Raw genomic sequence first — 115,343 nt, forward strand, 5'->3', positions numbered from 1 at the left:
CGGCGGTGGCGGGCATGGTCTGGCGACCGCCTACTACCTGGCCAAGGAGCACGGCATCACCAACGTGGCAGTGGTCGAGAAAGGCTGGCTGGGCGGCGGTAACACCGCGCGCAACACCACCATCGTTCGCTCCAACTACCTGTGGGACGAGTCGGCGCACCTGTACGAACACGCGATGAAACTGTGGGAAGGGCTGTCCCAGGACCTCAACTACAACGTGATGTTCTCCCAGCGCGGTGTCTACAACCTGTGCCACACCCTGCAAGACATTCGTGATTCCGAGCGTCGGGTCACCGCCAACCGCCTCAACGGCGTGGACGGTGAACTGCTCGATGCCAAACAAGTGGCCGACGAGATTCCATACCTCGACTGCTCCAAGAACACCCGCTACCCGGTGATGGGCGCCACCGTCCAGCGTCGCGGCGGCGTGGCCCGTCACGATGCCGTGGCGTGGGGCTTTGCCCGTGCCGCCGACGCCTTGGGCGTGGACTTGATCCAGCAGACCGAAGTGATCGGTTTCCGCAAGGAAAACGGCGTGTGCATCGGCGTTGAAACCAACAAGGGGTTCATCGGCGCCAAGCGCGTCGGCGTGGTCACGGCCGGTAACTCCGGGCACATGGCCAAGCTCGCCGGTTTCCGCCTGCCGATCGAATCCCACCCGCTGCAAGCGCTGGTGTCCGAGCCGATCAAACCGATTATCGACAGCGTGATCATGTCCAACGCCGTGCACGGTTACATCAGCCAGTCCGACAAGGGCGACCTGGTGATCGGCGCCGGTATCGACGGCTATAACGGCTACGGCCAGCGTGGTTCGTACCCGGTGATCGAACACACCATCCAGGCCATCGTCGAGATGTTCCCGGTGCTGTCGCGCGTACGCATGAACCGTCAGTGGGGCGGCATCGTCGACACCACGCCGGATGCGTGCCCGATCATCTCGAAAACCCCGGTACCGAACATGTTTTTCAACTGCGGTTGGGGCACCGGCGGCTTCAAGGCAACACCTGGCTCGGGCAACGTATTTGCCGCGAGCCTGGCCAAGGGTGAAATGCACCCATTGGCCGCACCTTTCTCAATCGACCGTTTCCACAACGGTGCGTTGATCGATGAACACGGCGCTGCGGCCGTCGCCCACTAACAGGAGAAATTTCCTATGTTGCATATCTTCTGTCCTCACTGCGGCGAACTGCGCTCCGAAGAGGAATTCCACGCATCCGGCCAGGCGCACATCCCGCGTCCACTGGACCCGAACAGCTGCACCGACGAGGAGTGGGGCGACTACATGTTCTTCCGCGATAACCCGCGCGGTCTGCATCACGAGTTGTGGATTCACGCCGCCGGTTGCCGTCAGTACTTCAACGCCACCCGCGACACCGTGACCTACGAGATTCTCGAAACCTACAAGATCGGCACCAAGCCACAATTCACCGACAAGACCGATAGCCCGAAAGCGGCCAGCACGGCTCTGGGAGAGAAGGTATGAGCCAGACCAATCGCCTGTCCAACGGCGGACGGATCGACCGCAATAAAGTCCTGACTTTTACCTTCAACGGCCAGAGCTACAAAGGCTTCGAGGGCGACTCGCTGGCCGCGGCCCTGCTGGCCAACGGCGTCGACATCATCGGTCGCAGCTTCAAGTATTCCCGTCCACGCGGCATCTTCGCCGCCGGTGCTGAAGAGCCGAACGCGGTGCTGCAGATCGGCGCCACCGAAGCCACCCAGATCCCGAACGTACGCGCCACGCAACAGGCGCTGTACCAGGGTTTGGTCGCTACCAGCACCAACGGCTGGCCAAGCGTGAACAATGACATGATGGGCATTCTCGGCAAGGTCGGCGGCAAGCTGATGCCACCGGGCTTCTACTACAAAACCTTCATGTACCCGCAATCGTTCTGGATGACCTACGAGAAGTACATTCGTAAGGCTGCCGGTCTTGGCCGCTCGCCGACCGAGAACGACCCGGACACTTACGACTACATGAACCAGCACTGCGACGTGCTGATCGTCGGCGCCGGCCCTGCAGGCCTGGCTGCGGCACTGGCGGCTGCCCGCAGCGGTGCCCGTGTGATCCTCGCCGATGAGCAGGAAGAGTTCGGCGGCAGCCTGCTCGACTCCCGCGAAAGCCTCGACGGCAAGCCGGCGATCGAATGGGTTGCCGGTGTTATCGCCGAGCTCAAGGACACTCCGGACGTGTTGCTGCTGCCACGCGCCACGGTCAACGGTTACCACGACCACAACTTCCTGACCATTCACGAGCGCCTGACCGATCACCTCGGCGACCGCGCTCCGATTGGCCAGGTGCGTCAGCGCATCCACCGTGTTCGCGCCAAACGTGTCGTACTCGCGACCGGCGCCCATGAGCGTCCATTGGTCTACGGCAACAACGACGTGCCGGGCAACATGCTGGCCGGTGCTGTCTCGACTTACGTGCGCCGTTACGGCGTGGCACCGGGCAAAAAGCTGGTCTTGACCACCAACAACGATCACGCCTACCGCGTCGCGCTGGATTGGCTCGATGCCAGCCTGCAAGTGGTAGCGATCGCCGATGCCCGCAGCAACCCGCGCGGTGCGCTGGTGGAAGAAGCACGCGCCAAAGGCATCCGCATCCTTACCGGCAGCGCCGTGATCGAGGCCCGTGGCAGCAAGCACGTCACCGCTGCCCGCGTTGCCGCCATTGATGTGAAGGGACACAAAGTCACCAGTCCTGGCGAATGGCTCGACTGCGACCTGATCGCCAGTTCCGGCGGTTACAGCCCGGTGGTTCACCTGGCTTCGCACTTGGGCGGCAAGCCGACCTGGCGTGAAGACATCCTCGGTTTCGTTCCGGGCGAAGCACCGCAGAAACGTGTGTGCGTCGGTGGCATCAACGGCGTCTACGGCCTGGGCGATTCACTGGCCGATGGTTTTGAAGGCGGTGTGCGCGCGGCCAGCGAAGCTGGTTTCGGCGTGGTCGAAGCGACTTTGCCGAAAGCCTTGTCGCGTCTGGAAGAGCCAACTCTGGCGCTGTTCCAGGTGCCCCATGAAAAGAACACCGCTCGTGCGCCGAAGCAATTCGTCGACCTGCAGAACGACGTCACCGCCGCCGCCATCGAACTGGCGACCCGCGAAGGATTCGAGTCGGTCGAGCACGTCAAGCGCTACACCGCACTGGGCTTCGGCACCGACCAAGGCAAGCTCGGCAACGTCAACGGTCTGGCCATTGCCGCCCGTTCGCTGAACGTGACCATCCCGCAGATGGGCACCACCATGTTCCGCCCGAACTACACGCCGGTGACCTTCGGCGCCGTGGCCGGTCGTCACTGTGGGCACATTTTTGAGCCGGTGCGTTTCACCGCACTGCATCACTGGCACCTGAAAAACGGCGCCGAGTTCGAAGACGTCGGCCAGTGGAAGCGTCCGTGGTACTTCCCGAAATCCGGTGAAGACATGCACGCGGCGGTCAAGCGCGAATGCAAGGCCGTGCGCGACAGCGTCGGCCTGCTGGATGCTTCGACCCTGGGCAAGATCGACATTCAGGGCCCGGATGCGCGCGAGTTCCTCAACCGCATCTACACCAACGCCTGGACCAAACTCGACGTGGGCAAGGCGCGTTACGGCCTGATGTGCAAAGAAGACGGCATGGTGTTCGACGACGGCGTGACGGCCTGCCTGGCCGACAACCACTTCGTGATGACCACCACCACCGGCGGCGCTGCGCGTGTGCTGCAATGGCTGGAAATCTACCAGCAGACCGAGTGGCCGGATCTGAAGGTGTACTTCACCTCCGTGACCGATCATTGGGCAACCATGACCCTGTCCGGGCCGAACAGCCGCAAGCTGCTCAGCGAAGTCACCGATATCGATTTGAGCAACGAAGCCTTCCCGTTCATGACCTGGAAAGAAGGCTTGGTCGGTGGCGTGCCGGCGCGGGTGTTCCGGATTTCGTTTACCGGCGAGCTGTCGTACGAAGTCAACGTGCAGGCGGACTATGCGATGGGCGTTCTCGAGAAAATCGTCGATGCCGGCAAGAAGTACAACCTGACCCCTTATGGCACCGAAACCATGCACGTCCTGCGGGCGGAGAAGGGCTTCATCATCGTCGGCCAGGACACCGACGGCTCGATGACCCCGGACGACCTGAACATGGGCTGGTGTGTAGGTCGCACCAAACCGTTCTCGTGGATCGGCCAGCGTGGCATGAACCGTGAAGACTGCGTGCGTGATCAGCGTAAGCAACTGGTTGGCCTCAAGCCGATCGATCCGGACAAATGGCTGCCGGAAGGTGCGCAACTGGTGTTCAACACCAAGCAGGCGATCCCGATGACCATGGTCGGCCACGTGACTTCCAGCTACGCGCACAACTCCCTTGGCTATTCGTTTGCCATGGGCGTGGTGAAGGGCGGGCTGAGCCGCATGGGTGAGCGGGTGTTCGCACCGTTGGCCGATGGCAGCGTGATCGAGGCGGAGATCGTTTCTTCGGTGTTCTTCGATCCGAAAGGTGAACGCCAGAACGTGTGATGACCTCGGGCCCTGTGGTGTGCTGGCTGCCGCTTTCGCGAGCAAGCCCGCTCCCACAGGGGGAACGCGGTCGAATGTGGGAGCGGGCTTGCTCGCGAAAGCGGCGGAACAGCCACCACAAGGACCGGAACCAACAGAATTCAGGAAAGGTGCTTTATGACCGCAGCCAATGTTTACCAACAACGTCCAACCACCGAGGCCAAGGCCGAGTCGTCGCTGCATCACGCCGACCTCGCCAGCCTGGTGGGCAAGGGACGTAAAAACGCCGGTGTGACGGTGCGCGAGAAAAAACTCCTGGGTCACCTGACCCTCCGTGGCGATGGTCACGATGCCGCGTTCGCCGCCGGTGTGCACAAGGCACTTGGCATCGAGTTGCCGGGTGCCCTGACTGTCATCGTCAAGGGCGAAACCAGTCTGCAGTGGATGGGCCCGGATGAGTGGCTGCTGATCGTGCCGTCCGGAGAAGAGTTCGTCGCCGAGCAAAAGCTGCGTGAGGCGCTGGGTGACCTGCACATCCAGATCGTCAACGTCAGCGGCGGCCAGCAGATCCTCGAACTGCGCGGCCCGAACGTGCGCCAGGTGCTGATGAAATCCACCAGCTATGACGTGCACCCCAACAACTTTCCGGTGGGCAAGGCTGTGGGTACGGTGTTCGCCAAGTCGCAACTGGTCATCCGCCACACCGCCGAAGACACCTGGGAGCTGCTGATCCGTCGCAGCTTCTCGGATTACTGGTGGTTGTGGTTGCAGGATGCTTCGGCTGAGTACGGGCTTAGCGTTCAGGCCTGAAAAAGCCACCCCCTCACCCCAGCCCTCTCCCCCAAGGGGGAGAGGGGGAAAGGGAGCCGATCGGTGTCGTGGTCAAAACCTGAGTTCGACTCGGTATTTCAGGTCGATGTAACTCGAAAGAACACCTCGGTCAGTCCCCTCTCCCCCAAGGGGGAGAGGGGGAAAGGAAGCCGATCGGTGTCGTGGTCAAAGCCTGAGTTCGACTCGGTGTTTCAGGTCGATGTAACTCGAAAGAACACCTCGGTCAGTCCCCTCTCCCTCACGGGGGGAGGGGAACGGGAGCCAATTTATGGTGTTGTTGCGATCTACATTCACCTTCGAAATTTCAGGTCGATGTAGCTCGAAAGACACTTCGGTCAGTCCCCTCTCCCTCCGGGAGAGGGCTAGGGTGAGGGTAGCAATGCCCCTGATACCCAACACAAGAACAGGAGTCACCGCACTATGAGCCGCGCCCCAGACACATGGATCCTGACCGCCGACTGCCCCAGCGTCCTCGGCACCGTGGACGCGGTAACCCGCTTTCTGTTCGAGCAGGACTGCTACGTCACCGAACACCATTCCTTCGATGACCGGCTCTCGGCCCGTTTCTTCATTCGAGTGGAATTTCGCCAACCAGACGGTTTCGATGAACAGTCGTTCCGCGCGGGTTTGGCTGAACGTGGCGAAGCCTTTGGCATGATCTTCGAACTGACTCCGCCACATCACCGACCCAAAGTCGTGATCATGGTCTCCAAGGCCGACCACTGCCTCAACGACTTGCTCTACCGCCAGCGCATCGGCCAATTGTCGATGGACGTGGCCGCCGTGGTCTCCAATCACCCGGACCTCAAGCCGTTGGCCGACTGGCACCAGATTCCTTACTACCACTTCCCGCTGGACCCGAACGACAAGCCGTCCCAGGAACGTCAGGTCTTGCAGGTGATCGAGGAATCCGGCGCCGAACTGGTGATCCTTGCCCGCTACATGCAGGTCCTGTCCCCGGAGCTGTGCCGCAAACTCGACGGCAAGGCGATCAACATCCACCACTCCCTGCTGCCCGGCTTCAAGGGCGCCAAGCCCTATCACCAGGCCTACAACAAGGGCGTGAAACTGGTCGGCGCCACCGCGCATTACATCAACAACGACCTGGATGAGGGGCCAATCATTGCCCAGGGCGTGGAGGTGGTGGATCACAGTCACTACCCGGAAGACTTGATCGCCAAGGGCCGGGACATTGAAGGACTGACATTGGCCAGAGCGGTGGGTTATCACATTGAGCGCAGGGTGTTTTTGAACGCCAATCGCACGGTCGTTCTTTAGATCGCCATCGCTGGCAGGCCAGCTCCCACAGGGTTTGGGTTGTTCACAAATCCAGTGTCTACCCCGAACAACTGTGGGAGCTAGCCTGCTAGCGATGAGGGCATTACAAGCGACACAAGATTCAGCATCTGTACCCGAGCACTTAACGCGCTGCCTGCCTGGGCAACGCGCTTCCATAAAAACAACAGCGAGGTGAAAGCATGTCTGGCAATCGTGGTGTGGTGTATCTCGGCGCTGGCAAGGTCGAAGTACAGAAAATCGACTATCCGAAAATGCAGGACCCACGCGGCAGGAAGATTGAACACGCTGTCATCCTGCGCGTAGTTTCCACCAACATCTGTGGTTCCGACCAGCACATGGTGCGCGGTCGTACCACTGCGCAAACCGGTCTGGTACTGGGCCACGAAATTACCGGCGAAGTCATTGAAAAGGGCAGCGACGTCGAGAACCTGCAAATCGGCGATCTGGTGTCCGTACCCTTCAACGTGGCTTGCGGACGCTGCCGCTCCTGCAAGGAAATGCACACGGGTGTCTGCCTGAGCGTTAACCCGGCGCGTCCCGGTGGCGCATACGGTTATGTCGACATGGGTGACTGGACCGGCGGCCAGGCCGAATACGCCCTGGTTCCATACGCAGACTTCAACTTGCTGAAACTGCCGGATCGCGACCGGGCCATGGAGAAAATCCGCGACCTGACCTGCCTCTCCGACATCCTGCCGACCGGTTATCACGGCGCCGTGACGGCCGGCGTTGGCCCTGGCAGCACCGTATACATTGCGGGCGCCGGTCCGGTTGGTCTGGCAGCTGCCGCTTCGGCGCGCTTGCTGGGTGCGGCGGTGGTGATCATCGGTGACGTTAACACCGTGCGTCTGGCCCACGCCAAGGCCCAGGGTTTTGAAATTGCCGACCTGTCACTCGACACGCCACTGCATGAACAGATTGCCGCACTGCTGGGCGAGCCGGAAGTGGATTGCGCCATTGATGCCGTAGGCTTCGAAGCGCGCGGCCATGGTCATGACGGAGTGAAACATGAAGCTCCGGCTACCGTGCTCAACTCACTGATGGGTGTGGTGCGGGTGGCCGGCAAGATCGGTATCCCGGGCCTCTACGTCACCGAGGATCCGGGTGCTGTGGACGCCGCCGCGAAAATGGGCAGCCTGAGCATTCGCTTCGGTTTGGGCTGGGCCAAGTCCCACAGCTTCCACACTGGCCAGACGCCGGTCATGAAATACAACCGCCAGTTGATGCAGGCGATCATGTGGGACCGTATCAATATTGCCGAAGTGGTAGGGGTTCAGGTAATCAGCCTGGATCAGGCACCGCAGGGGTATGGTGAGTTTGATGCAGGTGTGCCGAAGAAGTTTGTGATTGATCCGCATAAGATGTTTAGTGCGGCGTAATTATTTATGTAGAACAGAAAGCGGCGGCCCTAGGATCGCCGCTTTTTTTTATGAGTGCACATGCTTTCCTGTTTTATTGACTTCTGATTTTTTTAATTTTCTTTTCATAGAATTTTTCGCGTAGATCTTCTAAGGAATTTGGAACGATGCCTTGACTGTATAAGGTCGCATTTGCACGCATGTTGCGACTCACGCGTTTACCAGCATACTGAATCGCGAGGTTTTCAATTGAGGGGAATTCAGCCCCCGCATGTGGGATCTTAGTAAATTTTTTTAGACGCCGAGTGGGTTTGCCAGAAGTTGATTTAATCCAATTCTGAATGTCAGTGTTCGGCCTTCCGCTAGCAATTCTTTCGGGATTGTTCACTGTAAATCGAGAAGCGTTGCTAGAACTTCCTGGGGCGGAATGATTCGGGACTGGAGGGGCGAAGGTGGGGGCGACATTAGTATACGATTTCACACTCGTGTATCCGGATGAAGGGTGCCCTGGAGGGCTTGAACCCATACGTGCTACCTGTGTTCTGGCCAAATTGGAGTGGCTCATTTTAGGGGTTCGAAAACCAAAAAAATTCTTCAAGCCTTTCCATAGATTACCGAAATGTCCAGTCGGATCGACCCGATTCACCGGATCCCCCACGCAATACGCATACGCATTAATCCCACCTTCTCCAAACGGACTCCAACTGTCCGAGCTATTAAAACGCATCAACACAGGGTTAAACGCCCGATAGCCATTACCCAATAAATAATGCCCGGTCACCGGATCCGGTCGTTCCCCGTTGAAATCGAGCAGGCTGAGCAAATCGTTCTGCTGGGGGCGATGGCCATATGGGGTGTAGAACAGGGGACGAGGTCCGGTCGTACCGAGCAGGCTCAATACTGAACGTTGTAGGTCGGAGGTGAGCAGGCGGGTTTCAGATACTCCGTTCTGACGCTGTTGTTGCGCCAATAGCTGATCGTCATGCTGCACGATCGACCACTGCACCGCACCTTGAATCTCGGTGGTCAAGCGGTCCTGGAGGTAGAAGCGCTGGGTGCTCGCTTGTGCCGACAATGTGCAATTGACCAACCTGTCCAGCGGGTCGTAAAGGTATTGGCAGAGGAGTGTTTCGCTGTTTCCAGGCATCGGCTGGTCTCTCGCGGGCGCTATCGATTCAGGGTCTCACTGTGGCGCATTGGACCGCAGTCGCCTACTAACAGAACTGATAGTCAGGGAACCTTGATGCGGTACTTCAAGCAGGAATATGCGGGTGCGGGGCATAAAATATTTAGTGCTACGTATGAAAATGGCGATCTGAGATCGCCATTTTTTGCAACCTGCAACGGGTCGTGGAGATCCTTGCAGTCACGCCCTTTGAGAATTATGCGCACAGATTATTTTTGAGAGGACGCAGCCGACAGTGAAGAGTACTCAAAAGAACATTTTTCCTGTTGGCCGGATTTGCAAGTCTCCACATGTTGGGCGTTCTTGTTGGCAAGGGACGGTTGTTCCTTTACTTCACGCTTCCAAAGAGTATTTTTAGCGGATTCCCAGTCATTAAAGGAGTACAGCGTCAAGCGTGTGAACGCGAGAAACTCGTCTCCCTCATAATCGCAGGACACCACAAACTTGTTGCCTTCCGAGCTGACGTCGCGGTACAGAGCTCCGGTAAACTCAAAGGTCTCGAGGTGATGCTCTTCGGCATAAGGATTAGAGCCAACCCATACACGTTTATCAGGTCCGGGGGCGAAGTATTCATAGCCTCCCTCCTGTTCATCCTTGACTTGCACTATGTCTCGCACCGCCGGACAGGCAGTGCTTGCCGCGTAAGCATTGCCAACGGCCATTAATGTCATGAGTAAACTGGCAGTAATTGTAGATCGCATGATTGACACTCCATTGTTTGGGAGTGTTCATCTTTACGAACTATGGTCTTGAACACTACTGTCACTTCTGATAGTTAGTTGTGGCCTATTGAGTCATGGTTTTTCAGGGGTTGGTCTTGCACTTGCGCTTGATCCCGGTGCGACAAGTTCTGCGGACGCCTGGAAAATGTAGACTTTGTCGAGGAACACATCAACGAAAGCCCGGTCAAAGCCTGCAGCTTTGTGTCCGTTAACCGGGCGCTTTTCATGGCACAAGAGGATGTCTGAATGAAGATTTCACGCGGTTTTGCACTGGCTTCGCTGCTGGCCCTGGCGACCAGCCCGGCCTTTGCGCAGTTCAGCCTCAACGATGCGGCCAATGCAATTTCGGGCATGAACGGCGGCAATGCGGCCACGGCTGCCGCACCGACTTCGGAAACGGCGGACCTGCTGGGTGCGCTCACTCAATTGAACGTGACGCCACAGCAAGCCGTCGGTGGTGCCGGGGCGATGCTGGGGCTGGCGAAGAACCAGCTGAGTTCGACTGATTATTCGGAGCTGGCCAAAAGCGTGCCGGGGATCGACAAACTGTCGGGCGGCGGTGAGCTGGGCGCCCTTGCCGGGTTGCTGGGGTCGTCAGGCAAGGCTGCGGGGCTGGATAACGCCTTGGGCAATGTCAAGGACACCAACGACCTGAACAGTGCATTCAGCGCCCTGGGCATGGACACCGGCATGATCGGCCAGTTTGCCCCGGTAATCCTGCAATACCTCGGTCAGCAAGGTGTGGGCGGCTCGCTGCTGCAAAGCCTCAGCGGGATCTGGGGGGCAGGTACCAGTAGCTGATTCAGCTGAGCTCGGTGCGCAGTGCGTCGATGCGTCGATCCTTTTCGATCCAGAGCTGGTTGACCCAGTTCTGGATTTTTTCACGAAACAGCGGATCGTTTTCGTAATCGCCCTGCCACAACGCCGGGTCCAGTTCGCGGGTCTGAATGTCGATAATGACCCTCGGCACGTTGCCGCTGATCAAATCCCAGAAACCCGGAATCCTCTGCTGCGGGTACACCACCGTTACATCGAGAATGGCGTCCAGCTGTTCGCCCATTGCTGCCAGCACAAAGGCCACACCGCCGGCCTTGGGCTTGAGCAGGTGGGTGAAGGGTGACTGCTGGCTGGCGTTTTTCGCTGCAGTGAAGCGCGTGCCTTCCAGATAATTGACCACGGTGACCGGCTGGCGCTTGAACAGCTCGCACGCCGCCTTGGTGATCTCCAGATCCTTGCCCGCCAGCTCCGGGTTTTTCGCCAGGAACGCCTTGGTGTAGCGCTTCATGAACGGGTAATCCAGCGCCCACCACGCCAGGCCCAGGAACGGTACCCAGATCAGTTCTTTCTTGAGGAAGAATTTGAAGAACGGAGTGCGCCGGTTCAGCGTCTGGATGAGTGCCGGGATATCGACCCAGGATTGATGGTTGCTGATCACCAGGTAGGAAGTATCGCGACGCAGATCGTCACCGCCGCGAATGTCCCATTGCGTGGGGATGCACAGACGGAAAATCAGTTTGTCGATTTCGGACCAGGTCTCGGCGATCCACATCACCACCCATGAGGCGTAGTCGCGAAACCGCCCCGGCAGGACCAGCTTGAGCAGGGCAAACACCATCAATGGCCCGATCAGGGCCAGGGTGTTGAGTAAAAGCAGCAGGGCAACGAAACAGCCGGTGAGCAGGCGGCGCATAAGGAACTCTTGCAAACATTTGGGCGCGCCATGATAAGCAGCTTCGCGCGACAGGCCAAATCGAGTGGTGACGAATGTTTCACTATTACATGGGTATGCTGGGCTGAAATTGATAAGAGTATATGGCTGTGGCGATTGCTCCAGCCTCTTCGCGGGCAAGCCACGCTCCCACAGGGTTTGCGCAGAATCTGTGGGAGCCTGGCTTGCCCGCGAAGCGATTTCAGAAACGAACGAATTGCCAACTGACGGTCTAAAATTGCGCTGCCCATTTTTCAAGGACAATCATTACGTGAAATCCCTCCTTGCACTGCTGTCCCTCATAGCCCTGCCAGTCATGGCCGCCGAACCCACCCTGTACGGCCGTTACGAATACATCGCGCTGCCGGAAATCGGCGGCGAAGTACTCAAGGCGAAAATGGACACCGGCGCCCTGACCGCGTCGCTGTCGGCCAAGGATATCGAGACCTTTACTCGTGACGGCGAGGACTGGGTACGTTTCCGCCTCGCCACCAAGGACGCGAGCAACAAGGTCTATGAACACAAGGTTGCGCGGATCAGCAAGATCAAGACTCGCTCTGAAGAAGATGAGGATGACAATGAAGTGATCGCACCGACCAAGCGGCCGGTGGTGGATCTGGAGTTGTGTCTGGGCAATGTAAAACGCACGGTCGAGGTCAACCTCACCGACCGCAGTAGCTTCAATTACCCGCTGCTGATCGGTGCCAAGGCGTTGCGCGAGTTTGGCGCGGCGGTGAACCCGGCTCGACGCTTTACGGCGGATAAGCCGGATTGTTAATCCAAAAAAAAAGCTGTAGCTGCTCCAAATCGCAGTCATCGCCTGGAGCATCAGGCGTTCCGAATATGGGTAATTTGAGTGTCTGGTGCGGGCGGCTTCGATGCGGCGGCTTTTAGTATGACAAAGTCCCTGTTGCCACCCAGTGTCTCGGTATTTCGTTTGCGTGGTGGTCGAAACCTTTCCGAAGTACTGGCTACCGGTGGAGTGGGGATTTGATTTCCTGTCTTAAGGTGGAGCGAGTCGCGAAATTTGGGATCGCTATGACTTGCCAGTTTCGGGGTTTTTTTTGCAACTCTTGTGGCGCTGTTGGATGAGGTTTCAGGGGGCATGGGCGGATTTTCGATAACCTTTACTGATCCCTTGGCCGTTGAAGGTTCATTTTCCTCCTTGATTACCGGCAGTGATTTTTTATGTACAACTCCACCTTTAGAAACCTTATTTGTTTTCAGCGGTAGCTTTGGTTGAGGTTTGAACATATGCCCGCTTCGGTCATTCCGATTGACCGGCTCACCTGCGCAATAGGCATAAGCATTCAACCCACCTTTGCCAAACGGACTCCAACTATCCGGACTGTTAAACCGCATCAATACCGGATTGAACTGACGATACCCATTCCCCAAAGGATAGTGCCCGGTCATTGGGTCGGGCAATTCGCCGTTAAAGCCAAGCAGGCTGAGCAAACCGTTTTCACTTGGGCGATGGCCGTAGGGGGTATAGGCGAGGTGATGGTGTTGCGTTGCGTCGAGTGCGTTCATCACCGAGCGCTGTTGATCGGTAGCCAGCAGGATTGTTCTGCGTGAAGACGTAGACATGGGTTGAACTCCGATGCTGAATGGCCATGAAAGCGGTCTTTCAGCATCGGAGCTTTTTCGGGCTTTGCCAACTATCAGAACTGCTAGGGTGATGGCGCTTTCTGGGTCAAACCTTCGGCATCGTCGCCAGCATCGAAGGCCGCTGGCTCACCTCGAAATACCACGCCGCCAACTGCGGGTTTGTGTCGCGCCATTGCAGATCCGGATGGCGCAGGTCCACATAACCCAATGCGCAGGCCACGCTGATTGCCGCCACGTCGAAATGGCTGGTCAGTTCGGCGATCGCATCTTTTTCCAGCAACGCCAGGGCACGGCGGATCTTGTCGCGCTGGGCGTCGAGCCATTCGTCCCAGTGCTTTTCCGGGGCGCGGAGAACGAGTTCGTAGCGCACCATCACCGAAGCATCCATGATGCCGTCGGCCAGGGAGGCGAGGGTCAGGCGCCGCCAGCGGGCCGAGCCTTCGCGCGGGATCAGCGGGTTGCCGACGTGCTGCTGGTCGAGGTAATCGAGGATCACCCGGCTGTCGTGAATGATGGTGCCATCGGCCAGGCGCAGGGCCGGGATCTTGCTCAGGGGGTTGTCGTCGATCAGGGTTGAATCCGGGCTGACGGGCGTCAGCACACAGTCTTGCAGTGCCACGCGGTCCTGCTGACCGGTTTCGTGCAGCAGCACCATGACTTTACGAACGAAGGGCGAAAGGGAGTTGTGATACAGGGTCATGCTCGGGGCGGACATGGCGGCGGCTCAGTCGATGGTGGTGTCACGCAGCATAGCGCGTTGATACGGACCTTGTAGGAGCGAGCCCGTCGGATCGCCGCGCCGTCGCGATGGACGTTAACGATAACGCGGGCATTCCGAATGCCCGCGGCGCTCTCGGGTTTTTCGCGAGCAGGCTCGCTCCTGCAGATTCTGCGTTTTAGCTGCTGCAATTAGCACCTACAGGTCAATAGCGCGAAATCAGCGGCGTTGCAGCAGGCCACGCAGGGCAAAGACCGCGGGGATGCCGAGGCCGAGCCAGCTCAGGGCATCCCACAGGCCATCGCCCAGCAAAGCGGCAAACAGCCCCGCTGCGCTGAATAAAGCGATGATGGTGGGCGACTCGAAGACTTTCCAGAAATTCGCTTTCCTGGGTTTCATGCCGGGCTCTCCGCTGTTTCCACGGCAGGCTTCAGGGCTTTACGCCGCACTACCCACAGGTAAACGCCGCTGCCGAGCACGATGATTGTCAGCACATCGAGGGTTGCCCAGAGGATTTTCATCGGCATGCCGCCGTAGTCACCGAAGTGCAGCGGTTGCGACATGCCCATGACGTCCATGTACCACGGCCGTTCGACTACGGCAGTGACTTGCAGGGTGCTGGCATCGATCAGGACCGGGGTCATCAGGTGCGAGGTCAGGTGCGTGTCGCCGTTCATGAACACCGCGTAATGGTGCTCGCTGGAAAAGCGTGTGCCGGGAAAGGCGATGAAGTCCGGCTGCATGTCCGGAGCAGCCTCGTTGGCGATGTCGAACAAGCGGGTCGCGGGCGCCAGTTGCGTCAACGGCGGCGCATCGCGGTACGGCGCAATCATCTCGGTCAGGGCTTCATTGCGCCACGCGGCGATCAGCAAGTCGGCGCAGGCACTGACGACGCCTGTCACGCCAACCACCAGTGCCCATGTCAATGTCACGACGCCAATCAGGTTATGCAGGTCGAGCCAGCGCAGGCGAGTGGATTTGTCCCGGCGCACGGTGGCGAACTTCAGACGGCGCATGAACGGCAGGTACAGCACGGTGCCAGACACGATCGCCAGTACAAACAGTATCCCCATGAACGCCAGCAACAACTTGCCCGGCAAACCGGCAAACATGTCCACGTGCAGGCGCAGCATGACCATCATGAAGCCGCCATTGGCCGACGGCATCTCCAGCGCTTCGCCGGTACGGGCGTCGAGCATGAAGGTGTGGGACAAGTTCGGTTCGGTGCCTGCAGTGGGCGCCATGATCGCTACCACACCGTTGGGTTCATCGTCCTCGAAACCGAAATACTGCATGACTTCGCCGGGGCGATGCTGCTCGGCCGCCTGCACCAGTTGTTGCAGATTCAGACGCGGGGTGTCCGCCGGCATCTCCTTCAACTCGGGGGCATCGCCCAGCAAGTGGTCGATCTCGTGGTGAAAGATCAATGGCAGGCCGGTCAGTGCCAACATCAGCAGGAACACCGTACAGATCAGGCTTGTCCAGGTGTGAATGGCGGACCAGCGGCGAATTGTTTTACTTTTCATTTCATAGCCTTCAGAAAAACCAAAGCCGTCCTCGAAGGACGGCCTGGTCGTTGGGCGTGTCAGCTCAAACCATTACCACTTGTACGTGGCACTGGCGACGACACTGCGCTGGTCGCCGTAGTAGCAATAGAAGCCGTCGCACGTCGAGATGTAATCTTTGTTCAGCAGGTTGGTCGCATTCACTGCCAGCGAGGCGCCTTTGAGGCTGTTGTCCAGGCGACCGAGGTCATAGTGAACCGCAGCATCGAACACGGTGTAGGCGTCGGCCTTACCCAGCCAGGTATTGCCCTGGTCACCATAAGTGTTGCCAGTGTAACGGGCACCGGCACCAATGCCGAAGCCATTCAGTACGCCGTCGTGCCAAGTGTAATCGCCCCACAGCGACGCTTGCTGGTTAGGCATCAGTTGCAGGCGATTGCCCTTGTAAATGCCATCTTGCACTTCTGACTTTGCCAGGGTGTAGGCAGCGGTGATCGAAAGGTTCTCGGTCACGTCGGACACGGCTTCCAGTTCCAGGCCTTTGACCCGCACTTCGCCGGTCTGGCTGGTGACCGTCACGTTACCCACGTTGCTGGTTACGGAGACGTTCTTCTGGGTCAGGTCATAAACGGCGGCGGTCAGCAGGGTGTTGCTACCCGGCGGTTGGTACTTGATGCCCAGTTCCCATTGCTTGCCTTCGGTGGGCTTGAACGATTCGGTTGGCGAAGCTGTAGCGTTGCTGGTCGGCTGGAACGACTCGGCGTAAGACAGGTAGGGTACGAAGCCCGAGTCGAACACATAGCTGATGGCCGCGTTGCCGCTGAATTTCTTGTCTCGCTCGGTGTTGGTCGCATCGCCTTTATTGAGGAACCTGGTGCCGGTATGGACCCAGTCTTCACGACCGCCCAGGGTCAGGCGCCATTGGTCGAGGGCCATCTGGTCCTGGACATACAGACCGGTCTGGTAGGTTTTCTGATTGTAGTCGTAGAACGCGGTGGAGCGTGCCGGGCGCTCGATCGGCAAGCCATGGATCGGGTCGTTGACGTTGATCGGCGGTGCGGAACCGAAGATCGAGAGGTAGTTGGTGTTAGTACGCTGATGGTCCAGGCCAAGCAGCAGGGTGTGATGGACATCACCGGTGGCGAAGTCGGCCTGGAAATTGTTGTCCACGGCGAACTGGCTGATGTCTTCGTCGACATTGGTGGTGCCGCGACCGGTATTGCCCTGATCGTCGACAAAAAAACCGGGTGTGGGGGGGAAGTAGCTGTTGACAGTAACCGCCTGGAACGACAGATCCGACTTGGTATAACGCAGGTTCTGGCGGAACTGCCAGACATCGTTCAGGCGATGCTCGAAGGCATAGCCCAGAGCGTAGTAAGTGCGGTCGTAATAGTCGTAGTCCGGATCGCCCAGGTTCTTGTGGTGGGAGATATCGCCGAACGGCATGTCGATCTTGGTGCCCTGGATCGGGTAGAACTGGCTGGTGATCCCGGTATCGTCACGGGTGAACTGGGTCAGCAGGGTAAACTTTGTGTCTTCGCTGATGTTCCAGGTCAGGCTCGGCGCAATGTTGTAGCGCTTGTCGTCGATATGGTCGATGGGGGTTCCGCCATCGCGCAGCACGCCACTGAGGCTGTACAGGAACTGGCCTTCATCGTCGATTTTGCCGGTGCTGGCGAAGTTGATCTGGCGATGATTGTCACTGCCGTATTGCAGCTGGATTTCGTTGCTGGACTCTTCGCTTGGGCGGCGGCTGACCATGTCCAGCAGACCGCCCGGCGGGGTCTGGCCGTATACGGACGAAGCCGGGCCACGCAGCAGGGCCAGACGGTCGAGGTTCCAGGTTTCCTGTTTCGGGTTGGCGTACACGCCTTTTGGCAGTGGCAGGCCATCGAGGAACTGGGTCGGTTCAAAGCCGCGTACACGCAACCAGTCGGCGCGGGTGTCGCTGCCGTAGCTGCTGGCGGTGATGCCGGGCAAATAGCGTACGGCGTCATCAAGGGTGTGCGCGTTCCGGTCGTCCAGCTGCTGGCGGGTGACGACCGAAATGGAGCGCGGTGCTTCGACCAGCGCGGTGTCGGTCTTGGTGCCGGCGGCGGTGCGCTTGGCGACGTAACCTTGCACCGGCCCCCATGCGCTTTCGCTGTCTTCCACACCAATCACGCTGGTCGCCGGCAGGTCCAGCACGCCCTCGGGTACCGCCGCCAGGCTATAGGTGCCGGCACTGCTTTGTTCCAGTTGCAGACCGGTGCCGCGCAAGGCTTCGCGCAGGGCGCCGGGAGCATCGAATTGGCCGTTGACCGGGGCCGAAGTCTTGCCTGCGGCCAGCGACGGGTTCAGCGACAGGGCCAGGCCTGCCTGGCTGGCGATCTGGTTCAGGGTGCTGGCCAATGGCGCAGCCGGCAGGCTGTAGGCGCGAACGCTCGACGCCTGCTCGGCGGCGACCAGATGGCTGCTGGCCAGAGGGGTGCAAAGTGCAATGGCAACCGCCAGCAAACTGGGGCGCAACAAGGTGTCTAGCGAGCGGGACATATAGCGGCTCCTGAAAGGGAATACTTCTCAATTGCCTAGGTGCCGAACGAGAATCAAAAAGTGATAGGGCTGGATGAAAATAATTTCGATTTATCAATTGGGTCCGTGAAAGCGTCGGCTCGGGCTCTGCGTCTTTCAGGGTTTGGCATCCACCCTGGCCGCCACCGTCACCCACCATTGCGTGTGCTGCTCGATCTGCACCGGCAAGGTCGGCAGCAGGGTATTGAGCGCCAGGTCGGTGTCGTGCAGCGGGAAGCTACCGGTAATCCGCAGGTCAGCCACTTGCGGTGCGACACCCAGATGTCCGGGTCGATAACGACCGATCTCACGGACCAGATCTTCCAGTCGCGCGTTGTCCACCACCAACATGCCGCGAGTCCAGGCATCGGCGCCCATGTTCACCGCCAGAATCGGCCCCAGGCCGTTGTTGCGGATCAGTACTTGCTGGCCTTCACGCAGGATCTGTTCCTGCGGGCTGGCTTCGGCATGAGCGGCCACCGCCGACTGCAGAACGCTTAAGCGCGTGCCTTGCTCTTCGCGCTTGACCAGGAAGCGCGTCCCCAGCGCGCGCATGCTGCCCTCGCGGGTTTCGACGATGAACGGCCGAGGATCGCCATGACCGGTTTCGACGAGGATTTCGCCTTCCTGAAGGACGATCAACCGCTGCCTGGCATCGAAGCGCACGTCCAGGGCACTGTGGGTGTTGAGGTTGATCAGCGTACCGTCGCTCAGGCGAAGGGTGCGCTGTTCTCCGGTCGCGGTGCGCTGGTCGGCCAGCCAATAGTCGAGTGGCAAGTAATGTTCACCGGCGAACAGCGCCAGGCCGATCACCGCAACGACACTGGCCACACCACTGCCAAGCTTGCGCACGCGCCGACGAATGCCTTCACGCGATTGCAGCAGGGCGGCGCGGGCCGGGCCGCTGGCGACGCTGAAACGCTGGTCGAGCATGCCCAACTGGCGCCAGGCGCGAGCGTGTTCTTCGTGGGCGGCGTGCCATTTTGCGAACTCTGCGCGCTGCACCGGGTTGGCGCCGTCCATGGACAGTTGCCAGGCGATCGCGGCATCCAGTACTTGCGCCGAAACCGGCTTGGAACGGGTCGGGCTCATGTCGGCTCACCGTACAGCGCGATGTAGCACTGGCGCATACCTTGCGCCAGGTACTGCCGCACACGAGGCACCGACACACCCAGGCGTTCAGCGATTTCGGCGTGGCCCAGACCGTCAAGGCGGTTGTAAAGGAACGCCGCCCGGGCTTTGCTCGAAAGCGTGCCGAGCAGGTGGTCGATGTTTTTCAGGTCTTCGAGGATCATTTGCTGTTCTTCCACCGACGGCTGCTCGGCTTCGGGGATCAGCATCAATTCGGTGAGGTAGGCCTGCTCCAGTGCGGCACGACGGAAATAGTCGAACAGTAGCCCCTTGGCAATCGCTACCAGGAACGCCCGCGGCTCGCGCGGCGCCTTCAGTTCCTCACGGCCCAGCAGGCGCACGAAAGTGTCCTGGCTGAGGTCTTCGGCCCGTTGCGGGCAGGCAACGCTGCGTCGAAGCCAGGCCAAAAGCCAGCCACGATGGTCGCGATACAGCGCACCGACGAGCTCACTTTGGGGGCTTGGGACTGACGACACGCAGTATCACCGATTGGGAAATTTTAACTAACGAGAATTGTTCGCGATTGTCGCAGAGGCGAAGATTGTACGCAATTGGCGCTGGTCGGGCAGGCGTTTACGCCTCGCAATTGACGCAAATCCTGTAGGAGCGAGCATGCTCGCGAAAAACCTGAGGGCGCCGTGGGCGTCCAGGATGCCCGCGTTATCGTTGACGTGTATCGCGACGGTGCGGCGATCCGCCAGGCTCGCTCCTGCAGGACATCGGCAGCGATCAAAAAGAATGCGTATGTTGGCGGCGCTTCCACTGATTGAGCCGCTGTTGCAGATTCAACGGACTATGAATCTGTTGCTGGCGCGCCCGGCTGAACAGAATCAACGCCAGTTCGGCGGTGGCCAGGGCATCGGCGCTGGCGTTGTGGCGCTCGAAGACTTGCAGTTTGAACCAGTCGATCCATTCATCCAGACCGGCCTCGCGAATGTTGGCCTGAGGGCACAACAGCGGGGCGATGTCCGCTACGTCCAGGAACGGATGCTGCAACTTGTAGCCCAGGTGGTCCTTGAGTGCGCGGCCGAGCATGTGCTGGTCGAAGGGAGCATGAAAGGCCAGTACCGGGCTGTCCCCGACGAACTCCATGAACTCCAGCAATGCCTCGGCAGGGGCGCTTCCAGCAGCTATCGCGCTGGGGCCAAGACCATGAATCAGCACACTGGGGCCCAGCTTGCGTTCGGAGCATTGCAGGGTGCGTTCGAACTGTTGGCTGAAGTCGATCGCACCGTCCTCGATCACCACCGCGCCGATTGACAGTACTCGGTCCCTGTTCAGGTTCAGTCCGGTAGTTTCCAGATCGAGAACCACCCAGCGCTGTTCACGCAGGCTGCACTCACTTAACCCGCTCGCCGCTGGCAAGCGCTGTAGACGTTGTTGCAGATCACCGGACAGGATCGGGCCGCCAGGGCGTAACCATGAGAACAGGCTCATAGCTGATACCGCAGCGTCAGACTGCTTTGCAGGCGTTGAGCCTGGCGCAGGGACTCACGCAGGATTCGTCGATCCAGGTGGTTGAGGCTGTCAGGATCGACCCGGTTGGAGTAGGGCAGATTCTCCCGGGTCTGTAGCTGGTGTTGCTGCATGCGGGTTTGCTGAATGAAATGATAGGCCTCTTCGTAGGCAGCGCCATCGAGCGGCTCAATGACCTCTTTGGCCACCAATTGACGAAAACGCTCCAGCGTATTGTTGGCCTCGATACCGTGGGCCAAAGCCAGTAGCCGCGCCCCGTCGACGAAGGGTGTCAGGCCTTGGGTTTTCAGGTCCAGCGTGGCTTTTTCGCCATTTTTGCGCGCCAGCACGAATTCGCGGAATCGCCCTACGGGCGGGCGATTGCGCAGCGCATTCTCGGCCATCATGCGCTGGAACAAGCGGTTGTCGCCGACCTGATCAAGAATTGCGCGACGCAACTGTTCGCAACCTTGCTCGCTGCCCCAGACCACGCGCAAATCGAAATAGATACTCGAACCCAGCAGGTTCTCCGGTGTGGCCTCCCGGATAAACGCGGCAAAACGTCGTGCCCATTCAGCCCTGGACAAACATAGCTCGGGGTTGCCCGCCATGATGTTGCCCTTGCACAGGGTAAAGCCGCACAGCGCCAGGCTTTGGTTGATCTGATGGGCGATTGGCAACAGCTTGCCGCGCACCTCGGCGGCATGCGCCGCGTCACGGGCTTCGAACAGAATGCCGTTGTCCTGGTCGGTGTGCAGCGTCTGTTCGCGCCGTCCCTCGCTGCCGAAACACAGCCAGCTGAATGGAATGCCAGGGTCGCCTTTCTCGGCCAGGGTCAGTTCGATCACCCGGCACACGGTGTGGTCGTTGAGCAGGGTGATGATGTGTGTGATCTGGGTCGAAGACGCACCGTGGGCGAGCATGCGTTCCACCAGTTGGCCGATCTCGCCGCGCAGCAGCACCAGGTTTTCCACCCGTGGAGCATTGCGAATGGTGCGCGCCAGGTGCACCAGGTCGACCCGTTGCAGGGAAAACAGGTCGCGCTCCGAAACCACGCCACACAGGCGTTGATCCTTGACCAGGCAGACGTGGGCGATATGCCGCTCGGTCATGGCAATCGCGGCATCGAAGGCGCTGTGGTCCGGCGACAGGAAGAACGGCGACGGGGTCATGTGCCGTTCGATGGCTTCACTGAAATCAGCGGTGCCGTTGGCGACCACGTGACGCAAGTCGCGCAGGGTGAAGATCCCCAGCGGTGCTTTATGTTCATCGACCACCACGATGCTCCCCACCTGCTGCTCATGCATCAGCGTCACGGCTTCTCGCACAGGGGTGGCCGGGCTGCAGCTCACCGGATGACGCATGGCCAATTCACCCAGGCGGGTATTGAGCGAGTACTGGGTGCCGAGGGTCTCCACGGCTTTCTGCTGGACTTGCTGGTTGACCTGATCGAGCAGGCTGCTCACGCCGCGTAGGGCAAAGTCGCGAAAAGTGCTGGAAAGGGCGAACAGTTTGATGAACGCGAGCTTATTAAGCTGTAGGCAAAAGGTGTCTTCGGCGGCGAGATGTTCGGTGCGGGTAGCCCGTTCACCCAGTAACGCGGCGAGGGGAAAACACTCGCCGGTGGTGATTTCGAAAGTGGTTTCCGTACCCCCCCTGGCCGTGTGCGGGCGTTCGCCGACGACTCGACCCTGTTTAACGATGTAAAAGTGTTCAACCGGGCCGTCGGCGGGCTTGATGATGCTCTCGCCAGGGGCATAAAAACGCAGCTGACACTGTTCCACCAGATAGGCCAGGTGCCCATGCTCCATCTGATTGAAGGGCGGGAAGCGCTGAAGGAATTGCAAAGTGCCCTGGATGTTCTGCAACACCGCGGTTTTCCCTGCCTGTGTGAAGGCGTCCGCTTTACTCATAACCATTACCGCAGTCTTTTTTCGATTTATTGTTGTCGGATGACTCCGTCATGGTCGACCTCCAGGGCCGGAATGCCCATTGGACGTAAGTCTATCTAGGCACCAGGTGCGATGAAGTCGGAAAAACCTTACGTCATTGAAAGAAAAACCGCTCTGATTGCCTATTGGAAAATTACCCGACCAAGTGCACATTGGAGCTACTGCATAGCGATGTCTCACCACTGTGCCAGGCAACTGAATTGAACAGCTAGAGAACGCCATGTCCGACCACGATATTTTGAGCGACGCCGAGCGCGAGGCACTGAGTGCCGTCATGCACGAACCCGACCTGCCGCCGCAACGGGTGCTGATCGTCGACGACGATAAAGATGCCCGGGAAATGCTCCTGGAAATGCTGGCCATGGAGGGTATTCGTTGCCTGACGGCGTCCAGTGGCGAAGCCGCGCTCAAAATGCTGGAAGAAAAACCATCGATCGGACTGGTGATCACTGATCTGCGGATGGGCAATGTCGACGGGCTGGATCTGATCCGCCAGGTACGCGAGTCGGTGCGCGCGGCGTTGCCAATCATCATTGTCTCGGGCGACGCCGACGTGGAAGACGCCATCGCCGCGATGCATTTGAGCGTGGTGGACTTTCTGCTCAAGCCGATTGATGGCGATAAATTGCTGGAACTGGTCAAGCATGAGCTGGGGGTGGATTTGTAAGCCGCTAAAAGATCGCAGTAAACAAAAAAGCCCTGATCGCAAGATCAGGGCTTTTTCGTTTCCGGTGTTATCGCTTACTTAAAGGCCATTGGCAGCCTTGAACTCGCGACGACGACGGTGCAGCACCGGCTCGGTATAACCGTTCGGTTGCTTGGTGCCTTCAATCACCAGTTCGACCGCCGCCTGGAAGGCGATGTTGCTGTCGAAGTTTGGTGCCAGCGGACGATACAGCGAATCGCCAGCGTTCTGACGGTCAACCACCGGCGCCATGCGCTTGAGGCTTTCCATAACCTGTTCTTCTGTGACGATGCCGTGACGCAGCCAGTTGGCGATGTGCTGGCTGGAAATACGCAGCGTGGCACGGTCTTCCATCAGGCCGACATCATTGATGTCTGGCACTTTCGAACAGCCTACGCCTTGGTCGATCCAGCGCACCACGTAACCGAGAATGCCCTGGGAGTTGTTGTCCAGTTCGTTCTTGATCTGCTCGGCAGTCCACTGCGGGTTGACGGCCAGCGGGATGGTCAGGATGTCGTCCACCGAAGCGTGGGCACGTTTGGCCAGTTCGGCCTGACGGGCGAACACGTCAACCTTGTGGTAGTGCAGCGCGTGCAGGGCGGCGGCAGTCGGTGACGGCACCCAGGCGGTGTTGGCACCGGCCAGCGGGTGAGCGACTTTCTGTTCAAGCATGGCAGCCATCAGGTCTGGCATCGCCCACATGCCTTTACCGATCTGTGCACGACCTTGCAGGCCAGTGCTCAGGCCGATATCGACGTTGGAGTTCTCGTAGGCGCCGATCCATTTTTCCGCCTTCATGTCTGCCTTGCGCACCATCGGGCCGGCTTCCATGGAGGTGTGGATTTCATCGCCCGTGCGGTCGAGGAAACCGGTGTTGATGAACACTACACGCTCGCTGGCGGCCTTGATGCAGGCCTTGAGGTTGATCGTGGTACGACGCTCCTCGTCCATGATCCCGACTTTGAGGGTGTTGCGCGGCAGGCCCAGCACGTCTTCGATGCGACCGAACAGCTCGTTGGTGAACGCCGCTTCTTCCGGACCGTGCATCTTCGGCTTGACGATATAGATCGAGCCGGTGCGAGTGTTTTTGCGCGAGGTGTTGCCGTTCAGGTTGTGCATCGAGGCCAGGCAAGTGACCAGGCCATCGAGAATGCCTTCCGGCACTTCGTTACCGTCTTTATCGAGGATCGCATCGATGGTCATCAGGTGACCGACGTTGCGCACGAACAACAGCGAACGCCCGTGCAGGTTTACCGCGTTACCGTCGACACCGGTGTAAGTGCGATCGGCGTTCATGGTGCGGGTAAACGTTTTGCCACCCTTGGCGACTTCTTCCGACAGGTCGCCCTTCATCAGGCCGAGCCAGTTGCGGTAGATCACCACTTTGTCATCGGCATCAACAGCCGCGACCGAGTCTTCGCAGTCCATGATGGTGGTCAGTGCGGCTTCCATCAGGATGTCTTTGACGCCGGCCGCGTCGGTCTGGCCGACCGGGGTGCTGGCGTCGACCTGAATTTCGAAATGCAGGCCGTTGTTTTTCAGCAGGATCGCAGTCGGTGCAGTGGCATCGCCCTGGAAACCGATCAGCTGTGCATCGTTGCGCAGTCCGGTGTTGCTGCCGCCTTTGAGGGCGACCACCAGTTTGCCGTCGACGATCTTGTAGCCGGTGGAATCGACATGGGAACCGGCCGCCAATGGTGCCGCTTCGTCAAGGAAGGCGCGGGCGAAGGCGATGACCTTGTCACCACGAACCTTGTTGTAGCCTTTGCCTTTTTCCGCGCCATCGGCTTCGCTGATGGCATCGGTGCCGTAGAGCGCGTCATACAGCGAACCCCAGCGGGCGTTCGAGGCATTGAGAGCGAAACGGGCGTTCATTACCGGCACCACCAGTTGTGGTCCGGCCATGCGGGCGATTTCTTCGTCGACGTTTTGCGTCGTGGCCTGGAAATCGGCCGCTTCTGGCAGCAGATAACCTATTTCTTGCAGGAAGGCTTTGTAGGCCACGGCGTCATGCGCCTGACCGGCCCTGGATCGGTGCCAGCCATCGATACGAGCCTGAAAATCATCGCGTTTGGCGAGTAGGGCTTTGTTCTTCGGCGCCAGGTCATGAATGACCTTGTCGGCACCGGCCCAGAACTTGTCGGCGGTGAGGCCGGTACCGGGAATGGCTTCGTTGTTCACGAAGTCGAACAGGACTTTGGCGACCTGCAGGCCACCGACTTGAACGTGTTCAGTCATTGCTTGCCTCACTCTGCTCAGCTATTTCGCTTTTCAGCTCTTCAATTTAACAATGAAGCCTTGGGCCATTTAAACCACAAACCCGTCTACCAGTACATGCCAATCACGGGCGGCTGGGTTGGGACCAATCAACGGCTTGGGGCCTTGCTGACAGGGCTTTCAGGGTTGCAAACGTGCCTGCGGCAGACATCGATCCAACGTTATGTAGTGCGCGCTGCGGCATACTACATGATGAATTGCGGTTGTGAAAATCAGACTAATTACGTCGTTCTGCGACCCCATGACGCATTGCGGTCACAGCGCGGAACAGGATGTTCTCAAAAAACTACTGGATTGTTCCAGTTAAATATAAAAAGTTGTACACGATTTGTTGGCTGGCATTAGCTCGGCGGTGTGTCGGATCGCCAGCAAGCCGGCTCCTACGGGGGGCTGGCAATTTTTTTAGGAGCTGGCTTGCCAGCGATGGCGTCAGCCGATTCAGCGCAGAAACAACCCTTGCCTATACTTGGTTTTCTATAACAAAAGTCATGACCAGAGGGCTGCGCCATGGACCACCTCGTACTCACTGTAATCGCACCGGACAAGCCAGGGCAGGTCGAGCGCATTGCCCAGTGTATTGCCGAGCACGGCGGCAACTGGCTGGAAAGCCGCATGTCGCGCATGGCCGGGCAGTTCGCCGGGATTCTGCGGGTAGGCGTACCCGCAGAGGCCTACGATGAGTTGGTCGATGCCCTGCAAGCCTTGTCTGCCCACGGCATTCGCGTGCTGATTGCCGAAAGCGGCATTGAACAATCCTGCACCTGGAAGCCGATCGCCATGGAACTGGTGGGCAACGACCGTCCGGGGATCGTGCGCGACATCACGCGCTTGTTGAGCGAGCAGGGGGTGAACCTGGAGCGGCTCGTGACCGATGTTCGCCCGGCGCCGATGAGCAGCGAGCCGTTGTTTCACGCCGAGGCGCTGCTCGCCGTTCCACTGACGTTGTCCCTGGACGTGTTGCAGTCACGCCTGGAAACCCTGGCAGACGATCTGATGGTGGAATTGGTGCTGCGCAGCGAGCCCTGAGAGGTTATCCAAGTTAAACGTGCACCTGCCTGTGGATAACCTGTAGAGACACCCCGCCAGCCCACGCCGGCCGGGGTTCTTCAGGTTTTGATCAAAAAACCAGCAGTTTCAGGGACTTGCGCACAAACGCCGGGGATCACGCTGTGGATAACCTTGGGAAGGAACGTTGCAGGCCACGTGAAACGTGGCTTGCAGAGGTTTGTGTGTTTTTTGATCAGCCACGGCGGCGCAAGCTTACCCACGCGTCGATGCTGTAAACCGCCAGGCCCGCCCAGATAAAAATGAACGCCAGCAGCGTGCTGGATGACAAGTGTTCGCCAAACAGCAGCACGGCTTGCAACAGCACCAGCGTCGGCGCCAGGTACTGTAGAAACCCGAGGGTTGTGTAGGGCAAATGCCGCGCAGCGGCGTTGAAACAGACCAGCGGCACCAGCGTGACAGGTCCGGCAGCGACCAGCCACCAGGCTTCGGAGGTGGACCAGAATTCGGCCTGGGCACTGCTAGCGGTCGGGTTGAACAGCAACCAGGCGACGGCAATCGGTACCAGCATCCAGGTTTCCACGACCAGGCCGGGCAGTGCCTTGACCGGTGCCTGCTTGCGAATCAGGCCGTAGAACCCGAAGGTCAGCGCCAGCACCAGCGACACCCAAGGCAGGCTGCCGACTTGCCAGACCTGCTGCGCCACACCGACTGCCGCGAGGCCGACGGCAACCCACTGCATGCGCCGCAGGCGTTCACCGAGGATCAGCATGCCCAGCAGGACGTTCACCAGTGGGTTGATGTAGTAGCCGAGGCTGGCATCGAGCATGCGTCCGTTGTTCACCGCCCAGACATAGGTCAGCCAGTTGGCCGCGATCAACGTGCCGCTCAGGGCCAGGATCGCCAGTCGTCGTGGGTTGTCCCGCAACTCGCGCCACCAGCCCGGGTGCTTCCAGACCATCAGCAGCAAGGCGCCAAACAGCGCCGACCACAGCACGCGATGAACGATGATCTCCACGGCGGGAACGCTGGCAATGGCTTTGAAATAGAGTGGGAAAAGTCCCCAGATGATGTAGGCACTCAGGCCCAGAATATACCCGCGACGCGGGTTGGCGGCTTGCATGCAGAATCCTTGCTTAGGCAGCTAACAAAGAAGGGATTGTAAGGAGATTTGTCTGCGAATGTCTTACTGCAATAGTCAGGAAATTGTGAACAGCAAACCCCTGTAGGAGCGAGCAGGCTCGCGATGAACTCAAAGACGGCGCGGGGTATCAGGTTCCCCGCGTTATCGTTGACCACCATCGCGAGCCTGCTCGCTCCTACAGGGGAACTGTTCAGAACAGTTTCAATGGTTCTTCGTTGAGTGCCGCTAGCTGCTCACGCAATGCCAACACCTGATCGCCCCAATACCGTTCCGTGCCAAACCACGGAAAACTGCGGGGAAATGCCGGGTCGTCCCAGCGGCGGGCCAGCCAGGCGCTGTAGTGCATCAGCCGCAGGGCGCGCAGTGGTTCGATCAGGGCCAGTTCCCGTGGATCGAAGTCGTGGAATTCGTTGTATCCGTCCATCAACTCCGACAGCTGCCCCAGGCAGTCCTGGCGATCACCGGCGAGCATCATCCAGATGTCCTGCACCGCCGGGCCCATGCGGCAGTCATCGAGATCGACGATGTGGAACATTTCGTCACGACACATCATGTTGCCCGGGTGGCAATCACCGTGCATGCGGATGTTCTGGTGCGGTGTATTGCTGTAGGCATCTTCCACACGCTTGAGCAGGTCGCGGGCCACTGATTCGTAGGCCGGTAGCAGGCTGCGGGGAATGAAATTGCCTTCGAGCAAGGTCGCCAGCGAATCATGGCCGAAGTTTTTCACGGCCAGCGCTTCACGGTGCTCAAAGGGCTTGGTGGCGCCAACGGCGTGCAGGCGACCGAGCAATTGTCCCAGACGATACAACTGGTCGAGGTTGCCGGGCTCGGGTGCCCGGCCGCCTCGACGCGGGAATAAGGTGAAACGGAAGCCGTTATGTTCGTGCAGGGTTTCACCGTTGTGAATCATCGGCGCAACGACGGGCACCTCGACCTCGGCGAGCTCGAAGGTGAACTGATGCTCTTCCATAATCGCTTCGTTGGTCCAGCGTTGCGGCCGGTAGAACTTGGCGATCAGCGGCTCGGCGTCTTCGATGCCGACCTGGTAGACGCGGTTCTCGTAGCTGTTGAGCGCGAGAATGCGCGCGTCGCTGAGAAAGCCGATGCTTTCGACGGCATCGAGCACGAGGTCTGGCGTGAGAGTTTCAAACGGGTGGGCCATGCTGACTCCTGCGCGCAGCAGGCTGCTGCGTCCGGCCAGGCATGGTAGCGCAGACGGGCTGCTTTAGGGGCTGGGCTTGAGATATGTGGTGTCTGGGCTGACGCCATCGCGAGCAGGCTCGCACACAGGTGATCGGTGTTGTGCCGAAGTTTGCATGCACACAGACGATCCAATGTGGGAGCGAGCCTGCTCGCGATGAGGGCCGATCAGGCGCCGACGATCCCGCCATCTTCGCGAGTAATTGCAATCACCGAAGAGCGCGGCTTGCCATTCGGCAAGTGCTCAGGGAAGGTCGAACCACCGTTTTCCCCGGGATGCTGAATCCCGACAAACAAGGTTTTCTGGTCCGCAGAAAAGCTGATCCCGGTCACTTCACACCCCACGGGCCCGACCATGAAGCGACGAATCTCGCCGGTCACCGGGTCGGCACAGAGCATCTGGTTATTGCCCATGCCGGCAAAGTCCCCGGCATTGCTCGAATCGCCATCGGTCTGGATCCACAGCCGCCCGGCCTTGTCGAAGCCCAATCCGTCCGGGCTATTGAACATGTTCTGTGGCGTGATGTTCGACGAACCAGCCTTAGGTGTCCCGGTATGCACACCCGGGTTGCCGGCGACCACAAACAGATCCCAGGCAAAGGTTTTCGAGGCGTGATCATCGCGGTCGGTGCGCCAGCGCAGAATCTGCCCATAGACGTTTTTCTCCCGCGGGTTCGGCCCGCCCACCGGCTGGCCGTCTTCCCCACGCTTCGCATTGTTGGTGAGGGTGCAGTAAACCTGACCATCCTTGGGGCTGACCACGATCCATTCCGGACGGTCCATGCGCGTGGCTTTCACTACGCTGGCCGCGAGCCGCGCGTGAATCAGCACTTGGGCCTGGTCGGCAAAGCCGCTGCTGGCGTCGATACCGTTTTTGCCGTGGGTCAGTTCGATCCACTCGCCCTGGCCCTTGGGGTGATCGGCATTGCCGTCGCCAGCGTCGAAACGCGCCACGTACAGGGTGCCGTGGTCCAGCAGGTCGCGGTTGGCCTTGGGGTTCTTGTGGTCGATCCTGTCGCGGCTGACGAACTTGTAGATGAACTCGCCGCGCTCATCGTCGCCCATGTACACCACGGCATGACCGTCGCCGGTCTCGGCCAGGGCGGCGTTTTCATGTTTGAAACGGCCCAGGGCCGTGCGCTTGACCGGGGTCGATTGCGGATCGAACGGGTCGATTTCCACCACCCAGCCATGACGGTTCAGTTCGTTGGGATTCTTCGCCATGTCGAATCGTTCGTCGTGCTGGTGCCAGTTGATCTCTTTGCTGGTGACCACCACTGCGTAGCGTTTCTGCGCGGCGTCGAATTTCTGCTCGGCATTGCTGCTGCCGAAGCAGTCGGTGAAGTTCTCCTCGCAGGTCAGGTATGTGCCCCACGGTGTCTTGCCGTTGGCGCAGTTCTGGAAGGTGCCGAGAACGTTCTTGCCCTGTGGGTCGGCGCTGGTTTTCAGCAGCTCATGACCGGCAGCAGGACCGCTCAGGCTGATCGGCGCATTGCCATGAATCCGGCGGTTGTAGCGTGAGCCCTGGACGAAGTGCCATTGGCCGTCCTTGCGCTGCACCTCGATCACCGACACACCTTCGCAGGCCAGCGCTTTGCGCACTTCTTCGGCCGATTGCGGCATGCCGCCGTGGGGGTAGAGGTATCGGTAGTTGGTGTATTCGTTGTTGATGGCCATCAGCGCCCGGTCGTTTTCACCGGGAAACTCGAACAGGCTCATGCCGTCGTTGTTGTCACCGAACTGCAGTTCCTGGTGTTCGGCGCTGCCGTTGCCGCTCGGGTCGAAGGCCGGACCGTCCTTGTGCAGCGGCTGGCCCCAACTGATCAATACCGAAGACTTGTAACCCGGCGGCAGGGTGATGGTGTCGCTGGTGGCGGCGGCAATACTTTCAAATCCCAACAACTGGCTGTTGCCGGCGCTGACACTGGCGGCCAGTACGCTGCGGCTCAGCAGGTTGCCACCGAGGAACATCGCGGCACCGCAAAGGGCCCCCGCGCTGATGAAGCCGCGACGGCTGAGACCGACCATGTTTTCGAGGTCGGTGGCTTGGTTTTCTTCTAATAGGCTCATTTCAGGCTCCCTGCGGTCAGAGCAGTCACCTTAATGATCGAGGATGAAAGTTTTGTTGCAGTAGTGTTTACAGCGGCGTGCCCAGCAAAACCATGGAGGGTGAAAACTCCACACGCACCGGTTTGCCGATGCCAAGCCCCTGAGTTTCAAGATGCTCTGGCTCAGCCAGGGCACAGAGTGTCAGGCCACCGGGCAGGGTGATGCGCACTTCGCTGGGGCCATCTTCGGCATCGAGTATTTTCTCGATGATTCCTCTCAAGCAGTTGCTTGCGCAGGTTTCGCGGGTGTCGAGCGCCAGTACGTCGAGCCAGCCGGCCTTGATCAAGGCCACGACTTCGGTACCGATCTGCAATTCCAGGCGTTCGGTACTGTCGTGAGTGATCTGGGCATTGATGATCAAGCCCTCGGCGATTTGCAGGCGAATCAGATCGTTACGCCCATGGGAATCGATCGCCACGACCTTGCCATGTAACTGATTGCGCGCACTGGTTCGCAGCATCAAGCGTCCCAGCAGATCGAGGTCGCTCGCGTCTTCAGCCGCTTCCAGTACCTGGGCCTGCAGCGCTTGCAGTTTCTGATACAAGCGCAACACGCGCTCACCCTCGCTGGACAGCTTCGCCCCGCCACCGCCCTTGCCGCCGACCACCCGTTCCACCAATGGTTTCTGCGCCAGGTTGTTCAGCTCATCAATGGCATCCCAGGCTGCCTTGTAACTCAGGCCGGCGCTTTTTGCGGCGCGGGTGATCGAGCCCTGTTCGGCAATGTGCTGCAGCAGGGCAATGCGCTGCGGGCGGCGGACAATGTGCTGGGACAACAAGGTAGGCAAGGACATGGCAAAACGCTTTGGCTGTGGCGATGGGGGGACGTTGGCGGCTCAGGGCGCGGGAGTCAAGTCAGGGCGACTCGCCAGGCTTGGGGGTACGAGCCAGGCAATAGACATCGACCCGCGCCGCGCCAGCATCCACCAACAGACGAGCCAGCGCTTGTGTCGTGGCGCCGGTAGTCAGCACGTCGTCGACCAGGGCCAGGTGTTTGCCTTTGACGGTGGCGTTGGCTGCCAGGGCGAAAGCGTTGCGCAGGTTTTTATGCCGGGCATCGGCATTCAGTTCCTGTTGTGCGTCGGTGTCCTGTGTTCGCAAGAGCAGCTGTTCGTCACAAGCAAGGTCGAGACCGGCGCCGAGCCACCGAGCCAGCATCGCAGCCTGGTTGAAACCCCGTTGGCGCAGGCGCCGCTTGGCCAGAGGCACGGGCACCAATGCGTCGGGGCGGTCCAGGCCATTATCGAAGTTATGCTGCACCGATTGCGCGAGCAGTTCGGCGAGCAGACGGCCGAAGGGCCATTTCGCACTGTGCTTGAAACGAGTGATCAGGCTGTCGATCGGAAAGTTGTAGGTCCAGGGTGCAATAACTCGTTCGAAAGCTGGCGGATGCTTCAGGCATTGACCGCAGTACAAGCCTGCGCCAGGCAGGGGCAGGGCACAGGTCTGGCACTGATCGCCGAGCCAAGGCAATTCTGTTTCGCAGGCCGTGCAGATAGGGATGATGTCGTCGGCGGGCTCATCGCAGAGTAAACAGGATTGTTTGTTTTTTAACCAGATGTAAACCGGTCCATCGTATCGTGGTTGACAGCGCATCACTCTTCCTTAAATATGCCGAAACATTTGTGAAGCAACTGCGGGTCTCCATGACCCAGTCGCCTGCCAAGCATAATTCAAAGGAAACACCCATGAGCGCCAGCACCACTGCAACCCTGCGTCATGACTGGTCTTTGGCCGAAGTCAAAGCACTCTTCGTTCAACCGTTCAATGACCTGTTGTTCCAGGCGCAGACGGTGCACCGCGCACATTTCGACGCCAACCGCGTCCAGGTGTCGACCCTTCTGTCGATCAAGACCGGCGCCTGCCCGGAAGATTGCAAATATTGTCCGCAGTCCGGTCACTACAACACCGGTCTGGAAAAAGAGAAGCTGATGGAAGTGCAGAAGGTCCTCGAAGAGGCTGCGCGCGCCAAGGCCATCGGTTCCACCCGTTTCTGCATGGGCGCAGCGTGGAAACACCCTTCGGCCAAAGACATGCCGTACGTGTTGAAGATGGTCGAGGGCGTAAAAGCCCTTGGTCTGGAAACCTGCATGACCCTCGGTCGCCTCGATCAGGAGCAGACCGAAGCCCTGGCACAGGCCGGCCTTGACTACTACAACCACAACCTCGATACCTCGCCGGAGTTCTACGGCAGCATCATCACTACCCGCACCTACAGCGAGCGCCTGCAAACCCTGGCCTATGTGCGTGATTCGGGGATGAAGATCTGCTCCGGCGGTATCCTCGGCATGGGCGAGTCTCTCGACGACCGCGCCAATCTGCTGATCCAGTTGGCCAACCTGCCGGAGCACCCGGAGTCGGTACCGATCAACATGCTGGTGAAAGTCGCCGGCACGCCGCTGGAAAATGCCGACGATGTCGATCCGTTCGATTTCATCCGCATGCTCGCCGTTGCCCGGATCCTGATGCCAAAATCCCACGTGCGTCTGTCCGCCGGCCGCGAAGCCATGAATGAGCAGATGCAGGCCCTGGCGTTCTTCGCCGGCGCCAACTCGATTTTCTACGGGGAAAAACTGCTGACCACCGCCAACCCGCAGGCCGACAAGGACATGCAACTGTTCTCGCGCCTGGGAATCCTGCCGGAAGCCCGCGAAGAGCATGCCGACGAAGTGCATCAGGCAGCGATCGAACAGGCGCTGGTGGAGCACAAGAACAGCGAGCAGTTCTACAACGCGGCTGTTTGAAGCTTCTGATGATACCGCTGATGGAATGCATCCCTCCTGTGGGAGCGGGCTTGCTCGCGAAGACGGACTGACATCCAGCAACGATGTCGACTGGCCTGACGCTTTCGCGAGCAAGCCCGCTCCCACCGGGAGGGGCGTGTTCTGATTTATGTGAATTGATCCACGAGGCCTGCATGTCTTTCGATCTCGCCGCACGCCTTGCTGCCCGCCGTGCCGAAAACCTCTATCGCCAGCGCCCCCTGCTCGAAAGCCCGCAAGGGCCGCAAGTGGTGGTCGATGGTCAATCCTTGCTGGCGTTCTGTAATAACGACTACCTGGGCCTGGCCAATCACCCGCAAGTGATCGAAGCCTGGCGCGCCGGCGCTTCGAAATGGGGTGTGGGCGGCGGCGCTTCGCATCTGGTCATCGGTCATAGCGGCCCGCATCACGCCCTGGAAGAAGCCTTGGCCGACCTGACCGGTCGCCCGCGTGCCCTGCTGTTCACCACCGGCTACATGGCCAACCTCGGGGCGGTGACGGCGCTGGTGGGGCAGGGAGATACGGTGCTCGAAGACCGGCTCAATCATGCCTCGTTGCTGGACGCCGGGTTGTTGTCCGGTGCGCGGTTCAACCGTTATCTGCACAACGACGCCACCAGCCTGGCCAAGCGCCTGGAGAAAGCCACCGGCAATACGCTGGTGGTCACCGATGGCGTGTTCAGCATGGACGGCGACCTCGCCGATTTGCCGGCGCTGGCTCGGGAAACCAAGGCCAAAGGCGCATGGCTGATGGTCGACGATGCCCACGGTTTTGGTCCGCTGGGTGCCACCGGTGGCGGCAGCGTCGAGCATTTCGGCCTGAGCCAGGAAGACGTGCCGGTCCTGGTCGGCACACTCGGCAAGGCGTTCGGTACGGCGGGGGCTTTTGTAGCGGGCAGCGACGAGTTGATAGAGAGCCTGATCCAGTTCGCCCGGCCCTACATCTACACCACCAGCCAGCCACCGGCACTGGCCTGTGCGACGCTGAAAAGTCTGGAACTGCTGCGTAGCGAACACTGGCGGCGCGAGCATTTGCAGACGCTGATCCGCCAGTTCCGCCGGGGTGCCGAACAGATTGGCCTGGAGCTCATGGACAGCTTCACGCCGATTCAGCCGATCATGATCGGCGACGCCGGTCGTGCGGTGCGCTTGTCGCAAATGCTGCGCGAGCGAGGCTTGATGGTCACGGCGATTCGTCCGCCCACCGTGCCCGCTGGCAGCGCACGCCTGCGGGTCACCCTGACCGCAGCCCACAGCGAGGCGCAGGTACAGCTATTGTTAGAAGGATTGGCCGACTGTTTCCAACAACTTGATCCGGAGCCGGGCCATGCGTGATCGACTGATTCTACTGCCCGGCTGGGGCCTCGGCGTTTCGCCGCTGGAACCCTTGGCCGCCGCGTTGCAAGGCCTGGATGAACGCCTGCGGGTGGAGATCGAGCCGTTGCCGGAGTTGGAGTCTAGCGATCTTGAAGAATGGCTCGATGAACTCGACTCCAATTTGCCTCAGGATGCCTGGCTCGGCGGCTGGTCTCTGGGCGGTATGCTCGCGTCCGCGCTCGCAGCCCGTCGCGGCGATCGCTGCTGTGGTTTGCTGACGCTGGCCAGTAACGCCGCATTTGTCGCCAGTGACCAATGGCCGAGCGCAATGGCTGGCGAAACCTTCGATGCGTTTCTTGCCGGTTGTGCGGCCGATTCGCGACTGACGCTCAAGCGCTTTTCACTGCTCTGCGCCCAAGGCGCCGAAGATCCCCGCGGCTTGTCGCGGCTATTGCTCGGCGGGGCGCCCCATACCACGGCCGCCGTGTTGCTGAGCGGCCTGGAGCTGCTCGCACAACTGGACACACGCCAGGCCTTGCAGGCTTTTCGCGGCCCGCAACTGCATTTGTTCGCCGGCGTCGATGCACTGGTGCCGGCCGAAGCGGCAAGCGATCTGCTGGCGTTGTTGCCAGACGTTGAAATCGGTCTGATCGAACAGGCCAGCCACGCATTTCTTCTGGAAGACCCCCACGGTGTGGCGGGGGCTATCCAGGCCTTTTTGCACGAGTGCGGCGATGACTGATCTGTCCCTTTCCCATCAGCCCGGTGGCTTGCCCGACAAGCGTCAGGTAGCGGCTTCGTTTTCCCGCGCGGCGGTGAGCTATGACAGCGTCGCCCAATTGCAGCGTGACGTAGGCAGCCAGTTGTTGAGTCGTTTGCCGGAGGATTTTTTTCCGCGACGCTGGCTGGACCTGGGCTGCGGCACCGGTCATTTCAGCCGTGCCCTGGGTTCGCGTTTTTCTACCGGTCACGGGGTGGCACTGGACATTGCCGAGGGCATGCTCAACCACGCCAGGCCATTAGGCGGCGCAGCGGATTTCATTGCCGGTGATGCCGAGTGTTTGCCGTTGCAGGATTCGACTTGCGATTTGATCTACTCCAGCCTGGCGGTGCAGTGGTGCGAAGATTTCGCGTCGGTGCTCAGCGAGGCTCATCGGGTACTCAAACCGGGGGGGATTTTCGCGTTTGCTAGTCTATGCGTAGGCACATTGTGTGAGTTGCGTGATAGTTGGAGTAAGGTCGATGGCATGGTGCACGTCAACCGCTTCCGCGAGTTCGCTGTTTATCAACAGCTGTGTGCGGACAGTGGCTTGCGGGCGATCAGCCTGCAGACCCGTCCACATGTATTGCATTACCCGGATGTGCGCAGCCTGACCCATGAGCTCAAGGCGCTGGGAGCACATAATCTGAATCCTGGTCGGCCGGGTGGTCTGACCGGCAGGGCGCGGATTTTGGGTTTGGTTGAAGCGTATGAGCAGTTTCGTCAGGCCCATGGACTGCCGGCGACTTATCAAGTGGTGTACGCCGTACTGGAGAAGCCCTTATGAGCGCAGCCTATTTCATTACCGGTACGGACACCGATGTCGGTAAAACCACCGTAGCTGCAGGTCTGTTACATGCCGCGCGTTCGGCGGGCATGAGCACGGCAGCGGGCAAACCGGTTGCTTCCGGCTGCGACGTGACGCCCAAGGGCTTGCGTAACTCCGACGCCCTGGCGCTTTTAGCCGAGTGCTCGCTACCGCTGACTTATGCACAGGTCAATCCGTTGGCGTTCGAACCGGCCATTGCCCCGCATCTGGCGGCGCGCGAGGCCGGCGTGGCACTGACGGTGCAGTCATTGTTGGTACCGATGCGGCAGATTCTCGACATGCAGGCGGATTTCACCTTGATCGAAGGTGCCGGCGGCTGGCGTGTGCCGCTGGCGGATCAGGACAATGTATCCGACCTGGCCATAGCCCTGGATCTGCCGGTGATTCTGGTGGTCGGAGTGCGACTGGGGTGTATCAATCATGCCTTGCTGACTGCCGAGGCGATTGCCCGGGACGGTCTGCAATTGGCGGGTTGGGTGGCCAATATCATCGATCCGAAGACCTCGCGCCTGGAAGAAAACCTCGCGACGCTTGCCGAACGGATTCCGGCACCGTGCCTGGGCCGGGTGCCGAAACTCAAGACAGTCTCGGCCGAAGCGGTGGCCGAGCACTTGCAACTGGATCTGCTGGACTAGCTTTTGCCTATGACAAGGCATAGTGCCATTAGTGTTTTTGACGGGTGTTTTGCAAGCGGCTCTGCTTCAATGGTCACTGTTGATCCTTCACCAGGACGAACTCTCCCATGGAAATCTCAGGTAACAGCGCTTTTTATGCCGGTCTGAGCACTCTTCAGGCAGGCCAGAATCGTGTCGATCAAGCTGCCGGGCAGATCGCCAGTCATTCAATCGAACGCTCGGTCAGCAGCCAGTCCTCTGAGGCCCAGATCGATCGCCTGCAGTCGGTCGATCGCAGCCAGCGGTCGGACCTGACCAGTAATCTGGTGGAAATGGACCAGGGCCAATCCCAGGTCGAGCTGGGCGCCAGAGTCGCCAAGGCGTCCGATGAAGTGCTTGGAACCTTGATCGATACTTTCGCCTGACGCTTCACTGAACCCGCGCCCCTGAAACGCCGCGTTTGTTCGCGGCGTTTTTCTGCGTAAGTCGTTCTTCCTCAACTAATCTTTTCTACACGGCAGATAGCGATGCAAGGCGCCTGCCGCGTTGTTGCGTGCCTGGCTGAGTGGATATCGTGACCAGCGGCAAAAGAACGACGCTTGACAAGATTTCGGCGTAAACGTATGTTTCAAACAACTGTTTGATCGTAGCGACAAATCGCCGCGGTCGTTCATCCCCGGTTACATCAGCAGAGGTTTTTCGCTATGCCTGACTACAAGGCCCCCTTGCGTGATATTCGCTTCGTTCGTGACGAACTGCTCGGTTACGAAGCGCACTATCAGAGCCTTCCGGCTTGCGCAGACGCAACTCCGGACATGGTTGACGCCATTCTCGAAGAAGGCGCCAAGTTTTGTGAGCAGGTGCTGGCTCCGCTGAACCGCGTGGGTGACACTGAAGGCTGCACCTGGAGCGAGTCCGGCGTTAAGACGCCGACCGGTTTCAAAGAGGCCTACAAGCAATTCGTTGAAGGCGGCTGGCCAAGCCTGGCCCACGACGTAGAACACGGCGGCCAAGGCTTGCCGGAGTCCCTGGGTCTGGCAGTCAGCGAAATGGTTGGCGAGTCCAACTGGTCGTGGGGCATGTACCCAGGCCTGTCGCACGGCGCGATGAACACCATCTCCGAGCACGGCACCCCGCAACAGCAAGACGCTTACCTGACCAAACTGGTTTCCGGCGAATGGACCGGCACCATGTGCCTGACCGAACCGCACTGCGGCACCGACCTGGGCATGCTGCGTACCAAGGCCGAACCTCAGGCTGACGGTTCCTACAAAGTTTCCGGCACCAAGATCTTCATCTCGGCCGGTGAACACGACATGGCCGACAACATCGTCCACATCGTACTGGCCCGCCTGCCGGATGCACCGGCCGGCACCAAAGGCATTTCCCTGTTCATCGTTCCGAAATTCATGCCCAACGCTGATGGTTCGATCGGTGAGCGTAACGCGGTGTCCTGTGGTTCCCTGGAACACAAGATGGGCATCCACGGCAACGCCACTTGCGTGATGAACTTCGACGCGGCCACCGGTTTCCTGATTGGCCCGGCGAACAAAGGCCTGAACTGCATGTTCACCTTCATGAACACCGCACGTCTGGGTACCGCACTGCAAGGTCTGGCCCACGCCGAGATCGGCTTCCAGGGCGGCTTGAAATACGCTCGTGATCGCCTGCAGATGCGCTCGCTGACTGGCCCGAAAGCGCCGGACAAAGCCGCTGACCCGATCATCGTGCACCCTGATGTACGTCGCATGCTGTTGACCATGAAGGCATTCGCCGAAGGCAACCGCGCGATGGTGTACTTCACCGCCAAACAGGTCGACATCGTCAAGTACGGCGTGGACGAAGAAGAGAAGAAGAAAGCCGACGCTCTGTTGGCGTTCATGACTCCGATCGCCAAAGCCTTCATGACCGAAGTCGGTTTCGAATCGGCCAACCACGGCGTGCAGATCTACGGCGGCCACGGCTTCATCGCCGAGTGGGGCATGGAGCAGAACGTTCGCGACAGCCGCATTTCGATGCTGTACGAAGGCACCACCGGTATCCAGGCACTCGACCTGTTGGGCCGTAAAGTGCTGATGACTCAAGGCGAGGCGTTGAAAGGCTTCACCAAGATCGTCCACAAGTTCTGCCAGACCAACGAAGGCAACGAAGCCGTTCAGGAATTCGTCGCGCCGCTGGCTGCACTGAACAAAGAGTGGGGCGAGCTGACCATGAAGGTCGGTATGGCCGCCATGAAAGACCGCGAAGAAGTCGGCGCGGCTTCCGTGGACTACCTGATGTACTCCGGTTACGCCTGCCTGGCCTACTTCTGGGCTGACATGGCGCGCCTGGCTGCGGAAAAACTGGCTGCCGGCACTTCCGAAGAGGCGTTCTACACCGCCAAGCTGCAGACTGCGCGCTTCTACTTCCAGCGCATCCTGCCGCGTACCCGCACTCACGTTGCAACCATGCTGTCGGGCGCCAACAACCTGATGGACATGAAAGAAGAGAACTTCGACCTGGGCTACTAAGTCCCGGCGAGGTTGTACAGGAAACCGCTGGTCCTTCGGGGTCAGCGGTTTTTTTGTATGCGAAAGCCTAGAACCAGCCCTCGCTGGTGTCTCGCCCTTGCATGACGGGCGCCCCGCTTGTCGGCAGTGAGGCTTTTTTTTTGCAAATACCGCAGTATTTCACTCAGTAACTTGAGGGTTCTGCCGTTACAGTAGTTGGCACATTGCCATCTATTGAATCGACGGGTCGGAGCTTTACCCTTGCCACGTTCTTCCGCTGTACGTTTCAGTCATTTCCTGCCGTCACTGCTGCTGTTACTGGCGGGGCTCGCGGCTGCGTACATCAAGGACCTGAACGTCTTCTTCACTTCACTGTTCAACGTGCTGCCAACCCTTGTGCTGCTGCTCGGCGGCGCCTACTGCGCGGTTTACCGACGTCAGCGTGAGTTGTTTCTGATGGCCACGGTGTACATCGCCTACTTTCTGCTCGACACCCAGACCGACTATTACCGCGACAACGGCAAGGTTCGCGACGACGCCGCCGTGGTCTTTCATTTGTGTTGTCTGCTGCTGCCGTTGATGTTTGGCGTGTTCGCGGCATGGCAGGAACGCACCCATCTGTTTCAGGATATGGTGGCGCGCTTTGCGGTGTTGCTGGCTGTCGGCAGCGTTGCGCTGGGCCTTGAGCAAAGTTACCCGCATGCGCTGTTGATCTGGCTGTCGGAGATTCGCTGGCCGGCGTTGCACGGTGCATGGATGAGCCTGATTCAGCTGTCTTACCCGGTATTCATTGCCGCTTTTCTGCTGCTGACCTACCAGTACTGGCGTAACCCGAGGCCGCTGCATGCCGCGCAACTGGTGGGCTTGCTCGGGCTGTTCTGGATGTTGCCGAAAACCTTCATCCTGCCGTTTACCCTGAACATCATGTGCAGCCAGGTGATGCTGATGATCGCTGCGGCCGTGGCCCACGAGGCCTATCAGATGGCATTTCGCGACGAGCTGACCGGGCTGCCGGGTCGTCGGGCGCTGAATGAGCGTATGCAGCGGCTGGGACGCAACTATGTGCTGGCCATGAGCGACGTCGACCATTTCAAGAAATTCAACGACACCCACGGCCACGACGTCGGCGATCAGGTGCTGCGCCTGGTCGCCAGCAAACTGTCGAAAATCGGCGGCGGCGGGAAGGCGTATCGCTATGGCGGCGAGGAATTTGCACTGGTGTTTGCTGGCAAGACCCTCGAAGAGTGTATGCCGCACCTGGAAGTGATCCGGGAATCCATCGCTACCTACAACATCCAGTTGCGTAATCAGGACAACCGTCCCCAGGATGATAGTCAGGGGCGCCAGCGTCGCTCCGGTTCGGGTGCTTCGAGCGTGTCGGTAACGGTCAGTATCGGCGTAGCCGAACGGATCGATCAGCGCACCCCGGAAGAGGTGCTCAAGTCCGCAGACCAGGCCCTCTACAGTGCCAAGGGCGCCGGGCGTAACTGTGTGATGGCGTTCGGTCAGAACCGCCGTGGCGCGGTGCGCATGGACGCCGCTACGGTTCAGTGATGATGGCGCATTCAGGGTCTGCACTGTGATTGTCGGGTGTGGCCGCCGGCAGTAGGTTGATTCAATCTGCTGACGGAGAAATGACCATGCCTGAGTACAAAGCTCCCTTGCGCGACATGCGCTTTCTGATCGACCACGTCTTCGATTTTCATGGCAACTATGCGGCGCTGGGGGCTACCGACGCCAGCCCGGACATGGTCAATGCGATCCTGGAAGAAGGGGCGAAATTCTGCGAAAACGTCCTGTCGCCACTCAACCGCAGCGGCGACGAAGAGGGCTGCCATTTCGACAAGGGCGTGGTCACGACGCCTGCAGGTTTCAAGCAGGCGTTCGCCCAATACGTCGAGGGCGGCTGGCATGGCCTGGCGGCGGATCCGGCCTACGGTGGCCAGGGCTTGCCGAGCTCCCTGGGCCTGGTCATCAGCGAGATGGTCGGTTCGAGCAACACCTCCTGGGGCATGTACCCGGGCCTGACCCATGGTGCGATGTCGGCGATCCATGCCCACGGCACCGAGGAACAGAAACAGACCTATTTGAACAAGCTCACCGCCGGCCAATGGACCGGCACCATGTGCCTGACCGAAGCCCATTGCGGCACTGATCTGGGCATCATCAAGAGCCGTGCCGTACCTGCGGCCGATGGCAGTTACGCGATCTACGGCAGCAAGATTTTCATCTCCGCCGGCGAGCACGACCTGAGTGACAACATCATTCACCTGGTGCTGGCGAAACTGCCGGACGCTCCGGCCGGGACCAAGGGCATTTCGCTGTTCATCGTGCCGAAGTTCCTGCCTGATGCCGGGGGAGAGGCGGGCGAGCGCAATGGTGTTTCCTGCGGCTCGATCGAACATAAAATGGGTATCAAGGCCTCCGCCACCTGCGTGCTCAACTTCGACGGTGCCAAGGGCTTCCTGATCGGTGAACCGAACAAGGGCCTGAACTGCATGTTCACCATGATGAACCACGCCCGGCTGGGTACCGGCATGCAGGGCCTTTGTTTGGGCGAGGCGAGTTTCCAGGGCGCGATCAAGTATGCCAACGAGCGCTTGCAGATGCGTTCGCTGACGGGCGCGAAAGCCCCGGAAAAAGCGGCCGACCCGATCATCGTGCATCCCGATGTGCGGCGCATGCTGCTGACCATGAAGGCCTTCAATGAAGGCAACCGCGCGTTGACTTACTTCACCGCGCAACTGCTGGACGTGGCGCACCGAAGCCCCGATGAAACGGCGCGTCAGGATGCTGAAGACCTGCTGGCGTTCCTCACGCCGATCTGCAAGGCCTTCATGACCGACACGGGCCTGGAGGTGACCAACCACGGCATGCAGGTGTTTGGTGGCCATGGCTTCATCCGTGAATGGGGCATGGAGCAGCTGGTTCGAGACTGCCGGATCGCGCCGATCTACGAAGGTACCAACGGCATTCAGGCGCTCGACCTGCTTGGGCGCAAAGTCCTCGGCAGCCAGGGCAAACTGTTGCGCGGCTTTACCAGAATCGTCCATAAGTTCTGCCTGGCCAACGCCGCCCATCCGCAGCTGGCCAGCTATGTGGCGCAGCTCGATGAGTTGAATCGGCAGTGGGGTGAGTTGACTGGCAAAGTCGGCATGGCCGCCATGAAAAACCCTGACGAAGTCGGTGCCGCGTCGGTGGATTACCTGATGTACAGCGGTTACATCATCCTCGGCTATCTGTGGCTGCGCATGGCACTGGTGGCTCAGGCCCAACTCGATGCCGGCAGCGGCGAAGCCGATTTCTGCCGGGGCAAACTGGCGACCAGCGAGTTTTACTTCAAGCGACTGCTGCCGCGCACCGCCGCTCATCGGGCGGCAATCGAGGCGGGTAGTGATTGTCTGATGCAGCTGCCGGCGGAGTTATTTGCGCTGTAACGATGCCATCTGTCCGGTACTTGTAGGAGCGAGCATGCTCGCGAAGAACCAGAGAACGCCGCGGGAATTTTGAATGCCCGCGTTATCGTTACGACCCTCGCGAGCATGCTCGCTCCTACAATTGTCTGCGTTGTTGGAAACCCGCGATGCAGCAGGTTTTTTTATGACCTGATAGTCAGTGACCAATCATTACAAATTGGTCACGGGCTGACCCTATGTGTCTGAAAAGTTGTTGGGTTACACTCGGACCCAACGCAAAAAACAACTCCTGTGAATCACCTGTTTAGATCTTGTGAGGTTTGCCATGGCTGACTACAAAGCGCCCCTGCGCGATATGCGCTTCGTCCTCAATGAAGTTTTCGAGGTCGCCAAACTCTGGGCCCAGTTGCCTGCTCTGGCCGAGACTGTCGATGCAGAAACTGTCGAAGCCATTCTCGAAGAAGCCGGCAAGGTCACCAGCAAAAGCATCGCGCCCCTGAGCCGTGGGGCTGACGAAGAAGGTTGCCATTGGGCGGACGGTGCGGTCACCACGCCGGCAGGTTTCCCACAGGCCTATCAGACCTATGCTGAAGGCGGCTGGGTGGGTGTGGGTGGCGATCCGGAGTTCGGTGGCATGGGCATGCCCAAGGCTGTTTCGGCCCAGGTCGAAGAGATGGTCAACTCCGCCAGCCTGTCGTTCGGTTTGTACCCGATGCTGACCGCCGGTGCCTGTCTGTCGATCAACGCTCACGCCAGTGAAGAACTGAAAGCGGCCTATCTGCCGAACATGTACGCCGGTGTCTGGGCCGGTTCCATGTGCCTGACCGAACCGCACGCCGGTACCGACCTGGGCATCATCCGCACCAAGGCCGAGCCTCAGGCCGACGGATCCTACAAAGTCAGCGGCACCAAGATCTTCATCACCGGTGGCGAACACGACCTGACCGAAAACATCATCCACCTGGTACTGGCCAAGTTGCCGGACGCACCGGCGGGTCCGAAAGGTATCTCGCTGTTCCTGGTGCCCAAGTTCATGGTCAATGCCGATGGCAGCCTGGGCGCACGCAACCCGGCGAACTGCGGCTCTATTGAACACAAGATGGGCATCCAGGCGTCCGCGACCTGCGTGATGAACTTCGACGAAGCCGTGGGTTACCTGGTCGGCGAGCCGAACAAGGGCCTGGCGGCCATGTTCACCATGATGAACTACGAGCGTCTGGGCGTCGGTATCCAGGGCCTGGCCACTGGCGAACGTTCCTACCAGAACGCTGTGGAATACGCCCGTGATCGTCTGCAAAGCCGTTCGCCGACCGGCGCGCAGAACAAAGACAAGGTGGCAGACCCGATCATCGTCCACCCGGACGTGCGTCGCATGCTGTTGACCATGAAAGCCTCGAACGAAGGCGGTCGTGCTTTTTCCACCTATGTGGCGATGCAACTGGACACCGCCAAGTTCAGCGAAGACGCCACGACCCGCAAGCGCGCGGAAGATCTGGTTGCGCTGCTGACCCCGGTAGCCAAGGCATTCCTGACCGACCTCGGTCTGGAAACCACCGTTCATGGCCAGCAGGTTTTCGGCGGCCATGGTTACATCCGTGAGTGGGGCCAGGAGCAGCTGGTGCGCGATGTGCGCATTACCCAGATCTACGAAGGCACCAACGGCATTCAGGCGCTGGACCTGGTCGGGCGCAAGATCGTCGGCACCGGTGGCGCGTTCTACAACCTGTTCGCGGACGAAATCCGTCACTTCACATCGACCGCCAGTGCGGACCTCGCGGAGTTCACCAAGCCGCTGAACGACGCAGTGACCACCCTCGACGAACTGACCGCCTGGCTGCTGGACCGAGTGAAAAACAACCCGAATGAAATCGGCGCGGCGTCGGTCGAGTATCTGCAGGTATTCGGTTACGTGTCGTACGCCTACATGTGGGCACTGATGGCCAAGGCCGCCATCGGCAAAGAAGCCGAGGACGATTTCTACGCCAGCAAAATGGGCACGGCACGCTTCTATTTCGCCCGTCTGCTGCCGCGCATTCATTCGTTGAGTGCATCGGTGAAGGCCGGTAGCGAGTCCCTGTTCCTGCTGGATGCAGGACAATTCTGATGTTGTAACGGCATGTAAGCATTCTCTTACATGCCGTGCTGCTGTTCTCCCATAGAAGCAAATTGGATCCAGGGCTAATCTACTTGCCATGGACGTAGCGCAGGAAGCGCAAAGCAACAACACGGACACGTAGGATTCTGCCAGGACGGTGGAGCGAAAAGGATGTCAGGGAAACAGTCTGCAAAGCCCCGCTTCGGCGGGGTTTTCTTTTGGCAGCGAAAAAGTTCTCAGCTCAATCCATCCATAGCCTGTGCGCTGTTCAAGCGCTCATCCTGAGCCTTCATCACTTCTTCCAACACCGTGCGCAGCAAGGCCAGAGAGGCCTGTTGCCGTTGCACATCGCGACACACCAATCCGACTTTCAGTGGCACTCGCGGTTCGCTCAGGGGCTTCCACAGCAGTTCATCGGTGCCGTGGGTCTTGTGTGAGCGCCCGGGCAGTACGGTCGCCAGTCGCGTGTTTGGCAAGCTGTCGAGAATCCCCGCCATGTTGTTCAGTTCCGCTTGCACCTGCGGGCGGCGTCCCAGGTTTGCCAGTTGGGCCTGCCAGATCTGCCTGATCTGAAACTCTTCACCCAGCAACAACATCGGCAGCTCGGCGGCCTGACGGATGGACACTTTCTTGAAGTCGCGCAACGGATGCTCCGCCGGGATGACCAGGGTCAGTTCATCCTCATACAGCATCACGCCATGCAGGCCCGGCTGACGGGGCGGCAGGTAGCCGATGCCGATGTCCAGCGAGCCATTGAGCAGCCGTCGCTCGATTTCCAGCCCCGTCAGCTCGTAAATCTGCACCACCAGATGCGGCTGCGCCTGGCGCACGCGCTCAAGCATTTGCGGCACCAGGTTGGAGTGGACGGTCTGCAATACACCGATGGCCAGGGTGCGCAGCGCCTGCCCCTTGAAGTTGCCGAGGGCTTCGCGCGCACGCTGCAAGCCATCAAGCAGGGGCTGGGCGTGGTTGTACAGCGTATGGGCCGCGAGGGTCGGCAACAGGCGTTTGCTGCTGCGCTCGAACAGGCTCACATCGAGGTTCTGTTCGAGGTGGCGGATTTGTTGCGACAGCGCCGGCTGGGAGATTGACAGGCGTTCTGCGGCCCGGCCGACATGACCTTCTTCATACACCGCGACGAAATAACGCAGTTGCTTAAAATCCATAACTAATACTTATCGAAAATGCTCGGAAATCGAAATGGCTCTACGCCTTGGCTGAGCCTAGTCTAACTGTATTCACAAGGCTTACAGGGCCACAGAGCGCGATGAATACTGTTTGTTTCGATGGCATTTGCATAGGTAACGCAAAAAACCTCTTGGGAGGTTTTTGCCAATGAATCTATTCAGTCTACGCCGTAGCACGCCCAGCCTTGATGACCTGGTCATGGGCGCCGCCGCGCCATCCCAAAGCGATAGTCTATCCACTGAATACCTGATGCCGAGTGTCGAACGGCCGGCCCAGGTTTTTACGCGCGGCCAGGGTTCCTGGTTGTGGGACAGTGATGACCGCGCCTATCTGGACTTCTCCCAGAGCGGTGGCGCCAACAGCCTGGGCCATAGCCCCTCGGCATTGGTCAACGCGATCACGGCGCAGGCCCAATCGCTGATCAACCCGGGTTTTGGATTACATAACCGTGGCATGCTCAGCCTCGCTGAAAGACTGTGTGCCAGTACCGGCAGCGATCAGGCGTACCTGCTCAACACGGGCAGCGAAGCCTGTGAAGCGGCGATCAAACTGGCGCGCAAATGGGGTCAACAGCATCGAGGCGGCGCTTCGCGGATCATCGTGGCCAATAACGGCTGTCATGGCCGTAGCCTGGCGACTATTTCGGCGTCGGACAGTTCGACACTGACCAACCGCTTCGAACCGCAACTGCCAGGTTTCAGCCACGTGCCGTTCAATGACCTGCCGGCACTGCATGCCGCCGTGGATCAGCGGACCGTGGCGATCATGCTTGAGCCGATCCAGAGTGAAGCGGGAGTCATCCCTGCCACCGCGCATTACCTCAAGGGGGTCGAGCGGTTGTGTCGCGAACTCGGCATCCTGTTGATCCTCGACGAAGTGCAAACCGGCATCGGTCGTTGCGGCACTTTGCTTGCCGAACAATCCTACGGCGTGCGGGCAGATATCGTCGTGCTCGGCAAAGGCCTGGGCGGTGGGGTGCCAGTGGCCGCTTTGCTGGCGCGGGGCAAAGCCTGTTGCTTCGACATGGGTGAAATGACCGGGACCCACCACGGCAATGCACTGATGAACGCTGCGGCACTCGCGGTGCTCGAGAGCGTGCAGGACAAGGGATTGCTCAAGCATGTGGGAGAAACCGGCCAGTATCTGAGCGAAGGCCTGCGGCGTTTGTCCTGGCGCTACGGACACGGCGAATTGCGCGGGCAAGGGCTGCTCTGGGGGCTTACGTTATCTGACGATTCGGCCGCTGCCGTGGTCAATGCCGCACTACAGGAAGGCCTGCTGCTCAATGCCCCGCAAACCGACTGCCTGCGCTTCACCCCCGCGCTGACCGTCAGCAAGGCCAGCATCGACGAAATGCTCCTGCGCCTGACGCGCGCCTTCTCCCGCGTGCGCACCGCGCAATTGCACTGTCGCAAAGGGATTGCCGTCTGATCGCAGGCGTCCTTCAACTCATTCCAGAACCGTCTCGCGGTATAACGCACGCCCCATGCCTGATTCTTTTGGCGTGGGGCGTTTTTTTTCGCCGGGTTTTCCCCGGGATGCTTTACTGAACCCTGACGAACGGTAGCGGTCGATTAAGTGTAGGGTTTTAAAAGCCCACCTCAACCAGGAGCAAGCCCATGGATTTTGTTCGAATCATCATTGCCATTCTGTTGCCGCCATTGGGCGTGTTTCTGCAGGTCGGATTCGGCGGGGCGTTCTGGCTGAATATCCTGCTGACACTGTGCGGTTATATTCCGGGGATCGTGCATGCGGTTTACATCATCGCCAAGCGTTGACTGACACGTTGTCAGGTAACCAGCCCTCGCCAGCAGGCCCGCATTGGAAGTGCGTCGTTCACAAAACCTTGTGGGAGCGAGCCTGCTCGCGATGGGGGCGCTAAATTTCAAGCACTTTGCCCTGAACTCAGCCCCCCCTGATCCATCACCCGCCGATAAAACAGCCACTCCTGCTCCAGCGCATGGGCCTGGTTTCCCGCCTTGCGAAAGCCGTGACGTTCGTCGGCGTAGTAGTGCGCTTCAACCAGTACGCCGTTGTCTTGCAACGCCGTGACCATGTCGCGGGTCTGTTGCGGGACGACCACGGCGTCCAGTTCCCCTTGAAAGAATATGACCGGTACGCTGATGTTGCTCGCATGCAGTAGTGGCGTACGAGCGGCGTAGCGATCGGCATCCTGCACGGGATCGCCAATCAGCCAATCCAGATAATCGCCCTCGAACTTGTGGGTCGCCCGTCCCAGGGCCACAGGGTCACTGACACCGTAAAGGCTGGCGCCGGCGCTGAACACCTTGTGGAATGCCAGCGCGCAAAGGGTGGTGTACCCGCCGGCACTGCCGCCGCGAATGAATGCCTTGTCGCGGTCGATCAATCCGCGCTCGGCGAGATAGTCGACCACCGCGCACGCATCCTCTACGTCAACATCGCCCCAGCTCAGATGCAGGGCCTGGCGATAAGCCCGGCCATAACCACTGCTGCCGCGATAGTTGAGGTCGGCTACGGCGAACCCCCTTTGTGCCCAGAACTGGATGCGTGGATCGAGCATCGGGTAGCACGCCGAAGTCGGACCGCCGTGGATGAACACCACAAGTGGAGGTTTCGCCTCACCGGTCATCGCCGGGTAGAAGAAGCCGTGGGCTTCACCGGAGCCGCTGGGGTAGCGCAAGGTCTGCGGGCGGCTGATTTGCTCGGCAGGCAACGGTGCAATGCCACCGGCCAGGACCTTTACCTGTCGGGTCTGGCGGTCGATGGCGATCACCGCCGTGGCGCTGACGGGCGAAGCGGCGATGCAGTAAATGAACTGCTTATCCACAGCGAGATGACGGAAGCGACTGTAGTCGCCGGTGAAGTCTTCGCTGCTGGCGCCACACAAGCCCAGCCGGCCAAAGCCGCCGTCGGTCCAGCTGGCCAGATAGGTGTCCCCGTCCAGCGGCAGCCAGGTGCAGCCGCCCAGTTGCCAGGGCGCGGGGCCATGATCGGCGGGGGCACTGGGCAACGGGCTCAAGCCTACGGCCGATTCCACCCATGGCTGCCAGAATCCGCCGCGATCGGTCAGGCAAAACAGGCGGCCATCTGTATCAAACCGCGGTTGTTGCAGGGACTCCTGTGTGCTGTTGCCAGCGACGCAACGGGGGTTGGCATAACGGCCGTCGCCCTGGCGTTCGGCAACCATCAGGCGGGTCGCGGTCCAGGGTTGATCCGGTTTGCTCCACTCGATCCAGGCCAGACGTCGGGCATCAGGGCTCAGGGTCGGCGCCGCGTAGAAGTCGGCGCCTTCGGCGAGCAGATGACGCACGCCATCGGTGAGATCGATCGCCACCAGTCGGTGCCGGTCGCGATGTTCTTCAACGGCCAGCACCTGATTATTGGCAAATTGCAGATCACCGTAACGGCATTCCCCGGACGTCAGCAGCTCAGGTGTTTCGTCTTGCAGTGATTGGCGGTACAGCTGTTGATCCGCTTCGTTGACGAAAACGATGCCAGTGTCGGTCAGGCAAAACGCCCCGCCGCCGTATTCGTACACCCGACTGCGCACACTGAAACCCGGGGGTGTCAGGCAAGTCGCCGCATTGTTGTGCCAATGCCAGATCCGGCACGCAGCGTCTGCGGGCCGATATTCGTTCCAGAACAAGCCATGGCGACCGACCTGCAGTTCGGCGAAATCGATGCCAGCCGCAACGGCTTTGACGGCGCTCAAGGGTTCAGCTTTTGGCGATGAGGCGTGAGTTTCGTTCATTGCGAAAGGCCAGTTGTTCGATGGTCCGGGTGGCGTGCTCGGCTTCTTCGCGAGCCTTGAGGATCACGCCGTGATGGTGTGACTTGCTGCATACCGGGTCGGCATTGCTCGCATCACCGGTGAGCATGAATGCCTGGCAGCGGCAGCCGCCGAAATCTTTTTCTTTCTCGTCGCAGGAGCGGCACGGCTCGGGCATCCAGTCGTAGCCACGAAAGCGGTTGAAGCCGAACGAGTCGTACCAGATGTGCTGCATGCTGTGGTCGCGCACGTTGGGAAACTGTACCGGCATCTGCCGGGCACCGTGACAGGGCAGGGCGGTTCCGTCCGGCGTGACCGTGAGAAAAATACTGCCCCAGCCATTCATGCAGGCTTTCGGTCGTTCTTCGTAGTAGTCCGGCGTGACGAAAATCAGCTTGCACGGATGCCCTTGGGCTTGCAGCCTGGCGCGGTATTCGTTGGTGATGCGCTCGGCCCGCACCAGTTGTTCCCGGGTCGGCAACAGCCCGACTCGATTGAGTTGCGCCCAGCCGTAGAACTGGCAGGTGGCGAGCTCGACGAAGTCCGCTTCAAGGGCAATGCACAACTCGATGATGCGGTCGATCTGGTCGATGTTGTGCCGATGGGTGACGAAGTTCAGCACCATCGGATAGCCGTGGGCTTTCACTGCCCGGGCCATTTCCAGTTTCTGCGCGAAGGCTTTTTTTGAACCGGCCAACAGGTTGTTCACTTGCTCGTCGCTGGCCTGGAAACTGATCTGGATGTGGTCCAGACCGGCCTTTTTGAAATCACTGATTTTCTGCTCGGTGAGACCGATGCCGGAGGTGATCAGGTTGGTGTAGAAACCCAGTTTGCGCGCTTCAGAAATCAGCTCGGCGAGGTCCTTGCGCACCAGCGGCTCGCCACCGGAAAAGCCCAGTTGTGCGGCGCCCATCTCGCGGGCTTCGCGAAATACCTTGATCCATTGCTCGGTGCTCAGTTCCTCGCCTTGCTTGGCGAAGTCCAGTGGATTGGAGCAGTACGGACATTGCAGCGGGCAGCGATACGTCAGCTCGGCGAGCAGCCACAGCGGCAGGCCGACTTCGGGTGTGGGCGGTACTTGCACCGATGAATCAGGCAAGTTCGATCCAGTGCTGCGCACGGGCAACCTCCATGAATTGCTCGATGTCGTCACCGAGTTCGGGCACGCCGGGGAACTGCTGGTCGAGTTCGGCAATGATCGCCGCGACATCGCGCTCGCCGTCGATCAATCCGCCGATCAGCGCGGCGCTTTCGTTGAGTTTGATCATGCCTTCCGGGTACAGCAGCACATGGCCTTTTTGCGCCGGTTCGTACTGAAAGCGGTAGCCGGGACGCCAGGTCGGGGTCTTGCTGCGGTCGAAACTCATAAGGTGATTCCTTTGTGCCAGACCCGTTGCCCGGTCACGCTGTGATACGGCGGGCGTTTCAGTTCGTAGGCCATGCTCATGGCATCGAGCATGCTCCAAAGAATGTCCAGTTTGAACTGAAGAATTTCCAGCATGCGCTCCTGGCCTTCCCGTGTCGTGTAGTGCTGCAGGGTGATCGCCAGCCCGTGCTCGACATCGCGCCGCGCCTGGCCCAGGCGAGTGCGGAAATACTCGTAGCCGGCCGGGTCGATCCAGGGGTAATGCTGTGGCCAACTGTCCAGGCGCGACTGGTGGATCTGCGGTGCGAACAGTTCGGTCAGCGAGCTGCTGGCGGCTTCCTGCCAACTGGCCCGGCGGGCGAAGTTGACGTAGGCGTCCACGGCGAAACGCACACCGGGCAACACCAGTTCCTGGGAACGCAACTGATCCGGGTCGAGACCGACAGCCTGGCCCAGGCGCAGCCAGGCTTCGATGCCGCCGTCTTCGCCCGGGGCGCCGTCATGGTCGAGCAGGCGCTGGATCCACTCGCGGCGGATCTCGCGGTCCGGGCAGTTGGCCAGGATGGCCGCGTCTTTGAGCGGAATGTTCACCTGGTAGTAGAAGCGGTTGGCGACCCAGCCCTGGATCTGCTCGCGGGTTGCCCGGCCCTCATACATCGCCACGTGATAGGGGTGATGGATGTGGTAGTAGGCACCCTTGGCGCGCAGGGCGGCTTCGAATTCGCTGGGGGACATTGGGGTGTCGGTCATTGCGGTTCTCCGGGGAACAACCGTTGAAATCGTTGGTGTCTGGTCGGACGTTTTCGCGAGCAAGCCCGCTCCCACATTGGAATGCGATCTCCTTTGTGGGAGCTGGCTTGCCAGCGATGGGGGCATCCGCTACAGCACAATACTCATGCCGTCATACGCCACTTCAACATTGCGCCGATCCAGCTCCGCGCGCTCCGGTGAGTCTTCATCGAGAATCGGATTGGTGTTGTTGATGTGGATAAGCACCTTGCGCTGTTCGGGCAACTGCTCCAGCACTTCGAGCATGCCGCCAGGGCCGTTCTGCGCCAGATGGCCCATCTCGCGACCGGTACGGGTGCCGACGCCACGGCGCTGCATTTCGTCGTCGTCCCACAAGGTGCCATCGACCAGCAGGCAGTCACTGCCGGCCATGATCTCCAGCAGTGATGCATCGACCTTGCCCAGGCCCGGCGCATAGAACAGTTTGCCGCCGGTGGACAAGTCCTCGACGATCAGGCCGATGTTGTCGCCCGGATGCGGGTCGAAGCGGTGTGGCGAGTAGGGCGGCGCTGCGCTGCGCAAAGGCAGCGGGGTAAATCGCAGGTTCGGGCAGGCCGGGATGCTGAAGCTCTGGTCGAGCTCGATGCGGTTCCAGTTCAGCCCGCCGTTCCAGTGGTTCAGCATGGTGAACAGTGGAAAACCGCTGCTCAGATCCTCATGGACCATGTCGGTACACCAGACCTGATGCGGGCAACCTTCACGCAACATGAGCAGGCCGGTGGTGTGATCGATCTGGCTGTCCATGAGGATGATTGCGCCGACCCCGGTGTCGCGCAGGGCACGGCCCGGTTGCATCGGGGCGAAGCTCTGGAGCTGGGCGCGGATGTCCGGGGAGGCATTGCACAGCACCCAGTTCACGCCGTCATCGGAAATCGCGATGGAAGATTGTGTCCGCGCCTTGGCCCGCAGGCTGCCATCGCGAAAACCTGCGCAGTTCACGCAGTTGCAGTTCCACTGGGGGAAACCGCCGCCGGCAGCGGAACCTAGAATCTGGACAAACATGGGTGCTCCATCATTTCAACGCTGAAAATAAAACGCCTCGGATAACCGAGGCGTTGTGCTGCGGATCTGCCAGGGCAGAGATCAGCGGCTTGCGAAGTACATGGTGACTTCGAAGCCGATACGCAGGTCGGTGTAAGCCGGTTTTGTCCAGGACATGGGTGACTCCTTCAGGGTGATGGGATAGCGCTGTCTATAGTTATAGTCCACGGCAGCGCGGGGAGGTTCCAAATAGTTAGGCTGCTATGTTACTCAAAATTTCCAGGGATTTGCCCGTGAATCTTTGAGAAAGCTCCTTACAGGCTCGGTAATGATCATTTAGCCGCTTGCCACGGGGCGCCGGGCATGGAATCGCTGGCGAGGCAGAGCCAGCCGCCTTCTATGTTGTTTAACCGTTGCGCAGCAGCCAGCAACTGCGGGGCGTCGAGTTGCTCGATCGCGGTGACCAGTTGCGCCAGATAATCCGACGAGTGGCCGGCGAGCCTGGCCTGCCAGAGCAGTTCGCCAGCGTCTTTGCAGGATAGAGACGAGTCGTCGAATTGATCGGCAAGACTCTGGCGCAGTTGGCCCAGGCTGGCCTCATCAAGTTGTGTAACGAGCGTCGGAATGTTTTCGAGAAACTGCCGAATGTGGCCGAGCAACTCCACCGATGTCACCGTCGGGGACTGCACGCCAAACAGCAATCCGGTTCGCCCATGGATCTGCCGCAGGGCGCTGAACACCGCATAACCCAACTGCAATTCACCCCGCAGGCGTTGATAGAACGGTGTCTGGCACAGGTGCGCCAGCAAGCGCCAGGCCGCTTCGTCGGCGATCTCGCGGCTGGCGACCGGACAGAACAGCAACAAGGCGTGTTCGCTGGACACCGTTTCAATGTGGCGCCACAAGTATGGTGTTGTGAACGCTGTCGGTGCCGGCAATTGATTGTCCGGTATACCGGGAATGCGGCTCAGGGCCAGGCCCATCGCCGATTGGGTTTGTGGGCTGAGGCCCAGCGCCCAGCCATCCCAGCGGGAAGTTGTCCACAGGTGTTTCGCGTCGTTGGAGGCTTGCGCTGATTCCAGGCAATGCTCCGGGAATGCCTTGAGCAATTGGCGGATGGGCAACAACGGCGTTTCCGGCTCTGCGCGCGGGGAATCGGCATCAATCTGTGTCAGACATTTCAGCGCATGTTCGAGGGCTGCGGGTATCGACTCTTGCAGGCCGGTCAGTTTCAGCAACCATTCATGGCCACTCGTGCTGAACGACAACTCGACACCGGCCTCGCGCGCATCTTGCTGTGTTTGCCAAAGACTGCCTTGCAATTGCTCTTGCAGGTCAACCGTGGCTGCGGCTTCCATCCGCCAACGCAGATAAATCGCGCCTTCATCACCGTCATCCCGCCATGCCTGACTGAACTGCATCGGCGAGCGCTCTCGGCGGCTGCGCGAGCGGTCCTGGGCAAACGTGCGCAGACCGCGGTGGGCGCTGGTCTGGCCACGAATCAATCCGGCATTGGCCAGCGGTTCACTGCTGCGCAGGAAGGGATTGGCGGTGGGCAGGTGCCAATGGTCGCTGAAGTTATCCACAGTGCCGATTTCATTGAGAATCTGTTTGAGGGCGGCAACGCCGGACTCGGACAAGCCACTTTCAAGCTGTTCGCTGTCGAGGCGCGCCAGTTGCAGTGCGCCGCTGACTTGCTGCTGTCGTTGCTGCAGTGCTGCGTATTCCTCGCGCAGCGGTGCCCAATCCTGTTGTGCGAAGAAGCCGAGCCAATCTCGCAGGTGTTCGCCAATGGCGCTCAATGATCCGGATGGCGCGGTGAACTGCAGATGCAGCATGCCTTGTCGGGAGAAATGATACAGCGGCGCGGCTTTCAAACCGTCGGCCAGATTCCGGGCCTGCAAGCACGCGAGCAAACCACCTGGCTTGGTGCGATTGAGCCAATGACAAAGAAACGCCATCGCCTCGGCAGAGGTGTCCGGCAACGCATCGAAGGCAAACAAAAGATTGCCGTGCTGCTTGCCGACCTGTTGATAACTTTTCACCGCCAGCGGCGAAGTGGCTGCCTGCGGGGTTTTATCCCCAACCGGTAGCGTCGCTGAAAACTGCTCTGCCAGCGTGCGTAAGTCATCAAGACTTTGCGGTCCGACCAGACTCAGGGTCATCTGGCCGGTACGATAAAACTGCTGATGGAAGTCTTTCAATGCCTGCTGAAACGCTGGTAATTCAATCTTCAGGCTGTCCCGATTGCCCGCATGAAACCCGCGCAACGGATGTTCTGCCGCAAGTCCTTGGTACAGCGCGAACTGCTGCTGCGCCTGAGGATTCTGCGACCAAGCGATATATTCCGCCTGCAACACTTCCCGCTCCCGCATCTGATCGTCCGAATTCATGCACGGTCGGGCGAGCATGTCTGACAAGCGTTCGAGCCCGCCACTGAGCGATCGGGTTGGCAGTTCAAAGAAGAAATCGGTAGTGCGCTCGCGGGTGCTGGCGTTCACCTGCCCACCGTGACGTTGCACGTAGGCCATCAGCGCTTCGCTTGCAGGAAAACGCCCGGTCCCGAGAAACAGCAAATGCTCAAGGAAATGCGCCAGCCCCGGCCACGCCAATGGCACGTCATGACTACCCGCCGCCACTCGCAACGCAGCGGCGCTGCGCTTCAGGCCGGGCACATGACGCAGGGTCATGCGCAAGCCATTGGCCAGGGTTTCGGTGTGAGGGCGGGGGAGTATCGGCGCAGGCATGGGCACTTCCAGAACAGTGAAGTGCCAATGCTAGCGGATTAACGCTTGTTGAGCGCGTGGTAAAGCTCGGGCCGGCGGTCGCTGAGGTAACGATTGGCGGCGCGGGAGTCGAGCATCAGCTGTCGATCCAGTTCGCCGACGATCAACGCTTCATCCAGTCCGGCCTGGGCAATGCGACTGCCGTCCGGCGCGGCGATGCTGCTTTGCCCGCAATAGTGGATCTCGCCTTCGTGGCCGCAGTAATTGGCATAGGCCACGTAGCATTGGTTTTCGAAGGCGCGCGAACGCACGGTGACGTCAGCGACGAAGTCGAAGGGAATCATGTTCGCCGTCGGCACCAGAATCAGCTCGGCGCCGGCAAGGGCCAGGCGGCGCGTGTTTTCCGGAAATTCCATGTCGTAGCAGATCAGGAAGCCGAGCTTCCAGCCGTTGAGCTCAACCACTGGAAACTGGTCTTCACCGGGGCTGAACATCGAGCGATCCAGATCACCGAACAGATGCGTCTTGCGATAATTGCACAGGCGTTCGCCACTGGCGTCGATCAACTGCACAGCGTTGTAGATCTGCCCGTCAGCGGTGCGTTCGGGATAGCCGTACACAATCGCCAGGCCGGCCGCCTTGGCGATCCGGCCGATCTGCTGCGCCCATTCACCGTTGTACACCTCGGCCAGCGTGCTGACTGCCTCGGTGCCAATGTTGTAGCCGGTCATGAACATTTCCGGCAGCACCAACAGGTCGGCGCCCTTGGCCTCCATCGCCAGTTGATGCAGGCGTTGCAGGTTGGCGGCGGGCTTCAATGGCAGCGGTGGACATTGGTAAAGGGCTACGCGCATTTCGGAATCCTCTTACTCGGGCAGGGCGATAGGGCCGATGTCTTTGAACACATCACCCGGGCCCGGGTTCGCTTTATGTGTCGACCCGCCGAAGTGCTTCATGATGCCCCATACCGCGTTGAGCGAGGTCTGTACCGCGCCCTCGACCCAGGCTGGCGTCCATGAAACGTCGTCGCCGGCGATAAAGATACCGCGCTGCTCGGCCGGCATCTCCTCCTGCATGAAGTGCGCGTACATGCGCTGGTTGTAGCGGTAGTGGCCGGGCAGGGCGCCTTTGAACGCGCCGAGGAAGTAAGGATCGGCCTCCCAGGACACGGTGATCGGATCGCCGATGATGCGCGCGGCGATGTCGACTTTCGGGTAGATCTTTTTCAACGCGTTCAACGCCAGCTCTACGCGTTTTTCCACCGGGTGCGGGAGCATTTTCAGCGCATCGCTCATCCACGAGTACGACAGGCAAATCACGCCGGGCTTGTCGTCGCCGTTATCGAACAGATAGGTGCCACGGGTCAGGCGATCGGTGAGCGTCATGCTCATCAGGTCACGGCCGGTTTGCGGGTCCTTGTCCTTCCAGAACGGCCGGTCGACCATCACGAAGGTTTTCGACGATTGCATGTAGCGGGTGCGGTCCAGGGCCATCCACATCTTTTGCGAGAACAGGGTCTCGTCGCATTCGATCTGGGTGGTCAGCAGCCAGCTCTGGCAAGTGGTCAGCACGGCGGCGTATTCGCGGGTATCGCCATTGTTGTCGGTAACTGCAAAACGGCCATCGGCGGCGTGGGCGATCTTTTTCACGCCAGAGCGCGGGGCGCCTCGGTGCAGGGACTTCAGGCTGGTGCCTTCGGGCCAGTGCACGCAGCGCTCCGGCACATGACGCCAGATGCCTTGCGGCACTTGCTCCACACCGCCGACCACCAGGTGCTGGTGGTCGTCGCAGTTGGTCATGACCACGCGGAAGATTTCCAGCATCGAATTGGGAAAGTCCGAGTCCCAGCCGCCGGTGCCGAAACCGACCTGGCCGAATACTTCACGGTGATGGAACGACAGCTTGGCGAACGCTTTGGACGTGGCGACGAAGTCGTAGAAGGTGCGGTCGTCCCACAGGGGTACGAGGGTGTTCCACAGTTCCTTGAGGCGCGGTACGTCACGGTCGCGGATGGCTTGCTGAATATCGGCGAACTGCGAGCCGGCTTCCAGGGCATCGGCCCAGGCGTCAGCGACTTCCTGGAACAGTGCAGGAAGATCGGCCAGTTTCTGTGCGTAATGCGTCTTGCCTTCCAGGTCGATCACGGTACTGCCGGAGGCAGGCGTCAGCGGGTTTGGAAAGGGCTTGGTCTCAAGACCAAGCTTGTCGACGTAGTGATAAAACGCGGTCGACGACACCGGGAAGCGCATGCCACCGAGTTCGGCGACGATGCCATCCGTCCCGTTGAACGCCTGCGAGCGCAGGCGGCCGCCCAATTTCGACGCTTCGTAGACCACCGGTTTCAGGCCGAGCTTCATCAGTTCGTACGCCGCCACCAGACCAGCGATACCGGCGCCGACAATTGCCACTTCGGCACCATGATTGTGCTCGGGAATGCTGCCCAGGCCGGCCGGGTGTTCGATCCAGTCGTCGAAGGCGAAAGGAAAGTCGGGACCGAAGATGGTGACCGGTTTTTTACCGTCTGCAGGATGGCGATTATTCTTGTTCATGGCTGACCTTGCTGGCGACCCGACGCGGAATGCGCATCTGAGTATAGGAAAAGATGCCAGCCATTCTAGAGAGCACAGAACACGTTAATAAGACGCAAAGTGTCGTCGTTTTGCCATATTTATGATCAGTCTGACGATCAAGCTGTACATATCGTCACTGTGGGAGCGGGCTTGCTCGCGAACGCGGAGTATCAGTTGCCACTGGAGTCGACTGACACGACGCATTCGCGAGCAAGCCCGCTCCCACATTGGGTAGCGTTCAAACCGGCTGCCCCCGATCCACCTTGCTGCTCAAGATAATCGAAGTCGTGGTCTTCTCCACCCCATCCACACTGCCAATCTGATCCAGCAACTGATCCAGCTGTTCCGGCGAGTCGGTACGCAGCCACGCCACATAATCAAACTCGCCACTCACCGCACACAACTGCTGCACCTGCGCCATCGCACTCAACCGCCGCACCACCTCCTTGCCCGAACGCGGCTGCACGGTAATCCCGACATACGCTTGCAACCCGCCATCCACCACGCGCTGACCAAGCCGCACCCCGTAGCCGGTGATCACCTTGGCCTTTTCCAGCCGTGCCAGGCGCGAAGTCACGGTGGTGCGAGCAATCCCCAGTTGCCGCGCAAGCATGGCCACGCTCTCACGGGCGTTGATCTGCAAGGCTGCAATCAACTGGCGATCAATTTCATCGAGAACAGGCGGGCGAGTGTCAGGCAAAGGGATGTCTCCAGCAGGACAGGTCAATGGCCAGGCATGTTACAGGCACATCCTGCACAGCGCTCGCGGCGGTTGTTTGAGCGGGGCCCTACAGTATGATGTCCAGTGAGCGTGAAGACTGTGGCCACCAAAGATCCCTTGTGGGAGCGACAGGATCGACAGTGACCGTCACTCGTAGTCGAATGCGAGAACGAGGATCCGAGACAAAGGACATGACGACGAAGCTGCCTGCCGCTGTACGGGACCGTGCATTGCAGATCGCCCATCACGAAATGGGCCACTACGTCGTGGCCCGTGCCTTGGGCTTCGCCACAGGCGGCGTGACCCTGACGGTGACCATGGATTTGCGGCATCAAGGTGGAGCGACCATCACGTTGACGCGGCCAATCGCTTCGATGGAAGCCATGAAGGAACATCTGGAAGCCCGGATGATGGTGCTCCTGGCTGGGGCAATGGCGCAGACACTCCCTTCAAAACCGTCCGCGAAACGCGTCGACAAAGTGAAAGCCATTGCCATCCTCAAAGGCGAGCAGGGTGCGGAACAGGACTACGCAAAAGTCAGGGAGCTTCAGCATCTGCTGCGCAACATCGTCTATCCGGATACCGATCCAGCGTCGACTGAGCACATAGCCGCGCAGCTTAAAGCGATGACTGATCAGGTGTGGCTGCGCACGCAAACAGTCGTCGAGGCGTTGGCCGATACGATTGCCGAATTGGCCGGGGTGTTGGTCGACGGCATGGCCATCGTCGAGCAATGGGGGCGGCCGGCGGATACCTATGAGGTTGTCTACACGGGGCCGATGCTGGAGCGGTTGCGGGTGGTGCAGGCTATTGCTTGGTTGGGTGTCTGGACTGACGGTGGCGGTGATGTCGTTCAGCACTGGGAATAACGGCTGGCGCTATCAGTCCCAAAAAGGGAACGCTCGGTCCCTTTTTTGGGAGTTTTCAGACTCTGTGAGTATTATTCTATTGATCTGCATCCGCTCTCGATTGAGTAGGCCTTCGCGTCAACACCTTCACCACATCATCAATTACGGCTTTGCTCATCGTCGTCAGGTAATGCGCGGCCCAGGCGTGGCGGTCGGAGTCGTGGGTGTAGGCGGCGTCCACGGTCAGGGACTTGGCGAGGTACAGCAGGTTGGAGGCTTGGGCGAGGGCGTCGGCGATGGGGACATCGCGGCAGACGTGAAATAGCGGCTGGTTTGAGAGATACAGGAAGGGGGTGAAACCGACGGTTTTCAGCTCTGATGATGCGGATGGATTTGCTGTGCTCATGTTCAAACTCCTAATTTTAAGGAACGGTCACATTCGTTTCCAAGCGAATGGGTGGCAGCTGCGCGCAGGTTGGAAAACCGGGAAATTAGGAAACCGGCACGCCCTAGGACGTCCCGCGCACAGCCGCCATAACTCGAGATCGAGATGGGCAATCTGTTACGTCTAATTTCGTCGGGTTTCCAAGCCCGTTCGCTGAGTGCTCAGCGACGTCTGGAGACTATCCCGTCGAAGAAAGGCGCAACAAGGCGGCAAAGTGCCCAAATGCAAGATTCGGAGTTTGCCTACAAGGTCCTACGGCGTCATCCGATATTTCGGCGTCTTAAATAAACGCAACCAAGCATCAGTCTTCGGTGAAGTAATCAGAGTCAATATGTTTGATCTCGTAGACCTGCTTCACGCTGCAACCCAAATTGTTTTCGACCATCAGGCGAGCCAGCTCCACGCCATCTATCAACACCACTTTGATATCCAGTCCGAGCGCCGCTTCACGTGCACCGGCGGAGAACTCCGACGTAGTGATGAACACTCCCTTGCGCGCACGCTGACGGGTGAGGGCGCCGATGAACTTGTCGATCTCCGGGCGGTGCACCGTGTTGCTCCAGCGTTTGGCTTGCAGGTAAATAACATCCAGGCCGAGTTTGTCTTCCTTGATGATGCCGTCGATACCATCGTCGTTGGTCTGTTGCGTGGCGCGACCTGCCTCCTTGCGGGAGCCGCCATAGCCCATGGCAATCATCAGATCGACCACCAGTTGCTCGAAAAACGTCGGCGAAGCACCGCGCACCTGGGCGAGCAACTCGTCAGCCAGTGACTGCAACAAGGCCTGATGGGCTTGGGCCAGTTGTTCGTCCGGGGTGATGTCGTCCACAGGTTCGGCTTGCACGCAAGGCGCTCCGTTGTCGGGCCGTGCACCATGAAACGCGCTGAATTCCGGATAGCGTTTGAGCCAACCAACGGTGAGTCGCTGCGGCCCGGATTGCAGCGCTTCGCGGCCACGCTCGGTAATTTGCACCAGGCCTTTGCTCGGGATGCTCAGCAAACCGGCCTTGTTCAGGTAGGTGCGCGCCCAACCGATACGGTTGTTGATCACTGTCTGCCGCCCTGACGGCAGCATTTCATGGCGTTCGTCTTCGCTCAGTTGAAACTGCTCGATGACCTGCTCCCGCAGAGCCTTGAGGGTGATGGGCAGGCCATCGGCGACCACGGCCAATACAGGACGCATGACGGATTGGAAATCGGGAATGGCCATGATCGCTTCCTTTCTTGAATTCAGACCGACGCCTTGCGGCCACGTTTTGCCTTGGGTGCTGCGGCGCGTTGGGCTTTGATGCGTTCCAGTAGCACGCTGGCGGGTTCGTCGTTCGGGTCTTGGGGAACCAGTTCACCGCGGAAGGCTTTGGCCAGGATGCTTTGGGTCAGGTGGTCGATACGGCTTTTGGCCGAGGCGACTTTGGCTTCCAGTTGGTCGGCGAAGGCGAAGAGTTGTTCGACTCGGCGGACGATTTCGGTTTGCTCTGCGAGTGAAGGCATTGTGAAGGTGAGTGACTTGATTTCTTCACTATTAATATTGTTGACACCACTTGTAGATCTGGCTGTTAGCTCTATGGCTTGTCGAACTGCTGGAGACTTGAGCCAGTAGTTTACATATTCGGGAATGGCGTATTCTATGTTTAGGCGTACGCGTATCAAATAACCAGCAAAGAGAAGACCTTCTTCGTTGGTGCCAATTACTGCGGATCTTCCTACTAGTGAGACGCTACCGTTTGAACGAATAAGGACTATATCTCCTCTCTGAAGAGAGAGTTTTTTTATCTCGCCGGCGTTAAAGTTCGCATACTTTAGGTTGTTAGTATTTATGCCCTTTTCAGAAATATTAGGTATTCGCAATACTCCGGTTACCCCGCCGTTATAGTCGCATTTCTGAGCTGTTCCATACCTTAAGTCATTTATCACGGAGGAGAATTTTACGCGCTGCCAGTCATCAGGTAGATCTGTACTCTCTCTCTGTACCGTCAGTTGTCCGGAAACCGCTGCTGTGAGGACTGACTGGCGGAAGCGTTTGAGCAGGGCGGGGATGGCGTCGATGCGGGCTTTGAGGGTGTCGACCTGGGCCAGCAGTTCATCGAGTTTTTGGGCGATGCGGGTTTGTTCGTAGATCGATGGAAGGCTAATTTTTAATTCATATGCGTCTTGGCGATTAAGGCCAGGAATTGCAGTGGACTTATTTAATTCACCGAGACGAAGATTTTTGAGAAGGTAGAAACAAAATTTAGGATCAAAAAAATCGAAAGAGTCCATGTAGTATGTTGTATCAATAGGCGAGCAGTTTTTCTCAGAAAAGCATACTTCGCCAACACTGCCTTTTCGACCGATTACAATTGTAGGTGCTGGAGAAAGCCAGGTTGAATGTTGGCCAACAATACCGTTAGATCCAAAGACAGGGTATGTATCACCATCCCGGGCTGAGGCCGGTAACGCTTTTCCGTATTTAAACTCAGCGACTTCGCCAAGTTTTAATGGATGCCAGTGGCTAGGTGATTCAATCATTGCCACTCTCCTGTGAAACCACCAACCCCATCACCTCAGCCATCAACTGCTTCTGCGCCGCCACTTCATCCCCAGCCCCCAGCGCTTTCATCAGCTCTTCCAACTCATGCAACGCCTCAGTCAGTTCAGCCATAGCCTCACCTGCCAGGACTTCCGGCGCCGGCAAGTCGTTGGCATCCAGACTGTCCGCATCCTTCAACCAACTGATATCCAGCGAATCCCCACGCTGTTCGATCTGCTCGCGAGTAAATACCCGGAATCGGCTCAGCTCACCAATCCCTTCAACATTCTCCGCACGCGGGCTATTGCCGTTGGCATCCACCCCGTAAGCGTCTTCAAAAGGTTTCAGGTGCGCCGCCCCAAACGGTGTGCGTTTACCAAAACTAGGCATATTGCTACGCAAGTCATAAACCCAAACACGCTGCGTGCAACCTTGATCCTGACGCGGGTTATCGACCGAGCCTTTCTGGAAGAACAGCACGTTGGTCTTCACGCCTTGGGCGTAAAAGATCCCCGTCGGCAGTCGCAGAATGGTGTGCAGGTTGCACTTGTCCATCAGGTCGCGGCGCACGTCCGTACCAACACCAGCTTCGAACAGCACGTTATCGGGCAGCACCACAGCAGCACGGCCACCGGGTTTGAGGCCGCGATAGATGTGCTGCAAGAACGCTAGTTGTTTGTTGCTGGTCTTATAGGTGAGGTCGTCACGGGTCGGGCCGCCGCCGCCCTTGGCAGTGCCGAACGGTGGGTTGGAGAGAATCACATCCACTTTCGGCAGGTTGGCCCCGGTTTGACCGAGGGCATTGCCCAGGTGTACCACACCTTCTTCGTCACCTTCCATGCCGTGGAGCAAGGTGTTCATCAGCGCCAAGCGGCGCGTGCCAGGCACCAGCTCTACACCGACAAAGGCACGATTACGCTGAAAGCTGCGCGCCTTTTCGTCGAGGTCGTAGTGGTCGTCAGTTTGGTTTTTGATGTAGGCATCAGCGGCAATCAGGAAGCCTGCCGTGCCAGCGGCTGGGTCCTGAATCACTTCACCCGGCTGGGGCTTGATGCAGTTGATGATGCTGTCGATCAGCGGGCGCGGGGTGAAGTACTGGCCGGCACCGGATTTGGTTTCGCTGGCGTTCTTTTCCAGCAGGCCTTCATACAGATCGCCGAGGCCGTCGCGGCGGGCGCTGAACCAGTCGATGCCGTCGAGGCTTTTGATCAGTTGTTCCAGGTGACGCGGCTCTTTCAGGCGCGTCTGGGCATCAGCGTAGATGGCGGCGATCAACGGGTCAGCGTTTTGCCCCAGGTCGAGCAGCATCTGCCGGTAGTGGTTGAGCAGGTTCAGACCGGACTTGCTGTTCAGATCCGGCCAGCGCGCACCGTCGGGCAGTTTGTGGCTGAAGCTGTCGTTGTTCTGAACCTGTTCGAATTCCATTTTGATGAACAGCAGCAGCACCAGTTCGGTGACGTAGTCGCTGTAGTTGATGCCGTCGTCGCGCAGGACGTCGCAAAGGTTCCAGAGCTTCTGGACGATGTCGCTATTGGTCATGGGGAGCGCTCTAAAAAATGGGGTTGGCGATGACGCTCAGGCAGCTGATGTCGTCATCGGTGGGCGGGGCGGGCAAGTGGCCGTCGTGCAAAAAAAGCTGTTGGGTCTGGGGGCATAAGCCGGCCCAGAAGCCATCGCTCGCCAGCACCCAGTGTTGGTTCGGACGGGCAGGCCAAAAGTTGATGTCTGGGTTGCTCGCACGCCGGGCGCTAAAGCAGCGGGTCAGGCTGTGGCGTGATGAGTCCTGGGCAATCTGTGCAGGGGTGAGACCACCCTGCCAATTGGGTGCGCAATGTACAGCACTCAGCCAGATGATTTCACTGTCCTGATCAATGACGCCCAGGCAGCAATCGCCTTCATGGATCGTGAATGCCGCATCGGGAAGCAGGCAAAGCAGCAGATAGCTGCAGGCTGCCAAGGGGAAATCGCTCCGTAGTGTTTGATGTCTGGTGATGATGATCTGCTGGAGTGCGCTGGCCAGTTGCGCGGCGTTCAGTTCTTGCGTCGGTAACTGGCCAAAGCCTTGGGTCAGATCATCCAGCAAGGCATGAGCCAATTCACCACTGCGCGGGTGGCTGCTGCTGCCATCGGCGATCAGGTAGAGGCTGGCGTTTGGCTGCGCGGCATGTGCGAGGGCATCCCGGTTATCCGCCGTGTGGCGGCCGGCCTGGGTGTGCCACTTCAGGGACGCGAGCATTCAGGCTGTTACCCGGACAATGTGGTGCAGACGGCCCCAGATAATCTGCTCACGCTCGCTGTCGCCGCGCGCGGCATCTTGCACCAGATAGCCGAAGTCGTTGTTTCCCAGCAGGCCTGCCAGCGTTTGGCCCAGATAGGCGCGAAGATCCGGGGCGGCGGATTCTACTTCAGCCAGCAATTCCTCCCGACCGTTGACCAGATTGAGAATGTCCTCAAGGTCCTGGCTGCCCAGCGGGTTCTGCGCACCGCGACCGGCGTAGGCTTGCAGTTTGCTGCCGAGGAAGTAGGGCGGGCTGAACAGGCGAATGCGGCAGCCACTGGGTAATTCATGCCACTGCGCGCTGGCCAGGCCGTCGCTGAACCAGCGGTTGTTGCAGCCCAGCAGGTTGGCGGTTTCGGCATCTTCGGGCATGAAGTCGACTTTCAGCTCACCCAGGCGCAGGCGGCAAATGACCTCGTCCTGTGGCGATTGTTTGAAGCCTTTTTGCTTGAGTTGTGCCACCAGGGTTTGCCACTGGGCATAGCCTGTCAGATGCACCACCAGATCGACATCGTCGGTGTAGCGCACTTCTTCCAGGGTGAACTCGTCGGTCAGCAGCAAGGCTGTCGTGCAACCGCCGACGAAGGCAACCTCTTGGCAAAGCTCTTCGCCGAGCGCCTTGGCGACGACTTCGAGCATCTGGATGTTCTGTGTGTGGCTCATGGTTGAAGAATCTTCTCGCGCAAAAGCTGGTTCGCCAGATTGGCTTCCCGAGCATTACCCAGGCGCACGGCGTCTATCAGCGCCAGGTATTCATACAAACGCGGGTCTTTTTTGACTGCACCCGGGACGGTCTTGAATAGGGGCGTGATGGACTGCCCTTTGCGAGTGCCATAGGCGTCTGGCCAGACGTGGATCAGGTCGCCGCCACTCATCAGTTTGTCCTGTAGGACGGGGGCGGAAAAGCCGGTTGGGATACCGCGGACAATTTCGGCAGGTTTGACCGGGAAGACATACCGCAACCCGTGCTCGATAAAGTCTAACAGTGCTTTGCTGTTGACTCGAATGAAGTGCGAGCTTGGATCTACGCGAAGTAACCCGATTTCCAGGCAGCGTTTCAACGCCGTGCCCACCTCGGTTTTGCTGATTCCAAGTGATGCTCCCAAGGCGCGAACAGAGTAGCTCTCGCGATGTACTGGAGGATCTTGTTCAGGTTCGTCTTCCCAACCTTTCCATGGTTTTTCGTTGTCGCTTAGCTTGCGCAGTTCTGCTGTTTCACTGTCGAGCTGCTGCTGCAGGCGTTCGCGCTGCTCCAGGCAAATCAGTTTGATCAGCAATAGAACGTCTTGACTCTTCATACGGCCTCAGCTAGCAACTGTCCTCTGTCCTGGGACTGAGGACAGTCTAGGCGTATTTGCCCTGTCGCTGTCAACGGATTCAGCCGACCGCTGGCCAAAGATTGTCATTCAAGGCTTCCAGAACCTTATCCAGGTTGCCGCCGAGGTGGCGGTTCAAGCTCTTGATGCCGCCATCGTTCTGAAAGGCGTTGTTGACCTGTTGCGAGTCAATGACCACTTCGTGCACCAATTGCTTGGCCAGGCGATCAAGCCACTTGCGTTGCACGGGTGTCCACGGCTCAAGGGCATAGATTTTTTGCATGGCATTGGCCACGCGCTGGTCAAACGGCAGCAAGGCTTCGCCAATCGCGGCCTGGCGGATAAAGCCAATAATGCTGGCCGCGATTTCCTGGTTGGTCTGGTTGCGCCAGGCGCTTTTCAGGCTGACCTCGCTGAAGCCGTGTTGATCCAGCAGTAAGCGCACCGTGCGCAATTGTTCGCGGGTGAGGTCTTTGGGGCGATTGACTACCACGCCCAAGGCTGTGGATTGGTTGAGCTGGCTGTGGATGAAGTCGTGGAAGCTTTCGAGGTAATCCTGTGGCTTGTGATACGCACCGTAGCTTTGCTCACGTAAAATCAGTTCGTCACAGTGTGTGGAAATGATCGGGTAATTTTCCGAGCCCAGCAGGGTACTGACGGCGCCCAATTGAGTCAGCAGTTGGCTATGCTGGCGAACGAATTGGGCTGCTTGCCTTGGCCCCAGTTCGTGAAGGTGTTTGTGTAGTTTGGCCGGCTCTACTCCCCAAATGTCTTCAAGCTCCTTGAGTTTTTCCTTCAGGGCGGGCTTGGTTTCTGCCTTGTGGTCGGCTTTGCGCAGAATTCGCATGATGCGTTGGCTAAGTACATCAAGCACATCATGGGCGTGGCTGCTGTCTTCCTGATTACCGGGAGCGTCGTGGCTGGCATCGCTGGTGAGCTCGCTGACCAATTGCTCCAGGGAGACATTGGGGTTCTTCACCAACGGCTTCATGGTGTCGACGGCTTCGAGGCTGGCGTAGAGGTCGACAGGGTCGTAGATACGAAAAACCGTTTTGCCGATCTCGTCGCAACGCCGGGTTGCGCGGCCTTTCATCTGCTCATAGAGAATGCGTGAGCGCACCCGGCGCATGAACACCAGATTGCAGATTTTCGGCACGTCGATACCGGTGGTCAGCAAGTCGACGGTGATGGCAATGCTGGGGTGCGGCTCGTTTTTGTACTTGCGAATCAGTTGTTCAACCTTGTCGCTCTGACCGGTGATGATTTGCACGGTCGCCTGGTTGTATTGCTCGCCATAAGCGCCTTTGAATGCTTCGTTGAGCAGGGTTTTCACCCGCTCGGCATGGGCCTGATTGACGCAGAACACCATTGTTTTTTCTTCACCAAAGGGGTCCAGTTCATTGGCCAAAGCATCGCAAATTACTTTGTCAAAAGCAGGGGTGATCACACGGCGGTTAAACGACTCAATGTTGAAGTTGAGTTCGTCTTCCAATTCGGCGACATCGACTTCTCCGGTCTGAGTGTCGATGACACTGACCGATTGTCCCTTATCGAAGTGAATGCCGTGTTTACTCAGTTGCGTCTCGTAACGAATTGGTGGCTCGTGATCGATCAGCCAGTCGTCTGCCACGGCTTCGCGGTAGCTGTAAGTGAACACCGGCTTGCCGAAAATTTCGCTGGTGTGTTTGGCCGGGGTAGCGGTCAGGCCGACTTTACAGGCGTCGAAATAATCCAGCACACGGCGGTACTGCGAGAGGTACTGGTTGTGATCTCGTACCGCCAACTCGCCCTCGCTCATTTCCTGATCGAGGGTGTAACCACGGTGGGCTTCGTCGACGATGATGCAGTCGAACTCCCCGACTGAAGGCGGGGTTTCAGAGCGGAAAATGCGGCTGACCATGGCCTGTACTGTGGCCACCTGAACGCGGGTTTCCGCCTCGGCGGCCATGTCGCCCAGCTCTTTGATGTCGTAGATTTGCGCGAGGGTGTGGTTTTGCTCGAGGGTGGTGTCGTTGAACGAGTCGATTGCTTGCTGACCAAGGGCGCTGCGGTCGACCAGAAACAGAATGCGCTTGAAGCGTTCGGTTTTCAGGAAGCGGTACATCAAGCCAATGATGGTGCGGGTTTTGCCGGTGCCAGTGGCCATCGCCAGCAAACAGTCGCGTTGATTGTTGGCTAAGGCCAGTTCGACGGCATGGATGGCCTTTTCCTGATAATCGCGCAACTTCAGATAGGTGAAGCCTTCTTCCTTGAGTTTGGCTTCAGCCTCCGCACGGCTGCGCTTGAGCAGGTCTTGCAAGTCTTCGGGTTTATAGAAATCTTGCAGTGGTCGGGCTGTATTGGACGGGCTGCGCAGATCCCGGAACCAGGTCCCGGATTGTTCTGCGAGTTGCTTGATGTAAGGGCGACCATTGCAGGCGAAGGCAAACGGTACTTGGAAGGCTTTGCCTTCACCATCGTTCCAGCCATTGAGATGACCAGCTCCCAGCCATGCTTTCAGCTGCTCCGGGGCGAACTTGTATTCGCGCGAATAACGCTCGGCCTGACGAATGCGGTCGGCAACATTGGTGCGTTTGCGCTTGGCTTCAACGATGGCTACCGGTGTCAGGCCTGCAAACAGGACATAGTCGGCATCGGCATTTGGGATGCTGGTGGGCCATTCGGCGATGGCTTTGTTTTTGCCCTTTTCAGGGCGGGCGCCTTTTTTGTACGTCAGATCGAGGGAGTCCGCTTCCCAGCCTGCATCGACCAATTGCTGGTCGATGAGGATTCGGGTGAGGTCTTCGCTCAGGTCAAATTTCTGAGTGGCCCGCATTGTACGGTGCATGACTTGTGATGAGGCCTGCGGCTGGGTCAGCAGCTGAACTTGCAGGTCCTTGATGCGTTGCTCGTGCTCCCTGCGCAGCCTTTCCAGTTCGGCTTCATGCTGTATGACTTGCTGCTTGTGGAGGCTTGATTCGGCGCCCATTTGTTCAGCAAGTGCGGCATATTCTTCGGCTTCGCGCGTTATCAGGTCAGCCAACTGTTGATTACTTTCAAGTTGTTGGCAGGACTCACTTAATTGACCTTTCAACTGCTCAATCTGGTTCTGTAGGTCGCGCAGCGGAGTGCTAGGGTCTTGCGGATTTACAAAGGGGCCGGGACTGAACTTGTCGCCTTGCTTGCCGAATGATTGGTGGTACCAAATGGCCAAGGCGCGGGCAACTCTGAGCCCATCCAATGCTTCGCGGTGCTGAGTGCGGAATTGGTGGGTGGCTTTGTTGCCTTCGGTGCGCAGGGTGTGGAACAGATTGCGGATTTTTTGATCGAGCTGGATATCCCGGCTTAATTTGTAGAGTAAGTCGGTCTGCTTGGTCGTGGCATCGAATTCGATACCGGCACGGCTGGCCAGGTCTTGAGCCAAGGCCTCGCCAAGCTGGCGCAGCTTGATCAATGTGGTGTTGGGATCGCTGGCAAAGATCTGTTCGGCCGTGCTCGCCAACTGCAGGAATACAGGATCGTGCTCCTGGAGAAAGGAGAAGTTACTGTTCGCGGCCATGATCAATCCTGTCCATGCTCATCCCTTGATTGCGCGTCGTTGGGCTTACTGGCGCAATGATGCGTCGAGCTTACCCAAGATGACGCAGGTTTGACCATGGCTTGGTAGTGCTTGATTCGATGGCGATTTTGCATCAGATACGAAAAAACCGCGCAATGCGCGGCTTTCTTGTTTGGTGGGCCCACACGGACTTGAACCGTGGACCAAAGGATTATGAGACTTATCACATACCTTTCCCACCTGCTCCGGTTGTCTGATAAGTATTTGTATTTCCTTGACTTAGGCGTTTAATTCCTTTCCTGTTTGATCCCTTGTCTTCCTCCCATTCGGGGTGTGGAACGGGGTGTGAGGAGAGCGAATGAAGCTAACTGACAAGATCGTCCGCGCGGCTTTGCCCGGCACCAAGATAACCGACGACGGTGAGCACGGCGGCGGCCGACTGGTGCTGTTCGTCTCCGCAACGGGCGCACGCACATGGCACATCCGCTCCCGCGCCAACGGCACCGACCGCACCCGGAAACTGGGCGAGTACCCGGCGATGGGTCTTGCCGCTGCCCGAGCCGCGGCCCGGTCGATGGCTGGAAAGGAGTTGGTGCGCACCGGCACGCTGCAAGACCTCCTCACTGCCTACCGCGAAAGCCTCGGTGAGCGGCCGACCGCCCGCGATGCGAAGATTGTTTTCAATCTGGCCTTTCCCGAAGGCGACCCGCTGCTGAAGCGCGAAGCATCGAGCATCACCACCGCCGAGGTGGCCGCGGTACTCCGCCGCCGTGCTGCGACGGGCATCACCACGTCGGTCAACCGCCTGCGCAGCCTGCTTCACGCCGCCTTCGCCCACGCTGCCAAGTACGACTACGACCCAAGAAAACCCGCTGGCACAGCGACCTTCAAAATCAGCCACAACCCCGTCACTGGCACGCCCCGGATTGCTGAATGGGAACGGGCCAACGACCGGGTAATGACCGATGCCGAGATTCAGGCGTTCTGGGCGAAAGCCTCCGCGGCCGGCCCGATCGGTGCCTTCTGGAAACTCATTCTGCTGACCGGCGCCCGAATGGAACAGCTGCGCACCGCCGACTTCGGCGAAGAGCTGATAAGCATCACCGACACGAAGGGCCGCGGCAGTCGGGCGAAGGTTTGCTTGTTGCCGGTGATCGTCGCCGACCTGACCGCCGCGGCCAAGATCGCCACCGAGACGGCAACCGAGAACAGCGTGCGAGGCGCCGGTCCACGACTGCTGCCGGAAGGCGTGAAACCCAGCGACATCCGCCGCACCGTCGAGACCCGGATGCAGGAGCTAGGCATCAGCCGCGATCTGCGCGGGGCGTTGCTGTCGCACGGCCAAACTGGCGTGCAGGCCAAGCACTACGAGCGTGCCGAACTGTTGCCGGAAAAGCGTGCAGCACTAAAGTTGTGGCATGCTGAAATATTGCGGGTAATTGGAGAAAATCATGGCAGCTAAATACAGCCGCCAGCACTGCGCGGAGATGGCCCTCCACTGGGTTGCATATCAGCTCGGGCGCTCTGGGTTGTCCACGCTTCCAACCTCGCGCAATGCTGCAGGGGCCGACCTATTTGTCTACGGCGATGATTGCGCCATAGCTATCGGCGTTCAAGTGAAAGGCAGACAAACACGCGGCGACGTCCCTCTCGGCCACGACTTGGGGAAAATCAAAGGCACGTTCTGGGTTATTGCGAGCAATGTAGGTTCAGACTCGCCGGTGTGCTATGTCCTGACCCCCGATGAGGTAAAGAGCCAAGCCATTCGCGACAACAACCCAAGCAAAGGCACCGGGAAGCATCACTACTGGTTGAAGCCTTCTGTATTCGAGCAGGAGCAGTATGTTGATGCGTGGGAGCGAATAACCCGAGCCATCAAGCTGCAGGCTGAGAAGGTCGTCGTATGACGCCCGAAGAGTTGAACCGCATCAATGCCGAGCACTTCGCCAAGCGGCAGAAGAAATTCGCCGAGCAGTGTGAGAATCACCCCGAGCAGTTGGTAGTCGCAGCGCGCCGCGCCACCAAGCTGGTGCTGGCCGGCCACTGTGGTGACGCGGACTTTCTGGAAGACACCAGCATCGAAGCGGTGATGGGAGCCGAGAGCCGCCGCCAAGCCGAGGTCGCCAGCAAGCAGCGAAAGAAGAAGGAAAAAACCACCCTGAGCGGCGAGTTCATCAAGCGAATGACGCTCGCGCGACGCGATGTCATGACTTTTCCCGAGTTCATCGAATCAGCTTTGATGGGCAGCATCGATGGCATCACTCTGAGTGTTCACGAGTCAGGCCGCTACTGCGTCGACGCCGATGCGGTCCTACGGCCGGAGGGCGCTCCACAGGAGCCGGAGAAGAAATCTAAAGAAACGCTCAAGGGGTGGTGGAAAGAGGCGGGGAAAATTATTTAGGGTGGAGTTAACCGGCTAATTCACCCTTAGGCCTTTCAATCGGTAACGCAAACCAATTCGGAGCGTTACCACATGAATGATTCCAACCGAGAAGCCCCCGGCATCACGCCGGTCTACGTCGATCAGAACCTTGTCGCGGCCTCGTTCGGCATATCGCTACAGACCCTTCGCAAGATGGCGCTCGTTGACCCGGCTTTCCCGAAGCCCGTGCGCATCTCCCACAAGAAGCGCGTTTTCCCATGGGTTGAGGTGAAGGCGTACTTCGACTCCCGCCAAGGTAACGTCGACCCGATCGCGCCCAGCCTGCGCGTTGCCGCGGCCGAAGCGAAAGCCGCCGCAGCCTGCCAATAAAAACGCCGCCACGGTCAGAGAAACCGGGCGGCGTCGGATGCAGCGTGCCTTGCGAGCGGTTCAATTTTCCTCTCTTTCAGCACGCCAGTCGACTACCCCCGTGACTCCTCACGCGGCAAGGAGGAAGGGTTATGTTGAAACTACCACCCAGCGATGTGATCCGCGGCTTCCTTGTGCGCCGACGTATTGCCGACGGTCAAGAGATACTGCGGTTCAGCCGTTTCGTCCAAGACTTCGCCTACGACCGCGGCTGCCGCCGCTACGTCGACCTGATCACACACTCATACATCCGCGGCAAAGACATTGATGAACTCATTGATCCGTTGCTTTGGCCGTTCCATCACACGGTAATGAAGCCGTCGCTGTGGCTCATGACGTTCGGCCCCCACGTGTCGGAAGCGGCCTTGAAGGTCAAGCCCAAACCCAGCCCCCTGCGACTCGCCCGTGATCGGGCTGACCTGCTGCTGGAACGCCACGGCGCGGTGAGCATGGATGAGTGTCCGGCGATCTGGAACTACAGACCGTACCGCGCATACGACATGTACGAGACACGCGGCCCCGACCGGCAGGTGTTCCTTGTGAAGAAGAAGACGAAGAAGAAGACGGCCCATGCGTTGATCCGGGCGCGGTTCGCCCTCGGTGAAGACGAGGTGATCTATGACTGGTGATCTTCAAAAATTCGTCGGGCTTCTGGAGAGCAAGCGCCCGGTCGGAGAAGCACGCCTGTTGACCTGCGCCTTCTCCGGCGCCCCGGCTGACCAATTGTCTTGGCCAAAGATCGCAATGGTTGAACGCAACGGCCGCTTGCTAGTGAGTGGCAGCCCCTACGAAAACCGCTACGTCACCGTGTCCGCCTTCAAGCGCAATCCGCTATACGGCACAGACCCAAAACAGCCCATGTGGGCCGCCCGTAAAGAGCTGTTTGTCTGCGGCATCGCGCTCATGGTTGACGACGTGGGCACCAAGATCGACTTCAAAACGATCAAGCTTCCACCCACTGTTGCCATCGAGACGTCCAAGGGCAACTTCCAGCTCTGGTATGTGTTTGAAGAGCCCTGTTGGGACCGGGCCAAGTTCAGCACCCTGATCGACAGCTTCATCCAGAAGTTTTGCCCAGCCGGGGAGGACGGGAAGAAGAAGGACACCGGGATGCGGAACGTCACTCGTGTCGGCCGGGTGCCTGATTCCATCAACATGAAGGCGACCGCCGAAAACTTCCAAGTGCGCATTGATGCCTTCAATCCTGAGCGGCTGTTTACCCCTGAGCGGCTTGCCCGGCTTTGGGGGCTGAACCTTTTACCCCCGGTGGAGCGAGTACGCCCGGTGGCGAGCACCGAAGAGCAGCGCCTGCTAGCAGCGGTGTACGAGCGGGTGATGTCCGTGATGATCGTGAAGGGCCCGGCCAACGCTGAAGAGTGGGTGCCGGTTGTGTGCCCTTGGATTGATGAGCACGCCGGAGGTTTGGGTGGAGGCTCACACATCCACCCGCCATGCAGAGAAAACGGTTGGCACGGCGGCTACAAGTGCCATCACGGGCATTGCATCGACAAGCAGTTCAAGCACGTGGAAGACCTCGTGCTTTCGGATGATCCGGTAATTCTTGCACAGGCCAACTCGGCCGGGAATGTTGCCGCCTTGGAGGCGCTGGGGTGGGAAGCCGTGCAGTTGATGTTGATGGCCGCTTGGGAGAAACGGAGATGAGCGATAACAAAAGTCAATTCGATACAGACCCCGATGAAGCCGTGGCGCAACTCACAGCTGAACAAACCATTGCCGCGGCTGGTGATGCGTTGAAAGAGGGAAGCGAACAGTTCAAGGCATTCGCACAGCAACGGGCGGCAGGCGAGGACATTGTGATCCGCGCCGGCGTTGAGATTGATCTAGGCGATGAGCGCCTTCAACTTGATGCGCGACGGGTGTGCGCTGAGTTCAACTTTAACGTGAACAAGGCGCTGATCGCCCCGGACAGAGGTTTGCCGACTGATCAGCTCGACACGCGGTTTTTCCCTGTTGAACCATTCCTGCCGCTGGTGGCGCGCACGATCATTGTGGCGCAGAACAACAAGTTGAGTGTTTTGGAGGTTGATGGGACGCTCAACCGGGGGCTCAGCGCCAAGGGTTATGCCGTGTGGCGTGATCGTTGCTTCGCGCTCGCGATACCGCCTGCGCTCAAGGCGGCCTTGTCCGGCGAAAATATTGAGCAGCGGATAGGCAATGCGATGAAGATGGCCAAGGATGCTATTCCGGCATCGCTGGAAACTCTGCGGCAGGTCGATGTAATTGCCTATGAGGTGGACGTTTTTGCCACGCATGCGTCGATGAAGCTGGCCGACCGAATAGCGCATGTGACGGTGCCGTTCAAGCCCTTCGTGGCGAAGGGCAAGCGCAATCCTGAGCTGGTGCAGACATTCATCACCGAGCACTTTGTCGAGTTTGACGACCTGCTGCGCTTCGTGGCCGCGAGCCGCTTCATGCCTACCCGGCGCGCCTGTTCAGTATGGCTTCACGCCGTGTCAGACTTTGGCAAGGGCTTGGTCGCGGCGGCGATGGCCAAGCTGGGGGCGACGGTGGAGGTCGGGCTGAATGAACTCGTACTGGCGATGGATGGCAAACCGAGCGGATTGATGCCTGGACCCTTCCTGCATGCTTGGATTGTGTTTGTTGATGAGTTCAAGGCGGCGATTGCCGAGCTGAAGCGCATGAACGATGTGATCACCTTCGCTTCCAAAGGCCAGCCGCGCACCACGGTGCCGATCTACACGAAGTTGTTTGCCAGCGCTGAAGAAGTTCAATCGCTGACCGGCAACGGCATCGAGAAACAGTTTGATGCGCGCTTTTGCGTCCTGCGGCCGAAGCATTCGGAGACTCCGATTCTGGGTTACGAGTGGTACAAGGCCGCGGGTGATGACGCCATGCGGCAGGCACTGGAGCATCACATTGCCGAGGTCTTCAATGCTGAAGTCGAGCGCTACCGCGCAATGGGCAAAGACGCGGCCCCGGTCGCGGCAAAGAAGGTGGTGGCTGAATTCCGCAAGGGGCGCTTGCTGTCGGATCACTACGAAAGCTTGAGTGCTGTTGTCGATGACGTCGCTGAAGGGCTGCGCGACCTGCTGCGCGATTACTGCACCAAGCATGGCAACGAAGCGTGGCGGCGGTCGGTGGGTCCGGGGGTGCTGCGCATCCTCGAAACGCATGTCTCGGTCGTGACGTCCGGATACGACGCTGAGCGGGGGCAGCCAGCGGTGTTCATTTCGCAGCGAGGTCGCACGAAGTTGATCAAGGACTACCTGAACGAAACAAGCGAGAAGTCGGCGGCCGGGAAAATCAGCTACAAGGTCGGAGACATCCTCGACCGACTGAAGCACCCGCGGACGGATGAACAGGGGCGGGTGCGCTTCGTTGCGCCCGATGCGCGCGGGTATAAGCGCACCCGAGGATTGCTGGTGGTCTTTGGGAAGCCGATGGCGGTCGGAAAGGACGTTGGGCCGATACCTGAGCTCGCGGAGGACGACCCTCCGATGGGGCTGTTTTAAGGAGCGGCTCAGCCGCGGGGGTGTGCTTTGGCCACCTTCCCGGCCGGAAACCGTCCCGGGGGACCATCACGGGACGTGAGTTTCAGAAAATCCGTCCCGTCCGCGGGTGTTGATTTAGAGCCTTCCGAGTCTCTTTGGGACGGATGGGACTATCTTTTTTATATACTTAGAAAGAAAAGAAAAAAGAAGATAAAAAGAGAGCAGGAAAAACACGGGCGGCAGCAGTAAGCGTTTTTCGCCGTCCCATCCGTCCCATCACCCCTCGCGGCCAAGCGGGGCATGGGTTACGGGCGGACCGGCCGAAAGCTCCACGGGACGAAACGGGGCGAAACGGGACGCCGAACCCACCTCGCGGCCGGATCGCCGCCACCACCAACGAGGAAAACAGCATGACCGACGAAGAAGCCGGCCTTGCTTTTGACGCAGCCGTGACCGCCCACCGCGAGATGTTTGGCTTTTGTGATGGCCCACCTTATGGTGTTCCCCTCTGCTATTGGGTCGAGGCGCTTCAGGAGGCCGTCGCGACCGGCAAGCCAGCCTCCCACTCGCGCTTCTGGCCGACCGGCCCCAACGATCTGGCATGACCCCTGGCCTACGGTTGTGCAGGGTGGACGATCGCCCCCGACCCTAGGCCGAGACCAACCCATTTGCATTCGATCTACCCAGCATGCTTTGTAACTATTCTCGGTATAGAACGGCCAGTAGCTGACCTTCAAGGTATCTACAAAATCAGTAGCGATTCAGATCAGACGGTGACAGACGCCATCGCGTGCCACACTCCCGACGACATTGCCGGGTGTCACTACGACGGAGGACACACGATTTGGCAGAAAATTTTTGCCTCAATGTTTCTTGCTATTCCTGTGGCAATACGCCAGCGGACATGCTACCAATTAGACTTCGCCGGAAGATTCGGATAAACGCTATCTCGCAGCATTTTTACGCATCGCCGCAAGCATCAACGAAAGGTCTAATTTGTGGCATGAAAAAATAGCAATATAGATGGGTGATTTGGCTGTGCTACCACAACTATCAAGGACTGAAGTATGGAAACAGAAATTGCTTCCGAAAACAGCGGCGAAATCACCGCCCCCTGTGAAAGCGATCCACTCCATCTTACGTTAGACTTATTATTGTCAGAGATACAAAACAACAAGGCACTGCTTAAAGATAATACATTTCGGAAAAAACTAAACATCCTATTCAAAGAATCAACCTCCAAAAATCTTATAACCTTAGACAGTAAAGACCCCCTTGAGCTATTAGCATTTCCAATTGACATCGATGCAGTATTGCAACACTTAAATCAAGATATGCGCGACGATTGGTTCGTTGACGTACTACAACACCAAGACTTGTTTTCTAATAAGCCGCAACTGCACGACACGTTAAAGTCTCTCTTGCTTGAAGAAAATGGGCGTTACTTAGGCTGTGAAAGACAGGCGTACGACATCCCTAAAAAAGGTCTAGGAATTCGTTATTCATTAGAAACGGATTTCTATGATCGTTTTATATATCAAGCAATATGCTCTTATTTGATGCCATTTTATGATCCACTACTATCCCACCGGGTGCTAGGTCATCGGTACAACAAAAAGCGAGCCTCCGAGAAATACATATTCAAAAGCAGAATCGACTTATGGAAAACCTTCGAAGGCGTAACAAAAACAGCACTTTCTAACGATCAATCGCTGCTAGCCACTGACCTAATCAACTATTTCGAGAACATTTCCCTAACGGCCATAAGTACAGCATTTGAAACGATGCTTGAACAAGTGAAAGCATCAGGGCCGGAAAAGACTTTAATTCGAAATGCAATACATACGCTCTGTACTCTTCTGACAAGATGGGGATACAACGAGAGGCATGGCCTCCCTCAAAATAGAGATGCCTCTTCCTTCATTGCCAACATAGTACTCAACTCAGTTGACCAGAACATGGTGGCTTTGGGATACGATTACTATCGGTATGTGGATGACATCAGGATAATTTGCTCTTCACCGCGAACAGCCAAAAAAGCGCTTACAGATTTAATAAATCAGCTTCGAAAACTCGGAATGAATATTAACTCAGGAAAAACCGCGATCCTTACAAAGGATACTCCAGACTCCGAAATCGCCGAATACTTTCCGACTACCGACGATAGAACACTTACAATCGACAGCATGTGGCGCTCCAGAAGCAGGAGAGTTATAGCTCGATCGGCAAAGTACATATATCAGTTGCTGAAAGACTGCATAGACAACAAGCAAACTCAGTCACGACAGTTTCGGTTTGCGGTAAACCGTCTAATTCAACTAGGCGAAGCGAAGATCTTTGATATCCATACAGAGATTTCAGATGATCTTAAACTGCTAGTAATAGAAACTTTAGAAGACCACGCTGCCTCTACAGACCAGTACTGCCGCCTTCTTTCAGCCCTAAACTTAACAGAAGATGACTACGGAAAAATCACTCAATACTTGATGGATGATGAGAAATCCATTCACTCCTGGCAAAATTTTCATCTTTGGTTATTGCTCGCAAAGAACCGCTACAAAAGTGAAAAAATTCTTCAGTACGCATCCGCCAAAATACAGACGGATGTTCTTCAAGCAGAGGCATCCGCGATCTTCATATACCTCCGCTGCATTGATGAAAGCGCTGCATTAATTCCAGTCATCCCGGAATTCAAAAGTACATGGCCCTTTTACCATCAAAGAAATTTTTTGCTTGCCACTAGCGAATTAGGCAAAGAAGACTTACGCCCTTTAATATCAGAGTTAAAAACAAAGATAAAAGGTACTGCTACCCGAGCAAGATCTCATTTCAAAGACGGACGTCCTCTTACAGAGCGCGAATCAAGAAGCCCTATGGAACTTTACGAAGAGATAAGCCCATATGACTAAAAAGGCTCTCATCTTCATCAGGGACTACACGGACCAAGGAAAAGATAGATTTTTTCTTTGGTCTGACAAAGTTCTAAAAGAAGCATCTGCTGAAGACATTTCCTCTCAAACAGAAGAGCTGGTTTGCCATGATTACTGGCTTATAGCCCCAACAATTTTCAGACTAACTGGAAGGCTGCCAAAACTAATTACAGACGTCGAAGAGCTAAGAATTTCTATCTCCGGAAAGAGATCCGAGAGAGAGAAAAAAGAAAAGATAGATATCACCAATTCGCTTCAAAACCTTGTAGCCAAAGAGACCATACAAAAATATCTCGCGATATTTAACAGGAAAGAAGTAATCTGCGAAGAAACTCTTTCCGTATTTGCCGATGCTCTCGTATTGTATTCTAACCAAGTTGAAACTGAAGCAAAACACGAGCAGGAATGGGACAGACTAGTCCAAATAGAACAGCCTGTCGCGCGCTACCTGATAGGTTCTGCTGCGGCTGGAATAAATATAAGCACGGAAGTGCTCAGAGGTCATAAGGATAAAATAGAATTCGATTTTTACATGGCCCTAAAGCAATTTTCGTCCAAATACAGTGTTCCTCTAGAAGTTCCAACGGATGAAGATATCGTGGAATACTTGGAGCCTCACGGCTTTGATTTTTCTGGCGTAAACGTAGATTACGTTCTCAATTTCGTCCCAATGCAGGACGAATACGCTGACGACTTACTCAATCTAAGAAAAATTCAAAAATCCAGAATGGTATTAGCGGCAATACCGCTGAGCCAAAAAAAAATCTTCCCAATAGTAGATTCATTCGGTTCGATTACCTCGCGCATATACTTCAAAGACCCATCATTGCAAAATCTTGCTAAACAGCATCGAGACATACTCATTCCAGATGAAGGAAAACTCTTCTCCTACGTCGATTACGAGCAGTACGAGGCCGGAATAATGGCCGCGCTATCCGGCGACCCATTACTTACGAAACTCTATGCGGAAGGTGATCTCTATCAAATAGCGGCTGACTCTATTTTCCGGGATGTAACAAAGCGAAAAGAGGCGAAACGACTATTCCTATCTTACGCGTATGGAATGAGGCACCGTGACTTAATTGATGCGGCGTACGGGTACGGCGCAGACAGACAAAATGCAAAAGTTTTTTTTAAGCAATTTGCCGAATTTGAGGATTGGAAATCCAGGGTTTATACCCAGTTTGAAACAGAGGGCAAAATTGGAACTGCTCTTGGCAACCATATTAAACGAGAGCGAACGGGAACTCTAAGTGAGAAGGAGAAGAGATCTTCAATCAGCCAGCAAGTCCAAGGAACCGCGTCACTTATCTTTAAAAAGGCTTTAATTGCGATGAGCGCCGATCCACGAGTCGAGCTAAAAGTGCCAATGCACGATGCCGTGCTTTTTCAGCACCAGGCAGGTTTTGACCCGCAAGTCGTAGTCAATATTTTTGCAGAGGCTATGTCCAACCACTTTGAACACAAGGTGATAGGAAAAGCATCGTTGGCGCCGTTTAGTCCTCCTCCTGAAGCAGTCCAATTGCCTAGCGATTGAAAATAACTAAGCCTATGCTGGCCCCGAGTTCTTTTGTGGTGCCAACGATCGACCGTTTCTCGTTATTAGCGATGTGAATCGCCCCGAGTTCGTAGGCACTTCTGGTGGTCCGCTCTTGGCCGATCTCTGCCCTTCATGAAGGGCAGCAATGGGTCGTGCTCTGCCGGTCACGGCCACAAAGCGTACTAGTCAAATCCAATGCAAATGACTGCTCAGAATGAATGCTGATGGGTGGGCAAGTGGAGCGCAATTTCGCAATCGCCCCCAACCCTAGGTCACGTCGTGGAGACAAATAGCGCCCAGCCGCGGGCCGCGGCCCTTGGTTTGCCGCACAAGAGAAAACTGTCGACTGCACCCCACCCGTTGCAAATACTTGAATCAACGCGAGTCTGCGCGAATCAAGGAATCACGCCATGACCGGGCGCATAACAGGATCGAAGAACACAAAGCCGTCGAAGGCAGACGTACGTCGCCACATTGAGGCACTCCGCGAGCTGGCCGAAGCCGGCGACATCGCGGCCCGAGTCGCGCTGATCGAGCTATCGGTCAAGCTGCTCGCGGAGAAGAAGAATGACCGCCGCTAAGAGCAAGCCAGCCCCAGACCTCATCCGCCAGCGCGCGGCCGGGATGGGTGCCGACATGCTCGACGTCTTGGAGGCCATGGCCCGAGCCGGCGACGTTCAAGCCGCCAAAGCTATCCTCAACAAGTCGACCCCCGACCTCAAGCCGGCCGCGGCCATGGTGACCTTCCCGCTGCCTAAGGGACAAGACCTCACCGCGGCAAGCTGGGCCATCCTCAGGGCCGTCAGCGGGAGCAAGCTGCCCCCGGATATTGGCGCCTCACTGATCGCATCACTCGCCCAGATCGCCCGCATCACTGAAGTCTCCGAGTTTGAAAAGCGCCTCACCGCGCTTGAGGAGCAGCAACCATGAAGATCGTCCGCCTACGGGCACTTGAGAAACGGCGCGGCCCACCGAAGCTGACCGCCCTCCAGCAACGCATTTTCGACGAGGCCGCGCGGCTCATCCGCCTCGGTCACTCACGCCAACAGGCCATCGACGCCGCCTTGGACCAGGAGTTTTAAGCATGAAAGAGCAAAAGCAATACGACGCCGCGGCCGGTAAGGTGGCCGACCTCGAAGCGCAGCTAGCTGAGGCCCGCGACAAGGCCAATGATCACGTCCGCCTTCTGGAGAAGGTCGAATCATTCAAGGCGCAAGGGGCCGCGGCCGGCGCGGCTGCGATCGCCGCGGGCATGACCCTCGGTGATTCGAGTGAGTGGCTGCAAGCGAGAAAGGCACTCAACACGGCCCAAGAATCACTTGCCGATTCCGAAGTCACCGCCGCGGCTTACATGGCGCGGATCGACGACCTAAACGACCAGCTCCACGACGCCCAACTGGAGGTCAAGGACGCCGCCAAGGCACTCACCGAAGCCCAGCACGACGAAGCCTGCAAGGTCGAGGAATCGGCCGCCCAAGCCTTCCTCGCGGCTGGAGATGAGTTTTACGCCGCACATTGCGCATTGGCTGTGGCAATCGACGCTCGCATCAAGCTGCGCAACAAGATCGTCGGCCTGCCCGAGTGGACTGGCGGCGGCTATCCCGTTGATGTCTATCTGATGGCCCCCGCGGGCGCAACATTCACACGCGAACAGCTCACACGCCGGCCGCCCAACAAGTTGAAGGGGGTCGCATGAAACAGTCAATTGAAGAGCGGGTGAAGGCGATTCTGGCAGCCGTCGAAGGGCTTGTGCAGCGCCGATTGCCAAAGGCTGAAGATGAATTTGATCCGATGGATGCGCCGGGACAATACAAGAGCCGCGACACGGGGGCATTGAACGGCCGGGCCGCTGCCCTAGCCCGGATCGCCGCCGACCACAAACGCATCGAAGAGATCAATGCCCAGTTACCCTCACGCTGACTCCGCAACAGCGTGAGGCTGCAAAAGCCCGCGGCTGGGTCGCGTTTTCGTCTTTCGTGATTCAGTCAGTAGGCTTTTCGATACCCTCGGTCTTGCTCAGCTGGGGGTATTTTTTGGGCGTTGAAAACCCCATTCGGGGTGTCAAGCGGGGTGTAGCCAGCCTTTCGGGGAAGACCCGAAAGGCTGAAACCCTTGAGATAGATGGTGGGCCCACACGGACTTGAACCGTGGACCAAAGGATTATGAGTCCTCTGCTCTAACCAACTGAGCTATAGGCCCTCAGTAGGACGCGGATTATAGCGATGGTTTCGCGGCTGTGCCATCCGAAAAAGTGGTTAGGGTTGTACGAAGAAATGTCGCGGCGAATTCGTCGGGTGCAAGGGGTGGGCTGACGATGTAGCCCTGGATTTGTTCGCAGCCTTCGCTGGCGAGGAATTGCTGCTGTGCCTGGGTCTCGACACCCTCGGCTATCACGGTGAATTGCATGCTGCGTCCGAGTGCGATGATGGCGCGCACTATGGCCGCGTCGTGGGGGTCGTCCGGCAGGCCGCGGACGAACGACTGGTCGATCTTGAGGAAGTCCAGCGGCAGGCGTTTGAGGTAACTCAGGGAGGAGTAACCGGTGCCGAAGTCGTCGATGGCCAGTTGCACGCCCAGATACTTGAGTTGATGTAACACCGCCAGTGCCTCTTCGGCCTGGCTCATGATGAAGTTTTCAGTAATCTCCAGTTGCAGAAGTTCGGGGCGCAGGTCGTTGTCCTTGAGCAGTTGCTCTATCCGGCCCAGCAGGTTCGGCTGCCGTAGTTGAGCGCCGGCGAGGTTTACCGACAGTGAGCCCAGGCCTTCGTACTTCTGGCTCCATTCGTGCATCTGGCGGCAGGCGGTTTCGAGTACCCAGTCGCCGATCTGCAGGATCATGCCGTTTTCTTCGGCGAGCGGAATGAAGTGTTCTCGCGGTACGTCGCCAAAGGTCGGGTGGCGCCAGCGGATCAGTGCTTCGGCGCCTACCAGGTGATAGCTGTCGAGGCTGATCTTCGGTTGATAGTGCAGGTGCAATTCGTTGCGTTCGATAGCGCGTCGCAGTTCGTGCTCAAGCGCCACGCGTTCGCTGGCCTGGGCGGTGAGGTCACGGGTATAGCTTTCAACGCGGTTGCGCCCCTTGGCTTTGGAGCGATACATCGCTGCGTCGGCGTTTTTGATCAGTGTGGCGACGTCGCAGCCATCTCTGGGATAGAGGCTGGTGCCTATGCTGGCGCTGATGAAAAACTCGTGTTCGCCGGCCTGGAACGGCGCACCGAAGCAGTTGAGCAGCTTGCTGGCGATGGAGTCGGCATCGCCGGGTTGCAGCAAGCCGGGCAGCAGGATGATGAACTCGTCGCCACCCAGGCGTGCCACGGTATCGATGTCGCGCAGCTGTTCTTTGAGGCGCACGGCAATGCCTTTGAGCAGCAGATCGCCGACCGGGTGGCCGAGGCTGTCGTTGATATGCTTGAAACGGTCCAGATCGAGGAACAACACCGCGCCTTGCCCACCGTTTTCCTGCTGGGTGTTGAGCGCGGTCAGCAGCCGGTTTTCGAACAGGGTGCGGTTCGGCAGGCCGGTCAGCGGGTCGTGGTGCGCCTGATAATCGAGTTTGGCCTGGGCGTGTTTGAGGCTGGAGATATCGGCGAATACCGCGACGAAGTGGGTGATGAACTCGTCTCGGTTGCGCACGGCACTGATGGTCAGCCAGCTCGGATAGAGCTCGCCATTCTTGCGCCGGTTGGAGATCTCGCCTTGCCAGTGCCCCTCGGCGGTCAGTTGATGCCACATGGCTGCGTAAAACGCGCTGTCATGCAGTCCCGAGGCGAGCAGGCGCGGCGTGTGGCCCAAGGCTTCGCTCTCGCTATAGCCGGTAATTTCCGTAAACGCGCGATTGACCGCGCTGATGTGTTGTTGGGTGTCGGTGATCAATACGCCTTCGGCCGTACTCTCGAACACGGTAGCGGCCTGTTGCAGTTTTTCCTGCATCAGGTGGCGCTCGGTGATGTCCCGGGCGATGGTCAGCATGCAGTCATCGTTGCCAATCGGTAGCGGACGACTCGATACCTCGCAGAGACGGATCTGCCCGTCGCTGCGGCGGATGTGGCAGCTGAAGTCGCGGACGAAGCCGTCCCGGTGCAGCAGGTCGAGCATCTGTTTGCGTTCGTTGAGGTTGACCCAGATCCCGAGTTCCAGCACCGAGCGATCCACCGACATTGCGCTATTGAACCCGGTGATGCGACTGAAGCCTTCGTTGACCTCCAGCAACAGTCCATCGCTTTGCCGGGACAGCAGCAAGCCGTCGGGGGAAGCGTGGAAAGCCTTGGCGAACTTTTCTTCGGAGGTTTGCAGTTGCTGCTGGGTTTCCTTGAGTTGCGTGATGTCCCGAACCACCACCACCAACGCGGGAGTCGTGTCGAGGTCGAAAGGTTCGGCGGAAATCAGGCCGGTAAACACCTGGCCGTTGCTGCGACGGAAGGGCATCTCCAGGTTGCGGATGCTGCCGGCCTGTAAACGCTGCAACAAGCCCGGTCCCACGCCGGGTATGCCCCAGATATTCAGGTCCGTGGCAGTCTGGCCGATGACGTCTTCGGCGCGCAGGCCGATCTGTTCTTCGAACGCCTCGTTGACTTCCAGAAGGCAGCCGTCGGACAGGCGGGCGATCACCAGAATGTCCGGGCATTGCTGGAACACCGAGGCAAACTTCTGCTCCGACAGACGCAAGGCTTCTTCGGTACGCTTGGCTTCGGTGATGTCGATCATCAGCCCGCGCATAACCGGTTCATGTCCGTGTTCGATCAGGCTGACGATGTCGCGCACCCATATGCAACGGCCGTCGGCGGTGATGACCCGGTAATCGAGACTGTGATCGCGTCCGGCAAGTACTTCGTGATCGCAATAGGTCTGGGCGCGGGTCAGATCGGCCGGGTGGATGATGTTGCGCCAGAAGCCCGGAATCAGCCAATGCGACAGGGGGTAGCCGAGAAGATCTTCGGCGTGAGGCGACACGTAGCTGTAGGTGAAATCGTCGATCTTCGCTTCCCAGGCGATGGCTGACAGGCTCTCTACCAGGCCGCGGTAGTGGTATTCGCTACTGCGCAGCTCCTGTTCAAGGTCGACACGGCGGGCGATTTCTGAACTCAAGCGGCGGTTAATGCGGATGACTACCGCCAGGACAATGGACAGCAGCAACAGTCCGGGTATTCCGAACACCAGCAGATTGTTCCAGAAAGTCCGATGATCGAGGACGTTGCCGATCCAATGCTCCTGAATCGAGCTGATTTCATCCGGGCTCATGTCGGCCAGTACTTTGTCGAGAATACCGGCCAGAATTTTGCTGTCCCGGGGGACTCCCATGGCCAGCTGATAGCGATAGGGTGTTTCACCGCTGACGTATAGCCCGTCCAGTTTGAGTTGGCGCAGGCTCCAGACGCTGGAGGCCAGGTCGCCCACCACGGCATCCACTTCATCGGTTGCCAGCGCCTGTAATGCCGAGCTGACGTTGGGCATGCCTACCAGATTGAGGTCGGGGTTATGGGTGCGTAGCAGTTCGTGGGGGGCATAGTTCTCCACCACGGCGACTTTCAGCCCGTACAGGTCTTTTAGCTTGCGTGGCTGTGGGCCTCCGGCGTGAGCCAGGATAACAATCGGAAAGTCCAGGTAGGGGCGGGTGAAGGACAAATACGTCTGGCGTTCCGGAGTCGACATGACGCCTGGCAGCAGGTCGATTTTTCCTCGTTTGGCCTGGTCCAGGACAACTGTCCAGCTGGCGGGCTCGACGGGGGTGAGCTTGATGGCCAGCCTCTGCCGAATCACATCGATATAGTCCGCGGCGAGCCCCTGGTAATGGCCATGATCGTCGCGAAATTCAAAGGGTGGCCAGGACGCATCGACACCCAGGCGCAAGTCCGGATGAGCTGCCAGCCAGCCACGTTCTTCATCAGTCAGTGTCAGCGCGCCAGCCGTTGCGGTCCACGTCATCAGCGACAGCAAAAAAAGCACGGTCGGCAGTCTGGGCATAACGGTCTCGTTATGGCACGGAGGAATGCTTCGAGTGTAGACGGGCTACAAGGTGCAAGGGGAGGTCTTTGGGGGATAAATCTGCACAAAACAAAACCCCCGGCCTGGGCCGGGGGTTCTGGTATCACTCGTCGAGGAAGGAGCGCAGATGCTCGCTTCTCGTCGGGTGGCGCAGCTTGCGCAGCGCCTTGGCTTCGATCTGACGAATCCGTTCACGGGTCACGTCGAACTGTTTACCAACCTCTTCGAGAGTGTGGTCGGTATTCATGTCGATACCGAAGCGCATGCGCAGTACCTTGGCTTCACGGGCAGTGAGGCCGGACAGGACTTCGCGAGTCGCCTCTTTAAGGCTCTCAACAGTGGCAACATCGATTGGCGACTGCATCGTCGAGTCTTCGATGAAGTCACCCAGATGGGAGTCTTCGTCATCACCGATCGGGGTTTCCATGGAGATCGGCTCTTTAGCGATCTTCAATACCTTGCGGATCTTGTCCTCAGGCATTTCCATGCGTTCGCCCAGCTCTTCCGGGGTCGGTTCGCGACCCATTTCCTGCAACATCTGGCGGGAAATACGGTTGAGCTTGTTGATCGTCTCGATCATGTGCACCGGAATACGGATGGTGCGGGCCTGGTCGGCAATCGAGCGAGTGATCGCCTGACGGATCCACCAGGTGGCATAGGTCGAGAATTTGTAGCCGCGGCGGTATTCGAACTTGTCTACCGCTTTCATCAAGCCAATGTTGCCTTCCTGGATCAGGTCGAGGAATTGCAGGCCACGGTTGGTGTACTTCTTGGCGATGGAGATCACCAGACGCAAGTTCGCTTCAACCATTTCTTTCTTCGCGCGGCGGGCCTTGGCCTCACCGATCGACATGCGACGGTTGATGTCCTTGATCTCGGCGATGGTCAAACCGGTTTCGGTTTCCAGCGCGGTCAGCTTCTGCTGGCAACGGATGATATCCGGCTGCAGACGGCCAATGGCTTCAGCGTATTTGCTTTTGCCTTTGGCCAGGGCGTCGCTCCAGCTTTCGTCGACTTCGTTGCCCGGGAACTGGCGCAGGAAATCGGCGCGCGGCATACGTGCATCACGTACGCAAAGCTGCATGATCGCGCGCTCTTGCTGACGCAGGCGATCCAGGGCGCTACGAACACGCTCGACCAAGCCTTCGAATTGCTTCGGCACCAGCTTGATCGGCATGAACAGCTCAGCCAGGGCCAACAGCTCGGCAATGGTTGCCTTGTTGTTGCGACCGTGCTTTTTCAGCGCCTTGCGGGTGATTTCCATTTGATCGGCAACAGCACCAAAGCGCTGTGCAGCGATAACCGGATCCGGACCGCTTTCGGCTTCTTCCTCGTCATCCGAGGCTTCTGCGTCATCGTCGTCGGACTCGTCGTCGGCCTTGGCGGCTTTCGCATCGATCGGCGGCGGCACTTCTGCTGCAGGCGGCGCAATACCGTCGTCCGGGTCGATATAACCGCTCAGGACGTCGGACAGGCGACCACCTTCGGTGGTGACGCGGGTGTACTCGGAGAGAATATGGTCGACCGTGCCAGGGAAGTGCGCGATTGCGCTCATCACTTCACGGATGCCCTCTTCAATACGTTTGGCGATTTCGATTTCGCCTTCACGCGTGAGGAGTTCGACCGTACCCATTTCGCGCATGTACATGCGCACCGGGTCGGTAGTACGACCAATGTCGGTCTCGACCGCCGCCAATGCAGCGGCAGCCTCTTCGGCTGCGGCTTCGTCGGTATCGGCGTCGGCCAGCATAAGGGAATCCTTATCTGGCGCAACCTCGAATACGTTGATCCCCATGTCATTGATCATGCGGATGATGTCTTCCACCTGTTCCGGATCTGAAATATCCTCCGGCAGGTGGTCGTTGACCTCCGCGTAAGTCAGGTAGCCCTGCTCACGACCAAGTGTGATCAACTCTTTGATACGAGACTGCTGTTGCGCTTTTCCGGACATAACACCCTATCCACTGAAGGTCTTGGCGGGCAAAAAACAAGCCGAGGATTATACCTGAGCTATGACCTCACGCGCCAGTTGAGGTCGGGTTTGGTGCAGCCATATTGCGTTTTAATAGGTCGCGCATCTGATTTGCGATCTGATTTGCTTCCTCTGCAGTCAACCCTGGCTGCTTCGCTTTCCTGATGAGTTCTTCCAGGCTATCGGTGTGTTGACCCGCTGATAACCTAGTAATGGTGTCTAAAAACTGTTGTTCAAGGTTGTCGCCCTCAATCAGCCATTCCTTTTCTGCCAGGGCCTTGAGCAAGCGACCCTGCTCCGTGCCGTGCCAGCGAGCCATCAGCTGAATAGAGTTTAGCTTAGGATTTTTTTGCACCGCTTCGATAAGGGCAACCAGCAACTGTGCGTAGGTATTGCTCTCATTGGCGAAGTGGTTGGCGGTTTCTACCTTGCCGGCCAATTGCGGGTGATGGATTAGTGTGCGTAACGCAATCAGCGTGGGTGCCTCGACAGCAATAGGCTTGCGTGGGGCGCTCGGTTGATCGCGGTCGCCGCCACGCTTGCCGTTCTTGTCCCAAGGCTTCTTCTCCCACTTCTTGCCGCCAGCGCCGGGTTTTTTCGGCGTCCATTCCTGCTGCGGCACATACATTTCCTGTGCGTGCGGCTGATGGTAGTCGCTTAAGTCCGGCATTGCGTCGTAATCGAAGCCCGGATCGTAGGCGGGCGGCGCTTCTTGTGGCGCGCTCTGGGCCAGCTGGCTGACGGCTTCACCGCTGAGCCCGGTGATTTGCGTCAGGCGCTGGCGCATCAGTGTGCGCAGGTTGGCCCCCGGGACTTTGTCGATCAGCGGTGCTGCGAGCGTCGCCATGTGCGCCTTGCCTTCGAGCGAGCGCGGGTCCGATTCTTCGGTCAGCTGCTGGAAGAAGTAGTCCGCCAGGGGTTGTGCGTGCTGATTGATGCGTGCGCGGAAGGCGTCGGTGCCTTCGGAGCGAACCAGGGTGTCCGGGTCTTCGCCTTCGGGCAGAAACAGAAAGCGTGCGCGACGTCCGTCCTGCAGGCTCGAAAGCGTCGCTTCCAGTGCTCGCCAGGCGGCGTTGCGGCCGGCCTGGTCACCGTCGAAGCAGAACAGCACGTTGGGCACGACGCGAAACAATCGCTTGAGGTGTTCTTCGCTGGTGGCGGTGCCCAAGGTGGCGACGGCATTTCGCAGGCCTTGCTGGGCGAGGGCGATAACGTCCATGTAGCCTTCGACGACGATGATTTCGTCGAGGTTGCGATTGTTCTTGCGCGCTTCATAAAGGCCGTAGAGTTCCTGGCCTTTATGGAAGACCGGAGTTTCCGGTGAGTTCAGGTATTTCGGTTTGTCATCGCCCAGTACCCGGCCACCAAAGGCGATGATGCGCCCGCGGCTGTCGCGGATCGGAAACATGACGCGATCGCGGAAGCGATCATAGCGTTTGCCGGTTTCGGCGTTTTCGATCAGCAGGCCGGCGTCGATCATGGCTTTTTGTTGCAGGGTATCGCTGCTCAAATGCTTGAACAGGTTATCCCAGCCCGGCGGAGCGAAGCCGAGGCCGAAATCCCGGGCGATTTCGCCGGTCAGCCCGCGGCCTTTGAGGTAATCCACTGCGGCTTTGCGCGATGGGTGGCTTTTCAGGGCTTGCCGGTAGAAGTCCGCGGCAGCGCTGAGCAACGGGTACAGCGGCGAATCAGTTGGTTGCCGCGGTTTGTGCGGTCGACCGCTTTCTTCGCGGGGGATTTCCATGCCGGCGGCTTTGGCCAGTTCTTCGACGGCCTGGACGAAATCCAGGTTGTCGTGGTCCATGATGAAGCCGAGGGCGTTTCCGCCAGCGCCGCAGCCGAAGCAGTAATAGAACTGTTTGTCGGGGCTGACGCTGAAGGACGGGGTTTTCTCTTTATGGAACGGGCAGCAGGCGGTGTGGTTCTTGCCGGCTTTTTTCAGTTGCAGGCGCGAGCTGACCACGTCGACGATGTCGGTGCGGTTCAGAAGGTCGTCAATGAAGCTCTGGGGAATTAGCCCGGCCATGGCGTTCTCGTCATCTGCGCTCAAAGGGGTCCGAAACGAAGGTTAGCCGAACGCGGGTCATTGTTAGGGGCGCGCAAGATGTGCGGCTCGACCGTTGTCGTCTGCGAAGTCGTTGTCGGGGAGTGTATCTGCCGAAAATCCACTGACGTTAATTCCAATCAGTATTCGACTATGTGAAAGTGTTGCGCTGAGTCCGCCTGCGGCCAGTCGTTGGCCTCGGATAGCTCATCATTCGGCACGCATGCAGGTGCCTTGGGCTGATCGTCGTGAGAGGAATCAGTGGGTGTGCTCGTCAGTAGCCTTGAAAGGCTCGTCAGAAAAGACGTGCACCGCTGGCAAAAGAGCCAGGTCTGACGCGGTGAAGCAGATTTGTCTTGGTCGCGTCTGCGGCTTTGACGGTGAAGCATCAAGCGTTTTACGCAAATGCCATTAGCCCGGCTGAGAGCCGGGCTTGGCAGAAGCTTGCTACGATCGTCTGTGTATTAGTACAGACGAACGGCGCGGCGCTGTTCGCGCTGAACTTTCTTGGCGTGACGCTTAACAGCGGCTGCTGCCTTGCGCTTACGCTCAGAAGTTGGCTTCTCGTAAAATTCGCGGCTACGAACTTCAGCCAGTACACCGGCTTTTTCGCAGGAGCGCTTGAAACGACGCAGAGCTACGTCGAAGGGTTCGTTCTCTTTTACTTTGACGGCTGGCATCCAGAGCTACCTTCATTCATTACCGGGGTCAACATCCTCGCGGCAAAAGTGCACTTGAAGACGTCGGTTTTTAAGGGTTGCGGATGTTAACCCCTCATCGCTCGGAATGCAAAGCCTCTGATCGAAAACCGCTGGTCGGGGCATCACGCGACGACTATTATGCGCGCCTTCGAATTCAGCCTAAACAAGGCGCAAACCCATGCTAGTACTGGGATTAGAAACCTCCTGCGACGAAACCGGCGTCGCACTTTACGACTGTGAGCGCGGCCTGCTGGCCGATGCGCTGTTCAGTCAGATCGACCTGCATCGCGCCTATGGCGGTGTGGTGCCGGAGCTGGCTTCGCGTGATCACGTCAAACGCATGCTGCCCTTGATTCGTCAGGTGTTGGCCGAGGCTGACTGCGTGCCGACAGAGATTGACGCGATCGCCTACACCGCGGGTCCTGGCCTGGTCGGTGCCTTGCTGGTGGGAGCTTCCTGCGCGCAGGCGCTAGCCTTCGCCTGGGGTATTCCGGCCCTTGGCGTGCACCACATGGAAGGTCATTTGCTGGCACCGATGCTGGAGTCGCAACCGCCGCAATTTCCGTTCGTCGCTTTGTTGGTCTCCGGTGGTCACACTCAGCTGGTGCAGGTCGATGGAATCGGTCAATACACCCTTCTGGGTGAGACGCTGGACGATGCCGCCGGTGAAGCATTCGACAAGACCGCGAAGATGATGGGCCTCCATTATCCAGGTGGTCCGGAAATCGCTCGCCTGGCAGAACAGGGTGTTGCGGGGCGCTTCGTCTTTCCGCGGCCGATGTGCGACCGCCCGGGCCTCGATTTCAGCTTCAGCGGCCTGAAAACCTTCGCGCTGAACACCTGGCAGCAGTGCGTGAGCGCCGGGGACGACAGCGAACAAGCTCGTTGCGACATCTCGCTGGCGTTCCAGCAAGCCGTGGTGGAGACTTTGACCATCAAGTGCAAGCGTGCCCTGAAAGCGGCAGGCATGAAGCGTCTGGTGATTGCCGGGGGCGTCAGTGCAAACAAGGCGCTGCGCTCTTCTCTTGAGAAGATGCTCGGAGACATGAAAGGTGACGTTTTTTATGCGCGACCGCAGTTTTGTACTGACAATGGCGCGATGATTGCGTTTGCCGGCTGCCAGCGTCTGCAGGCCGGTCAGCAGGAGAGCCTGGCGATCAGCGTGCAGGCACGTTGGCCGATGGAGCAGTTGTCGGCACTGTGATGAGCGCCGCTCATGTGTGGCCGCTAAAAATGCCGTTCGCGCCCGGCAAACAGGTCGCGTAGATTGCCGCGATGGCGCCAGACGATCAGTCCGGTCAGTGCGCTCATGGGCAGCAGGGCCGCCGGTTCTTGCCAGGCCAGCAACGGCAGGGTCAGCGGCGTGGCAATGAGCGCGGCCAGTGAGCTGGTGCGGGTCAGGTAGAACGTCAGCAGCCAGGCGCAGACAGCCAGCAGGGCGGCGGGCGGATAGAGGCCCAGCAACATGCCGGCGGCGGTGGCGACACCCTTGCCGCCCCGAAAGCAAAAGTATATTGGGTACAAATGGCCGATGACGGCGCAGACGCCAATCCAGGCCTGCTCCTGCAGCGAAAGCCCTGCAAGGCTTGCAATCAGTACCGGCAGCAAGCCTTTGCAAAGGTCGCCGAGCAAGGTCAGGATGGCCAGTTTCTTGCCAGCCAGACGCAGCATGTTGGTGGCGCCGGCATTGCCTGAGCCACTCATTCGCGGATCCGGATTACCGGTCAGGCGGCTGAGCAAAATGGCGAAGGACAGAGAGCCGAGCAGGTAGGCGAGGATCGCCAGTAACCAAAACATGCTAACTATTCCGGGCGGGGACGCCCTGATTCTAACGGCGCATTGCGCCCTTGTCGTGTAGCGGAGAGAAGTGCTTGGACAGAGTGTTTATCAAGGGCCTGGAAGTCGACACGGTAATTGGTGCCTACGACTGGGAGCGAGGCATCCGGCAGTGCTTGCGTCTGGATTTGAGCTTCGCCTGGGATAATCGCCCGGCAGCCGCCGGTGATGACCTGACCCTGGCGCTTGACTACGCCAGCGTGTCCTCACGTATCCAGGCCTTTGCCGAGCAGGCGCAATTTCAGTTGGTCGAGACATTTGCCGAGCGTCTGGTCGAGGTGTTGATGAGTGAATTCAGCATCACCTGGGTGCGTCTCAAGCTGACCAAGCCCGGCGCCGTACCGGCTGCCACCGGTGGCGTAGGTGTGGAGATCGAGCGCGGATGTCGCTGACTCAGGTGTTCCTCGGGCTCGGTAGCAATATCGAGCGCGAAATCCATTTGCAGGCAGGTCTGGATGCTCTCGCGGCGTTTTTGGTGGATATCCGCTGCTCGGCAGTATTTGAAAGTGAGCCGGTAGGCATCAAGAGCGGATCGTTTTTCAATTTCGTGGTGTCGGCGTATACCGATTTGCCGCTGATGGAGCTGGATCGTCGCTTGAAATTCATTGAGGCGGATAACGGTCGTTACGCACCGGATCGCCGAGGTTTGCCGCTGGATATCGACGTTTTGCTCTACGGTGAGCTGGTGGGCAATTTCGATGGATTGGTTTTGCCGCGGGCCGAAATTCTGAAAAATGCCTTTGTGTTGTGGCCTTTGTCGTTGATTGCGCCGGAGCGGGTGCATCCTGGTGTCGGCAAGAGTTTCGCCACACTGTGGGCCGAGTCGCAGATTGATCAGGTGCTGGCGCCGGTGGCGTTTGAGTGGCGTGGGGAGCAGTTGACGCCTTCGAATTTGTTGTAAGTCGCAAGACGCCTTCGCGAGCAAGCCCGTTCCCACAGGGCTTGCGCTGAACCTGTGGGAGCGGGCTTGCTCGCGAAGCTCTTCACACGGACGCAGCTTCTTTGTAAGCCTTCAGTGCCTTGAGCCGTTCACGCTTGATCGCTTCACCCAGCTCCGGCCCCTTGAATCCTTTCTCCAGCAGCGGCTGCACCGCAACACTGCGCGCCGCCATCGCTGCCCCACGCAAATAATCCGCCTGTGGATAACTTCGCTGTTCCAGGCCTTTGCGTCCACGTGCATCCATTTCGCACGCGGCAATGAATTCCTCGAAGCGTTGCGGTCGACGATAAACGTCGAAGCTTTGCAGCAGCTCAAGCAGCGTTGAAGGCTTGAGTTCAAGGGCGCGATGCCCGTGGGTGTGATATTCGCCCACCAGCAGCGCCAGTTCCTGGCAATCCCTGGGTGCCTTGAAGCGTTCGTTGACCGCTTTGATCAGCTTCAGGCCTTTGAACTCGTGGGCGATGTGCCGCGGCCATTCTTCCTCTGGCGTCAGGCCTTTGCCCAGGTCATGCAGCAGGCTGGCCCAGCGCACGGTGAGTGGCTGTTTGTGTTGTGCGGCTTGCTGCAAGACGTTCAGGATGTGCTCGCCGGTGTCGATTTCCGGGTGATGAGCTTCAGGTTGTGGCACGCCGAAGAGTGCGTCCACTTCGGGCATCAGCACCTTCAGGGCGCCGCATTCGCGCAGTACCCGAATGAACACTTGGGGCTGATCTTCCATCAGTGCGCGGGAAATTTCCTTCCAGCTGCGTTCAGCCGTCAAAGCCTCCAGTTCGCCGGATTCGCTGAGCTGGCGCATCAGCTCCAGGGTTTCTGGGGCGACGGTGAATCCCAGTCCGGCATAACGCGCGGCGAAGCGGGCTACACGCAGAACCCTGAGCGGATCTTCGGCGAATGCCGGGGAAACGTGGCGCAGCACGCGAGCTTCCAGATCACGCTGACCATGATAAGGATCGGTCAGGTTCTGTTGATCGTCTTCGGCCATGGCGTTAATCGTCAGGTCGCGGCGAATCAGGTCTTCTTCCAGAGTCACTTCGGGGCTGGCATGAAAGGTAAAGCCGCCGTAACCGCGTCCGCTTTTGCGTTCGGTACGGGCCAGGGCGTATTCCTCACCGCTTTTGGGATGAAGAAATACCGGGAAGTCCGCACCCACTGGACGAAAGCCCTTGGCGAGCATTTCATCGGTGGTAGCGCCGACCACTACCCAATCGATATCGGTGACGGGTTTGCCCAGCAGGCGATCACGTACGGCGCCGCCGACTTTATAAATCTGCATAAAAAACCTCCGTTAGCTCGACAGGATAACCGTTGCGTCGGGCTTTCGGAGGCGCAAACCGGATCAAAGATGAATGACGGCCAGGTCCAGCCGGCCGTAATCGCCTTCGCTATGCTCGTTTCTGGGTGGTACATGGTGGGTTTTCATGACCTGGTCGCCTTGCAGGGTCTCCAGGTGAATGTCGAAGCCCCAGAGGCGGTGCAGGTGTTTGAGTACTTCCTCGGTGGACTCTCCCAGGGGTTTGCGGTCGTGCTGCTGGTGGCGCAAGGTCAGGGAGCGATCGCCGCGACGATCGATGCTGTAGATCTGCACGTTCGGCTCGCGGTTGCCCAGGTTGTACTGCGCGGCCAGGGTTTCACGAATGATGCGGTAGCCGCCTTCATCGTGAATGGCCGGCACCAGCAAGTCATCCTTCTGGTCGTCATCGAGAATGCTGAACAGCTTGAGGTCGCGGATCACCTTGGGCGAAAGGTACTGCAGGATGAAGCTCTCGTCCTTGAAGCTGCTCATGGCGAACTTGATGGCTGCCAACCAGTCGCTGCCTGCAATGTCCGGGAACCAGCGACGGTCTTCTTCCGTTGGCTCTTCGCACATGCGCCGAATGTCCCGGTACATGGCAAAACCCAGGGCGTAGGGGTTGATGCCGCTGTAATAGGGGCTGTCGAAGCCGGGCTGGAACACCACGCTGGTGTGGGACGTCAGGAACTCCATCATGAAGCCGTCGGTGACCAGGCCCTCGTCGTACAAATCGTTCATCAGCGTGTAGTGCCAGAACGTTGCCCAGCCCTCGTTCATCACCTGGGTCTGGCGTTGAGGGTAAAAATACTGGGCGATCTTGCGCACGATCCTGACGATTTCCCGCTGCCAGGGCTCCAGCAACGGCGCGTGTTTTTCGATGAAGTACAGGATGTTTTCCTGGGGTTCAGCGGGGAAGCGTGCGTTGTCCTTGTCGCTGTATTTGTCCGCGCCTTTGGGGATGGTGCGCCACAGGTCATTGATCTGTTTTTGCATGTGCTCCTCCCGATCCTTCTGCCGGCGGCGTTCCTCTTCGGCAGAAATCGGATAGGGGCGCTTGTAGCGGTCGACCCCGTAGTTCATCAAGGCGTGGCAGGAATCCAGCAAGTCCTCGACCGCGTCGATGCCGTGGCGCTCCTCGCATTGCATGATGTACTGCTTGGCAAATACCAGGTAATCGATGATCGAACTGGCATCGGTCCAGGTGCGGAACAGGTAATTGCCTTTGAAAAAGCTGTTATGGCCGTAGCAGGCGTGGGCGACGACCAATGCTTGCATGCAGATGGTGTTTTCTTCCATCAGGTAGGCAATGCACGGGTCGGAGTTGATCACGATTTCGTACGCCAGGCCCATCTGGCCGCGACTGTAGGACTTTTCGGTGCTGAGGAAGTGTTTGCCATAGGACCAGTGGTGATAACCCAGAGGCATGCCGACGGAGGCATAGGCGTCCATCATCTGCTCGGCGGTGATCACTTCGATCTGGTTAGGGTAGGTATCGAGGGCGTAGCCCGCCGCAATACGACTGATTTCGCGGTCATAGGCCTGGATCAGCTCGAATGTCCATTCGGAGCCGGTGGAAATGGGTTGGCGCTTCTGCTCTTTGGCGGTCATGTCACTAACCTGCGCTGGAAGAGTTCACGGAAGACCGGATAGATATCCCCGGCCGAGACCAGTTGTTGCTGGGCAAAGGTGTCGGAAAACGCTTCGGCGATGCGCTCATATTCGAACCACAGGGCCTGATGTTCGCGCGGGGTAATCTCAACGTAAGTGTAGTACTGGACGAACGGCATGATCTGGTTGATCAGAATGTCGCGGCAGATCGGTGAGTCGTCGTTCCAGTTGTCGCCGTCGGAAGCCTGGGCAGCGTAGATGTTCCACTCATTGCTCGGATAACGCTCGGCCATGATCTCCTGCATCAGTTTCAAGGCGCTGGACACAATGGTCCCGCCGGTCTCGCGGGAGTAGAAAAACTCTTCCTCATCCACTTCGCGGGCGCTGGTGTGATGGCGGATGAACACGACATCGATCTTGTCGTAATTTCGCTTGAGGAACAGGTACAGCAGGATGAAGAAGCGCTTGGCGATGTCCTTGGTCGCCTGGGTCATCGACCCGGAGACATCCATCAGGCAGAACATCACGGCCTTGGAGCTGGGGTTGGGCTGCTTGATCAGCAGGTTGTACTTGAGGTCGAAAGTATCGAGAAACGGCACGCGATGAATGCGCGCGCTGAGTTTTTCGATTTCTGCTTCGATTTCCTGAATATCACCGAAGTTGTCCGGCTCTTCCTGCTTTAGTCGCAGAAGTTCTTCCTTGGCTTCGCGCAGTTTCGCCCGGCTGCTGCCGGACAGTGCGATGCGCCGCGCATGGGCTGAACGCAGGGTGCGGATGATGTTGATTCGTGACGGGTTGCCTTCGTTGCTGATCCCGGCGCGTACGGTTTTGAAAGTGTCGGTACCGGTCAGGTTGCGCTTGACCAGGTTTGGCAGTTCGAGGTCTTCGAACATGAACTCGAGGAATTCTTCCTGGGTGATCTGGAAGACGAACTCGTCCATTCCTTCGCCGGAGTTGCCAGCCTTGCCAGGACCACGGCCGCCGCCGCCTCCCGGTGGGCGCGCGATGTGCTCGCCACTGGTGAACTCCTTGTTACCCGGGTGCACGACTGTCTGTTTGCCGCCGCGACCGTGATGAAGCACCGGTTCGTCGATGTCGCGACCAGGGATGCTGATTTGCTCGCCGTGCTCCATATCCGTGATGGAGCGACGGCTGACCGCCTCTTCGACGGCTTTTTTGATGTGATCACGGTAACGCCGCAGAAACCGCTGACGGTTCACCGTGCTTTTGTTCTTGCCATTGAGGCGTCGGTCGATCACATAGCTCATAGGCCCTCCGGGGAGCTTCGAGTCATAAGCTTCAAGCTGCAAGACAGAAGCTTCAGAAACAAGCGGCGCGCGACATATGGCCACAATTACGCAAACAGCGCGTTCTCGTTGCTGCAGTGTCGCGTGCCGTTTGCAGCTCCCTTACTGGGACTTTCTCACCCTCAAGTACCACTCGGACAGCAGCCGTACCTGTTTGTCGGTGTAACCGCGTTCGACCATACGTGTAACGAAGTCGTTGTGTTTCTGCTGGTCCTCTTTGCTCGCCTTGGCGTTGAAACTGATGACCGGCAGCAGGTCCTCGGTGTTGGAGAACATTTTTTTCTCGATGACCACCCGCAGTTTTTCGTAGCTGAGCCAGGTTGGGTTCTTGCCGTTGTTGTTGGCCCGGGCGCGCAAGACGAAGTTGACGATTTCGTTGCGGAAATCCTTCGGATTGCTGATGCCGGCCGGTTTTTCGATTTTCTCCAGTTCTTCGTTCAGCGCTACGCGGTTGAGGATCTCGCCGGTTTCCGGGTCGCGGTATTCCTGGTCCTGGATCCAGAAGTCGGCGTACAGCACATAGCGATCGAAGATGTTCTGGCCGTACTCGCTATAAGACTCGAGGTAGGCGGTCTGGATCTCCTTGCCGATGAATTCGATGTAGCGCGGTGCCAGGTACTCCTTGAGGAAGCGCAGATAGCGTTCGCGGGTTTCGGCCTGGAACTGTTCCTGTTCGATCTGCTGTTCCAGCACGTAGAGCAGGTGCACCGGGTTGGCGGCGATTTCGTGTGGATCGAAGTTGAAGACCTTCGACAGAATCTTGAACGCGAAACGGGTGGAGAGGCCGTTCATGCCCTCGTCGACCCCTGCGTTATCGCGGTATTCCTGGATCGACTTGGCCTTCGGATCGGTGTCCTTGAGGTTCTCGCCGTCGTACACGCGCATCTTCGAATAGATGTTGGAGTTTTCTGGCTCCTTGAGGCGCGAGAGCACAGTGAACTGGGCCAGCATCTTCAGGGTGTCGGGTGCGCAATGGGCCTTGGCCAGGGAGCTGTTGAACAGAAGCTTATCGTAGATCTTCACTTCGTCGCTGACCCGCAGGCAGTACGGCACTTTGACGATGTAGATCCGGTCGATGAAGGCTTCGTTGTTCTTGTTGTTGCGGAAGGTGTGCCATTCCGATTCGTTGGAGTGGGCCAACAGGATCCCGGTGAACGGAATCGCGCCGAGGCCTTCGGTACTGTTGTAGTTGCCTTCCTGGGTGGCGGTCAGCAGTGGGTGCAGCACCTTGATCGGCGCCTTGAACATTTCGACGAATTCCATCAAGCCCTGGTTGGCCCGGCACAGGGCCCCCGAGTAGCTATAAGCGTCGGCGTCATTCTGTGGATATTCTTCCAGTTTGCGGATATCGACCTTACCGACCAGCGCCGAGATGTCCTGGTTGTTTTCGTCTCCCGGTTCGGTCTTGGCCACGGCGATCTGGTTAAGAATCGACGGGTAGAGTTTGACTACGCGGAACTGGCTGATGTCGCCACCGAACTCGGCCAGGCGTTTAGTGGCCCATGGCGACATGATGGTGTTGAGGTAGCGCCGCGGAATGCCGAAGTCTTCCTCGAGGATCGCGCCATCTTCGGTGGCGTTGAACAGACCCAGGGGCGATTCGAATACCGGCGAGCCCTTGATCGCGTAGAAGGGCACTTTTTCGATCAATTGTTTGAGCTTTTCGGCCAGGGACGATTTACCACCACCGACAGGACCGAGCAGGTAAAGAATCTGTTTCTTTTCCTCCAGGCCCTGAGCGGCATGGCGGAAATACGAGACGATCTGGTCGATGCATTCTTCCATCCCGTGGAAGTCTTCAAAGGCCGGATAGCGACGAATCACCTTGTTGGAGAAGATTCGCGACAGCCTCGAGTTGGTCGAGGTGTCGAGCAGTTCAGGTTCTCCGATGGCCAGCAGCAGACGCTCGGCGGCGGAAACGTAGGCGCTGCGGTCGTTTTTGCACAGCTCCAGATACTCTTGCAGAGAGAGTTCTTCCTGGCGTGTGGACTCGAAGCGTTGTTGGAAGTGGCTAAAGATACTCATGACGTCACCTCGCTCGATACGTGGAGCCGACGCCGGATCATTCAGTCGATGCTGGCAGCAATCGAACAGGCGATTGCTGTTTACCCCCCAGAACTCTCCCGGAGCTGACGACTCCGAAAGCTACTCCCGATGACCCGTGCGCCGGTGTACCGGCTCTCCCCTGTTTTGGATGGCCTGCGCTTAAGGATAGTTGGGAATTCGGGAGGTAAAGGTGAGATACGTAATTAACTGTGGCAGACCGTTCGTCTGCCTCCGCGCAAGCCCACGGAGGCCGGGGCTTGCAAGGTTACAAAAAAATTATTCAGAGGTGCCTTGCGCCGTTTCCGCAGGATAGGTCGTGCGCCACAGCTCGAAACCGCCATCCATGCTGTAGACATCGGAAAAGCCCTGGCTGATCAGGTAGGCGGCAGCACCCTGACTGGAGTTGCCGTGATAGCAGACCACCACGGTCGGTGCGTCGAGGTCGGCGCCCTGAATGAAGGCGTGCAGGGAATGGTTGTCCAGGTGTCTGGAGCCTGCGATGTGCAGGGCGGCAAAAGTGGCCGGGTCGCGGACGTCAACGACCACCGCGCCTTGCTCGCGCAGGGCCTGGGCCTGTTCCGGGGGGATACGTTTGAATTCGCTCATGTCGGGCTCCTGTGGCTCGGCTGAATGGCAGTCTAGCGCGGGGCGCTGGCTGGCGATGTTTGGGTAATGGTCGGGGCGACTGGCGGCAGGACGTGACCGTGCTCGTCGCATTTGCAGGACAGACGTTCAAGGCTGTCGACATTCATAAGGGTCAGGGCTCCGCCCCAGACGCAACCGGTATCGAGGGCCAGGATGCCCGGCACCTCACTCTTGCCTTCCAGTGCGGCCCAATGGCCAAAGATGATTTTCAGGTCTTTGGTCTTGCGTTCCAGGTGATGGAACCAGGGCTTGTAGCCGGGTGGTGCAGTGCCGAGGCCTTCTTTGCTTTTGAGGTCAAGCTTGCCTTCGGCGGTGCAGAAGCGCATGCGCGTGAAATAGTTGGTGATTACACGCAGGCGCGTCACGCCTTTGAGGTCGCTGTCCCATTTCGCCGGGTCGTTGCCGTACATCCCGTCGAGATAAAGCGGCAGCAAGTTGTCGTCGCGCAATGCAGTCTCGACTTCGGCTGCAAGCTTCAGGGCTTTGCGCAGCGACCACTGGGGTGGAATACCGGCATGGACCAGGGCCACATTGCGTTGCTCGTCGTAGTGCATGAGCTTTTGCTGGCGCAGCCATTCGAGCAGCTCGGTGCAATCCGGGGCTTCGATAATCTCGCGCAGGGTATCCGACTTTTTCAGTCGTTCGATGTTGCGACCGGCGGCCAGCAGGTGCAAGTCGTGATTGCCCAGCACGCACACCAGCGATTCGCGGATGCTATAGAGGAAGCGCAGGGTTTCCAGCGATTGCGGGCCGCGGTTGACCAGGTCGCCCACCAGCCAGAGTCGATCCCGTTGTGGATCGAAGTCGACTTGCTTGAGCAGGCATTGCAGTGCTTGCAGGCAGCCTTGCAGATCGCCGACCGCGTAAGTTGCCATCAGTGCAAGGCTCCGGGCACCGCCAGGCGAAAGGGCGCGATGATGGCGTCGAAATGTTTGCCATCGTCGGCCAGCATCTGATAGGTGCCTTGCATCGTGCCGACTTTGGAGGTCATCACAGTGCCGCTGCTGTAGGTGTGGCTTTTGCCAGGCTCGATCAACGGCTGTTGGCCAACCACGCCTGCACCGCGCACTTCTTCGACATGCCCGTCACCATCGGTGATTACCCAATGCCGCGACAGCAGTTGGGCGGGGACCAGGCCATTGTTTTGCACGGTAATGGTGTAGGCGAAGGCAAAGCGTTCGTGCTCGGGTTGCGATTGTTCTGCCAGATAGCGGGTGACGACGCTGACGTCGACCTGATAGCGAGGATCGGACATGCAAGGGGCCTTAAAAACGAAGCGGGACGCGGGGCGAAGCTGATGGATTCAGTCTAGGCCAAGTATCGGGTAGTAAACCAGAGTGGCGTCCTACCCGATAGCGCTCATCGCCTGTCAGTCTGCGGCAGGCGTCTGTACGACTTGTTCGCTGAGCTTGTCAGCCAGTCGCACAAAGGCAGCCAGGTCGAGTTGCTCCGGGCGCAGACTGCCGTCGACACCGGCGGCAGTGATCTCGTCGTTGCTCAGCAGCAGCTTGAGCGTGTTACGCAGGGTTTTGCGACGCTGGTTGAACGCTTCGCGCACGACGCGCTCAAGCAGGCGGTGATCCTTGGCTGGATGCGGCAGTACGGCGTGAGGCACCAGGCGCACGATGGCTGAATCGACTTTTGGTGGCGGGTTGAACGCCCCCGGCCCAACGTTGAACAGATGCTCGACCCGGCAGTGGTACTGGACCATGATCGACAACCGGCCCCAATCGCCGCCGCCGGGACCTGCCGCCAAGCGCTCGACCACTTCCTTTTGCAGCATGAAGTGCATGTCGCGAATCAGGTGCGAGTTGTGCAGCAGGTGAAAAATCAGCGGCGTCGAGATGTTGTACGGCAGGTTGCCGACCACGCGCAGGCTGCCCGGCGCAGCATTCAGGCTGTTGAAGTCGAACTTCAGCGCATCACCCTGATGCAGGTTGAAGTTGCTCCTGCCGGCAAACTGCTGGTTGAGGATCGGGATCAGGTCCTTGTCCAGTTCCACCACGTCGAGCTGGGCGCCGCTGCTGAGCAGGCCTTGGGTCAGTGCACCCTGGCCAGGGCCGATTTCCAGCAAGCGGTCTTCGGCCTTGGCATGGATGGAGCGCAGGATGCGGTCGATAACGCCGGCATCGTGCAGGAAGTTCTGGCCAAAGCGTTTGCGCGCCTTGTGTTGGTATTGCTCGGTCATAAACGGGTCTCGGCCATCTGGTAGGCGGTTTCCAGGGCGACTTGCAGGCTGCCGGTGTCGATCTTGCCGCTGCCGGCCAGGTCCAGGGCGGTGCCATGGTCGACCGATGTGCGGATGATCGGCAAGCCGAGGGTCACGTTGACTGCCGCGCCGAAGCCTTTGTACTTCAGCACTGGCAGGCCCTGGTCATGGTACATCGCCAGCACTGCGTCGCAGTGCTCCAGATATTTGGGGGTAAACAGAGTGTCGGCGGGCAGGGGGCCACGAAGGTCCATTCCCTCGCTGCGCAGGCGCTCTAATGTGGGTTCGATGATATCGATTTCTTCATGGCCCAGGTGTCCGCCTTCGCCGGCGTGGGGGTTGAGCCCGCAGACCAGGATGCGCGGCCGGGCGATGCCGAACTTGTTTTGCAGATCGGCATGCAGGATGCGTGTGACTCGTTCCAGACGCTGCGGCGTGATCGCATCGGCAATCTCGCGCAGGGGCAGGTGAGTGGTCACCAGGGCTACACGCAATCCGCGTGTAGCCAGCATCATTACCACTTGTGCGGTATGGGTCAGGTCGGCGAGAAATTCCGTGTGTCCGGAAAAAGCGATCCCCGACTCGTTGATCACGCCCTTGTGCACGGGGGCAGTGATCATGCCGGCGAAATGCCCGTCCAGGCAGCCCTGGCCGGCCCGGGTGAGGGTTTCAAGGACGAACACGGCATTGGCCTTGTCCAGTTGTCCGGCTGTGACCCTGGCGTTGAGCGGGGTATCCCAGACGTACAGGCTGTTGGCTGGCGCCGGTGCATCCGGCCAGTTGTCCGGGGTCACTGGCAACAAGTCGACGGCCACGCCCAACTGCGTGGCCCGCTCGGAGAGCAGGTCACGGCTGGTAATGGCAATAAGGGGGTGTGGCTGGGCTTGCGAGGCGAGCAGCAGGCACAGGTCGGGACCTATGCCGGCTGGTTCGCCGGGTGTCAGCGCGAAACGTTGGGGTTTCACTGCGCTGCCTGGTCTGCGCCAGGGAGTTTGATTTCTACGTACGCTTCGTCACGGATCTGACGCAGCCAGGTTTGCAGTTCTTCGTCGTATTTGCGGTTACGCAGTACGGTCATCGCCTGTTGCTCGCGAGCCTGGGCGGTGCTGTCGGTGGCGCGACGGCCAAGGACTTCCAGAACATGCCAGCCGTATTGAGTCTGGAAAGGGCGCGACAGCTGACCTTGAGGGGTCTTGGCCATCACTTCGCGGAACTCGGGCACCAATGCGTTCGGGTCGATCCAGTTCAGGTCACCGCCGTTGAGGGCAGATCCCGGATCTTCCGAGTAGCTTTTCGCCAGCTCGCCGAAGTCTTCACCCGATTCGATACGGGTATAGAGCGAATCGGCCAGCGCCTTGGTTTTTGCTTCGTCGCGGATCGGGCTTGGCTTGACCAGGATGTGACGCACATGCACTTCATCGCGCATCTGGGTTTCGCCGCCACGCTTGTCGAGGATCTTCAGGATAATGAAGCCCCCCGGGGTGCGCATAGGCTGGGTCACGTCGCCAACGGTCATGCTGCTGAGCAGGCGATCGAACGGAGGTGGCAGTTGAGCGGCTTTACGCCAGCCCATGTCGCCGCCTTCCAGTGCGGTTTCGCTGGCGGACTTGGCAATGGCCAGTTGAGCAAAGTCAGCACCTTGCTTGAGCTGCTGGTAAACCGCGTCGGCCTGTCTGGCAGCATTCTGAATCGCTTCGGAGTTGGCGCTTTCCGGCGTGGGAATCAGGATGTTGGCCAGCCGGAACTCTTCGGACAGCTGCATTTTGCCAAGGTCGGAAGCCAGGAAGTTCTTCACTTCCTGCTCGGAGACCTGGATGCGTTCGGCGACGCGGCGCTGACGCACACGGCTGATCACCATTTCGCGACGAATCTGCTCACGTGCGTCGTCGTAAGACAGACCATCGTGAGCCAGGGCTGCGCGGAACTGTTCAATCGACATGTTGTTGCGCTGGGCGATGGTGCCGACAGCCTGGTTCAGCTCTTCGTCGGTAATGCGGATGCCGGAGCGCTCGCCGATCTGCAATTGCAGGTTTTCGACGATCAGGCGTTCAAGTACCTGCTGCTCCAACACGCTGGCTGGCGGCACGGCAGAACCACGCTTGGCAATGGTTTGCTGAACTTCATTGACCCGACGGTCCAGTTGGCTCTGCATGACCACGTCGTTGTCGACGATGGCCACCACTTTGTCGATGGACTGCACTGCGGCGCTCGCCGCAGTACTCAGGAACAGCGCGCCCAGCATCAGCGGGCGCAGACAATCAGAAAGCTTGGTCTTCACGTTCACGATAACCTTGAATGCCTTTGTCGAGGAAGCTCTCTACTTTGGAGCCGGTAAGGCCGCCGAGTCCCTTCAGAACAATTTGGAGGAAGACGCCATGGTCGCCTTTTTCGTTTTCAGGAGCTTCCTGACTGAATTCGTCATAGGAAACCCAGTAACGGTTGATCAGGCGCAGTTTCCAGCAGCAGTTGTCGTACTCGAAACCACCGAAGGCTTCCAAGGTACGGTTTTGGTTGTAGTCATACTGCCAGCGGCTGATGAGGTTCCATTGTTGCACGATCGGCCAGATCACCGAGAAATCGTGCTGTACGATCTTGTAGTAATCCTTCACGTAGCCAGGCTGGCCTGGAGTGCCGTAGTCACCGCCACCGACGGTCCATTTACCAGTGTTCTGGTCGTAACGGACCTGGTCATTACGATAGCGATAGCCGGCGTTGATGACCTTGTTCGGATTGTCTTCAGGCTGGTAGTGGAACATCGCGCTGCCCGAGCGAGGGCTGCGGCTGTCCGGGTCCCAGTTGTAGTCGGCCGTGGTGCGCCAGTCGCGGTTCCAGCGGTACTCGTATTCCAGTGCGTAAGGCGAAACGTCGGATTGCGCATCTTCACGGGTCTTGGCATCGATGCCCGGCAACTGGACTTCGCGATCCTTGAAGTACAAGGCCTGGCCGACGCTGACGCGTTGACGCTCGAAGCCATCGTCTTCGATCCAGCGGCTGGTCACGCCCAGGGACAGCTTGTTCTCGTCGCCGACACGGTCGGCACCGGAGAAGCGGTTGTCACGGAACAGCGACGCATAGTTGAAGGTGTATTCGCTGGTATCGAATACCGGGATGTCTTCCTGGTCTTCCTCTGGTACGTAGAGGTAGAACAGGCGTGGTTCGAGAGTCTGGCGGTAGTTCTTGCCGAACCATTGGGTGTTGCGATCGAAGTACAGGCCGCTGTCGACGCTGGCGATCGGCACCGCACGGTTCTGATTACTGTCGAAAGTCCCCAGGAGCCTGTCCTGTTCTGGAGTCTGACCGTCGATAAAGGCTTTGCCTTGACTGTCCAGGTCCAGTTGGTACTGAGTGTATTGGTACTTGAGCGACGGCTTGAGGAACCCATAAGTCCAGTTCAGCGGCAGGCTGACCACAGGTGCAAGGTTCAGGCGGTCGCCGTTTGCGCGCGCCAGGCCGACGACGTTGGTATCAAGGCGGGGTGCCACATTACCGTCTTCATCGGTGAAACTGCCGTTTTGCAGATCCCGGTCGAACCGCACGAGTTCAGTGTTGTACGTGAAATCGAGACCACCCGGATGATACGGCAGCGCACCATCGAAGGTGATCTGCGGCAACCGGTCATACGGCGTGATGTTGGAAACGCTTGCCAGCTCATAGGCATGGGCATTCAGGCGAGCGGTGTAGCTGTCACCACGGTAGGTGATGGAGCCTTGCTGGTTCACGTAGTCAGCGCTTTTCACGCCAATCTGGTCAGTCTGCAGATCCTGGAAGTAATACGGATCGCTGATTTCGGTGTAGTCGACCTGCGCGAGGGTCCGCGAGTCGAGGCCACCCTTGTGCTGCCAGTTATACATGTAGCGGTCTTTCTGGTAATCGCTCTGCAGCTTGCGATCGTCGTTCTCGTCGCTGAGGTACGCCGCACCGAACTGACCTTCGCTGGATTTGGTCAGGTAGCGGAACTCGCCTTCCATCAACAGGCCGCGATCGGACATGTAGCGTGGATACAACGTGGCGTCGTAGTTCGGCGCCAGGTTGAAGTAATACGGAGTAACCAGCATGAAGCCGGTGTCGGTGCCGGTGCCGATGGTCGGCGGCAGGAAGCCGGACTGGCGACGGTCGTCGATCGGGAAGTAAATGTACGGCGTGTACAGGACTGGAATGTCCTTGACCCGCAGTGTCACGTTGGTCGCGGTACCGAAGCCGGTGGCCGGGTTCAGGGTGATGTTGTTGCCCTTGAGCTGCCAGGCGTTGCTGTTCGGTTCGCAGGTGGTGTACGTACCGTCCTTGAGGCGGATGATCGCGTTTTCCGCACGCTTGGCGTACAGCGCGTTGCCGCGGATACGGGATTTGTGCATCACGTATTCGGCGTTGTCGACCTTGGCTTCACCGGTGTCGAGCTGCACATCGGCGTGGTCGCCGACGATCAGGGCGCCGTTGTCGCGGATGCGCACGTCACCATTGAGTTCGGCGCGGCTCTCGGCCTGATACAGGCTGGCCTCGTCGGATTCGACCTGCATGCTGCCCTGACGCAACACGACGTCACCGGCCAGCGTGCCGACCTGGTTTTCGGTGTTGTAGCGCGAAGCCTTGGCGCCGATGAAGGTCGGTGCGTCACTTTTATTCGTCTTGTCGCTCATGCCAGGACGAGTTGGCTCGATATAGGAACCAGAGCAATAAGGACCGGTTTCGGCCAATTGTGCTGCGGTGAGCTGATCGCGGGGAACCCAGTCGAGGTGACTGTAGTCTTCGCTACGCGACTTCAGGCCACGGCCCTTGGCTTCGGTGACCAGCGCCGTCTTGGCGACTGTTGCTTCGCCGGAACCGCTCTCGGCAGCTGGGGCCTCGCCGGTTGCGGAGACTGCACTGCCGTCATGCACGGGACGTGGCGGCAAAGCAGCTGCCGACGTCTTCGGCGCGCAATTCCAGGCACCCGAAGCCGAGACGGAGCAGTCATACTGTTCCGCGGCGACGACGAACGAAGTGGCGAGGGGTTGCAGTGCCAGCAAACTGCCGGTTACCAGCAACGGAAATTTTTTACGAAACGCGGGGGATTTCAATGCCATCTTATTAGTCCGGGCTTCCTGCGTGCCATCTGCCCGCGGTGTGGGCCGCACGCCTCTCGATGGTCTGAAAAAGATGCTGGATAATAAAGCATGACCCGCTTGACGGCTAGCGCCGTCGGAGACCCTTGCAATGCCTGACCAAGATGTACGTTTGCAACACCTGAAAGTTTGGCTCGACGAACAGCTGGCAAACCTTTACGCGGCACAGGGTTGGGGGATCGTACCCCCGGCCACACTGACCGCGGCCAGCAGCGACGCAAGTTTTCGGCGGTACTTCCGCTGGGAAGGCGCAGGCAAAAGTTTTGTCGTCATGGATGCCCCTCCGCCCCAGGAGAACTGCAAACCTTTCGTGGATATCGCTTTTTTGCTGGCGAAATCCGGAATAAATGTGCCAAAAATTTATGCTGAAGACCTCGAACGCGGTTTTCTTTTGCTCAATGACCTGGGCAATAAGACTTATCTGGATGTAATCGACAGCGAAAACGCCGACGATTTGTTCAAGGATGCCCTGCAAGCGCTGCTGGCTTTCCAGCAGTTGCCGATGGTGGCGCCGCTGCCGAGCTACGACGTGGCACTGTTGCGTCGCGAGCTTGAGTTGTTTCCCGAGTGGTACGTGAAGCGCGAACTGGGAATCGAGCTCGATTCGGCACAGCAGGCCTTGTGGCAACAGGTCAGCGACCTGCTGATCGACAGCGCCCTGGCCCAACCCAAAGTCCTGGTGCATCGTGACTACATGCCGCGCAACCTGATGCTCAGTGAACCGAACCCAGGGGTGCTGGACTTCCAGGACGCGGTGTATGGACCGGTCACCTACGACGTGACCTGCCTGTTCAAGGACGCCTTCCTCAGTTGGCCAGAAGAGCGTGTGCGCGGCTGGCTCCAGCTTTACTGGCAGCAGGCGGGCGCTCTGGGCATTCCCGTGCAACCGGATTTCGAGGAATTCCTGCGTGCCAGCGACCTGATGGGTGTGCAGCGCCATCTGAAGGTCATCGGTATCTTTGCCCGCATCTGCCATCGCGACGGCAAGCCGCGTTATCTGGGTGACGTGCCGCGTTTCTTCGCTTACATAGAAGCAGTGGTCGCCCGCCGTCCTGAACTGGCCGCGTTGGGTGAACTGCTGACGAGTCTGCGTGCTGGAGCGAATGCATGAAGGCAATGATTCTGGCTGCGGGCAAAGGCGAGCGCATGCGTCCGCTGACGCTCACTACGCCAAAACCGCTGGTACGCGCGGGCGGCGTGCCCTTGATCGAGTATCACCTGCGCGCGCTGGCCGCTGCCGGGTTTACCGAGATCGTCATCAACCATGCATGGCTCGGTCAGCAGATCGAAGACTATCTGGGCGATGGCTCGCGTTTCGGGGTGAGCATTCAGTACTCGGCCGAAGGTGAGCCACTGGAAACCGGTGGCGGGATTTTCCGCGCCTTGGCGCTGTTGGGCGACGAAGCCTTTCTGGTGGTCAACGGTGATGTCTGGACCGATTACGATTTCAGTGTGCTGCATCAGCCTATCAGCGGCCTGGCCCACCTGGTGCTGGCCGACAACCCGGCCCATCATCCGGGCGGAGATTTCAGCCTGATTGGTACCCAAGTGAGTGACGGTCAACCGCAAGCCGCTACCCTGACCTACAGTGGGATCGCGGTACTGCACCCACAGTTGTTCGATGGCTGTGCGGCCGGTGCCTTCAAGCTCGCGCCGCTTTTGCGCAAAGCCATGGCGGATGGGCAAGTGACGGGAGAGCGATTGAAGGGGCATTGGGTTGATGTCGGTACTCACGAACGTCTGGCTGAAGTCGAAGCATTGCTAGAAGCGAGCCGCTGACATGTTGTGGCCAGGGACTCTGATTGGAGCCGGAGCGGGCTTTGCCATCGCCAGTATTCCGGGGGCCATGCTCGGCGCGTTGTTGGGACAGGCGCTGGATCGGCGCTTGAACCTGCAGAGCTGGGGGCATTTGCGGGAAAAGCTGGGCGGCCGCCCGATGCTGCGCAACGATGAGCTGCTGTTCGTTTTACTGGGACGCCTGGCCAAGTGTGACGGACGGGTGCTGGGCGGACATATCCAGCAGGCGCGTGCGGAAATGCGCTCCCTGGAGATGTCCGAATCGGCCCAGCGTCGGGCGATTGCCGCATTCAACCGTGGCAAGTCGGGCCGCGATCGGCTTCGCAGTTATCTGCGTCGCTTGGGGGCCCAGCCCCACGCGGCCGAAGGCGTACTGCGCGCCTGCTGGCGGATGATTTGGGCTGACGGTCGTGCGGGTGGCAACGAGCTCGAACTGATCTCCCAGTGGGGCAAGTGGCTGGGCTGGGATGCCTGGCAGGTGCAGGCGCTGGCTCGCGATTATGAGCCGCAGAAGCGCCCGTTAGGCAACAGCACCGCGACCTATCAGGATGCGTTGCGGCTATTGGGTGTTTCGGCCACCAGTGAGCCGGCGCAGATCAAAAGTGCCTATCGGCGCCTGCTCAGTCGCCATCACCCAGACAAGATTGCCGGCAGTGGCGCTACGGCAATGCAGGTTCGCGAGGCTACTGACAAGACTCGTGAGCTGCATAACGCCTACACATTGATTCGGCAGCGGCGGGATTTCCGCTGACCCGGGCTGAAGTGTTGTTTGTGCTGCCTTCTTCGCGGGCAAGCCACGCTCCCACAGGTTTTATGTCGATCACAAAAGTTGCATGCGACTCAAATCCTGTGGGAGCGTGGCTTGCCCGCGATGAGGACGACCCGGTCTGTCAGTCTGCCGCTTTCTGCGGATTCAACCAGCCCCGCACCCGGCGCACCAGTTGTTCCTGCTGCGCCTTGTTGTCACCGGGGATTGCCTTGAGCGCGACCTGACTGAACGCCGTCGTCTTCACGCGTTTGCTGGCCTGCAGGCGGGCGAGCGCCGCGTTGCGATCAGCCGGCTTGTCCATATAGAAGATGTCAGCAGTGGGCAACTTCAATGTGGGCGCGAGTTCATCCAGTTCGGGTTTTGCCTGCGCGGGCGTTTGAGCGGCGACCATGATGAATTTTTCGATCTGTGGTGGTTGCCTCTCGCTCAGATAGCGTGCAGTCCAGTAGGCACCCGTGCCGTGCCCCAGCACCACGATGCTGCGAGCACTCTGTTGTTCGGCGAATGCGATAGCGGCGTCGATCCGGGTGAAAATTCGTTCGGCATCGGCCTTTGTGTGTTCCTCGGGAGTTTCGATCGTTGGCTTGTCGACTACATCCGCCTCGCCGCCGGCTGCCTGTTCGATAGGCGCAGCGGTGGTCGAGTCTTTGCTGGCGCTCTCGGGTGTCTTCACCACGGGTGCCACTTCAGCGACTCTTGGCGCAATGGCATCGCTTTGCAGGTCGGGCAAGGTGATACTGAGGCTGCTCCAGTCGGCATCCGGCAATTTACGCCGCAATGGACCGATTGCCTGCGGCCAGTCGACTGTTTCACCAGCGCCCGGGATGATTATCACCGCGCCTTTGGCATCGGCGGTATTGGCCGGCTTCCACAGGGCCAGAAATGTGTCGCTGCCCGCTTGTAACTGCTGCTGCTCCTGAGTCGGTATTTTCCGCTCAAGTGCTGTTGCCTCTTCCTGGCTACGCTCTGGCAGCGGCTGACGTTCGAGTGGTTTTTCTTCTGCGGGCTTTTGCTCGGCAGGCAGCGGATCGGCCGCCTCGACGGAAAAAGCGCAAGGCAGGATCAACGACAGGCACAATGCTGGCAGCGCCAGGCGGTAGACAGGGGGCATCGGATATTCCAGGCCAGAAGTTATTCCGGCAGCCTAATGGGTTGGTCAGTATTTGTCAGTGAGCGGGATTTCAATGATGCGTTTTCGCTGCCTGTGGGTTATCGGCTGTTTGTGGTTTCCCTTGATGGGCTGGGCGGCATCTGCGCCGCCGACGCACACGGTGCAATTGTCGCCAATGCAGCAGCAATGGCTGGCGCAGCAAGGTGAATTGCGGGTCGGTGTGGTATTGCAGGCGCCCTACGTGCAATACGATCGGCGCCTGCAACTGCTCTCCGGGATCAACGTCGAACTGATGAAGTGGCTGGCCAAGAGCCTCAAGGTCGAACTGAGCTGGCGTAATTTTCCTGACCTTGAGCAAGTAGAGAAAGCGGCCCGAGAGGGTGAAATCGATATCGCCCCGGGACTGACGCAAACGCCCGGCGGTCTGCGCCTCTGGCAGTTTTCCGACCCCTACATGCGGGTGCCGCAACTGGTGGTCAGTGAGCGCAAAAGCACCGGCGCTGTGGAGCTGGAAAAGCTCGACAGCCAGACCCGCGTTGCCGTACGCATGCCCGGCGCTACGGCCGATTACCTGCGCAACACCTATCCGCACTTGAATTTGCAGGGCGTGCCGATCGAGCGTCAGGCATTGCAGTTGTTGTTGAGTCAGCAGGCAGCCTACGCGGTGGTCGACGAGGCGCAACTGGGTCGTCTGGCTGTCGAGCCGGAATTCGCCGGGCTGGTGGTGGTAGGGGATATTGGCTTGCCGCAATTGCTACGGGTGGCCACGCGCCGCGACAAGCCGGAGTTGGCGGCGATTGTCGAAAGTGCGCTACGGGCGATCCCGGCCAAAGACCTGGAGCAGTTGCACAACCAATGGCTGCAGCCCAAGTATCCGCGGCTGACCGAGTCGCGGGGGTTCTGGCAAAACCTCTGCCTGCTGCTGGCGGTGCTGGCGCTGAGTTGCATGGCCATCGTGTACTGGCAGCGTCGCCAGCAACACAATCTGGAGCAACGTCTATCTGCGGCGCAGGCAGACATTGCCCTGCGTGCCGCCAGCGAGGAGGCGCTGCGCCTCACGCAGTTTTCCATCGACCAGAGCACTGTCGGCATTCTCTGGGTCAATTGGGACAGCCATGTGCGCTACGCCAACCGCGCGGCGGAAAACATGCTCGGGTACCCGCCCGGGGGGATCATCGAGCGGCCCTTGATCGACTTTGAGCCTGGCCTGCACATGGACCGCTGGCTGAACCTGTGGCGGCGGGCCCGAGCCAGCGACGAAGGCCCGCAAAGTTTCGAGACCAGCTGTGTGCGGGCTGATGGCAGCATCCTGCCCGTTGATGTTTCATTGAGCTTTTTACGTTTTCGTGATGGCGAGTATCTGGTGGTCTACCTCACCGATGTGACCGAGCGCCGTCGCGCCCTTGCTGCGTTGCAGGAAAGCGAGGCGCGACTGCAAGGCATCGCCGCCAACGTTCCCGGGCTGGTCTTCAGGCTTGAGCGGGCACCGGTGACAGGGCAGATCGACTTTGCCTACATCAGTGAAGGCAGCGAAACGCTGGTCGGTTACTCCCCTGCCACTTTGGCTCACCGCGACAAAGGCCTGCGCAGCCTGGTGCATCCGGATGACAGGGCGGGCTATCACCAGACCCAGGATCATGCGCTGGACACCGACAGCGATTGGTCATGGCAGGGGCGTATCCTGACGCGTCAGGGCGAGCAGCGCTGGGCGGAAATCAAGGCCATTACCCGCCGGCTTGAAGACGGCGCCTATGTCTGGGATGGCATTGTCTGGGATATCAGCGAGAGCAAGCGTATCGAACTCGAGCTGGCCAGTTCCCGTGAACAATTGCGTGAGTTGTCCGCGCATCTGGAGAGCGTTCGGGAAGAAGAAAAAGCGCGTATCGCCCGGGAAGTTCACGACGAACTGGGTCAGATGTTGACCGTACTCAAGCTGGAAACGTCCATGTGCGAACTGGCCTACGCGCAGCTTGACCCGGGCCTGAATGAGCGCCTGACCAGCATGAAGCGCCTGATTGCCCAACTGTTTCAATTGGTCCGCGATGTGGCGACGGCGTTGCGCCCGCCGATTCTCGATGCCGGGATCGCTTCGGCCATTGAATGGCAAGCCCGGCGTTTCGAAGCGCGTACGCAGATTCCGTGTCTGGTGCAGGTGCCGGACAATTTGCCGCAGCTCAGCGATGCCAAGGCGATCGGCTTGTTCCGCATCCTTCAGGAAGCGCTGACCAATGTCATGCGCCATGCCCAGGCGCATACTGTTGAGCTGACACTGGCGCTGGAAGACGACGAGTTGTGCCTGACGGTCAGCGATGATGGCGTAGGATTTATCCCTACTACCGACAGGCCGACATCTTTCGGCGTGGTGGGAATGCGCGAGCGGGTGTTGATTATGGGTGGAGCGTTGTCGCTTGAGAGTGAGCCGGGGGAGGGCACGACCCTGAGTGTTCGAGTGCCGCTGGATTGATAAAAGATCCCTGCCTTCGGCATCAACGCATTAACGAGGAGAAACAAGTGATCCGTGTACTGGTAGCCGAAGACCACACCATTGTCCGTGAAGGCATCAAGCAATTGATCGGCCTGGCCAAGGACTTGCTGGTGGTGGGGGAGGCGAGCAATGGCGAGCAGTTGCTCGAGACCTTGCGTCATGTTCCCTGCGAAGTGGTGCTGCTGGATATCTCCATGCCGGGTGTAAACGGTCTGGAGGCGATTCCGCGGATTCGTGCGCTCAACAATCCGCCGGCGATCCTGGTGCTATCGATGCACGACGAAGCGCAAATGGCCGCACGGGCGTTGAAGGTCGGGGCCGCCGGTTATGCGACCAAGGATAGCGACCCCGCTCTGTTGCTGACGGCCATCCGTAAAGTCGCAGCCGGTGGGCGCTACATTGACCCGGACCTGGCTGACCGCATGGTTTTCGAGGTCGGCCTGACCGATTCGCGACCCCTGCATTCCTTGCTTTCGGAGCGTGAGTTTTCGGTATTCGAGCGCCTGGCCCAGGGCGCCAACGTCAACGACATCGCC

The 115,343-nt window shown here is 58.8% G+C and carries 100 protein-coding genes and 1 tRNA gene (2 of these 101 only partly in view); 46 read left to right on the top strand and 55 right to left on the bottom strand.

Annotated elements, in window-relative coordinates; all coding sequences use genetic code 11:
• From KW839_RS05810 to fdhA, 6 genes are all read left to right on the top strand, one after another.
• Positions 1-1,138, top strand: the 3' portion of a protein-coding gene (locus tag KW839_RS05810; protein ID WP_218423688.1) for a sarcosine oxidase subunit beta. 113 nt of this gene lie to the left of the window's left edge; 1,138 of the gene's 1,251 nt are visible here — the last part of the coding sequence; the start codon falls outside the window, past its left edge; it ends in the stop codon at positions 1,136-1,138.
• A gap of 15 nt (positions 1,139-1,153) precedes the next feature.
• Entirely contained in the window at positions 1,154-1,483 is a 330-nt protein-coding gene (locus KW839_RS05815; protein ID WP_047534309.1) for a sarcosine oxidase subunit delta, read from the top strand.
• On the top strand, positions 1,480-4,497 hold the full coding sequence (locus tag KW839_RS05820; protein WP_060542327.1) for a sarcosine oxidase subunit alpha: 3,018 nt from the start codon (positions 1,480-1,482) through the stop codon (positions 4,495-4,497). The genes KW839_RS05815 and KW839_RS05820 overlap by 4 nt, the downstream gene beginning before the upstream one ends.
• 156 nt (positions 4,498-4,653) lie before the next feature.
• Positions 4,654-5,286 (top strand): sarcosine oxidase subunit gamma, encoded by a 633-nt coding sequence (locus tag KW839_RS05825; RefSeq protein WP_060542326.1) that lies wholly within the window; start codon positions 4,654-4,656, stop codon positions 5,284-5,286.
• Positions 5,287-5,727: 441 nt separating this feature from the next.
• The gene (gene purU / locus KW839_RS05830) at positions 5,728-6,585 is read left to right on the top strand and encodes a formyltetrahydrofolate deformylase (protein ID WP_060542325.1); all 858 of its coding nucleotides are present in this window, start codon (positions 5,728-5,730) and stop codon (positions 6,583-6,585) included.
• A 200-nt stretch (positions 6,586-6,785) separates the two neighbouring features.
• Positions 6,786-7,985: a formaldehyde dehydrogenase, glutathione-independent gene (fdhA, locus tag KW839_RS05835; RefSeq protein ID WP_060542324.1), complete on the top strand. Its 1,200-nt coding sequence runs from the start codon at positions 6,786-6,788 to the stop codon at positions 7,983-7,985.
• Between the two features lie 73 nt (positions 7,986-8,058).
• On the opposite strand, the gene KW839_RS05840 is transcribed toward fdhA, so the two are convergent.
• Positions 8,059-9,111: an RHS repeat-associated core domain-containing protein gene (locus KW839_RS05840; RefSeq protein WP_218423689.1), complete on the bottom strand. Its 1,053-nt coding sequence runs from the start codon at positions 9,109-9,111 to the stop codon at positions 8,059-8,061.
• A gap of 248 nt (positions 9,112-9,359) precedes the next feature.
• A complete protein-coding gene (locus KW839_RS05845; protein ID WP_218423690.1) occupies positions 9,360-9,851 on the bottom strand; it encodes a DUF3757 domain-containing protein in 492 nt (163 codons plus the stop codon).
• Between the two features lie 267 nt (positions 9,852-10,118).
• On the opposite strand from KW839_RS05845, the gene KW839_RS05850 reads away from it, so the two are divergent.
• On the top strand, positions 10,119-10,673 hold the full coding sequence (locus KW839_RS05850) for a DUF2780 domain-containing protein (protein WP_218423691.1): 555 nt from the start codon (positions 10,119-10,121) through the stop codon (positions 10,671-10,673).
• Between the two features lies 1 nt (position 10,674).
• Here KW839_RS05850 and KW839_RS05855 read toward each other — a convergent pair whose 3' ends face one another.
• The gene (locus tag KW839_RS05855; RefSeq protein WP_218423692.1) at positions 10,675-11,562 is read right to left on the bottom strand and encodes an acyltransferase; all 888 of its coding nucleotides are present in this window, start codon (positions 11,560-11,562) and stop codon (positions 10,675-10,677) included.
• 289 nt (positions 11,563-11,851) lie between these two features.
• On the opposite strand from KW839_RS05855, the gene KW839_RS05860 reads away from it, so the two are divergent.
• Positions 11,852-12,358, top strand: coding sequence for an ATP-dependent zinc protease (locus KW839_RS05860; protein ID WP_060542320.1), 507 nt, complete (start codon positions 11,852-11,854; stop codon positions 12,356-12,358).
• A 50-nt stretch (positions 12,359-12,408) separates the two neighbouring features.
• Here the strand turns inward: KW839_RS05860 and KW839_RS28040 are convergent, their stop codons facing one another.
• The 9 genes from KW839_RS28040 to KW839_RS05905 all read right to left on the bottom strand — a co-directional run bounded on the left by KW839_RS28040 (position 12,409) and on the right by KW839_RS05905 (position 22,469).
• Positions 12,409-13,170 (bottom strand): RHS repeat-associated core domain-containing protein, encoded by a 762-nt coding sequence (locus tag KW839_RS28040; RefSeq protein ID WP_371318045.1) that lies wholly within the window; start codon positions 13,168-13,170, stop codon positions 12,409-12,411.
• 106 nt (positions 13,171-13,276) lie between these two features.
• The gene (locus tag KW839_RS05870) at positions 13,277-13,906 is read right to left on the bottom strand and encodes a glutathione S-transferase (RefSeq protein ID WP_218423693.1); all 630 of its coding nucleotides are present in this window, start codon (positions 13,904-13,906) and stop codon (positions 13,277-13,279) included.
• A gap of 222 nt (positions 13,907-14,128) precedes the next feature.
• Positions 14,129-14,308 (bottom strand): hypothetical protein, encoded by a 180-nt coding sequence (locus KW839_RS05875; protein ID WP_060542317.1) that lies wholly within the window; start codon positions 14,306-14,308, stop codon positions 14,129-14,131.
• Positions 14,305-15,435: a PepSY domain-containing protein gene (locus KW839_RS05880; protein WP_218423694.1), complete on the bottom strand. Its 1,131-nt coding sequence runs from the start codon at positions 15,433-15,435 to the stop codon at positions 14,305-14,307. Before KW839_RS05880 ends, KW839_RS05875 begins: the two co-directional genes overlap by 4 nt.
• Positions 15,436-15,507: 72 nt before the next feature.
• Complete coding sequence (locus KW839_RS05885; RefSeq protein ID WP_060542315.1) at positions 15,508-17,946, bottom strand: TonB-dependent siderophore receptor; 2,439 nt, start codon at positions 17,944-17,946, stop codon at positions 15,508-15,510.
• A 135-nt stretch (positions 17,947-18,081) separates the two neighbouring features.
• A complete protein-coding gene (locus KW839_RS05890) occupies positions 18,082-19,056 on the bottom strand; it encodes a FecR domain-containing protein (RefSeq protein WP_218423695.1) in 975 nt (324 codons plus the stop codon).
• A complete protein-coding gene (locus KW839_RS05895) occupies positions 19,053-19,571 on the bottom strand; it encodes an RNA polymerase sigma factor (RefSeq protein ID WP_218423696.1) in 519 nt (172 codons plus the stop codon). The genes KW839_RS05890 and KW839_RS05895 overlap by 4 nt, the downstream gene beginning before the upstream one ends.
• 253 nt (positions 19,572-19,824) lie before the next feature.
• A complete protein-coding gene (locus KW839_RS05900; RefSeq protein ID WP_060542312.1) occupies positions 19,825-20,532 on the bottom strand; it encodes a PolC-type DNA polymerase III in 708 nt (235 codons plus the stop codon).
• The gene (locus tag KW839_RS05905; protein ID WP_218423697.1) at positions 20,529-22,469 is read right to left on the bottom strand and encodes a putative nucleotidyltransferase substrate binding domain-containing protein; all 1,941 of its coding nucleotides are present in this window, start codon (positions 22,467-22,469) and stop codon (positions 20,529-20,531) included. Before KW839_RS05905 ends, KW839_RS05900 begins: the two co-directional genes overlap by 4 nt.
• Positions 22,470-22,722: 253 nt before the next feature.
• Here KW839_RS05905 and KW839_RS05910 point away from each other — a divergent pair, with 253 nt between their 5' ends.
• Positions 22,723-23,169 (top strand): response regulator, encoded by a 447-nt coding sequence (locus tag KW839_RS05910; RefSeq protein WP_060542310.1) that lies wholly within the window; start codon positions 22,723-22,725, stop codon positions 23,167-23,169.
• A gap of 78 nt (positions 23,170-23,247) precedes the next feature.
• Here the strand turns inward: KW839_RS05910 and KW839_RS05915 are convergent, their stop codons facing one another.
• Complete coding sequence (locus KW839_RS05915) at positions 23,248-25,425, bottom strand: malate synthase G (RefSeq protein WP_060542309.1); 2,178 nt, start codon at positions 25,423-25,425, stop codon at positions 23,248-23,250.
• A 546-nt stretch (positions 25,426-25,971) separates the two neighbouring features.
• Here KW839_RS05915 and KW839_RS05920 point away from each other — a divergent pair.
• Positions 25,972-26,490, top strand: coding sequence for a glycine cleavage system protein R (locus KW839_RS05920; protein ID WP_060542308.1), 519 nt, complete (start codon positions 25,972-25,974; stop codon positions 26,488-26,490).
• A gap of 214 nt (positions 26,491-26,704) precedes the next feature.
• Here KW839_RS05920 and rarD read toward each other — a convergent pair whose 3' ends face one another.
• The 5 genes from rarD to KW839_RS05945 all read right to left on the bottom strand — a co-directional run bounded on the left by rarD (position 26,705) and on the right by KW839_RS05945 (position 32,520).
• Positions 26,705-27,592, bottom strand: coding sequence for an EamA family transporter RarD (gene rarD / locus KW839_RS05925; RefSeq protein ID WP_218423698.1), 888 nt, complete (start codon positions 27,590-27,592; stop codon positions 26,705-26,707).
• 211 nt (positions 27,593-27,803) lie between these two features.
• Positions 27,804-28,778 (bottom strand): serine/threonine protein kinase, encoded by a 975-nt coding sequence (locus tag KW839_RS05930; RefSeq protein ID WP_218423699.1) that lies wholly within the window; start codon positions 28,776-28,778, stop codon positions 27,804-27,806.
• Positions 28,779-28,984: 206 nt separating this feature from the next.
• On the bottom strand, positions 28,985-30,886 hold the full coding sequence (locus tag KW839_RS05935; protein WP_218423700.1) for a PhoX family phosphatase: 1,902 nt from the start codon (positions 30,884-30,886) through the stop codon (positions 28,985-28,987).
• Between the two features lie 67 nt (positions 30,887-30,953).
• Entirely contained in the window at positions 30,954-31,718 is a 765-nt protein-coding gene (locus KW839_RS05940) for a TOBE domain-containing protein (protein WP_218423701.1), read from the bottom strand.
• 61 nt (positions 31,719-31,779) lie between these two features.
• Positions 31,780-32,520 carry a ComF family protein gene (locus KW839_RS05945; RefSeq protein ID WP_060541675.1) on the bottom strand — a complete coding sequence of 247 codons (741 nt, stop codon included), beginning with the start codon at positions 32,518-32,520 and terminating at the stop codon, positions 31,780-31,782.
• Between the two features lie 92 nt (positions 32,521-32,612).
• On the opposite strand from KW839_RS05945, the gene bioB reads away from it, so the two are divergent.
• The 10 genes from bioB (at position 32,613) to KW839_RS05995 (ending at position 45,214) form a co-directional block, all read left to right on the top strand.
• On the top strand, positions 32,613-33,668 hold the full coding sequence (gene bioB, locus KW839_RS05950; RefSeq protein ID WP_060541674.1) for a biotin synthase BioB: 1,056 nt from the start codon (positions 32,613-32,615) through the stop codon (positions 33,666-33,668).
• A gap of 173 nt (positions 33,669-33,841) precedes the next feature.
• On the top strand, positions 33,842-35,020 hold the full coding sequence (gene bioF, locus KW839_RS05955) for an 8-amino-7-oxononanoate synthase (protein WP_060541673.1): 1,179 nt from the start codon (positions 33,842-33,844) through the stop codon (positions 35,018-35,020).
• Complete coding sequence (locus tag KW839_RS05960; protein ID WP_060541672.1) at positions 35,013-35,744, top strand: alpha/beta fold hydrolase; 732 nt, start codon at positions 35,013-35,015, stop codon at positions 35,742-35,744. Before bioF ends, KW839_RS05960 begins: the two co-directional genes overlap by 8 nt.
• Complete coding sequence (gene bioC, locus KW839_RS05965; protein WP_060541671.1) at positions 35,737-36,549, top strand: malonyl-ACP O-methyltransferase BioC; 813 nt, start codon at positions 35,737-35,739, stop codon at positions 36,547-36,549. Before KW839_RS05960 ends, bioC begins: the two co-directional genes overlap by 8 nt.
• Positions 36,546-37,226, top strand: a complete 681-nt coding sequence (gene bioD / locus KW839_RS05970) for a dethiobiotin synthase (protein WP_060541670.1) — start codon at positions 36,546-36,548, stop codon at positions 37,224-37,226. The genes bioC and bioD overlap by 4 nt, the downstream gene beginning before the upstream one ends.
• A gap of 107 nt (positions 37,227-37,333) precedes the next feature.
• On the top strand, positions 37,334-37,630 hold the full coding sequence (locus KW839_RS05975; RefSeq protein ID WP_060541669.1) for a hypothetical protein: 297 nt from the start codon (positions 37,334-37,336) through the stop codon (positions 37,628-37,630).
• A 279-nt stretch (positions 37,631-37,909) separates the two neighbouring features.
• Positions 37,910-39,715 (top strand): phenylacyl-CoA dehydrogenase, encoded by a 1,806-nt coding sequence (locus tag KW839_RS05980; protein WP_218423702.1) that lies wholly within the window; start codon positions 37,910-37,912, stop codon positions 39,713-39,715.
• A 240-nt stretch (positions 39,716-39,955) separates the two neighbouring features.
• On the top strand, positions 39,956-41,248 hold the full coding sequence (locus tag KW839_RS05985; protein ID WP_060541667.1) for a GGDEF domain-containing protein: 1,293 nt from the start codon (positions 39,956-39,958) through the stop codon (positions 41,246-41,248).
• An 86-nt stretch (positions 41,249-41,334) separates the two neighbouring features.
• Entirely contained in the window at positions 41,335-43,131 is a 1,797-nt protein-coding gene (locus tag KW839_RS05990; protein WP_060541666.1) for an acyl-CoA dehydrogenase C-terminal domain-containing protein, read from the top strand.
• A 304-nt stretch (positions 43,132-43,435) separates the two neighbouring features.
• Positions 43,436-45,214: an acyl-CoA dehydrogenase C-terminal domain-containing protein gene (locus tag KW839_RS05995; RefSeq protein WP_060541665.1), complete on the top strand. Its 1,779-nt coding sequence runs from the start codon at positions 43,436-43,438 to the stop codon at positions 45,212-45,214.
• A gap of 227 nt (positions 45,215-45,441) precedes the next feature.
• Here KW839_RS05995 and KW839_RS06000 read toward each other — a convergent pair whose 3' ends face one another.
• Positions 45,442-46,371: a LysR family transcriptional regulator gene (locus KW839_RS06000; RefSeq protein WP_218423703.1), complete on the bottom strand. Its 930-nt coding sequence runs from the start codon at positions 46,369-46,371 to the stop codon at positions 45,442-45,444.
• 169 nt (positions 46,372-46,540) lie between these two features.
• Between KW839_RS06000 and KW839_RS06005 the strand changes: the two genes are divergently transcribed.
• Both KW839_RS06005 and KW839_RS06010 read left to right on the top strand, forming a co-directional pair.
• Complete coding sequence (locus KW839_RS06005) at positions 46,541-47,824, top strand: aspartate aminotransferase family protein (protein WP_060541663.1); 1,284 nt, start codon at positions 46,541-46,543, stop codon at positions 47,822-47,824.
• Between the two features lie 188 nt (positions 47,825-48,012).
• The gene (locus KW839_RS06010) at positions 48,013-48,171 is read left to right on the top strand and encodes a YqaE/Pmp3 family membrane protein (protein ID WP_007947822.1); all 159 of its coding nucleotides are present in this window, start codon (positions 48,013-48,015) and stop codon (positions 48,169-48,171) included.
• A gap of 107 nt (positions 48,172-48,278) precedes the next feature.
• Here KW839_RS06010 and KW839_RS06015 read toward each other — a convergent pair whose 3' ends face one another.
• The 10 genes from KW839_RS06015 to KW839_RS06060 form a co-directional block, all read right to left on the bottom strand.
• The gene (locus tag KW839_RS06015) at positions 48,279-50,126 is read right to left on the bottom strand and encodes a S9 family peptidase (protein ID WP_218423704.1); all 1,848 of its coding nucleotides are present in this window, start codon (positions 50,124-50,126) and stop codon (positions 48,279-48,281) included.
• A complete protein-coding gene (pqqE, locus tag KW839_RS06020) occupies positions 50,092-51,264 on the bottom strand; it encodes a pyrroloquinoline quinone biosynthesis protein PqqE (RefSeq protein ID WP_218423705.1) in 1,173 nt (390 codons plus the stop codon). The genes KW839_RS06015 and pqqE overlap by 35 nt, the downstream gene beginning before the upstream one ends.
• A complete protein-coding gene (pqqD, locus tag KW839_RS06025) occupies positions 51,236-51,511 on the bottom strand; it encodes a pyrroloquinoline quinone biosynthesis peptide chaperone PqqD (RefSeq protein ID WP_008051583.1) in 276 nt (91 codons plus the stop codon). Before pqqD ends, pqqE begins: the two co-directional genes overlap by 29 nt.
• Positions 51,508-52,260 (bottom strand): pyrroloquinoline-quinone synthase PqqC, encoded by a 753-nt coding sequence (gene pqqC / locus KW839_RS06030; protein ID WP_218423706.1) that lies wholly within the window; start codon positions 52,258-52,260, stop codon positions 51,508-51,510. The genes pqqD and pqqC overlap by 4 nt, the downstream gene beginning before the upstream one ends.
• Before the next feature lie 129 nt (positions 52,261-52,389).
• Positions 52,390-53,301: a pyrroloquinoline quinone biosynthesis protein PqqB gene (gene pqqB, locus KW839_RS06035; RefSeq protein ID WP_218423707.1), complete on the bottom strand. Its 912-nt coding sequence runs from the start codon at positions 53,299-53,301 to the stop codon at positions 52,390-52,392.
• A gap of 81 nt (positions 53,302-53,382) precedes the next feature.
• Positions 53,383-53,457 carry a pyrroloquinoline quinone precursor peptide PqqA gene (gene pqqA, locus KW839_RS06040; protein WP_003422658.1) on the bottom strand — a complete coding sequence of 25 codons (75 nt, stop codon included), beginning with the start codon at positions 53,455-53,457 and terminating at the stop codon, positions 53,383-53,385.
• Positions 53,458-53,612: 155 nt separating this feature from the next.
• The gene (gene pqqF, locus KW839_RS06045; RefSeq protein ID WP_218423708.1) at positions 53,613-56,027 is read right to left on the bottom strand and encodes a pyrroloquinoline quinone biosynthesis protein PqqF; all 2,415 of its coding nucleotides are present in this window, start codon (positions 56,025-56,027) and stop codon (positions 53,613-53,615) included.
• Positions 56,028-56,065: 38 nt separating this feature from the next.
• Positions 56,066-56,860, bottom strand: coding sequence for a carbon-nitrogen hydrolase family protein (locus KW839_RS06050; protein WP_218423709.1), 795 nt, complete (start codon positions 56,858-56,860; stop codon positions 56,066-56,068).
• A gap of 12 nt (positions 56,861-56,872) precedes the next feature.
• Positions 56,873-58,555: an NAD(P)/FAD-dependent oxidoreductase gene (locus KW839_RS06055; RefSeq protein ID WP_218423710.1), complete on the bottom strand. Its 1,683-nt coding sequence runs from the start codon at positions 58,553-58,555 to the stop codon at positions 56,873-56,875.
• A 259-nt stretch (positions 58,556-58,814) separates the two neighbouring features.
• Positions 58,815-59,276, bottom strand: a complete 462-nt coding sequence (locus tag KW839_RS06060) for an Lrp/AsnC family transcriptional regulator (protein WP_060541655.1) — start codon at positions 59,274-59,276, stop codon at positions 58,815-58,817.
• A 212-nt stretch (positions 59,277-59,488) separates the two neighbouring features.
• On the opposite strand from KW839_RS06060, the gene KW839_RS06065 reads away from it, so the two are divergent.
• A complete protein-coding gene (locus tag KW839_RS06065) occupies positions 59,489-60,166 on the top strand; it encodes a peptidase M41 (protein ID WP_218423711.1) in 678 nt (225 codons plus the stop codon).
• 76 nt (positions 60,167-60,242) lie between these two features.
• Here the strand turns inward: KW839_RS06065 and KW839_RS06070 are convergent, their stop codons facing one another.
• The 8 genes from KW839_RS06070 to hsdR form a co-directional block, all read right to left on the bottom strand.
• Positions 60,243-60,551 carry a DUF3077 domain-containing protein gene (locus tag KW839_RS06070; RefSeq protein WP_218423712.1) on the bottom strand — a complete coding sequence of 103 codons (309 nt, stop codon included), beginning with the start codon at positions 60,549-60,551 and terminating at the stop codon, positions 60,243-60,245.
• Between the two features lie 340 nt (positions 60,552-60,891).
• Positions 60,892-61,800: a restriction endonuclease gene (locus KW839_RS06075; RefSeq protein WP_218423713.1), complete on the bottom strand. Its 909-nt coding sequence runs from the start codon at positions 61,798-61,800 to the stop codon at positions 60,892-60,894.
• A gap of 20 nt (positions 61,801-61,820) precedes the next feature.
• A complete protein-coding gene (locus KW839_RS06080) occupies positions 61,821-63,098 on the bottom strand; it encodes a restriction endonuclease subunit S (protein ID WP_218423714.1) in 1,278 nt (425 codons plus the stop codon).
• Positions 63,091-64,638: an N-6 DNA methylase gene (locus tag KW839_RS06085; protein ID WP_218423715.1), complete on the bottom strand. Its 1,548-nt coding sequence runs from the start codon at positions 64,636-64,638 to the stop codon at positions 63,091-63,093. Before KW839_RS06085 ends, KW839_RS06080 begins: the two co-directional genes overlap by 8 nt.
• A 10-nt stretch (positions 64,639-64,648) precedes the next feature.
• Positions 64,649-65,335 (bottom strand): protein phosphatase 2C domain-containing protein, encoded by a 687-nt coding sequence (locus tag KW839_RS06090; RefSeq protein WP_218423716.1) that lies wholly within the window; start codon positions 65,333-65,335, stop codon positions 64,649-64,651.
• Positions 65,336-66,040, bottom strand: a complete 705-nt coding sequence (locus tag KW839_RS06095; RefSeq protein ID WP_218423717.1) for a hypothetical protein — start codon at positions 66,038-66,040, stop codon at positions 65,336-65,338.
• Positions 66,037-66,675: a hypothetical protein gene (locus KW839_RS06100; protein WP_218423718.1), complete on the bottom strand. Its 639-nt coding sequence runs from the start codon at positions 66,673-66,675 to the stop codon at positions 66,037-66,039. The genes KW839_RS06095 and KW839_RS06100 overlap by 4 nt, the downstream gene beginning before the upstream one ends.
• A gap of 79 nt (positions 66,676-66,754) precedes the next feature.
• Entirely contained in the window at positions 66,755-70,231 is a 3,477-nt protein-coding gene (gene hsdR / locus KW839_RS06105; protein ID WP_218423719.1) for a type I restriction-modification system endonuclease, read from the bottom strand.
• 358 nt (positions 70,232-70,589) lie between these two features.
• Between hsdR and KW839_RS06110 the strand changes: the two genes are divergently transcribed.
• The 15 genes from KW839_RS06110 to KW839_RS06180 all read left to right on the top strand — a co-directional run bounded on the left by KW839_RS06110 (position 70,590) and on the right by KW839_RS06180 (position 82,885).
• Entirely contained in the window at positions 70,590-71,693 is a 1,104-nt protein-coding gene (locus KW839_RS06110) for an integrase family protein (protein WP_218423720.1), read from the top strand.
• The gene (locus KW839_RS06115; RefSeq protein WP_218423721.1) at positions 71,683-72,138 is read left to right on the top strand and encodes a hypothetical protein; all 456 of its coding nucleotides are present in this window, start codon (positions 71,683-71,685) and stop codon (positions 72,136-72,138) included. Before KW839_RS06110 ends, KW839_RS06115 begins: the two co-directional genes overlap by 11 nt.
• Positions 72,135-72,632 carry a hypothetical protein gene (locus KW839_RS06120; RefSeq protein WP_218423722.1) on the top strand — a complete coding sequence of 166 codons (498 nt, stop codon included), beginning with the start codon at positions 72,135-72,137 and terminating at the stop codon, positions 72,630-72,632. The genes KW839_RS06115 and KW839_RS06120 overlap by 4 nt, the downstream gene beginning before the upstream one ends.
• A 72-nt stretch (positions 72,633-72,704) precedes the next feature.
• Complete coding sequence (locus tag KW839_RS06125) at positions 72,705-72,983, top strand: AlpA family transcriptional regulator (RefSeq protein WP_218423723.1); 279 nt, start codon at positions 72,705-72,707, stop codon at positions 72,981-72,983.
• A 131-nt stretch (positions 72,984-73,114) separates the two neighbouring features.
• On the top strand, positions 73,115-73,651 hold the full coding sequence (locus tag KW839_RS06130) for a hypothetical protein (protein WP_218423724.1): 537 nt from the start codon (positions 73,115-73,117) through the stop codon (positions 73,649-73,651).
• Complete coding sequence (locus KW839_RS06135) at positions 73,641-74,684, top strand: DNA-primase RepB domain-containing protein (RefSeq protein WP_218423725.1); 1,044 nt, start codon at positions 73,641-73,643, stop codon at positions 74,682-74,684. Before KW839_RS06130 ends, KW839_RS06135 begins: the two co-directional genes overlap by 11 nt.
• On the top strand, positions 74,681-76,516 hold the full coding sequence (locus KW839_RS06140; protein WP_218423726.1) for a hypothetical protein: 1,836 nt from the start codon (positions 74,681-74,683) through the stop codon (positions 76,514-76,516). The genes KW839_RS06135 and KW839_RS06140 overlap by 4 nt, the downstream gene beginning before the upstream one ends.
• A gap of 389 nt (positions 76,517-76,905) precedes the next feature.
• Positions 76,906-77,100 carry a hypothetical protein gene (locus KW839_RS06145; protein WP_218423727.1) on the top strand — a complete coding sequence of 65 codons (195 nt, stop codon included), beginning with the start codon at positions 76,906-76,908 and terminating at the stop codon, positions 77,098-77,100.
• A 462-nt stretch (positions 77,101-77,562) separates the two neighbouring features.
• Positions 77,563-79,404 carry an RNA-directed DNA polymerase gene (locus KW839_RS06150; protein WP_218423728.1) on the top strand — a complete coding sequence of 614 codons (1,842 nt, stop codon included), beginning with the start codon at positions 77,563-77,565 and terminating at the stop codon, positions 79,402-79,404.
• Complete coding sequence (locus tag KW839_RS27560; RefSeq protein WP_256352517.1) at positions 79,397-80,962, top strand: DNA polymerase; 1,566 nt, start codon at positions 79,397-79,399, stop codon at positions 80,960-80,962. Before KW839_RS06150 ends, KW839_RS27560 begins: the two co-directional genes overlap by 8 nt.
• Before the next feature lie 413 nt (positions 80,963-81,375).
• A complete protein-coding gene (locus tag KW839_RS06160; RefSeq protein WP_218423729.1) occupies positions 81,376-81,546 on the top strand; it encodes a hypothetical protein in 171 nt (56 codons plus the stop codon).
• Positions 81,533-81,895 (top strand): hypothetical protein, encoded by a 363-nt coding sequence (locus tag KW839_RS06165; RefSeq protein ID WP_218423730.1) that lies wholly within the window; start codon positions 81,533-81,535, stop codon positions 81,893-81,895. Before KW839_RS06160 ends, KW839_RS06165 begins: the two co-directional genes overlap by 14 nt.
• Positions 81,892-82,047: a hypothetical protein gene (locus tag KW839_RS06170; protein ID WP_218423731.1), complete on the top strand. Its 156-nt coding sequence runs from the start codon at positions 81,892-81,894 to the stop codon at positions 82,045-82,047. The genes KW839_RS06165 and KW839_RS06170 overlap by 4 nt, the downstream gene beginning before the upstream one ends.
• A gap of 2 nt (positions 82,048-82,049) precedes the next feature.
• Positions 82,050-82,661: a hypothetical protein gene (locus tag KW839_RS06175; protein ID WP_218423732.1), complete on the top strand. Its 612-nt coding sequence runs from the start codon at positions 82,050-82,052 to the stop codon at positions 82,659-82,661.
• A complete protein-coding gene (locus KW839_RS06180; protein ID WP_218423733.1) occupies positions 82,658-82,885 on the top strand; it encodes a hypothetical protein in 228 nt (75 codons plus the stop codon). Before KW839_RS06175 ends, KW839_RS06180 begins: the two co-directional genes overlap by 4 nt.
• 202 nt (positions 82,886-83,087) lie before the next feature.
• On the opposite strand, the gene KW839_RS06185 is transcribed toward KW839_RS06180, so the two are convergent.
• The 5 genes from KW839_RS06185 to rpsU all read right to left on the bottom strand — a co-directional run bounded on the left by KW839_RS06185 (position 83,088) and on the right by rpsU (position 91,643).
• Positions 83,088-83,164 (bottom strand) — tRNA-Ile (locus KW839_RS06185).
• 15 nt (positions 83,165-83,179) lie between these two features.
• Positions 83,180-86,926, bottom strand: a complete 3,747-nt coding sequence (locus KW839_RS06190; RefSeq protein ID WP_218423734.1) for an EAL domain-containing protein — start codon at positions 86,924-86,926, stop codon at positions 83,180-83,182.
• 124 nt (positions 86,927-87,050) lie between these two features.
• Positions 87,051-88,898 (bottom strand): RNA polymerase sigma factor RpoD, encoded by a 1,848-nt coding sequence (gene rpoD, locus KW839_RS06195; protein ID WP_060541642.1) that lies wholly within the window; start codon positions 88,896-88,898, stop codon positions 87,051-87,053.
• 67 nt (positions 88,899-88,965) lie between these two features.
• Complete coding sequence (dnaG, locus tag KW839_RS06200) at positions 88,966-90,945, bottom strand: DNA primase (RefSeq protein ID WP_060541641.1); 1,980 nt, start codon at positions 90,943-90,945, stop codon at positions 88,966-88,968.
• A gap of 482 nt (positions 90,946-91,427) precedes the next feature.
• Positions 91,428-91,643: a 30S ribosomal protein S21 gene (gene rpsU, locus KW839_RS06205; RefSeq protein ID WP_002551877.1), complete on the bottom strand. Its 216-nt coding sequence runs from the start codon at positions 91,641-91,643 to the stop codon at positions 91,428-91,430.
• A 199-nt stretch (positions 91,644-91,842) separates the two neighbouring features.
• On the opposite strand from rpsU, the gene tsaD reads away from it, so the two are divergent.
• Complete coding sequence (gene tsaD / locus KW839_RS06210; RefSeq protein ID WP_218423735.1) at positions 91,843-92,868, top strand: tRNA (adenosine(37)-N6)-threonylcarbamoyltransferase complex transferase subunit TsaD; 1,026 nt, start codon at positions 91,843-91,845, stop codon at positions 92,866-92,868.
• A 23-nt stretch (positions 92,869-92,891) separates the two neighbouring features.
• Here tsaD and plsY read toward each other — a convergent pair whose 3' ends face one another.
• A complete protein-coding gene (plsY, locus tag KW839_RS06215) occupies positions 92,892-93,461 on the bottom strand; it encodes a glycerol-3-phosphate 1-O-acyltransferase PlsY (protein WP_060541639.1) in 570 nt (189 codons plus the stop codon).
• Positions 93,462-93,535: 74 nt separating this feature from the next.
• Here plsY and folB point away from each other — a divergent pair, with 74 nt between their 5' ends.
• Entirely contained in the window at positions 93,536-93,892 is a 357-nt protein-coding gene (gene folB / locus KW839_RS06220) for a dihydroneopterin aldolase (RefSeq protein ID WP_060541638.1), read from the top strand.
• Entirely contained in the window at positions 93,883-94,401 is a 519-nt protein-coding gene (folK, locus tag KW839_RS06225) for a 2-amino-4-hydroxy-6-hydroxymethyldihydropteridine diphosphokinase (protein ID WP_218423736.1), read from the top strand. Before folB ends, folK begins: the two co-directional genes overlap by 10 nt.
• An 82-nt stretch (positions 94,402-94,483) precedes the next feature.
• On the opposite strand, the gene KW839_RS06230 is transcribed toward folK, so the two are convergent.
• The 11 genes from KW839_RS06230 to KW839_RS06280 all read right to left on the bottom strand — a co-directional run bounded on the left by KW839_RS06230 (position 94,484) and on the right by KW839_RS06280 (position 108,606).
• Positions 94,484-95,713: a multifunctional CCA addition/repair protein gene (locus tag KW839_RS06230; protein ID WP_060541636.1), complete on the bottom strand. Its 1,230-nt coding sequence runs from the start codon at positions 95,711-95,713 to the stop codon at positions 94,484-94,486.
• Positions 95,714-95,776: 63 nt separating this feature from the next.
• Complete coding sequence (locus KW839_RS06235; RefSeq protein WP_060541635.1) at positions 95,777-97,339, bottom strand: SpoVR family protein; 1,563 nt, start codon at positions 97,337-97,339, stop codon at positions 95,777-95,779.
• Positions 97,336-98,607: a YeaH/YhbH family protein gene (locus tag KW839_RS06240; RefSeq protein WP_007980218.1), complete on the bottom strand. Its 1,272-nt coding sequence runs from the start codon at positions 98,605-98,607 to the stop codon at positions 97,336-97,338. The genes KW839_RS06235 and KW839_RS06240 overlap by 4 nt, the downstream gene beginning before the upstream one ends.
• A 141-nt stretch (positions 98,608-98,748) precedes the next feature.
• On the bottom strand, positions 98,749-100,671 hold the full coding sequence (locus tag KW839_RS06245) for a PrkA family serine protein kinase (protein ID WP_060541634.1): 1,923 nt from the start codon (positions 100,669-100,671) through the stop codon (positions 98,749-98,751).
• Positions 100,672-100,968: 297 nt separating this feature from the next.
• Positions 100,969-101,298, bottom strand: coding sequence for a thiosulfate sulfurtransferase GlpE (gene glpE / locus KW839_RS06250; RefSeq protein WP_060541633.1), 330 nt, complete (start codon positions 101,296-101,298; stop codon positions 100,969-100,971).
• A gap of 32 nt (positions 101,299-101,330) precedes the next feature.
• On the bottom strand, positions 101,331-102,212 hold the full coding sequence (locus KW839_RS06255; protein ID WP_218423737.1) for a symmetrical bis(5'-nucleosyl)-tetraphosphatase: 882 nt from the start codon (positions 102,210-102,212) through the stop codon (positions 101,331-101,333).
• Complete coding sequence (gene apaG / locus KW839_RS06260; RefSeq protein ID WP_060541631.1) at positions 102,212-102,592, bottom strand: Co2+/Mg2+ efflux protein ApaG; 381 nt, start codon at positions 102,590-102,592, stop codon at positions 102,212-102,214. Before apaG ends, KW839_RS06255 begins: the two co-directional genes overlap by 1 nt.
• 114 nt (positions 102,593-102,706) lie before the next feature.
• Entirely contained in the window at positions 102,707-103,525 is an 819-nt protein-coding gene (rsmA, locus tag KW839_RS06265) for a 16S rRNA (adenine(1518)-N(6)/adenine(1519)-N(6))-dimethyltransferase RsmA (protein WP_060541630.1), read from the bottom strand.
• Positions 103,522-104,511, bottom strand: a complete 990-nt coding sequence (gene pdxA / locus KW839_RS06270; protein ID WP_218423738.1) for a 4-hydroxythreonine-4-phosphate dehydrogenase PdxA — start codon at positions 104,509-104,511, stop codon at positions 103,522-103,524. The genes rsmA and pdxA overlap by 4 nt, the downstream gene beginning before the upstream one ends.
• A complete protein-coding gene (gene surA / locus KW839_RS06275; RefSeq protein WP_218423739.1) occupies positions 104,508-105,830 on the bottom strand; it encodes a peptidylprolyl isomerase SurA in 1,323 nt (440 codons plus the stop codon). The genes pdxA and surA overlap by 4 nt, the downstream gene beginning before the upstream one ends.
• Positions 105,805-108,606 carry an LPS-assembly protein LptD gene (locus KW839_RS06280; protein WP_218423740.1) on the bottom strand — a complete coding sequence of 934 codons (2,802 nt, stop codon included), beginning with the start codon at positions 108,604-108,606 and terminating at the stop codon, positions 105,805-105,807. The genes surA and KW839_RS06280 overlap by 26 nt, the downstream gene beginning before the upstream one ends.
• A gap of 130 nt (positions 108,607-108,736) precedes the next feature.
• On the opposite strand from KW839_RS06280, the gene KW839_RS06285 reads away from it, so the two are divergent.
• The 3 genes from KW839_RS06285 to KW839_RS06295 are packed head-to-tail and all read left to right on the top strand — an operon-like array spanning position 108,737 to position 111,193.
• Positions 108,737-109,756, top strand: a complete 1,020-nt coding sequence (locus KW839_RS06285; RefSeq protein WP_060541627.1) for an aminoglycoside phosphotransferase family protein — start codon at positions 108,737-108,739, stop codon at positions 109,754-109,756.
• A complete protein-coding gene (gene murU, locus KW839_RS06290; protein ID WP_060541626.1) occupies positions 109,753-110,424 on the top strand; it encodes an N-acetylmuramate alpha-1-phosphate uridylyltransferase MurU in 672 nt (223 codons plus the stop codon). The genes KW839_RS06285 and murU overlap by 4 nt, the downstream gene beginning before the upstream one ends.
• 1 nt (position 110,425) lies before the next feature.
• A complete protein-coding gene (locus KW839_RS06295; protein ID WP_218423741.1) occupies positions 110,426-111,193 on the top strand; it encodes a DnaJ domain-containing protein in 768 nt (255 codons plus the stop codon).
• A gap of 139 nt (positions 111,194-111,332) precedes the next feature.
• Here the strand turns inward: KW839_RS06295 and KW839_RS06300 are convergent, their stop codons facing one another.
• Entirely contained in the window at positions 111,333-112,322 is a 990-nt protein-coding gene (locus KW839_RS06300) for an alpha/beta hydrolase family protein (RefSeq protein WP_218423742.1), read from the bottom strand.
• A 73-nt stretch (positions 112,323-112,395) separates the two neighbouring features.
• Here KW839_RS06300 and KW839_RS06305 point away from each other — a divergent pair, with 73 nt between their 5' ends.
• Both KW839_RS06305 and KW839_RS06310 read left to right on the top strand, forming a co-directional pair.
• Positions 112,396-114,786 (top strand): PAS domain S-box protein, encoded by a 2,391-nt coding sequence (locus KW839_RS06305; protein WP_218423743.1) that lies wholly within the window; start codon positions 112,396-112,398, stop codon positions 114,784-114,786.
• A gap of 47 nt (positions 114,787-114,833) precedes the next feature.
• Positions 114,834-115,343, top strand: the 5' portion of a protein-coding gene (locus KW839_RS06310) for a response regulator transcription factor (protein WP_060541622.1). Its footprint extends 120 nt past the window's final position; the window shows 510 of its 630 coding nt (coding positions 1-510); the start codon lies at positions 114,834-114,836; its stop codon lies off the right edge, out of view.

Origin of the sequence: Pseudomonas sp. PDM31 (genome assembly GCF_019218965.1) — a bacterium.
GTDB lineage: Bacteria > Pseudomonadota > Gammaproteobacteria > Pseudomonadales > Pseudomonadaceae > Aquipseudomonas.

Bases quoted from the DNA above. Each gene is read 5' to 3' on its own strand.
- KW839_RS05935 (WP_218423700.1), bottom strand. From the start codon at position 30,886: ATGAGCCTATTAGAAGAAAACCAAGCCACCGACCTCGAAAACATGGTC.
- fdhA (WP_060542324.1), top strand. From the start codon at position 6,786: ATGTCTGGCAATCGTGGTGTGGTGTATCTCGGCGCTGGCAAGGTCGAA.
- pqqD (WP_008051583.1), bottom strand. From the start codon at position 51,511: ATGAGTTTCGACCGCAGCAAGACCCCGACCTGGCGTCCCGGCTACCGC.
- KW839_RS05815 (WP_047534309.1), top strand. From the start codon at position 1,154: ATGTTGCATATCTTCTGTCCTCACTGCGGCGAACTGCGCTCCGAAGAG.
- KW839_RS06110 (WP_218423720.1), top strand. From the start codon at position 70,590: ATGAAGCTAACTGACAAGATCGTCCGCGCGGCTTTGCCCGGCACCAAG.
- KW839_RS06130 (WP_218423724.1), top strand. From the start codon at position 73,115: ATGTTGAAACTACCACCCAGCGATGTGATCCGCGGCTTCCTTGTGCGC.
- KW839_RS06090 (WP_218423716.1), bottom strand. From the start codon at position 65,335: ATGCTCGCGTCCCTGAAGTGGCACACCCAGGCCGGCCGCCACACGGCG.
- KW839_RS05910 (WP_060542310.1), top strand. From the start codon at position 22,723: ATGTCCGACCACGATATTTTGAGCGACGCCGAGCGCGAGGCACTGAGT.
- KW839_RS05940 (WP_218423701.1), bottom strand. From the start codon at position 31,718: ATGTCCTTGCCTACCTTGTTGTCCCAGCACATTGTCCGCCGCCCGCAG.
- KW839_RS06075 (WP_218423713.1), bottom strand. From the start codon at position 61,800: ATGGCCATTCCCGATTTCCAATCCGTCATGCGTCCTGTATTGGCCGTG.
- KW839_RS06255 (WP_218423737.1), bottom strand. From the start codon at position 102,212: ATGGCAACTTACGCGGTCGGCGATCTGCAAGGCTGCCTGCAAGCACTG.
- KW839_RS06080 (WP_218423714.1), bottom strand. From the start codon at position 63,098: ATGATTGAATCACCTAGCCACTGGCATCCATTAAAACTTGGCGAAGTC.
- KW839_RS05990 (WP_060541666.1), top strand. From the start codon at position 41,335: ATGCCTGAGTACAAAGCTCCCTTGCGCGACATGCGCTTTCTGATCGAC.
- KW839_RS05880 (WP_218423694.1), bottom strand. From the start codon at position 15,435: ATGAAAAGTAAAACAATTCGCCGCTGGTCCGCCATTCACACCTGGACA.
- KW839_RS05885 (WP_060542315.1), bottom strand. From the start codon at position 17,946: ATGTCCCGCTCGCTAGACACCTTGTTGCGCCCCAGTTTGCTGGCGGTT.
- KW839_RS06180 (WP_218423733.1), top strand. From the start codon at position 82,658: ATGAAACAGTCAATTGAAGAGCGGGTGAAGGCGATTCTGGCAGCCGTC.
- KW839_RS05945 (WP_060541675.1), bottom strand. From the start codon at position 32,520: ATGCGCTGTCAACCACGATACGATGGACCGGTTTACATCTGGTTAAAA.
- plsY (WP_060541639.1), bottom strand. From the start codon at position 93,461: ATGTTTTGGTTACTGGCGATCCTCGCCTACCTGCTCGGCTCTCTGTCC.
- KW839_RS06070 (WP_218423712.1), bottom strand. From the start codon at position 60,551: ATGAGCACAGCAAATCCATCCGCATCATCAGAGCTGAAAACCGTCGGT.
- KW839_RS06305 (WP_218423743.1), top strand. From the start codon at position 112,396: ATGATGCGTTTTCGCTGCCTGTGGGTTATCGGCTGTTTGTGGTTTCCC.
- KW839_RS06055 (WP_218423710.1), bottom strand. From the start codon at position 58,555: ATGAACAAGAATAATCGCCATCCTGCAGACGGTAAAAAACCGGTCACC.
- pqqB (WP_218423707.1), bottom strand. From the start codon at position 53,301: ATGTTTGTCCAGATTCTAGGTTCCGCTGCCGGCGGCGGTTTCCCCCAG.
- KW839_RS05855 (WP_218423692.1), bottom strand. From the start codon at position 11,562: ATGCGCCGCCTGCTCACCGGCTGTTTCGTTGCCCTGCTGCTTTTACTC.
- KW839_RS06165 (WP_218423730.1), top strand. From the start codon at position 81,533: ATGACCGCCGCTAAGAGCAAGCCAGCCCCAGACCTCATCCGCCAGCGC.
- KW839_RS28040 (WP_371318045.1), bottom strand. From the start codon at position 13,170: ATGTCTACGTCTTCACGCAGAACAATCCTGCTGGCTACCGATCAACAG.
- KW839_RS05905 (WP_218423697.1), bottom strand. From the start codon at position 22,469: ATGGTTATGAGTAAAGCGGACGCCTTCACACAGGCAGGGAAAACCGCG.
- glpE (WP_060541633.1), bottom strand. From the start codon at position 101,298: ATGAGCGAATTCAAACGTATCCCCCCGGAACAGGCCCAGGCCCTGCGC.
- KW839_RS05890 (WP_218423695.1), bottom strand. From the start codon at position 19,056: ATGAGCCCGACCCGTTCCAAGCCGGTTTCGGCGCAAGTACTGGATGCC.
- KW839_RS06065 (WP_218423711.1), top strand. From the start codon at position 59,489: ATGACGACGAAGCTGCCTGCCGCTGTACGGGACCGTGCATTGCAGATC.
- bioC (WP_060541671.1), top strand. From the start codon at position 35,737: ATGACTGATCTGTCCCTTTCCCATCAGCCCGGTGGCTTGCCCGACAAG.
- KW839_RS05995 (WP_060541665.1), top strand. From the start codon at position 43,436: ATGGCTGACTACAAAGCGCCCCTGCGCGATATGCGCTTCGTCCTCAAT.
- KW839_RS06160 (WP_218423729.1), top strand. From the start codon at position 81,376: ATGACCGGGCGCATAACAGGATCGAAGAACACAAAGCCGTCGAAGGCA.
- bioF (WP_060541673.1), top strand. From the start codon at position 33,842: ATGTCTTTCGATCTCGCCGCACGCCTTGCTGCCCGCCGTGCCGAAAAC.
- KW839_RS05975 (WP_060541669.1), top strand. From the start codon at position 37,334: ATGGAAATCTCAGGTAACAGCGCTTTTTATGCCGGTCTGAGCACTCTT.
- KW839_RS05900 (WP_060542312.1), bottom strand. From the start codon at position 20,532: ATGAGCCTGTTCTCATGGTTACGCCCTGGCGGCCCGATCCTGTCCGGT.
- tsaD (WP_218423735.1), top strand. From the start codon at position 91,843: ATGCTAGTACTGGGATTAGAAACCTCCTGCGACGAAACCGGCGTCGCA.
- purU (WP_060542325.1), top strand. From the start codon at position 5,728: ATGAGCCGCGCCCCAGACACATGGATCCTGACCGCCGACTGCCCCAGC.
- pqqC (WP_218423706.1), bottom strand. From the start codon at position 52,260: ATGACCGACACCCCAATGTCCCCCAGCGAATTCGAAGCCGCCCTGCGC.
- folK (WP_218423736.1), top strand. From the start codon at position 93,883: ATGTCGCTGACTCAGGTGTTCCTCGGGCTCGGTAGCAATATCGAGCGC.
- KW839_RS05840 (WP_218423689.1), bottom strand. From the start codon at position 9,111: ATGCCTGGAAACAGCGAAACACTCCTCTGCCAATACCTTTACGACCCG.
- KW839_RS06285 (WP_060541627.1), top strand. From the start codon at position 108,737: ATGCCTGACCAAGATGTACGTTTGCAACACCTGAAAGTTTGGCTCGAC.
- KW839_RS06010 (WP_007947822.1), top strand. From the start codon at position 48,013: ATGGATTTTGTTCGAATCATCATTGCCATTCTGTTGCCGCCATTGGGC.
- KW839_RS06000 (WP_218423703.1), bottom strand. From the start codon at position 46,371: ATGGATTTTAAGCAACTGCGTTATTTCGTCGCGGTGTATGAAGAAGGT.
- KW839_RS05845 (WP_218423690.1), bottom strand. From the start codon at position 9,851: ATGCGATCTACAATTACTGCCAGTTTACTCATGACATTAATGGCCGTT.
- dnaG (WP_060541641.1), bottom strand. From the start codon at position 90,945: ATGGCCGGGCTAATTCCCCAGAGCTTCATTGACGACCTTCTGAACCGC.
- KW839_RS06005 (WP_060541663.1), top strand. From the start codon at position 46,541: ATGAATCTATTCAGTCTACGCCGTAGCACGCCCAGCCTTGATGACCTG.
- KW839_RS05915 (WP_060542309.1), bottom strand. From the start codon at position 25,425: ATGACTGAACACGTTCAAGTCGGTGGCCTGCAGGTCGCCAAAGTCCTG.
- KW839_RS06115 (WP_218423721.1), top strand. From the start codon at position 71,683: ATGGCAGCTAAATACAGCCGCCAGCACTGCGCGGAGATGGCCCTCCAC.
- KW839_RS06280 (WP_218423740.1), bottom strand. From the start codon at position 108,606: ATGGCATTGAAATCCCCCGCGTTTCGTAAAAAATTTCCGTTGCTGGTA.
- rpsU (WP_002551877.1), bottom strand. From the start codon at position 91,643: ATGCCAGCCGTCAAAGTAAAAGAGAACGAACCCTTCGACGTAGCTCTG.
- KW839_RS05960 (WP_060541672.1), top strand. From the start codon at position 35,013: ATGCGTGATCGACTGATTCTACTGCCCGGCTGGGGCCTCGGCGTTTCG.
- apaG (WP_060541631.1), bottom strand. From the start codon at position 102,592: ATGTCCGATCCTCGCTATCAGGTCGACGTCAGCGTCGTCACCCGCTAT.
- pqqF (WP_218423708.1), bottom strand. From the start codon at position 56,027: ATGCCTGCGCCGATACTCCCCCGCCCTCACACCGAAACCCTGGCCAAT.
- KW839_RS06235 (WP_060541635.1), bottom strand. From the start codon at position 97,339: ATGACCGCCAAAGAGCAGAAGCGCCAACCCATTTCCACCGGCTCCGAA.
- KW839_RS06240 (WP_007980218.1), bottom strand. From the start codon at position 98,607: ATGAGCTATGTGATCGACCGACGCCTCAATGGCAAGAACAAAAGCACG.
- KW839_RS06145 (WP_218423727.1), top strand. From the start codon at position 76,906: ATGACCGACGAAGAAGCCGGCCTTGCTTTTGACGCAGCCGTGACCGCC.
- rarD (WP_218423698.1), bottom strand. From the start codon at position 27,592: ATGCAAGCCGCCAACCCGCGTCGCGGGTATATTCTGGGCCTGAGTGCC.
- rsmA (WP_060541630.1), bottom strand. From the start codon at position 103,525: ATGACCGAGCAATACCAACACAAGGCGCGCAAACGCTTTGGCCAGAAC.
- KW839_RS05930 (WP_218423699.1), bottom strand. From the start codon at position 28,778: ATGGCCCACCCGTTTGAAACTCTCACGCCAGACCTCGTGCTCGATGCC.
- KW839_RS06015 (WP_218423704.1), bottom strand. From the start codon at position 50,126: ATGAACGAAACTCACGCCTCATCGCCAAAAGCTGAACCCTTGAGCGCC.
- KW839_RS06120 (WP_218423722.1), top strand. From the start codon at position 72,135: ATGACGCCCGAAGAGTTGAACCGCATCAATGCCGAGCACTTCGCCAAG.
- KW839_RS05850 (WP_218423691.1), top strand. From the start codon at position 10,119: ATGAAGATTTCACGCGGTTTTGCACTGGCTTCGCTGCTGGCCCTGGCG.
- KW839_RS06295 (WP_218423741.1), top strand. From the start codon at position 110,426: ATGTTGTGGCCAGGGACTCTGATTGGAGCCGGAGCGGGCTTTGCCATC.
- KW839_RS06100 (WP_218423718.1), bottom strand. From the start codon at position 66,675: ATGAAGAGTCAAGACGTTCTATTGCTGATCAAACTGATTTGCCTGGAG.
- KW839_RS05980 (WP_218423702.1), top strand. From the start codon at position 37,910: ATGCCTGACTACAAGGCCCCCTTGCGTGATATTCGCTTCGTTCGTGAC.
- murU (WP_060541626.1), top strand. From the start codon at position 109,753: ATGAAGGCAATGATTCTGGCTGCGGGCAAAGGCGAGCGCATGCGTCCG.
- KW839_RS06170 (WP_218423731.1), top strand. From the start codon at position 81,892: ATGAAGATCGTCCGCCTACGGGCACTTGAGAAACGGCGCGGCCCACCG.
- KW839_RS06125 (WP_218423723.1), top strand. From the start codon at position 72,705: ATGAATGATTCCAACCGAGAAGCCCCCGGCATCACGCCGGTCTACGTC.
- KW839_RS27560 (WP_256352517.1), top strand. From the start codon at position 79,397: ATGACTAAAAAGGCTCTCATCTTCATCAGGGACTACACGGACCAAGGA.
- KW839_RS05875 (WP_060542317.1), bottom strand. From the start codon at position 14,308: ATGAAACCCAGGAAAGCGAATTTCTGGAAAGTCTTCGAGTCGCCCACC.
- KW839_RS06150 (WP_218423728.1), top strand. From the start codon at position 77,563: ATGGAAACAGAAATTGCTTCCGAAAACAGCGGCGAAATCACCGCCCCC.
- KW839_RS05920 (WP_060542308.1), top strand. From the start codon at position 25,972: ATGGACCACCTCGTACTCACTGTAATCGCACCGGACAAGCCAGGGCAG.
- KW839_RS05820 (WP_060542327.1), top strand. From the start codon at position 1,480: ATGAGCCAGACCAATCGCCTGTCCAACGGCGGACGGATCGACCGCAAT.
- KW839_RS06190 (WP_218423734.1), bottom strand. From the start codon at position 86,926: ATGCCCAGACTGCCGACCGTGCTTTTTTTGCTGTCGCTGATGACGTGG.
- KW839_RS05825 (WP_060542326.1), top strand. From the start codon at position 4,654: ATGACCGCAGCCAATGTTTACCAACAACGTCCAACCACCGAGGCCAAG.
- KW839_RS06140 (WP_218423726.1), top strand. From the start codon at position 74,681: ATGAGCGATAACAAAAGTCAATTCGATACAGACCCCGATGAAGCCGTG.
- rpoD (WP_060541642.1), bottom strand. From the start codon at position 88,898: ATGTCCGGAAAAGCGCAACAGCAGTCTCGTATCAAAGAGTTGATCACA.
- KW839_RS06175 (WP_218423732.1), top strand. From the start codon at position 82,050: ATGAAAGAGCAAAAGCAATACGACGCCGCGGCCGGTAAGGTGGCCGAC.
- bioB (WP_060541674.1), top strand. From the start codon at position 32,613: ATGAGCGCCAGCACCACTGCAACCCTGCGTCATGACTGGTCTTTGGCC.
- KW839_RS06085 (WP_218423715.1), bottom strand. From the start codon at position 64,638: ATGACCAATAGCGACATCGTCCAGAAGCTCTGGAACCTTTGCGACGTC.
- KW839_RS06135 (WP_218423725.1), top strand. From the start codon at position 73,641: ATGACTGGTGATCTTCAAAAATTCGTCGGGCTTCTGGAGAGCAAGCGC.
- KW839_RS05870 (WP_218423693.1), bottom strand. From the start codon at position 13,906: ATGTCCGCCCCGAGCATGACCCTGTATCACAACTCCCTTTCGCCCTTC.
- bioD (WP_060541670.1), top strand. From the start codon at position 36,546: ATGAGCGCAGCCTATTTCATTACCGGTACGGACACCGATGTCGGTAAA.
- KW839_RS06245 (WP_060541634.1), bottom strand. From the start codon at position 100,671: ATGAGTATCTTTAGCCACTTCCAACAACGCTTCGAGTCCACACGCCAG.
- KW839_RS06050 (WP_218423709.1), bottom strand. From the start codon at position 56,860: ATGCGCGTAGCCCTTTACCAATGTCCACCGCTGCCATTGAAGCCCGCC.
- KW839_RS06230 (WP_060541636.1), bottom strand. From the start codon at position 95,713: ATGCAGATTTATAAAGTCGGCGGCGCCGTACGTGATCGCCTGCTGGGC.
- KW839_RS06095 (WP_218423717.1), bottom strand. From the start codon at position 66,040: ATGAGCCACACACAGAACATCCAGATGCTCGAAGTCGTCGCCAAGGCG.
- hsdR (WP_218423719.1), bottom strand. From the start codon at position 70,231: ATGGCCGCGAACAGTAACTTCTCCTTTCTCCAGGAGCACGATCCTGTA.
- KW839_RS06300 (WP_218423742.1), bottom strand. From the start codon at position 112,322: ATGCCCCCTGTCTACCGCCTGGCGCTGCCAGCATTGTGCCTGTCGTTG.